Origin of the sequence: Actinacidiphila acidipaludis (assembly GCF_019890725.1) — a bacterium.
Classification (GTDB): domain Bacteria; phylum Actinomycetota; class Actinomycetes; order Streptomycetales; family Streptomycetaceae; genus Actinacidiphila; species Actinacidiphila acidipaludis.
Window position 1 is genome coordinate 1 of the sequence record NZ_JAINZZ010000027.1, and the last position, 93,061, is coordinate 93,061.

Consider the following 93,061-nt stretch of genomic DNA (forward strand, 5'->3'; position numbering starts at 1 on the left):
GGCCCTGGAAGCGGTACGCCGGGACGCGCCGGACCTGATCGTCAGCGATGTCATGATGCCCGGGCTCAACGGGCTGGAGCTGGTGGCCGAGCTGCGCGCGGACGCCCGCACCGCCCTGCTGCCCGTGCTGCTGCTGTCCGCCCGGGCCGGACAGCAGGCCTCCATCGAGGGCCTGCAGTCCGGCGCCGACGACTACCTCGTCAAGCCCTTCGCGGCCGCCGAACTCCTGGCCCGCGTCGAGGCCAACGTGAAACTGGTCAGCCTGCGCACGCACCACGCGAGGTGGCGCAGCGCGCTCGTCGACTCCCTGCAGGAGTCCTTCTTCGTCTGCGACGAGGACGGCGCGGTCACCGAGATCAACGCCGCCTTCACCACCATGCTCGGCTATGGCGCCGAGGAGCTCCCGTACCGGCGGCCGCACCCCTGGTGGCCGGACGCGGCGACGGAGCCCGACGCGCACCGGCAGGCCCGCGACGCCTTCGACGGGCTCATGAAGGCGGCGCGCGGCTCCTGCACCGTCCCCGTGCGCCACCGCGACGGCCGCCGGCTGTGGGTGTCGGCCAACCTCGCGCACGCCCAGGACCCCGACTCCGGACGCCGCGTCACCGTCGGCACCTTCCGCGACGTCACCGCCGAGCACCACGCCGTCCAGCGCGAGAGCGCCCTGGGCTCCCTGAGCACGACGGTGTCGCGGGCGACGAGCCTTGCCGACGCCCTGGCCGGCGCGCTGCACGAATTGAAGGACCTGTGGCGCGCCGAACGGGTCCTCGCCGCCGTCTTCGAGGGGGGCGCGACGCCCACCGTGACCGCTACCGACGCCTCCGGCTGGAAGGCGCTGCCGCCCGGGCAGCAGCAGGCGATCATCGACGTCCGTGAGCGGCCGCTGCTGGTCGCGGTGCCCCACGCGGCCGGTGCCGGGATGGCCATCGAGCACCCGCACGGACCGGCGGTGCTGTGGATCGACCTCGGCGAGCACCGGCCCTTCACCGAGGAGGACCAGGTGCTGCTGTCGCTGCTGGCCGGCCACCTCGCGCAGGGCCTCATCCGCGCGCACCAGATCGACCAGCAGCGCGAGACCGCGCTCGCCCTGCAGCGCGCCATCCTCGGCCCGACGACGTTCCCCGAAGGGTTCGCCGTCCGCTACGAGCCCGCCACCCCGCCGCTGGAGGTGGGGGGCGACTGGTACGACATCATCCCGCTGTCCGACGGCCGCATCGGCGTCGTCGTCGGCGACTGCGTCGGCCACGGCCTCGAATCCGCCACCGTCATGGGCCAGTTGCGCAGCGCCTGCCGCGCGCTGCTGCTCCAGGACTCCAGCCCCGCCGCGGTGCTGATGGCACTGGACCGCTTCGCCGTCACCGTCCCGCGCGCCCTGTGCACCACCGTGTTCTGCGGCGTCCTCGACCAGGAGAGGGGAGTGCTGTCGTACTCCAGCGCCGGGCACCCACCGGCCATCCTGGCCCGGCCCGACGGCACCGCCGACCTGCTGGAGGAAGGGCGCTCCCTTCCGCTCGCCATACGTCCCGGCCGGACACGCCCGCAGGCCGAGTGCGTGCTGCCGGCGCGGGCGACCCTGCTGGTCTACACCGACGGTCTCGTCGAACGGCGGCGCCGGAGCCTGGACGAGGGCATCGAGCAGGCCGTCCGGGCGGTTCAGCACGGCAGTGGCGCGGGTCTCGAAGAGCTGGCCACCCGGATCATGACGGAGCTGGCGCCGCCCGGCGGGTACGACGACGACGTGGCGCTGCTGGTCTACCGGCACCCCGGGCCGCTGGAGGTGGCCTTCCCGGCCGACTCCTCCCAGCTCGCTCCCGTCCGCAAGGCGTTGCGCGGATGGCTCGGCCAGTGCGAACTCCCGCGGGACACCGTGCAGAACGTCCTGGTCGCCGCCGGGGAGGCCTGTGCCAACGCCATCGAGCACGGCCACCGCGACCGCCCGGACGGCACCGTCGTCCTGCGCGCCGAGACCTTCGCCCACACCCTGCGCCTCACCGTCACCGACACCGGCCGGTGGCAGCCCCCGCAACCCAGGCCCAGCGGACACCGTGGCCGCGGCATCATCCTGATGCGCGCCCTGATGGAGCACGTCACCGTCAGCTCCGGCCCCGGCGGCACCACCGTCGACATGCACACGAGGATCGCCTGATGACCACGCCACTCACCATCACCTCAGACCGGCGCGCCGACGGCACCCAGCGGCTCGCCGTCAGCGGCGAGATCGACATGAGCAACGGCTACCGGCTCGCCGAGGCGCTGGCCGCCATGTCGGGCCGGCTGCTGCTGGACCTGACCGCCGTCGAGTACATCGACAGCGCGGGGCTCAACGTGCTGTTCGCCCACGCCGATCGGCTGGAGGTCCTCGTCGCGCCCCGGCTGTCCCGCGTCCTGACCGTCTCCGGTCTCACCGAGCTGGCGACCGTCCGCCCGGTGACGTCCACCTGACCGGCCACGGCCAGGGCCGTCTCAGCTCCGGGTGTCGGCGAGTGCCGCCTCGAGCGTCGGGTACAGATGGAACACCGTCTCCAGGCCGGTGACGGACAGCACCCGGCGCAGGTGCGCCGGGACGGCGGCGATCCGCAGATCGGTCCGTTCGTGCGTCTCGACCAGGGCGTGCAGGACGGCGGAGTCGGCGAAGGTGATACCGCTGGCGTCCAGGACCACCCCGCCCACCCCGTCCGCCGCCGTGAGCAGTTCCATGCTGAGGGAAGGGGCGATCTGCATGTCGAAATCGCCCTGCGGAGCGACGACCGGCAAGGCGCGGTCTGCGGCGGCTGTCACCAGGGGATTATGTCCTCGCGGCAGCCCGATCGCCAGCGACCGCGCGCCGCTTCACCCCGGCGGGGACTGCCGGGCGCCCGGCTGACAGACCCCGGCCGGTCAGCCGGTCATGGCCACCGTCAGCAGGATCGCGGCGTCCTCGAGCGCTTCGAGACTGTGCCGGGCCGGCGGCACGGCGAGCAGGTCCCCGGCCATGCCCTCCCACGCGTCGTCGCCGCTGTGCAGCCGCACGCGCCCGCGCAGCACCAGCACGGTCGCCTCGCCCGGGTTCTCGTGCTCGGACAGTGCGGTGCCCGACCGCAGGGCGATGAGGGTCTGTCGCAGGACGTGCTCATGGCCGCCGTAGATGGTCTCGGCGCTGCGGCCGGTGGCCGCCGACGCGGCGCGTTCGAGGTGTTCGCGGACGCGGGCGTCCAGGGAGAACTTCTGCATGGCGAGGAGTGTGCCGTTTCTGTGTCGGAGGCGGAGTCCGCCGCGGCGACGGCGGGTGTTCCGGCGGCGCGGATCAGCGGGCCGAGGCGGCGGCGGGCGAGCGGTGGCGATCGAAGGTCACAGGGACCTGGTACCCCCTCGCCCGGCTCCCGGCGCACACCGACCGGGTGAACGCTTTTCCCGCTCTGCCGCCTGCGGTCTCCCGCATCTCGCGAACCACCGCGGGCGGACCTCGGACGTCAGGACGTCAGACCGCGGCGCCGGGCCCGGGCAGCGGATCGACGTCACCGGCGTGCATCGGCTCCCCGCAGTGCGCGCAGCGCAGATCGACGCGGCTGACCTCGCCGCAGGCGTGGTGCCGGTAGAGGACGGGCGGACCGGCCTCACCGGCGAGCCACTTGTCGCCCCAGTCGGCCATGACCATGAGCAGGTCCACGAGTTCGGCGCCCTTCTCGGTCAGCAGGTACTCGTAGCGGGGCCGCCGGTCGTAGGGACGGCGTTCGAGCACATCGTGTTCGACCAGGTGGTTCAGCCGCTCGGTGAGCACCTTGCGGGAGATCCCGAGGTCGGCCTGGAGCTGCTCGAACCGGGTGAGCCCCACCCACACGTCCCGCAGGACCAGCGGCGACCAGGGTTCCCCGATGACGTCGAGGGTGCGCGCGATCGAGCAGGCCATCTTGCTGAAGTCCGTCCGCTGCATGGGGGGATTCTAACCGTTGGGGTTCCCTGAAGGAACGTCAACTGCTAAGGTCCTGGAGTCTCTTGAAGAAACCCAGAAGAGGGTCGGAAGAGGAGCGGACGATGACCAAGGTGTTCGGCGCCCACGCCGTGTCGGTCGACGGGTACATCACCGGCCGCGAGCCCGGCGCGGGGCGTGGGCTCGGCGACGGCACGATGCTGTTCGACTGGTACTTCGACGGTGACACGCCCAGCGGGACGTTCGACGGCTTCCGGCTCAGCGAGCCCAGTGCACGGGTCTTCGACGACCTGGCCGGCCGTGTCGGCGCGATCGTCGCCGGCCGCAACACCTACGTGGACTCCGACCGCTTCGGAGGCGGCGGCCCCCACCCGACAGCCAGGCTGTTCGTCCTCAGCCGGCGCCCGGCGCCGGAGGTGAGCGACCGGCAGACCCTCGTCACCTCGGGCATCGAGGACGCCGTCGCGGCGGCGGTCGAGGCCGCGAAGGCCGCCGGGGGCAAGGACGTCGGCCTGATGGGCGGCGGTGTCGTCACGGAGGCACTGAAGGCCGGGCTCGTCGACGAGGTGATCCTGCATCAGGTGCCGGTCCTGCTCGGAGGCGGCCGCCCCTTCTTCCGGGAACTGCCCGAGCAGGTGCGCCTCCGCCTGGTCGAGGCCGTCCCGGCGCCGGGCGTCACCCACCTCCGTTACGCGGTCGAGCGCTGACCGGCCCCCCGGCGGGGCCTCCGCGGCTCTCCCGCCCGACCGCGCCGCCCGACCGCACCGCCCTCCGCACCCCACCCGTCCCACGCCACCAGGAGCTGACCGCCATGCTCGACCCCGAAGTCCGCCGCGTCCTCGACGGCACCTCGATCGCCCACCTCGCCAGCGTGCTGCCCGACGGCGCTCCGCACTCCGTGCCCGTCTGGGTCGGGACGCACGGCGACCACGTCGTGATCATTACCGGCCCCGCTTCCCGCAAGGCCCGCAACCTGCGGCGCGACCCGCGGGTGGCACTGTCCGTGGCGCCGGCCGACAACCCGTTCCAGCCCGTCGCCATCCGCGGCCACGTCGTCGAGTGGCTGGAGGGGGACGAGGCCTGGACGATCGTCGACCGGCTCGCCGCCAAGTACATCGGCCGGCCCTATGCGCGCGACGAGGAGCGCGTCGTCGCGGTCATCGAGCCCGAGCGTCAGACGGTCGGCGTCCGCTGAGCGGCCCGGGCGGACCGGCGCGACGGAGCACGCGTCCGTCCGGTCCCGCAATGTGTGCCGCGCACATGATGCGGAGGGCGCCGACACGCTGTCAATGCCGCCCCCACGGGCCCCGGGCCTCCCGTGCGTCACACGGCCCGACGGGGCGTCAGCCGCCCTCCCGCCCCAGGGTTTCGGCCGCCGCCTCGGCGAAGTCGTGGACCAGTGGGGAGCGGCGTGACGCGGCCCAGGCCAGCGCCACCTCATTGGGGCCGAGGCCCTCCACGGGCAGCGGGATCACGTCGGGACGGGTGTAGAAGGCGGCCGTGGAGAGCGGGAGCACGCAGATGCCCGCCCCCGAGGCCACCAACTCCAGCTTCTCCTCCACCTGGTGGATCACCCGTACCTCGGGCCGCTGCCGGCCGCGCAGTTCCAGGGCCACGTCCCGCCACTCGGGTACGGCGTCGGGATCCTGGAGCAGGTGCTCGGCGGCGAGTTCTCCCACGGTGACCGACTCCCGGCTCGCCAGGCGGTGGCCGGCCGGCAGCATCACCACCCGCGGTTCCCGGAAGAGCGGGCGGACCCGCAGGCCCCGTGGGTCGATCGGGAGCCGCACGACGCCGACGTCCGCGCGGCCGTCCAGCAGCACCGTCACCTGGTCGTTCCAGGTCGTCCGCAGGAGGCGGACCTCGACGCCCGGATGGCGTTCGGCGAAGGCGAGTGTCGCCGGCGTGAGGGTGATGCCCGGCATGAAGCCGATCGTCAGCGTCGGGGCGGCCCGGGCGGCGGCCGTCACCCGCCGGGTCAGTGCCTGGGCCGAGGCGAGCAACGGGACGGCGTCCTCCAGCAGTTGCTCCCCGGCGGGGGTGAGCAGAGTGCCCCGGCGATCGCGGTCGAAGACCGCCGCCCCCAGGTCCTCCTCCAGGCTCCGGATCTGCCGGGACAGCACGGGCTGGGCGATGTGCAGCCGCTCGGCGGCGCGGCCGAAGTGCATCTCCTCGGCCACCGCGACGAAGTAGCGGAGCTTGCGCAGATCAAGGTCCACCCGGACTCACCCGCCCACCTTCCCGGGACGGCGCCCCGTCCGCCCATTGTCGCCCGCCGCGCCCGGTACCGGCCACGACCCGGCAGTTGCCCGCCCCCGCTCCGCCGGTCAGCCGCGCCCGGCGAGCACGGCCAGCGGGTCGGTGTGCGCGGGCTTCCAGCCCAGCTCCGCGACCGCACGCGCCGGCGTGACCTGCTGGTCCAGGGCGAAGGCGTCGGCCACCGGCCCCATCCGTTCCCGGGCCTCCTCCAGCGTGATGGACGCGACGCTGCCGTCGAGCCCCACGGACCTGGCGACGGCCAGCGAGCACTCCTTGGCGGTGGGGTTCACGCCGCCCACGCCCGCGTAGACCGAACCCGGCTTCGCCCGGAGGGCGGCGGCGTACAGTTCCGCGATGTCGTCGACATGGACCAGCGCCCAGTGGTTGGCGCCGTCCCCGATGTACGCGATGGCGCCAGCCTCCTGGCCGGGCCGTGTGTAGAACAGGTCGATCAGCCGGTTCTCGCCGCCGTAGAGCAGGCCGGGCCGCACGATCACGGGCCGCCCGCCCTGGTCCGCCCGCCCCAGGACCGCGTCCTCGACGGGCCTGCGCCATGCCACCACCGGCGGCGGGTTCCACGGGGCGGTCTCGTCCACGACCCCCTGGGTGTCGCCGTAGACCCAGGTGCCGCCGGTGTGCACGTAGGTGCCGCTGCCGATCCCGTCCTGCATAGCGGTGGCGGCCGCGAGGTCCTCGTCGCCGGTCTCGGCCTGCGCGAGGTGTACCACCGCCTCCGCGCGGGCCGCCGCGGCGTTCAGGACGGCCAGGTCTCCCAGCCCGCCGTGCACGGGTGTCGCGCCGCTGGCCGCGACCGTCCCGGCGGAGCGGTCGCTGCGTACCAGCGCCTCGACGGAGTGTCCGTGCCGGACCAGCGCGCCGATCGTGGCCTTGCCGATGTATCCCGAACCGCCGGTGAGGAAGATCTTCATCGTGTGGCTCCTGTCCTTCGTCGATGACCGGGCGCCGTCCGGTGCCCTCGCCTGACAGCGTGCGCCGCCCGCGGGACCCCCGTCCAAGACCTCTTCCGTCGTCTCTGATACCCCGGGGGTATCAGAGACGAAGAACGGACTATTCGGGTTATTCTCGACACAAGAGAACGCCCGATACAGGCCGGCGACGCAATCGCCGATGGCGTTCACGGCCTGGCAGGCGTTCTCGTCCGCTCGGGGAGGTCCGCTCGGGGAGCGGGCCGGCCGCCCGGCCCAGGGGAGTGGAGGCATGGAGGCACAGAGCAGGCGTTCCCGGTCCGCGCCCACAGGGCGGCCCCGCACGGCTGTGCCCTCCGGCCGGCCCGCGTGGGACGGCGAGCGGCCGGCGGGCCCGGCGGCCGCGGTGGTGGACGAGCGGGGCGTGCTCGTGGGCTGGACCCAGATGTCCGAACGGATGCTCGGCCACCGCGCGGACGAGGTGGTCGGCCGGTCTGTCGCGATGCTGATGGCCGACGAGGACGCGGCCGGCCCCGTGGCCCGGTGGTCCCGGCTGGCGCGCGCCGGCCGCCGCTGGTGCGGCACCGTGTGCCTGCGGGCCAAGGACGGCACGACCGTCAAGGCGGACATCGAGACGTCGCCGATGTCCGGCGACCACAGCGGCTACTGGTTCGTGACCGCCGTCGACCCCTCCGGCGTCTCCGCGTGGCCGCCGGCCGGCGTCCCCGTGGCCGCCGCGCTGCTGGCCCGGTCGCCCGTGGCGCTGTCGATCTGGGACACCGATCTGCGCTGCATCTGGCTCAACAGCGCCGCCGCCCGGCTGGACGGCACCCTCGGCCGGCGCCGGCTGGGCCAGTTGGTGACCGAGCTGCCGCTCGGCACGGCGGGGCCCGGGATCACCGGAGCGATGCGGCAGGTGCTGGAGACCGGCCGGCCGGTGATCGAGCGGGAGTACACCTGGCAGGTGCCCGGCGAGGACCACGAACGCCGCCTGACCGCCTCCTACTTCCGCATCGAGGGCCCGGACGGCCGTCCGCTCGGGGTCTGCACGATGAGCACCGACATCGAGACGTCGCGGGTCCGCCAGCACCTGCTGGCGCTCGCCGAGATGGGCGGCCGGGTCGGCACCACCCTCGACGTCGGCCGGACCGCGCAGGAACTGGCCGACGCCGTGGTCCCGCTGCTGGCGGACTACGCGACGGTGGACCTGGCCGAATCCGTCCCCTTCGGCCACGAGCCGCCGCTGGAGCGGTTGCAGACCTCCCCGGACAGCCTGCCCATCTTCCGCCGGGCCGGGGCCGCCTCCAGCAGGAACGGCATGCCGGAGGCCATCTGGAGCATCGGCGACCCGGTGTTCGTCCCGCCCTCGTCGCCCTTCACCCGGGCGCTGTACTCGGGCCGGACGCACTTCGAACCTGTTCTGGACACCTCGCCGGGTACCTGGCTCGACCAGGACCCGCGACGCGCCGAGCGGATCGCACAGCTCGGGATCCACTCGCTGGTCATCGTCCCCATCCGCGCGAGCGGGACCATCCTCGGCGAGGCCATCTTCGTCCGGCACGACAACCGCGCGCCGTTCACCCGCGACGACCGGATGCTGTTCGAGGAGCTCGTGGGCCGGGCCGCGCTCAGTCTGGACAACGCCCGCCGCTACACCCGCGAGCACACCGCCGCCCTGGCCCTCCAGCGCGACCTGCTGCCGGGGAAGCTGAGCGGCGGCCCGGGCGTCGAACTGTCCTCGCGCTACCTGCCCTCCGACATCCACGAGGGCGTCGGCGGCGACTGGTTCGACGTGGTGCCGCTGCCGGACGCCCGGGTCGGCCTCGTCATCGGCGACGTCGTGGGCCACGGCATCAACGCCGCAGCGCTGATGGGCCAGTTGCGCACGGTCACCGCCACACTCGCCGACCTCGACCTGCCGCCCGAGGAGGTCCTCGCCCGCCTCGACCGCAGGGCCGGCCTGATGAACGACCGCAGCTCCGGGAACGACGCCCTGGGCCGGGTGATGGCCTGCACCTGCGCGTACGTGGTCTACGACCCGGTCGAATGCCGCTGCGCGATCGCGTCGGCCGGGCACCCGCTGCCGGCCCTCGTCCGCCCGGACGGCGACGTGGTCTTCCCCGACGTGCCCACCGGGCCGCCCATCGGCGTGGGGGCCATGTCCTACGACTCGCTGACCGTCCCGGTGCCCGCGGGCAGCATCATCGCCCTGTACACGGACGGCCTGATCGAGACGCGCGACGCCGACCTCGACGCCGGGATGGAGCGGCTGCGCGCCGCGCTGCGCGGGCCCAGCACCTCGCTCGACGCGTTCTCCTCGCACGTGATCAGCTTCATGACACCGCAGGCCTGGCGGGACGCGGCGCCGTCGCTCGTCGCCGGTCCCGATCGGGGCCCCGGCACGGTGAGCGGCCAGGACGACATCGCCCTCCTGCTGGCCCGCACCCGTCCGGTCTCCCCGGAGCACGCCGCCGCCCAGTGCCGGCCGTGAGGCGCCGGCGTGCCCATCCGCGGCCTGCGAGCCGGTCCGGACCGGTCCGCGGTCAGCGCGGCGAGGGGGAGTCGGGCCAGCTGCTCGTGATGACCTTGCCCTGTGTGTAGAAGTGCACGGCTTCACTTCCGTACATGCGGTGGTCACCGAAGGCCGAGTCCTTCCAGCCCCCGAAGGAGTGGTGCCCCACCGGAACCGGCATCGGCACGTTCACACCGACCATCCCCGCCTCGACCTCCCACTGGAACCTGCGGGCCGTGCCGCCGTCACGGGTGAAGATCGAACTGGCGTTGCCGTAGCGGCAGGCGTTGATGAGCCCGATGGCCTCGTCGTAGCTCTCCGCGCGGACCACGCACAGCACGGGGCCGAAGATCTCGTTCTGGTAGGCGTCCGAGTCCGTGCTGACCTTGTCGAGGAGCGAGACACCCATCCAGAACCCGTTCTCCCGGCCCTCGACGGTGAAGTCCCGGCCGTCGAGGACCACTTCGGCTCCCTGGGCGGCCGCGCCCGCGACATACGCCGCGACGTCGTCGCGGTGCGCCCGCGTGACCAGGGGGCCCATCGTGGACGCCGGGTCGTCGCCCGGGCCGACGGTGACCTTCACGGCGCGCTCGGCGATCCGGCTCACCAGGGCGTCTCCGGCCTCACCGACCGCGACCACCACGGAGACCGCCATGCAACGCTGTCCCGCCGAGCCGTACGCGGCGCTCACCGCGGCGTCGGCGGCCGCGTCGAGGTCGGCGTCGGGCATGACCAGCATGTGGTTCTTCGCACCGCCCAGGGCCTGGACCCGCTTGCCGCCGGCTGAGGCCCGGCGGTAGACGTGACGGGCGACCGGAGTGGAGCCGACGAACGACACAGCCGCCACGTCCGGGTGGTCGAGCAGCGCGTTCACCGCCACCTCGTCACCCTGCACGATGTTGAGCACGCCCTCGGGCACGCCCGCCTCGGCCGCGAGTTCCGCGAGGAGCACGGAGGCGGACGGGGCCTTGCTGCTCGGCTTGTGCACGAACGTGTTCCCGCAGGCGATCGCCATGGGGAACATCCACATGCTGATCATCGCCGGGAAGTTGAACGGCGAGATGCCGACGACCACGCCGAGTGGCTGCCGGATCGACGCCACGTCGGCCTGGCCCGGCACCTGTGCGGACATGTCGCCCTGGAGTGCCGTACCAAGCCCGCAGGCCAGTTCGACGATCTCCAGACCACGAGCCACCTCGCCCAACGCGTCCGCGTGCACCTTTCCCTGCTCGGCGGTGATCAGCGCGGCGATCTCGTCCCGCCGGGCATCCAGCAAGGCGCGGTACCGGAACAGGACGGCCGTCCGCTGCGCGAGGGAGGACCCGCGCCAGCCGGCGTAGGCCTGCTTCGCCGCGGCGACCGCGGCGTCGACCTCGGCGGGACCGGCCATCGCGACCCGGGCCGTGACCTCTCCGGTCGCGGGGTCGGTCACCGGGCCCCAGGCGCGGGAGGCGTCCGAAGCGGCCGGGAGCCCTGGGAAGGGCTTGCCTGCGATCCAGTGGGTGACGGTCTTCATCAACGGAACTCCTTCGAAACGGCGGCGAACAGCCGCAGCACTCCAGCCGCCCTGGCCGGGGCCGGCCGGGCCGCGGCATCATCAGCGCTCCTCGGGAGGCTGCGAGCAGCGAGAACCGACGCGGAATCCACGGTTCTGGCTTCATCGTCGAGCCACGGCGGGCCGCGTGGTCGCCGGTGGCCCGAAGTGCCCGCTGCCCGTCCCGAACCGTCGTGGCGCGGATCACGCACGGGCCCACCGGGGGCGCCCGCCTGCGGCGATCCGACTGCTGAGCGGCGTCGCGGACCCTTGCCGTGGATCACCGTGGGTACGCTGAACCGCGACCCCCGGTGAACGAGGAAGGGCAACCATGGCACTGTCGGAAGCACTGAGGAAGCTCGTCGACGAGACCCGCGTCTTCGCGGTCGTGGCCACCGTCCAGCCCGACGGCAGCGCGCAGCAGTCCGTCGTGTGGCTGCTGCGGGACGGCGACGACCTGCTGTTCTCCACGACCGTGGACCGGCGCAAGGAGAAGAACCTCCGGCGCGACCCGCGGGTGAACATCATGATCAACCCGGCGGACGACCCCTACAACTACGCCGAGGTCCGGGGCACCGCCACCCTCACCACGGAGGGTGGGCAGGAGCTGATCAACCGGCTGTCGCTGAAGTACACCGGGAAGGACTACGCGGACTTCAACCCGGCGTCCGGGGACGACGCCGAGCGGGTGGTCGTCCGCGTGACCCCGCGCAAGGTCGTCGGCTCCATCTGAGGCCGGGAACACCGCCGGCCGGGGGGACGGCCCGGCCGGCGGCGGGTTCTCAGATCCGGGCGCGCACGCTCACCGCGCGCCTGTCACCGTCAGGGACACCAGCCGTGCGTCGCGCGGCGTGCCGCCGTCGGTGACCGCGAGGGCGACGTACCGGGCCTGTCCGGACAGCGTCAGCGACGAGATGTCGCCGTGCACGGACAGCGTCCCGGCCTGCTGGTACGTCAGCCCGTCCGTGCTCGTCTCGACGCGTGCGCCGGGTGTGCGGCCCCCGGTCCAGCGAGCGGTGACGGCGCCGAGCGGCACGGCCGCGCCCAGGTCGACGACCATCCGGCCGTGCTCACCGGGCGTCCACGCCGTGCCCGGGTCGCCGTCGACCGCGGCTGCCGGGTCGGACATGCCGGCCGGCAGCGGCGAGGTCGGGAAGGTGACCCGGCCCAGCGCCAGGTCGTCCAGCGGATAGGGCGTCACGTCCGGCAGCGTGGCCGTCCGGGCCCGCCCGCCGCGCAGGGTGACGTGGACCGTGCAGCCGTCGGGGGCGGCGATCTCCACCCGGCAGTCGGGGCCGCTGAGCACCACGGTCGCCGCGTCGCGTACCTCGGCGTTGAGCCCCGCGGGCAGCGGCCCGTCCAGGCCGCGCAGCACGGCACGGGCCGGGACCACGGCCGCGCTCGCCGCGCCGAGCGCGGCCTTGACCGTGGTGCCCCGCGCGGTCACCGTCTGGCTGCCGGCGAACAGGGTCACCTCGCGGGTGTCCTGCGGCACGTCGACGTCCGTGGCGACCGCCGCGGCCGAGAGGTTGAACAGGCTCAGGTGGCCGCCTGCGGTGGAGGCCCGCACGGCGTCGTGTCCGGTCCCGGGAGCCGGTCGCGCGGCCGCGGCCGCCACCGCCGCCGGTGAGCCGTCCGGCAGTCCCTCGACCAGCAGCGGCGCGACCGGCCCGTCCGACAGGATCACCGTGTCGCCGTACACCGCGAGGGGGTTGGCGCCGCCACGGACGACGAACCCGGCCCGGCCGTCGACGCTGATCCACCCGCCGCGGCTGCTGAGGTCGGCCGGCGGATAGGCGACCAGGTCGGTCCAGTCCGAACCGTCGGCCGATCCCTGCACGGTGTAGGCCTGACCGGCGGCGGTCTCCCAGCTCAGCGTGACTCGGTCCACCGCGGCCGGCGCCCCGAGATCCACCTCCAGCCAGCTGTCGGCACGCGTGCGCTCGGCGACCGAGACCGCCCAGCGCGTGGTGGCGTTGCCGTCCACGGCCAGCGCCGCGCCCTTGCCGGTGTCCGCGGACGAGGCGGCCACCACGGCCCCCCGGGCCAGGTCCGGGCCGGAGGCGCCGTCGTGCACCTCGAACGTGTAGAGCGAGTACCCGTACTTGGGGTGGCCGCGGCGCCCCAGCATCCGCAGATAGCGGTAAGTGCCGCGGGAGAACGTCAGGTTGTCGGTGCGCGGCCCGGCCGTGGGATGTCCCGCGTTGCCGGAGTCGGCGGACGCCACGGTGGCCGAGCCCTCCGCGGCGGTGTAGGTGCGGCTGCCGGCCAGCCCGGCGACGCCCGGCATGGTCAGGTTGAACACCTCGATCCGGCCCTCGCCGACCGCCGTGCCGCTGGTGGCGTAGACGACCTCGCCGCCGGGCAGCGTCGTGAACCCCGCGTAGCCGTTGTCCAGGGCGAGCAGCACCGCGCTGGCGTCGAGGCCGTCGCGCAGTTCGGTGGAGGTGGCGACGGTGCGGGAGGTGACCGTGCCAGAAGTGGCGGGCAGGAACATCGGGGTGCTGCCGCTGAGGGAGAACAGCCAGTCGTCGTGGGCCGGCTGCCACGCGAACTTCACGAAGCCCGGCTTGGTGACCGCGCCCGCCCAGGCCCGCGGCGACTGGTGGGCGACCAGTCCGGGGCCGGTGCCGAAGTCGGTGACGCCCGCCGCACGGCGGAACAGCTCCTCCTCGGTGAGCGCGGTCACGCTCTCGCGCTGGGCGGCCCGCCACTCGTGCAGCAGGTAGCTGATGGCCACTTCGGCACGGGCCTCGGGCTCGTACTTCGGCTCCCCGGAGAACTTCGTGATCCGGTCGGCCGGCGCGTACGCCTGGTAGGCGGGCAGCCGCTCGGCGAGCGCGGCCTCGGCGCGCGCCGCGGCCCGGTCGCCCAGTACCTGCGCGAGGAACGCCACGGGGATCACGTCGCGGCCGTACAGGTGCTCACGGTCGTTGACCATGGGCATCAGCGGCTCGCCCGAGTCGCTCATCACCGCGAGCGTGGAGGCCCACAGCCGGTCCGCGTTGGGCTGGGCGGACAGTACCTCGGGCAGCGGGCGGCCGGCGGTCAGGAAGTGGATGGTGTTGCGGCCGGAGGTGCGCCACAGTTCGCACTGGTAGTGCGGGCCGAACGAGCCGTGGTTCTCCACGATGAACGTGTCGTAGAGGTTCTGCGCGGTGTTGTCGCTGACCGGGACGCCGTCCACGACCGCCGGGTTGGCCAGATCGGCGGCGGGCAGGCCGGTCTCGTTGCGGCTCCAGGTGCCGTACCAGGAGTCCCAGGCGGAGTACCGCTGGTCGTCGGCCGCCCAGGCCAGCGCGGGCGCCAGGGACTGGGCGTAGACGCCCATCTCCTCGAGTTTGGTGTCGCCGACGTGGTTGCCGCGCAGCCCGTCCGGCGTCCAGCTCCCCGACAGCGGGTCGTTGCCGGACCCCAACGAGGTGGTGTAGGCGGCCTGTTCGCGGACGATGGTGTCGACGTCGGCCTGAGTCGCGGCGTCGAGCTGGTCCCACAGCAGCCGGGCGGCCAGTACGAAGTAGAGCTGGAAGGTGGTGTCGAAGAACAGCGTCTTGCCCCACTCGGTGCCGCCCGTCAGGCGGTTGGAGGCGGCGAAGTGCTTGATGGTGGCCAGGGTGCGCGAGCGCAGGGTGGCCTCGTCGATCCCGGCGACGTCGGCGTCGTAGCCGCCCCGGGTCAGCAGCAGGGCGTGCCCGAGCACGACCGCGAAGCCGAAGTCGGTGGCCGTGTAGTGGCCGGCCGAGGCGTTCCACTGCGTCTCGGTCCATCGCGTGTGGCGCAGCAGCACCTGGTGGTAGACGGCGGCCACCGGGTCCGGCGGGGTGCTGGACGGGGCGATGCCCGCGGCCTGTGTGCCGTCGGCGGCGGCCGCCCGGGCCGGCGAGGCGGTCGCGAGCGTCACCGGCGCGGCGGCCAGCAGCGCGGTGAGACCTGCCAGTTGGGCGAAGCGGCGGCGGCCCATCGGGGCTGCGGGGTCGTGCACGGTGGCTCCAACCTGGGCGCCGGGGGCCGGCACCTCCTCGACAACGTTGTCAGATGCGGGTCATTCTTGGCACCGCCCCTCACCGGCGTCAACCCCCCTGCGCGAACTGCGCCGTGGTCCGCGGGCGGTCGGCCCGACGGCCCGGGTGGCCCGCGCCCGGTCGCCGGCGGTCCCGCTGTGTTCCCCGCCGGGCCGCGGCGGCATACTCGCGTACGCCCCGCCCGGGTCCTCGCGTACGCCCCGCCCGGCCACGATCGCCGTCCGTCCGAAGGAGAGCAGAGACACCATGAGCACCTCCTCGCCGCAGCCGGACTCCGCTCTCCCGCGGACCCGTCCGACGCTGCGCGGCTCGTTCGGGATGAGCGCCGCCACGCACTGGCTGGCCACCGCGACGGCGCAGTCCGTCCTCGAACGCGACGGCAACGCCTTCGACGCCGCGGTGGCCGCGGCCTTCGTGCTGCACGTGGCCGAACCGCACCTGAACGGGCCCGGAGGAGACCTCGTGGCGGTGTTCGCCACCGCCGAGGACCCCGCGCCGCGGGTCCTGGCGGGCCAGGGCCACGCGCCCCGCGGCGCGACCGTCGAGCACCTGCGCGCCCAGGGCATGGACCGCGTGCCGGGGGCGGGTGCTCTCGCCGCGGCCGTGCCCGGCGCCGTCGATTCCTGGCTCTGGCTGCTGGCCCGTCACGGTACGTGGGAGGTCGCCGACGTCCTCGCCTACGCCGCTCACTACGCCGAGCGGGGCTTTCCGGTGGTTCCCCAACTGGCGCGCACCATCGCCGCGGTGGAGGGTCTGTTCCGCGAGCACTGGACGACCTCTTACGCTCTCTGGATGCCGGGCGGCAAGGTGCCGGAGCCGAACGGGACCCTGACGAACCCCGCCTACGCGGCGACCCTGCGGCGGCTCGCCGCGGCCGGCGGCACGACCCGGACGGACCGCGTCGAAGCGGCCCGGACCGCGTGGACCCGGGGCTTCGTCGCCGAGCAGGCCGCGGAGTTCGCCGCCCGGCCGCACCGCCACTCGTGCGGGTGCGACCACGCCGGGGTCATCACGGCGGAGGACTTCGCGGACTTCGTGCCCGCGACCGAGCCCGCGGTCACAGCCGTCTTCCGCGGGGTGACCGTGGCCAAGGCGGGCCTGTGGTCCCAGGGGCCGGTGCTCCTCCAGACCCTGGGCATCCTCGACCATGTCGGCGACAGCCGGATCGACCTGTCGACCGGGCTCGGCATCCACACCGTCACCGAGGCGATGAAGCTCGCGATGGCGGACCGCGAGGCGTACTACGGGCACCTGCCGCCGGACCGCGCGGCGAGCGTCCTGGAGCGTCTGCTCGATCCCGCCTACGCCGCCCGCCGCGCCGCGCTCATCACCGACGAGGCCTCGACGCGGCTCCGGCCGGGCGACATCGGCATCACGCCGTTCGTACCGCCGTTGACCGTGGACGGTGAGGACGGCGAGGAGAACGCGGCGGCCACCGGCGGCGGGACCGCGGGCGCCGGCGAACCCACCGTGGCGCGGAACGGGGAGACCCGCGGCGACACCTGTCACCTCGACGTCGTCGACCGCTGGGGGAACATCATCGCCGCCACGCCTTCGGGCGGCTGGCTGCAGTCCTCACCGGCGATCCCGTCCCTGGGCTTCGCCCTCGGCACGCGGCTGCAGATGACGTGGCTGGATCCGGCGGCGCCCTCGTACCTGACGCCCGGCCGGCGGCCGCGTACCACGCTCAGCCCCACGTTGCTGCTGCGCGACGGACAGCCCGTCGCCGCGCTCGGGACGCCCGGGGGAGACCAGCAGGACCAGTGGCAGCTGCTCTATCTCATCCGGACCCTCGTCCACGGTCTCGATCCCCAGGAGGCCATCGACGCACCGGCGTTCCACACCACCGCCGTGCCGAGTTCCTTCTGGCCGCGCACCTGGACGCCGGCCGGTCTGGTCGTCGAGGAACGCGTCGGAGGCGAGGCCGTCGCGGAGCTGCGGCGCCGCGGGCACGCGGTGACGGTTTCCGGTCCCTGGACGCTGGGACGTCTGTCGACCGTCACCCGCGACCCGGCGACCGGGGAGCTGCGGGCGGCGGCCAACCCGCGTGGCGCGCAGGGGTACGCGGCGGGCAGGTGAAGGCTGGTGCTGTGGTTCGCGGCATGCGTGACTCCCTGGAGGTGAGGGATGCGCTCCCGGGCGGCACGTGCCGGCACGTCGCGCCGGCACCCGGGGCCGAGCAGGTCATGTAGATGAACAGTGATCCGACTTGTGAACCGTGACGGGATGCGACGCTAACCGCCGCGTGACGGAGGGTCAACCCCGCAGGAGTGTCATCGCGCCTGCCGTCGCGTCGCGTCGCACTCACCCCCGGCGTTCATGTCGATGAACCAGCGCGGCCTGGCTGAAAATTCTGACGGACCGTGAACACCGCCCGGCCTGGGCCTTGTCGGCGCGGGACTGATGTTGGGAACTGTTTCTTTGCCTTGAGTCTTGACCTCAAAAGAAACACGACAGCACACTGTGCCCCATCTCCCCTCGCTGGGTGAAGGGCACCTCGTGCGCCGGCTGGCACGGCCGCGCACGGCCGACCGCCCTCCTCTGCCCGGCGCATTTCCGGCACCGCCGTGACGAGCACCGCCTCCTGCCGCGACCCCGACGCTCTCCGTCCCCGGGTCGTGTGCCGTTCCACGACACGTCAGCGGAGCCTGCGCCGGCTCCGCTGCGCCGCAACGAGACGAGGAGCACCTCATGACCGGAATCAACCGTCGCGACTTCATCAGGGTCGCCGGTCTCGGGTCCGCCGCCCTAGTCCTGCCGCTGACCGCCGCGGCGGGCCGGGCGAGCGCGAGCACCGCCGTGCCGGGCGGTGCCACCGGGCCGCGCGCCCTGAAGGCCACCGTGCAGCCGTCCGGTGCCTGGCAGGTGACCGCCAACGTCCTGAAATGGACCTTCGGCGGTTCGCTCGGCTCGGCGGCGACCGCCATCGCGACCACACAGGGATCGGACCCGCTCGGCCCGTACACCGAGACCACGTTCACCTTTCAGTCCGGGGCCAGGAAGGGCGGCATCCGGGTCTACGACGGAGCGTCCTCGGTCGTCTTCACCGACACGTACGTCAACGCGGGCGCCAACGGCAACCCGTTCCCGACCTTCACCGGATACCCGAGGCTCGCCCACCAGTTGAGCCACAGCGACTGCTTCGGGCGGTTCCAGTTCAACACCTTCGCCGGAGCGTCGGACAGCCCCTGGGTGTTCTTCGACGACGCGGGCGACACCTTCATCGTGTCGGCCGCGAACCACTTCCAGGAGGCCCAGACCTCTCAGGGCGGCGACGGCTCGATCAAGGCGGGAGTGATCAGCTCGATCGGAACCCTGCCGGCCGGCTACACCCGGCAGACGATCCTCTCCACCAAGTCCGGTGTCGGCGCCGCCCATCGCGCGTGGGGCACCGCGTTGACCAGGCTCGCCGGCAAACCGCTGCCGGCCAACGACGCGGGCGTGGTGCTCAGTACGCTCGGCTACTGGACCGACAACGGTGCGGACTACTACTACGCGTACGAGCAGTCCAAGGGCTACACCGGCACCCTGCTGGCGGTCCGCGACGAGTGGGCGTCCCAGAAGATCCCGATGGGCTACATGCAGCTCGACAGCTGGTGGTACCCCAAGGGCCCGAACGGGGACTGGAACGACCTGCCGGACGGCACCTCGCTCTACGAGGCGGACAAGGAGCTGTTCCCCGACGGACTCAAGGCGTTCCAGCAGCAGTTGGCGATGCCGCTGGTCACCCACGCCCGGTGGATGGACAAGTCCAGCCCCTACCACGGCCAGTACACGTTCTCGAACAACGTCGTCATCGACCCGGCCTTCTGGCAGAACCGCATGGACTACCTACGGGACGCCGGAGTGGTCGTCTACGAGCAGGACTGGCTCTGCAACAACGCCAAGCCCGCCGAGAACCTCACCGACGCCGACGCGTTCTTCGACACCATGGCCCACCACGCCGCCGGCGACGGCCTGGACCTCCAGTACTGCATGGCGCTGCCCCGCGACTACCTGCAGAGCACGCGCTACGCCAACCTCACCACGATCCGGGTGAGCGACGACCGCTTCGACCGGCCGAAGTGGGACATGTTCCTCTACGACTCGCAGCTCGCGGGCTCGCTCGGGATCTGGCCGTGGGTGGACGTGTTCATGAGCGGCGAGCTCAACAACCTGCTGCTGGCGACGCTTTCGGCCGGACCGGTCGGCGTCGGCGACTCGCTGGGCAAGATCGACGCGGGCCATCTCTTCCAGGCGGTGCGCCCCGACGGGATCATCGTCAAGCCGGACGTGCCGGTCGTGCCCACCGACGCGACCTACGTCGGTGAGGGGGCCGGGAGGATGCCGGCCATGGTCGCCGCCACGCATGTCGCCCACCAGGGGCTGACCTACCGCTATGTCTTCGCGTACGCCCGGCAGTTCGTCACCCCGCAGCAGGTCTACCAGGCCGAGAGCGCGAAGCTCTCCGGGGCGGTCGTCAACCACGACCAGTCCGGCTACACGGGCAGCGGCTACGCCGACTACCAGCACGCCGACGGCGACTTCGTCGAGTGGACCGTGCAGGCGCCCGCCGCCGGCACGTACACCCTGCAGTTCCGGTACGCCAACGCCTCGTTCACCGACCGGCCGCTCGCGGTCACGGTGAACGGCGGCGAGGCCCGCAGCCTGTCGTTCCCCTCCACCGGCTGGTGGACGTCGTGGAGCGTCGTGGGCCTGACCGTCACCCTGTCCGCCGGGGCGAACACCGTGCGCGCGACCGCCACCGGCGCCAGCGGCGGCAACATCGACTGGCTGGGCGTCACCCAGGGCTCCGTGCCGACCGGCATGTCGCAGGAGGCCTCGTTCACCCTGACCGAACTGGGTGTGAACGGGCGGGCCTACGCCTACGACTACTACGGCGGCACCGGCACCCTGGTCTCTCCGGGCGGCACCGTGAACGCCACCGTCGGCGACGGCACGTACTGGGTGGTCGCGCCCGTCGGTGACTCCGGTATCGCCTTCCTCGGTGACGCCGGGAAGTTCGTCGCCCACGGCGCCAAGCGGGTCGAACACCTCAGTGACGACGGCAGCGTCCACGCCACCATCGCCTTCGCGGCGGGGGAGGGGCCGGTGACCCTGCACGGCTGGGCCCCGCGCAAGCCGTCCGTCACGGCGTCGGGCGGCAGCGTCGGAGCGGTGGCCTACGACACGGCGTCCAAGCACTTCACGTTCACCGCCGCCGCGGGGACGGGCAACCGGGCCGTCCTCACCATCAAGCCCTGACCGCGCCCCCTGTCGGGCCCCACGGCAGGCGGAGCAGGCAGGAGCTCCGAGCCACCTCTTCTCTTTCCAACGATGAAGAGAAGTCTCGGCTCTCCGGGGCACCTGGGAGGGCACTTCGGGGTCACTCTCGGTGCCGCTCGTCGCCCGGTGGAAGGCGGCGGACACCGGGTGCTCCAGGACTCGTTCGCGAGCTCGCGAAGCGCGGTGTCTTAGGGCTTCCACGCCTCCCACCGGCCAGCATGACCTGACGCGGGGGCGGTTGACGGCACGTCACTCACCGTGGCGACACCCTGCCGGCCTCATGGTGGGCTTCCGGGCGCCTGCGAGGGGGGCCGGTCACAGAGTTCGCACAGGGGGGTAGACGCCGGTGAAACCTGCTGGTTTCATGCTTCCCGACCCCCAAATTTCTAACGTTGGAAAGATGGTGGAGCCACGCGGCTCCACCGTCTTCCCCCACACCGCGTTCTCCCACGGAGAGGTGTATCCGCAGTGAGACCAGGCAGATTCCGTATGCCGACCCGACGCCGACTGGCCGCCCTCGCACCGCTGTTGCTGGGCGCCGCCCTGCTGACCCCGGCCGCGGCGGGCGCCGTCCAGACGCCGTCCGACAGCGCCGCGGCCGCCACCACGGCCCAGGGCCTGCGAGCCGACTACTACCTGAGTTCCAACGCGACCTCGCTGGACTTCGCCCAGTACAGCAGCACCGGTGTCGAGCCGTCGCTGAACGTCCCCGACCTGCTCCCGACCCTGCGCAGCTACGCGGGCTCCACGGAGAACGTGGCCGTGCACTGGACCGGCATGCTCGACGTCCCGGCCGGCGGCACCTACACGTTCTACATCAAGGGTGACAACGGCTTCCGGATGTCGCTCGACGGGTCGAGCGTGATCGACCACTGGACGACCGACTGGGACGTGCAGACGACGTCGCAGCCCATCACGCTGACCGCCGGCCTGCACACCCTGGCGTACGACTACAACCAGGGCAACGGCGGCGCGTACATCCGCACGGAGTGGTCGGGCCCCGGCATCACCCGGCAGGCGATCCCCGACTCCGCGCTGCACCTGCCCGCCGGCTACACGCCGTCGCCCGTCGACGCCGTGGTCGCCGCGTCCGGCAAGACGGCGACCGTGCAGCTGCCCGGTAAGGTGTCCGCGCTGCCGGCCGACCTCGGCAAGCACCTGGCGGTCATCGCGGGCGCCAACCGCTGGTCCCCCGGGGTCTCCCTCGACCCCTCCGACGCCTCGAAGCTCGTGCTGACGGCGGGCGCCTCCGACATCCCGGCGTCCCTCCACTCCGACGTCCGGATCAGCTACGACGGCCTGGGCGGGCTGGCCACGGCGAACGGTGCCGTGCCGCTCTTCTCCGGACTGGCGACCAACGACTCCACCTGGTACTTCGCCACCAAGTGGGCCAAGGACGTCAGCCCCTCCAACGCCCTGCCCGACTACCCGCGGCCGCAGCTGACCCGTGAGAAGTGGCAGAACCTCAACGGCACCTGGCAGTTCCAGGCCACCGACGAGACCGCGCCGCTCCCCGACGGCAAGCTGAGCGGCAAGATCCTGGTGCCTTACCCGATGGAGGCGCCGCTGTCCGGCGTCGCCGCGCACCACGACTGGTCGCTCTACCAGCGCACGTTCACCGTGCCCGACAACTGGCGGATCGGCTCGGGCAACCGGCTGCACCTGAACTTCGGGGCCGTGGACTACGAGACGTGGGTCTACGTCAACGGCAAGCAGGTCGCCCACCACGTCGGCGGGTACGAGGCGTTCACCGCCGACGTGACCGACGCCGTCACCACGACCGGTCCGCAGACCGTCCTGCTGAAGGTCAAGGACACCACCGACGACCAGACGCCGACCGGCAAGCAGTCCCGCAGCCCGAGCGGCATCTGGTACACGGCCACCTCCGGCATCTGGCAGACGGTGTGGCTGGAGCCGGTGCCCGAGGCGAGCGTCGACTCCCTGGTGCTCACGCCCAACGTGCCCGACCAGTCCCTGTCGGTGACCGTGCGCCCGTCGGCCGGCACCCCCGCCTCGACCCGGGTGGTGGCCACCGCGTACGCGGACCACAAGCCCGTGGGCACCGTCATCGGCACCGTCGGCACCCAGCTGCGGCTGGCCATCCCGCATCCGGAGCTGTGGAGTCCGGACCACCCCTTCCTGTACGACCTCAAGGTCATGGTGGGGCAGGGGCGCTGGCACGACGAGGTCGGCTCCTACTTCGGCATGCGCTCGATCTCGGTCGGCAAGGTCGGCGGAGTCAACAAGATCGAGCTGAACGGCAAGCCCACTTATGTGCTGGCCACGCTCGACCAGGGCTTCTGGCCCGACGGCATCTACACCGCCCCGACCGACGCGGCCCTGAAGTCCGACCTCGAGCTGCACAAGGAGCTCGGCTTCAACGCGGTGCGCAAGCACATCAAGGTCGAACCCGCGCGCTGGTACTACTGGGCCGACAAGCTCGGCCTGATGGTCTGGCAGGACATGCCGAGTCGCAACGCCGCCGGGAACGCGACCGCGGCGAGCGACCAGGCGTTCACCGACCAGGTCCACGAGATCGTCGACCAGCACATCAGCACCCCGTCCATCGTCATCTGGACGATGACCAACGAGGGCTGGGGCGAGAAGAGCAAGGAGGCCACCGGGGCGCTGGCGGACGCGGTCAAGCAGCAGGACCCGAGCCGGCTGGTCGACCCGGCGTCCGGTGTCAACTGCTGTGCCTCGAAGGGGGATTCGGGACGCGGTGACCTGATCGACTACCACCTGTACCACGGACCCGCCTCGCCGTCCCCGGACGCGACACGGGCGGCCGTGGACGGTGAGCACGGCGGGTACTCGCTGAACATCCCCGGCCACATCCTGGGCGTCTCCGGCGGCCAGAACTACGGCGGTGACGCCTCGACCATCGCGGAGCTGACGCAGGACTACGTCGCCAACACCAGCCAGCTGCTCCCCGGGGCCGCCGGCAGCCTCTCCGGCTCGGTGTACACGCAGATCAGTGATGTCGAGGGCGAGTTGAACGGCCTGGTGACCTACGACCGCGCGGTCGTGAAGGTCGAGCCCGGCCCGGTGCGGGACATCAACCGCAAGCTCATCGCGGCCGGTGCCGCGGCGGGGCAGTCCGGCTGACGGACTCCTCGGCGGCACACCGCTGAGCCTCATGTCGTGGGGGTCCGCCTCGTCCGGGGCGGGCCCCTTCGGCGTGCGGTGGGCTCAGCCGGCGTCGCCGGCCTCACCCGCGTCGCCGCTCGACGCCGCGCTGCGCTGATGGCCGCGGCGGGCGTCCCGGTCGAAGATGCCCAGCACCTCGCAGGGCCCGGACTCGGCGCCGAGGGCGTGCGGCAGCATGGTGGGGAACTCGGCCGACTGGTTGGTCTCGACGCGGAAGCGGCGGTGGCCGAGCAACAGGATCGCGGTGCCGGAGAGGACGACCAGCCACTCGCGTCCGGGGTGCGCGCGCAGCCGTGCCGGGTTGTCCGGCGGCGGGGCCGTCAGCCGCTGACGCACGACCGACATCCCGGGATCCGCCTTGACCGGCCAGCGCATCCAGCCGTGGGCCGCGTCGATCGTCGGGTTGGCGATGACGTCGTCCGTGGCCGTCTCGACGAGCTGGTCGAGGGAGGTGTCCAGAGCCCGGGCGAGGGTGACGAGACTGTCCAGCGCCAGGCGCCGCTGCCCGTTCTCGATGCGGCTCAGGGTGGACTGACTGAGCCGGGCGCGGGTGGCCAGCTCCTCCAGTGACAACCCCTGGGCCACCCGCAGCGCCCGGATGCGTTTGCGCACCAGGCTGTCCAGGTCGTCATTGTCTTGCGTCATAGGCAAGAGTCTATGCCTTTCCTGCAAGGTCCGCCTAGCGTCGTGGTCAGGCGGCCCGGACCGGCCGGGTTCGCCGTCCACGAGGAGGACCAGGACATGACGCCCACTGCCCACGAGCCCGGCACCCTGCCCGGCGGGACCGTCGACGCCGTGGTGATCGGCGGCGGCGCCGCGGGACTGAACGGCGCGCTCATGCTCGCCCGCTCCCGCCGCTCCGTCGTCGTCATCGACAGCGGCACCCCGCGCAACGCGCCCGCCGAGGGTGTGCACGGCCTGCTGGCCCTGGACGGCACCCCGCCGGCCGAGCTGCTGGCACGGGGACGGGACGAGGTGCGCCGCTACGGCGGCCAGGTCGTCGCGGGCGAGGTGGTCTCCGCGGCCCCGGCGCCGCCCGCCGAGGACGGCGACCTGCGCTTCACCGTCGGCCTCGCCGGCGGCCGGACGCTGACGGCCCGCCGCCTGCTGGTGGCCACCGGGCTGCGTGACGTGCTGCCCGAGGTGCCCGGCCTGGCCCGGCACTGGGGACACGGCGTGGTCCACTGCCCCTACTGCCACGGCTGGGAGGTGCGCGACGAGCCGATCGGCCTCCTGGCGGTGGGCCCGGTCTCGGTCCACCAAGCCCTGCTGTTCCGCCAGCTGACCGACGACCTGGTCTACTTCGCGGGCGGCACCGACCTGGACGAGGACACCCGAGCCCGCTTCGCCGCTCGCGGCATCCGCGTCGTCGACGCCGCGGTGGAGGAGGTCGTCGCCGGCGACGACGGCGGCATCGCGGGCGTCCGGCTCAGCGACGGACAGTTCGTCGCGCGCCGGGTCCTCGCGGTCGCCACCCGCATGCAGGCGCGCACCCGGGGACTGGAGGCCCTGCGACTGCCGATGGAGGACCTGCCCGGCGGCATGGGCAACCGCTTCTCCTCCGGCATGGCCGGTGTGACGGACGTGCCGGGCGTGTGGGTGGCCGGCAACGCCACCGACCTGACCGCCCAGGTCGGCGCCTCCGCGGCGGCCGGCGCCCTGGCGGGCGCGCACATCAACGCGCTGCTGGCCACGGCCGACACCGACGAGGCGCTCGCCGCTTCCGTGACGGCGGCGAGCGGCGCCACGGCCGCCTGACGCCCCGGCCCTCCGTACATGCCGCATCCTCCGCACGGTGCCCGTCCGTACCGGCACTCGTTCCCGCACGCCCCCAGGAGAGGCTTCATGAGCACGGATCAGCCCGCCCCGGTCAGAACCGCGGGCAGTGGCACGATCACCCCGGCCGACGCCGCTCCGGATCCCCGCCGGCTGCGCACGGTCCTGGCGGCGGTGTGTGTCGCGCTGATGGCCGTCATCGGCTCGGTGTCCGGACTCAACGTCGCCCAGCCCGACCTCGCCGTCGCCTTCGGCGCCTCGCAGAGCACGATCCTGTGGATCATCAACATCTACACCCTCACCCTGGCGGCCCTCCTGCTGCCGCTCGGCGCGGTGGGGGACCGCCTCGGCCGCAAGCCCGTGCTCATCGCCGGGCTGACCGTCTTCGGCGTCGCCAGCGCCATGGCGGGTCTCGCCCCGACGTCCGACGTGCTCTTCGCCGCACGCCTGCTGAGCGGGGTCGGGGCGGCGATGATCATGCCGATCACCCTGGCGGTGATCACCTCCACCTTCCCCGAGGAGGAACGCGGCCGCGCGATCGGTGTGTGGACCGGTGTCGCCGGAGGCGGCGGCATCCTCGGCATGTTCCTCTCCGCGGCCCTGGTCGACGTGGCCGGCTGGCGCTGGCTGTTCGTGCTGCCCGTCGTCCTGGTCGGCGTCGCCCTCGCCATGACCCTGCGATCCGTCCCGGACTCCCGCGAGAGGTCCGGGCACCCCTTCGACACCGCCGGGGCGCTGACCTCGATCGTCGCCGCAGTCGGACTGATCTTCGTCCTGCAGGAAGGCCCGGTGCACGGTTGGACCGCACCCACCACCCTGCCGGGACTGGTCGTCGGACTCGCCGCCGCCGTCGCCTTCGTGGCCTGGGAACGCCGGCGCCGGGACGCCGCGTTGCTGGACGTGCGCCTGTTCCGCGAACGCGGCCTGGCGGGCGGGTCCGTGACGCTCCTCGCGGTCTTCGGCGTGCAGGCAGGGGTCTTCGTCGTCCTCTTCCCGTTCTTCCAGGCGGTGCTCGGCTGGTCGGGCCTGCTGTCGACCCTGGCGCTGATGCCCATGGCCGTGGCGATGATGGCCGCGTCCGGGCTCGCGCCCAAGTCGGCCGTGCGGATCGGTTCCCGCCGGACCATGGCGGCGGGCGTTCTGCTGGCCGGAGCCGGCCTCGCCGTGATGGCGGCCGGCGTGTCCGTCGACGGCGGCTATCCGTCCGTGCTGCCCGGCATGCTGGCGATGGGCATCGGCATGGGCCTGTCGATGACGCCCTCGACCGAGGCCATCACCGGGGCGCTGCCGCGGGAGCGCCAGGGCGTGGCCTCCGCGCTGAACGACGTCACACGGGAGTTCGGCACCGCGCTGGGGGTGGCCCTGCTCGGCGCTCTCGTGTCGTCCGGCTACCGCGCCGCCATCGACGACCGCCTGCGGGGCGTGCCCCGGGGCGCCGCGGACACCGCACGGCAAGGGGTCGCCAACGCCGTCCAGGCCGCGGGCGGCGCGGGGCCGCAGGGACCGGCCCTCCTTCGGGCCGCACGGCAGTCCTTCGTGGTCGGCTGGCAGCACGCGATGTGGGCTGGGGTCGCGGTGATGGCCGCACTCTTCCTCTACCTGGTGGCCCGCGGCCCGCAGAGCCCGGGGCGAACGCCTGAGGCGACGCCCGGCATGGAGGGCCGGTCCAGCGGGAGCGAGAGGGCGTAGCGCGCCGCGGTCCGCTCGGGTCGGCTGACAGCCGGACGGGAGAGCCGGCCGAGGGGGCCCCGGGCGGGTACCCGTACCCCTGCGTCCGCTCGGGGACCGGTCTGAGGCCGACCGGCGGCGCCCGCACCGCGGTTCCGTGCGCCGCCGCCCAGGTCAGGCAGCACAGACACCTTCAGCGGGCGGGGGGCTGCTCGCCGTAGTAGAGCCGGAGGAACTCCTCCATCGCGGCGTCGACCCCGGCGCGGTCGCCCGTGGCGAGCAGATCGAGCAGCAGGCCGCGCACGGTGGCGAGGCCGAGCCGTGCGCGACTGCGGGCGGTGGAGGGGTCGGTACCAGCTTCGATCTCGGCGGCCACGAGTGGCTCCAGCCAGTCCGTCACCAGGCCGTCGAGAACGGACACGGCCTCGGAGCGGCCCTGCAGCGCCTGACCGCAGATCTCGAAGAACAGCCGCTCCTGGCCGGCCAGCCGGGGGTCCGTCAGTTCGCGCCACAGGGCGCGGGCGGCGTCGGCGGGGGAGAGGCCCGGGTCGAGACGGAGGCGGGAGAGCAGGTCACGCTGGCGTCGCTCGGAAGTGCGCACGATCTCCACGAGCAACTGCTCCTTGGAGCCGAAGTAGTGGATCAGCATGCGGTGGCTGACGCCGATCGCGTCGCCCAGGCGACGCAGCGTCAGGTCGGCGATGCCGTGCGCGGCGACGTGGTCGACGGCCGCGTCCACCAACTCGGTCCGCCGGTCCCCGTCCCGGCCGCGGGCCGGTCGGCCGGAGGGCTCCTGCTGGGCGTGGGTCGTCACGTGCGTGAGTGTACCAAGCGGTACATGGCTGATGTACCGTGTGGTACATGAAGCCCGTCACCGTGTCGATCGACGTACCCCAACTCCCCGCGCAGGTCTACGACTTCCTCGACGTCATGGCCCACCACGAGCAGTTCACCGACCACTTCCTCACCAACTGGCGCTATGCGGGCCCCGATCGCGGCGTCGGCTCGTCGGCGACCGTCACCGCCGCGCTGGGTGGTGTGCGCTCCGACGTCTCCATCGAGGTCGTCGAGGCGGAGGCGCCCCGGCGCATCGTGGAGCGCAATGTCAGTGCGGGGGGCCGACGGGTGGCGCACGGCACCTACACCGTCGAGCCGCAGCCGGGCGGCGGGAGCCGCGTCTCGTTCACCTATGCCTGGGAGAAGGCACCCTTGGCCGACCGTCTGCTGGCGCCCGTCGTCCGGGCCACGATGCGGCGCGCCGACGCCACGGTCATGCGCCGCCTCGCCGCGGCCCTCGCCGTCGACACACCCACCAGCTCGTCCTGACGGACCGTCAGGACGAAAATGCCCGTCCCCGGGGTCCGGGCCGGTTCAGGGCTCGCTGTGTTCGTCCTCGCCGCCGGGCGTGCCGATCAGATACTCCGCGGTGCCGGTGAGCTCCAGGAGGCGGTCCAGCAGGCGGGGGCGGCGCAGCAGTACGAGCCGCACGCCCTCGGCGGTGGTCCGGCGGCGGATGGCGAGCAGTGCGGACAGGCCCATCGAGTCGCACAGCGTCAGGCCGCCGAGGTCGAGGGCCAGCAGCGGTTCCTCGCGGAACTCCGCCAGCGTCTTCCCGACCGTCTCCAGCAGCTCCTCCGAGGTGTCGAAGTCCAGCGGACCGTCGACCGTCACCGTCAGCTGCTCCAGCCGGACGACGCCGACGTCGAACTGACAGTCCCTGTACTCCGGTTCGACACTCAACGGGCACCTCCGTCGCCGGTGCCGCCTCGGGGGCCAGGTGGGCTCGGCACGGTCCCGGAACCGGCGGCGAGCAGGTCCCGGGCCCGTGGGAAGTCACGTAGTTCGGCCGCGAGCAGGTCCAGGGCCGGCCGCAGGGTGAAGGCGGGGACGCCCCGGGCGGTCAGCACGTCCGCGGTCCACGCCAGGAACCCGGTGAACAGCGAGCGGTCGTCGGTGTAGAGGGCCACCGCGAGGAAGTCGACGATGTGGCCGATGTCCTCCACGGTGTGCTGCCGCTGCAGCTCGGTGTAGTCCCGCATCGCGGGGACCCGGTCCTCCAGGCCCGTCATGACCGCGCCCACGAGCCGGAACTTGCTGCGGCTGACGAGTGTGTACTCCTGGTCGGACAGGTGCGGCAGATCGTCCACCGGCTGGTGGGCGGGAGCCGGCTCCGGCAGCCCCTCGCCGAGCCGTTCGGCGGCGGAACGGGCGTCGGGCGCCCACACGTCCGCGCCGAGCTGGCGCGCGTAGCGGCCGTCGGGCCCGAACGCGGCCCCACCGGTCAGCACCGGCGTCCCGGTGGCCTGGCACGCGGTGATCGCCATGTGGGCTGCGGGCAGCCGGGTGCTCAGGGACGCCGACAGCGCCACCGCGTCCGGCGCGGTTCGGTGCAGATGCCCTATCAGGTGCGGGGTGGGGACCTGCGCACCGAGGTAGTCCACCCGCCAGCCGCGCAGACCCAGCACCTGGGCGAGGATGCGGGCGGGCAGCGCGTGCCACTCCCCGTCGATGCAGGCCACCGTGACGTGACCGCGGTGAGCCGAGGGCCGGGCCGCGGCCACCAGCGGGTGCCGGTCCATGGCGCCGATGACCCGTTCGTTGATCGCGGTGGCGGCGTGCTCCTGCGCCACGCTGATGCGGTTGGCCGCCCACTCGACGCCCACCCGGGTCTGCACGGCCGCCACCACGTCCAGCAGGACCGATTCGGCGTCCAGGCCGGACTCGAGGGCCGCGAAGACCACATCGGTCGCCGAACCCTCGTCGGCGCCCGACACCGACGTCCACAACTCCTCCGCCCAGTCCCGCGTCCCGGCGGTCGTCACGGCGGCGCCGCCGGGCGCCCGCGCCGTGACGGTGCTGCGGATGCCGCCGTTCGCGGTGGCGGTCATGCGGTGTACCTCCCAGGTCCGGTGCCGCCGACCATCGACAGGTGAGCGCCGTGCGGCATGGAGATCACGACGACGGCCATGTCGTCGTGTCGTCCGGCGCCTACCCACTGGGCGGCGATCATCTGCACATGTTCCACGATTGCTTCCGCGGGCATGCCGGCGCACCCCGCCAACTGGGCGCGCAGCCGGTCCTCGCCGAACTCCGCGCCGCCCAGCGGGCCGCCGCGGGCCTCGGTGATGCCGTCGCTGAACAGCACGAGGGACTCTCCGGGGCCCAGCATGAGGTTCGCCGTGGTGCTCGTCACGTCGGGCAGGACGCCGATCAGTGAGCCGCGGGTCTCCACCCGCTCGACGACGCCGTCCGCCCGCACCACCAGCGGCGCCGGATGCCCGGCGCTGGTCACCCGTACCCGGGCCCGGTCCCCCTCGCGGCGGACGGCCGCCAGCACCAGGGTGGCGAACCGCGTGTGGTGCGAGGTGAGCAGGGCCCGGTTCAGCAGGGTCAGCAGCCGCTGGTGGTCGCCGGTGAGCGGCAGCAGGGCGTGCAGCGTGTTGCGGATCTTGCCCGTGAGGACAGCGGCCTCCAGACCCTTGCCGCACACGTCGCCGAGGACCGCGAGGGTCTCGCGCTGGTCGGCGGTGGCGGGATGGACGTCGTAGAAGTCGCCGCCCACCCGGTCCTGGTCGCCGGCCGGCCGGTACCCGCCGGCGAACTCCACACCGCGGGTCTGCTGCAGACGCGGCGGCAGCAGTTCGCGCATGAGGGTGTCGGTGATGGCCGCCTGCTCGGTGTAGAGCCGGGCCGAGGACACGGCCGCTCCGGCCCGCGCGGCGAACAGCCGGGCCAGCGTCTCCTCGTTCTCGTCGAAGGCCGCCCCGTCCTCGTGGCGCAGCAGCACCAGCGCGCCGGCGGGCACGCCCTGACCGGGCAGCGGCACGACCGCCATCGACCCGACCGGGCCGAAGCCCTCGGGCACCAGCCAGGCGGGTGCCGCCGCCGGGTTGATCCAGCGCGAGGGCACGGGAGGGAAGCCCTGCAGCGCCTCCGAGAGGCCCGGCACCATGTCGGGTGACTGCGTGGTCGTGGCCGCGGCCGGGGAGCCGCCGCGGACGCAGCTGACCAGGCGCAGCCGGCGCCCGGGGTTGGGTCCGATCACCACGGCCGCGTCGGCCAGCCGCCGCACGGCCTCCAGAACGGTGACGTCCATGCAGCGCTCGACGTTGAGCGAGGCCAGCAGCCGGCTCGACGCCTCGGCGAGGAACGCGGTGCGCTCGCGCTCCCTGGCCAGTTCCCGTTCGGCTCGCTGCCGGTCGCTGTCGTCCAGCAGCCACCAGGTCACCGACCCGTCGGTGCCCGGGACCGGGCGGCCTTCCAGGCTGCGGCCGTCGAGCAGCCCGCGGACGCCGTCACCCCACGGCTCTGCGCCGGAGGGGCCGGAGGGGCCGGAAGTCGAGGGTGCCGAGGGTGCCGGGGGCCGGGGGCCGTCGGCAAGGCCGAGATGGGCGGTGGCCAGCCACGGCGCGCGGGAGCGGAGGGCGTCAGGGCGGTCCTGAGGCACGTCGCCGAGCAGTATGCGTGCGGAGGGGCTGACGCGCAGGACGCTGCCGTCGGCGCTCAGCACCACGATCGGGTAGGGGGAGGTGTCGGGTGTCACGTCTCCCCGGTCTGCGGACTCGGACTCGGTTCGTCTCACAACTGCCACTCCACGGGTCCGCGCCTCGGGGGACCCTCACCTCACCACGGTCGTCCATCGGGAACCCTGCGCCCCCTCGCCACCATGGCGCAGATCACCCGTCGCGGGCAACCGGCCACCCCGGGGCGACCTGTTCGGGGGACCCGTGCCCATGACGTCCGGGATCCGTTCCGCAACGACCGGGTCGGTCCCGGTCAATTCCCCGTCGCCGCAGGCCGGATGCCCCGTGGATCATCTCAACGCCAGGATCACCACGATCCGTTTTCCGCCGCGCGGAAGCATTTCCACCTCGACGGAGGAGGCCAGATGTTCGACGATCGGCCATCCGAACCCCCCGGGCCGCTCCGGATCGAAGCCGAGGGTCCGCCGGGACACCGGCCGGGCCTCGCTCATGTCGTGCACCTGCAGTCGCAGCGCCGAACCGTCCGGGGTGACCTCCGCGCCGAAGGCGGACAGCCCCCCGCCGTGGCGCAGCGCGTTGCTGACCAGCTCCGCGACGACCAGGCCCGCGTCGGCTCGCACTCGCTCCGTGTCGCAGTGCACCTCGTCGAGCAGGCGCATGACCGTTCGCCGGGCGTCCGTGGCCAGCTGCGGGTCGTGCCGGTCCGCGGGAAGCGCGCCTGGACTGTACGAATGCTCGGTCATTCGGCGACCTCAAAACGTGTGTTCCGGCGAGCGGTTCGGGTCCGGCGAACGCGGCTCGCCGCTACCGCGCTCATGACCTCGGTTGCCCGGTCCACCCCGCCGCCACACGGGCGGGTTCCCCGGTTCCTCTGCGTCACCTGTCTCATGTCAGGGACTCCGGAGGTTTCGGAGTCCGGTCGCGGTCGGCACCCGACGAGCCGGTCGCCAGCGCCCGCCGGGCCGCCGCGGTGTCCGCGGCGAACTCGAAGTGCGCGGCCGTCATGGTCACGTCGAACAGGCGGCGCACCCCGGCGCTCAGCGGGCCGGCCAGCACCAGCAGCCCGCCGCGGGCGGCCAGGTCGCGATGGGCGTCCAGCAGGATGTGCAACGTCGCGGAGTCGGCGAAGTCCACCCCCGACAGATCGACCACCACCCGGGCCCCGTCCGGACTCACCGCTTCGCGGATCTGTTCCCCGAAGGCCTGCGCCCGTTCCCAGTCCAGTTCGGACTCGGCCCGCACGATGCGGAGCCCGCCGTCCCGCTGCTCGTCCATACCACCCCATTCACGTGACATCCCCGCCGTCGGCCGAGGCCCGCGGACGGGTGCGGCCGGACCGTGGCCGGGCTCCGGCGACCCTCCCGGACGGAGTCCAACCGCTGAGGAATGACCTGCCCCCGCCGGGGCAGGTCATCCTAGCCACCCGTAAGGTTGCGCGGGTTCACCAGGGAAGAGGCGCAGAGGAGAAGGTGCACGGATGACGAACGTCGGTGAGTCCGACCGGCTGGTCGGCCTGTTGACGCAAGGCCGCGAGGAGTTCACCGGAAAGTGGGTACGAGGAGTCACCTCTACGCTGGCCGGACGCCTCACCGCCGCAGAGGTGCAGCAGGATCTGAACGAGCTGTACACCGCACTGGTCGAGGCGCTGCGCAACGGCGGGGTCGCCACCCGTAACGAGGCGTACGGCGAGGTCCGCAGCCTGCTGACCGAGCTGTCCCGGAACCGGGCCCGGCAGGGCTTCAGCCCCACCGAGACCGCGTTCAGCGTCCTCGCCCTCAAGGACGTGCTGGAGCCGGCGCTCGCCGACGGCGCGGACGTCAAGGCGTACCTCCAGCTCGCGCGTGTCCTGGACGACCTGGGCCTGTACACGATCGAGGTGCACGCCAAGACCCGCGAGGAGATCATCTCCGCCCAGGCGGAACAGCTCCTCGAGCTGTCCACGCCGGTCGTCAAGCTGTGGGACGGCGTCGTCGGCGTGCCGCTCGTCGGCACCCTGGACTCCGCCCGCACCCAGGTGGTGATGGAGAAGCTGCTCCAGTCGCTGCTGGACCTCAACGCCACCCACGCCATCGTGGACATCACCGGTGTGCCGGCGGTGGACACCCAGGTCGCGCAGCACCTGCTCAAGACCGTCGTCGCGGCCCGGATGATGGGCGCCGAGTGCGTGATCTCCGGTATCCGTCCGCAGATCGCGCAGACCATCGTGGCGCTGGGCATCGAGTTCGGCGACATCACCACCAAGGCGACGCTGGCCGACGCCCTGCGGCACGCGCTGGACCGCATCGAGGAGCGCGGCCCGGTGGAGATCGGCGGTCTGCTGTGAGCGAGCGGGTGCCGATCCTGAAGATCGGTGACGTCCTGCTGGTCTCCATCCAGATCGATCTGGAGGACCAGATGGTGATGGACCTCCAGGAGGACCTGTCCCAGCGCATCGTGGACACCGGCGCGCGCGGCGTGGTCATCGACATCTCCGCCCTGGAGATCGTGGACTCCTTCGTCGGCAGAATGCTGGCGTCGATCGCCGCGATCTCCCGGGTGCTCGGCGCCGAGACGGTCGTGGTGGGCATGCGCCCGGCGGTCGCGATGACCCTGGTCGAACTGGGCCTGTCGCTGGGCGGCGTGCGCACCGCACTCAACCTGGAGCAGGGGATCGGCGAGCTGCGCCGCTCCCGGCGCAACGGTTCGGTACCCCGGTGACGTCGTCGGCGGAGCCGGTGGAGGAGTCATCGGTGCACGAGTCCCCGATCACCGGCAACGGGGACGTGGTCAAGGCCCGGCAGGCGGTGCGGGTTCTCGCCCAGGAGGCGCGGCTGTCGCTCGTCGACCAGACCAAGCTGGTCACCGCCGCCAGTGAGCTGGCACGCAACACCCTGTCCTACGGCGGCGGCGGGACGATGCGCGCGAGCATCGTCACCCGCGGCACCAGCACCGGCGTCAAGGTCGTCTTCAGCGACCAGGGCCCCGGTATACCCGACCTGGACCTGGCGCTGACCGACGGCTGGTCCTCCGGCCGCGGCATGGGCCTGGGGCTGAGCGGGGCCCGCCGGCTGGCGGACGAGTTCACGCTCGACTCGGCGCCCGGCAAGGGCACCACCGTCTCGGTCCTCAAGTGGGCACGGTGACCCCCGCTTCGTCCGTGGAGGCGGGCGAAGTGGTGTGGCTGCGCACCGACGAGGCGCTCGCGTCCGCGGGCCGGCGCGCCGCGGCGGAACTCGCCCGGCGCGTCGGGCTGGGCCAGGACCGGTCCGGCGACCTGGCGCTGGCCGTCACCGAGGCCGCGACCAACCTCCAGCGGCACAGCGTCGACGGGGCCCTGGCGCTGCGGGTGACCGCTCGCGGCGACCAGGCCGACATCGAAATGCTCGCCCTCGACAGCGGACCCGGGATCGCGGAACTCTCGGTCGCCCTGCGTGACGGCTCGTCGACCGCCGGCACGCTCGGCGTCGGGCTCGGCGCCATCCGGCGGCTGGCGGACACCTTCGCGATCCATTCGCTGCCCGGCCGGGGCACCGGCCTCTACGCGAGCTTCGCCGCTCCGGCTGTACCGGACGCACCCAGCGTCCCCGCGCCGGTCGAGATCGCCGGGCTGACCCGGCCGATCAGCGGCGAGACGCAGTGCGGCGACACCTGGGCGGCCCGCGGGCAGCAGGGGGAGACCGGCGACCAGGCGGCGTCGCTGCTGGTGATGATGTGCGACGGGCTGGGCCACGGCCCGCTCGCGGCACGCGCCGGCGACGAGGCGAGGCTGGCGTTCCGGGAGAGCCGTGCCGGCGATCCCGCCGGCGTGCTGGCAGACATCCACAAGCGGTTGCGCAGCACTCGGGGCGCCGCCGTGGCGGTGGCCCGGGTGGACATCGCGGCCCGCCGCGTCACGCTGTGCGGGGCCGGCAACATCGCCGCGCTGGTGATGGCGGAGACCGGCCGGCAGACGCTGGTGTCCACGCCCGGCATCGTCGGGCACAACGTCGGCCGCCCGCACACCTACGAGGCCGCGCTGCCCCGGGGCGCCGCCCTGGTCATGCACTCCGACGGACTGCGCAGCCGCTGGCAGCCCGGCGACTTCCCCGGCCTGCTGGCCGTCACCCCGGCCCTGATCGCCGGGCAGCTGCTGTGGCAGGCGGGCACCCACCGGGACGACGCCGCTGTCGTCGTGGTCAAGGTGCCGTCATGACCGTGCCCCCCGCGCCGGCCACGGGGACGGGGACGGGGCCGGCCGCCGCGGGCGGTCCGCTGGAAGTGCTGCGCCGGGCGGTGGCCGGCGAACGGGACCTGCTCGCGCTGCGCCGCGACGTGCAGGTCGCCTGCCGGACCCTCGGTATGCCGGAGACCGACACGGTGCGCCTGGCCACCGTGGTCAGCGAGGTCGGCCGCGACCTGCTCGGAGCCGGCGGCCTCACCGGCCGTCTGTCACTGGACCTGGCCGAGGGGCGGCCGTTGGCCGTCGCGGAGCTCGGCTGGACCGGTGTGGTTCGGCCGGGCTCGGGGCCGCTGGCCGCGGCGGGCCGGCTCCTGCAGTCCACCCGGTGGGACGAACAGCCGTTTCCCCGGCTCCTCATGGGGCAGCCGCTACCCGAGACATCGCAGTCGTTGGAACAGCGGGTGGCCGTGGCACGTGAGGAGTTGAGGGCGCTGAGCGGTGTCAGCATGGGGGAGGAGCTGCGCAGTCAGAACCACGACCTGCTTCAGGCCCTCCAGGAGGCCCGCGCCCACCAGGAGGAGCTGCAACGGCTCAACGACGAACTGGAACGGACCAACCAGGGCGTCATGGCCCTCTACACCGAGCTGTCCAACGAGCTCGAGACGACCAACAGCGGCGTGGTCGCCCTCTACGCCGAGCTGGAGGAGAAGACCCGGCAGCTCAGCCTGGTCAACGAGGCGAAGACCCGGTTCTGGGCCAACGTCAGCCACGAGCTGCGCTCGCCCGTCAACAATGTGATCGGCCTGACCCGGCTGCTGCTCGCACCCGGCGCCGACCCGCTCACCGAGGAACAGCGCCAGCAGGTGGCCATGATCGCCGCCTCGGGCAGCACCATGCTGGCCCTGGTCGAGGAGCTGCTCGACGTGGCCAAGGCCGAGTCCGGCCGCCTGGAGCCCGAACTGGCGCCCGTCGACCTGCGGATGCTCCTGCACCAGCTCCGCGGCACCCTCGCCGCCAGCGCGCGGCCCGGCGTCGTGCTCGCCATCCCCGACGAGAGCCATCCCGAGCCGCTCACCACCGACGAGGTGATGCTCACCCGGATCCTGCGCAACGTGCTGTCCAACAGCCTGAAGTTCACCGAACGCGGCGAGGTGCGGCTGACCGTGGACCGGCACGACCGGACCGGCCGGGCGTGGTACGCCTTCACCGTCTCCGACACCGGCATCGGCATCCCGGCCGAGGAGCAGGGCCGGGTGTTCGAGGAGTTCTACCAGGTGCGCGGGCCGCACCAGCGCGCCCGCTCCGGCACCGGCCTCGGCCTGCCCTACGCCCGCCGCCTGACCGCGCTGCTCGGCGGCCGCATGACGCTGTCCAGCGCGCCCGGCGCGGGCACCGAGGTGACCGTCGAGATACCCGCCGCTCCCGCTCCGGCGCCCGCCGCCGTCACCGATCCGGCGACGCTGAGCGCCGAGGCCCGGATCGCCGTCGCGCGGGCCGCCGAGGAGGCCGCCGCGGCCGAGGACCGCGGCGCGCTGCGGCTGGAGTCGCTGGTGGTCGTCGACGACGACCCGGTCTTCCTGGCGTCCATCCGACCGGTGCTCGGCCGGCTGTCGGCCGTCGTCACGGAGGTCGGCGACAGCGCCCACGCGGTCGCCACGATCCGGCGGCTGCGTCCCGACGCGGTGCTGCTCGACCTGAGCATGCCGCCGCCGGACGGCTACCAGTTGCTGGGTCACCTGGCGGGCGACCCCGCCCTGGCCCAGATCCCGGTCGTGGTGCTCACCGCCAACGACCGCTCCGAGCTGGACAAGACCCGCCTGGGCCACGCGCAGGCGGTACTGGGCAAGACGTACCTGTCGACGTCCCGCCTCGCCGACGTCCTCGCCCCCGCGCTCGGCGGAGCGCGCCTGCCGAGCCCGCGCGGATCCGGCGGCGACGACCCCGCCGACGGCTCCGCGGGCGACTCCCCGCGCCCGCACGACCCCGCCCGCCCGGACGGTCCCGGCGCCGGCGCGGACGGCGCATGACCGCCGACCTGCTCGTCGACAGCGCCCCGGCGCTGGTCATGGTCGTCGACGACAACCCGACCAACCGCTATGTCCTCGGCACCTACCTGCGACGGGCCGGCCACCAGGTGGTCGAGGCCGAGGACGGCGCAGGAGCGCTCGCCCTGCTGCGGGACCTGCCCGAGCTCCCCGAGACCGCCGTGGTCGACGTGCGGCTGCCGGACATGACCGGCTTCGAGGTGTGCGAGGCCATCAAGTCCGAGCCCCGCACCGCCGCGCTGCCTGTGATCCACGTGTCCGCCTCCGCGATCAGCGTCACCGACCGCGCCCAGGGGCTCAACCGCGGTGCCGACGCCTACCTCACCGAACCCGTGGCCCCCAACGAGCTCATCGCCACGGTCGCCGCCGCCCTGCGGTACGCCCGGGCCCGGCAGCGGGCGGAGACGCTGGCCGCCCGGCTGAGCGAACTCAACCGCTCCACCATGGACTTCTACCGGGCCGAGAACGCCGCCGAACTGGCGGTCAGGACCGCGCTGGGGGCCACACGCATCTACGGCGCCCCCGCGGCCGTCGTGGTGCGCACCGCCGAGGACCGCCCGGTCCACGTCCACAGCACCGGCGACGGCGAGACGACGACCCTAGCCGCCGACCCGTCCGAGCGGTTCGTCCGGCGCTTCCTGCGCAGGCCGAGTCAAGGCGGCGCACTGGTCAGGCTCGAGCTCGTCCCCGCCGACCAGGCACCGCTGCCGGGACTGCCGGCCGACCCCGGCGGCACCGTGGCCGTCGCCTCGGCGCAGGTGAAGGGGGCCGGCTCCGCCGCGTGCGTGGTCCTGCCGCGCTCCGCGCTCAACGGCGACGGCGACGTGCTGACCCAGCTCGCCCACGCCTGCGCGCTGTCGCTGGAGGCGCTGCGCTCCTACCGCCAGGAGCACACCCTCGCGCTGACCCTCCAGCGCACCTTCCTGCCCGTTTCCCTGCCGCAGACGCCGCTCGCCGACCTGGCCGTCCGCTACCTGCCGGCCAGCAGGACCGCCGAGATCGGGGGCGACTTCTACGAGGCTTTGGCGGTGCCGGACGGCCTGCTGCTCGCCGTCGGCGACGTCGCCGGGCACTCCCTGGACGCCGCCGTGGTCATGGGCGAGCTGCGGCACGCCCTGCGCGCCTACGCCCTGGAAGGGCACGGCCCCGACGAGATCCTCACCCGCCTGGACACCCTGCTGCACCACGTGGACGCCACGATGGGGGCGACTTTGTGCATCGCGCTGCTGCGCACGGACAGCGGCAGTCTGCACATCGCCAACGCGGGACACCTGCCGCCGCTGCTGCGGGACCCCGACGGCACCACCCGGTACGTCCTCCGGCACGGCCCCATGCTCGGCCTGCGAGTGCCCCATCCACCGGCGGAGCGCGTCGAGGTCCGCCCGGGCACGCAGATCGTCATGATCACCGACGGCCTGGTGGAGCGGCGCGGATCCGACCTGGACAGCGAACTGACGAGGATGGCCGAGGTGCTCGCCGAGGGGCCGGAGGACGTGGAGGCGGTCTGCGAACTGATACTCCGCCACTTCCCCCCGGACGGCGGGGACGACGTGGCGCTGATGACCGCACGGATCACCTGACGGCCACGGTCCTGCCGGATCATCCGGAACCAGCGCCATCCTGACGGGTGTTCGGTCCTCTCCGCTGCGGAAACGCCCGGCCGCCGCCGAAAGCGCATTCCCGTGCGTGTCACGACGCATCCCGGGAAAACGCTCCTTGGAGGTTGATTGACATGGGACCCTTGCTTCTTGTTCTGCTTCTCGCCCTGGTTCTTTTCGGCGCGGGATTCGCGGTGAACCTGCTCTGGTGGGCCGCCGTCATCGTGCTGGCCGTGTGGCTGCTCGGCTTCGTCATGCGCGGCACCGGTACGGGCGGTGGCCGCGGACGCTGGTACCGCTGGTAGCCGGCGCCCCGTCCGGCCCGCCGCCGCGGACGCCGATTGCGGTACGCGGGGCGATGTACACCGAATGGCGGAAGAAATGCGTAAGTCCCGCGGAAGCGGAAAGGCGCATTCCACGAACGAGGCGGGCGTATTTCTTCCCGCCGTCCGCATCGCATTGCGAGGAGGAGACGATGGGCACCGGCGACAAGAGCGCTGCGAAGACCGACGTGGCGGCCGGCAAGGCCAAGGAGGCCGTCGGAAACGCGGTCGGCAACGAGCGTCTGCAGGCCGAGGGACGCGGCGACCAGGCCAAGGGCCACGTCCGTGAGGCCGCGCAGAAGGCGAAGGACGCGGCGAAGGACGTCGCGCACCGCAAGGACTGACACCGGTCACTCCGATCGGCCACTCCGATCGGTCACACCGGCCCGGGGCCCGCGCCACCACGGCGCGGGCCCCGGGCCGTGGTGGCCGTGCGGATCGCGCACCGCCGGGCCGCGTGGACATCAGAGTGGTCATCAGACGGGCAGCACCACCAGGGGCGCGCCGGTGGGAGCGGGCGATCCGCCGTGCGGCTCCGCCGTGATCCCGACGCCGTCCGCGCCGGTCGGCGCCCCGGCCAGCACCGCGGCACCCGCGGTGCGCCCCGGCTCCACCAGGCCCGCGGGGACCATCGTGCCGCCGTGGCTGTACCAGAGCTCGTAGACGCGTGATCCGGACAGCGCCGGCAGGTCGTGGAAGAGCACCGCCGCCCGCCCCAGGCTCCGGGAGGCGACCACGGTGGCCGTGCCGCCGCCCTTGAGCGCGCCCGTGTGGAGCGTCGCGTCGGGCGCGGACGTCAGGGCGCTCAGCTCCGCGGCCTGCTGCTCGGCGCGGACGCTCCGCCGGTGCTGGACGTCCGCCCGGTGCTGCGCGTCGACGGCGACACCGGTGGCGATCCCCGCGATCACCAGGCACGCCGCCGCGGCCAGGTGCGGCAGCCGCCGCGCCGGCCCCCGCCGGGCGGCCGGGTGCAGCGGGACGACCGCCACCTCCGGAGGGAGCTGTCGCACCTCGGGCAGCGACGCCATCACCCGCTCGCGCAGTCCGTCGGGCGGGACCTCCGCCACCGCCAGTGCCAGGCGGGCCGCGGTCTCGGAGAGCTCCCGGACCTCCTGGGCGCACGCCTCGCACTCCGCCATGTGCCGGCGGAACGCCTCGGCCTCCGGCCCGGACAGCGCGCCGACCGCGTAGGCGCCGGTCAGCGTGTGCAGGTCGACCGTCGTCATGAGCTCACCCCCAGGCAGTCGCGGAGCCGGATCAGGCCGTCCCGCAGCCGTGTCTTGACCGTGCCCAGTGCCACGCCGAGGACCTCGGCCGTCTCCTGGTACGTGTAGCCGCGGTAGTAGGCCAGCGTGACCGACTCGTGCTGGAGTTCGGTCAGTTGCCGCAGGCAGCGGCGCACCTGTTCGCGTTCCAGCCGGCGTTCGACCTGCTCGCTCACCTCGTCGAACGCGGGGCTGTGGTCCCGCACCCCGGCGCGCACCTCGCGGTCGGCACTGGCCTGGGCCGAGCGCACCCGGTCCACGGCCCGGCGGTGGGCCAATGTCATGATCCACGCCATGGCGCTGCCCTGCCGGGCGTCGAACCGGGAGGCGCACCGCCACACCTCGATCAGCACCTCCTGCGCGACCTCCTCGGACTGCGCGGGATTCCTCACCACCCGCCGCGCCAGGCCCAGTACGGACCCGGCGACGGCGGTGTAGAGGGTGTCGAACGCCTCGCGGTCACCCCGCGAGATGCGTTCGAGCAGCGACTCCAGCGCTCCCGGCAACGGCTGCGCGGGCGCTGGGCCGCCCTGTGCTGCGGCACGCATGGACACCTCCTGGATGGCACGGCACTTGCCCGTTCTTCGGTGCCGTGCGGCACGGGGATTGGTCCCGTCGCGCCAGTATTCCGTGGCTACTTCGGCGGCATGAGCACGGTGTCGATGATCTGCACCGTCGCGTTGGCCGTGGTCACGTTGCCGCACACGACGTTCGCCGCGCCGTTGACCTTGTAGGACTCGCCGGAGCCCGAGGTGGTCAGCGTGCCCTTCTCCAGGGTGGTGTAGGTGCCGTGGGCCAGCCCGTCCGGCGCCTTCACCGGCTGCCCGACCACGTGGTACGTGAGGATCTTCGTCAGCATCGCCTTGTCGGCCAGCACCTTGTCGAGGGTGGCCTTGGGAATCTTGGCGAAGGCGTCGTCGGTCGGCGCGAAGACGGTGATGTTCTGCGCGTTGTTCAGGGTGTCCACCAGACCGGCCTTCTTGACCGCGGCGACGAGCGTGGACAGCGCGGGGTTGTTGGACGCGGCGGTGGCCACCGGGTCCTTGGACATGCCGTCGAAGCTGCCGGCCCCGTTCTTGGGGACCGACGCGCAGCCCGGACCGAACGGCTGGTCCATGGCGCTCGCCGTCGAGGTGGGCATGGAACTGGTGCTGGGGGCCGCGGGTGCGGCGGCGCTGGAGGGCGTGGAGTCGGCGGAGGACTTCTTGTCACTGCCGGAGCACGCGCTCAGCGCGAGCGGGAGGACGGCTGCGGCGGCCACGGCGACGCCGAGGCGGCGGGCACGGAAGGTCATGATCTGTTCTCCTGAAGCAAGGGGGTGGGTGTGTTCGGTCGGATGTGCTGGTCGGGGGAGGCGGGCACTGCCCGGCCTGGGTCAGGTCACGGTGACCACCACCGAGTGCCAGCCGGTCGCACCGTCCGGGACGGTCCCGGCGCGCCGTTCCGTCTGGGTCGCCCCGGTTCGGTCGGTGGCGCGGACCTCGAGCGTGTGACCGCCCGCGGTCGCGTCCCAGTCCCACTGCCACTGCCGCCAGGTGTCGGTCGTGTCCTCGGCGGCCAGCGACGCGGTGTGCCAGGGGCCGCCGTCGACGCGCACCTCCACCCGGTCGATGCCGCGGTGCTGGGCCCACGCCACTCCGGCGACCGGGACCCGCCCGGCCTTCGGGGTGGCGAAGGGCCTGGGCGTGTCGATCCGCGACGCGGTCTTGATCGGCGCCTCTCGGGACCAGCCGCGCCGTACCCAGTAGGCGTCGTAGGCGTCGAACGTCGTGAGCTCCAGGTCCCGGAGCCACTTGCACGCTGACACGTAGCCGTAGAGGCCCGGGACGACGACCCGGACGGGGAAGCCGTGCGTGAACGGCAGCGGCTGCCCGTTCATGCCCAGCGCGAGCATCGCGTCGCGGCCGTCGAGCACGGTCTCCACCGGCGTGCCGATCGTCATGCCGTCGACCGAGCGGGCCACGAGCTGGTCGGCGGGGCCGCCGCCGGAGGGCGGTCGCACGCCCGCCTCCCGCAGCAGGCCGGCCAGCGGCACGCCGATCCACCGCGCGTTTCCCGCGTACGGGCCGCCCACCTGGTTGGAGACGCAGGTCAGCGTGATGTCACGCTCGATCAGGTCCTGGCGCAGCAGGTCGTCGTAGGTGTAGACGACATCGCGCCGCATCCCCAGGCCGTGCAGGCGCAGGCGCCACGTGCCCGCGTCGATCCTCGGGACGACCAGAGCCGTGTCGACCCGGTAGAAGCGGTCGGTGGACGTCATGAACGGGCTCAGCCCCGGTGTGCCGAACGCGGAGCCGCGTGGCACGGCGTCGGCCGGGGACGCGGGCCTGGGCAGCGCGATCGCCTGCCGTGACGCGGCGGCGGCCGCGCCGCGCCGGTCGCCCAGCACACGCCCCAGCACCCCGGCGCCGGCGGAGGCGGCGGCCGTGGCCGCGGCGGCCGCGACGAAGCCACGGCGGTCGAACGCGGGGTTGTCTCCCGAGACGCCGTCGGCATCGGGACGATCCTGTGCGGGGCGGGCTTCCGCCCGGTGGCCCGCCGGGGTGCCGTCGCCCGGCGCCCGCGCCGGGGCGAGGCGGGCGGAGAGCAGCCACAGGGCCGCGGCGCCGGCGAGCGCACCCACCGCCGACGGCAGCACGTCCGCGCCGTGACGGTCCGGGCGGCTGTTCGCGGCCAGCACGCCGGCGATCCCGAAGAGCGCCACTCCGGCGACGCCGGCCCACCGGAACCTCAGTGCCACCATGCCGAGAGCGACGGCGAACAGCGCCAGGACGACGAGGATGCCCAGTTGCAGGAAGAGCTTGTCGTTCGTCCCGAAGTGCCGCACCGCGTAGTCCTTCACGGACGCCGGCGTGCGGTCGATGACGGCCCCGCCCACGGCGACGACCGGGCTCGCCTGCGGCCGGATCGCCGCCGACACCAGTTCCGCGACACCCAGGGCCGCGGCGGCCGACAGCAGTCCGGCCAGGCCGCCCAGCACCAGGCGCAGCGCGCGCCGGCCGCGTGCCGCCGAGGGCGTCCCGCGCGGCGTCAGCGCGCCCTGGGCGCCGCTGTCGTCGTCCCTGCCCGGATCATCGCTCACACCCCGCATTCGGAGTCAGGCGGCCTCCGGATTGGTCACCGGGCCGCCCTACCCCCGATCGGGCGACCGCGCCGCGTCGCGTCAACCAGATGCCCAAGCCCCTGAACCGGCACGGCGTCCGGTCGACGGCCGGAGACGTGCGGTCCTCGGGCGGGCGGTCCGGGCGGATCAGGGAGCGCCGTCGTCGAAGCGCCGGTCGGTGTGCAGCACGTCGTCGAGGTCACTGAGCCGGTCCAGGCCCTGCACCGCCCGCGAGGTGCGCTGGTTGCCCGCGAGCAGGGAACGGTGGCGGTGGGTGAAGCGCCAGTATCCGGTGGTGAACGGGCAGGCCCGTTCACCGGTGCGGTCCGACGGGCGGTAGGCGCAGCCGGAGCACAGGTCGGACATCCGGTGGATGTACGCGCCGCCCGAGGTGTACGGCTTGGTGGTCATCCGGCCGCCGTCGGCGTACTGGGACATGCCGGTGACGTTGGGCAGCATCACCCAGTCGTAGGCGTCCACGAAGCTGCGGTGGAACCAGTCCGTCACCTCGCGCGGGTCCCAGCCGCGTTGCAGCGCGAAGCTGCCGAGCACCATCAGCCGCGGGATGTGGTGGGTCCAGCCGGTGTCCCGCACCTGCGCAAGGACGGTGGCCAGGCAGCGGGCGGTGACCGCTTCCGCGTCCAGGTCGGCGAACCACTCCGGCACCGGCTCGTGGTGGCGCAGGGCGTTGCTGTTCCGGTAGTCCTCGCCGAAGTACCAGTAGAGCTGCCACACGTACTCGCGCCAGCCGGCGACCTGCCGGACGAAGCCCTCGACGCTGTTCAGCGGCGCTTCGCCGGCCCGGTAGGCGTCCTCGGCGGCCGCCACGCACTCGGCCGGGTCGAGCAGACCGAGATTGAGGGAGGAGGACAGCAGGCTGTGGCTCATCACCGGGTCGCCGGCGAGCATCGCGTCCTCGTGCGGGCCGAATCCGGCCAGCCGGTGCCCGGTGAACCGGCGCAGCGCGGCCTGGGCCTCCCGGCGGCTCGCGGGGAAGCGGCGCGGTCCGTCACGTCCGGCGAACCGGATGCCGTCCTCGCGCTCCCAGCGGTCGAGGGTGGCGCGGACCTCCTCGTCGATGTCGTTCTCCTGGGGCCGGTAGGGTGTGGGCGCGCCGAGCGTGGGTGTGTCCCTGGGCGGGGGTTCACGGTTGTCGTGGTCGTGGTTCCAGCGCCCGCCGGCCGGTTCCGCCCCGTCCATCAGCAGGTCGCGCTCCCGGCGCACCCAGCGGTAGAAGTCCTCCTGCCGCAGATGCCCGTCGTGTTCCTCCGCCCAGGCGCGGAAGGCGTCGTGCGCCAGCAGGAAGCCGCGCGCCGGCAGCACCTCCACGCGCGGCCGTGACCGGACGAAGCGGACGGCGGCGTGCGAGGTGGGGTGATGGACGGTCACGGGGTCGCGTCCGACGGCCTCGCGCAGGCCCTCGCGGTAGGTCTCCGCGTGGACGTACCGCACGCGGTCGCCGAGTTCGGCGGCCCGGTGGCGCATCGCGGAGAGCACCAGATGGGCCTTGGCGCGGTGGAACCGGCGCCTTCGGAACACCGAGCGGGCCTCGATCATCACCACGGGCGCGTCCTGGTCGACGGCGCCCGGGCCGCGGGTGAGGAAGTGCGGACCGAGCTGGTCGCCGAACAGCCAGTGCGCCGTGGTCATGGCCCCGCCTCTCCGCCTGCCTGCTGAAGTGTGGGTGCCGGCGGCCACGGGTCGGGGCCGCCGCCGGTGCGTTGTCGCGCCGGATACGCGGGCCGGCCGGTGAGCAGCCGCTGGACGAGGAAACCGGCGGCGAGGGTCAGGGCGCCGGCCGCGGCGTCGGCGATGAAGTGGTTGGCCGTGGCGACGATGACCACCAGGGTCGCCAGCGGATAGCACGCGCCCAGCACCCGTACCCAGGTACGGCGGGCGAGCACGGCCAGGGTCAGACCGCTCCAGCCCGACCAGATGATGTGCACCGAGGGCATCGCCGCGTACTGGTTGGACACGCCCGAGTCGGGCGCCGAGCCCCAGAAGCCCCAGTCCCGGTGGGTGACGACGGTGTCGATGAAACCCTGGCCGTGCAGGAAGCGCGGTGGTGCGAGCGCGCAGAACGCGAAGCCGAGCAGCGCGAGGAAGGTCGCGGTGTAAAGGGCGCTGCGTACCCCGCGATAGCAGTCCGGCCGCTGGGCGTAGAGCCAGATCAGGACGCCGAGGGTCACGACGAAGTGCAGGGAGCCGTAGTAGTAGTCCATGCCGGTGGTCAGCCAGGAGACGCGGTCGACGGCGTGGTTGACGGCCAGTTCGGGATCGAGGTGCAGCCATCGCTCGGCGCGCCAGAGCCGTGCCGCGCGGTGCAGGGCCGCGGTCCGGTGCTCGGGCACCTTTCCACGGATGCGCTCGTAGGCCACGTACAGCAGGACGCTGAAGGCCAGTTCGACCCACAGGCGCGGCCGGCCGGAACGGCGCAGCCGCGGCGGCAGGAGCGGGGGCGGCCGCCAGGACCGCCGGGCGGGCGTGCCCAGCTGTGGCTTCCGGTCGGCCGTGCGGGTCACCGCGGTTCTCCGTGGTCCGGTACCGCGGAGTGGACGCCGGGCCTGCCGGACTGACGGGTATGCCGTCGTGGGGTGTCACTCACCAGGCTTCGCAGGGACACCGGCAGCATGGACGTGGTGGCTCACTCTCGCCGTGCGGGGCGGCCTGGCGGCCGGACGACCCGGCTGACATTACATCGGGTACCGACGTTTCCCCGGTAAACCGGAGCGTTGGATTCCGCGTCCTGCGGGCATCGATGCGCGGGGGAGGGGGATGAGCGTCCGAAAGAGCCGACCCGCCGGGCGTGTCCTCGCGGGGAGTTCCCGGTGCGTGGCGACCGGGCGGTTCGCCGACGACTGGCCGTCGCACCGTCAGCGGACTGATCGACCCGACGACGGAGGGCGGTCCGGAGGTCCGGGACGTCGGCGCCGCGGACCGCCGCGCCTCCGTCGTCACGCTCACCCCCGCGGGACGGGAACAGCTCACCGCCTGGACCAGGGCCCACGAACGCGCGGCGGTGCCGGAGGGGGCCGGGCCGCAACCTGGCGGCGTAACGGGTGAGTGCGAGCGGCCCGCCCACTGATGCCCCCTCAAGCGCTCGTCGCCGGCGCACCGTTGACGGTCGTCGTCGCACAGTGGTTGAGTGGCTGAGCCACTGGACCACAGGAGGGCCGGTATGGAGGCGCTGCCTCGCGACACCATCGTCGACGTCCTGGAAGAACGCCTGCGCGAGGACATCCTCGCCGGACGGCACCCCGTGGGAAGTCTTCTGCCGCCCGAGCGGCGGCTGGCCGACGGCTACGGCGTCACCCGGACGACCCTCAAGCACGCCTTCGGGCGGCTCGTCCAGGCCGGACTGCTGGAGACGCGGCACGGCGTGGGCACCCGGGTCCGCGACTTCGCCCGGCTCGGCGGTGCCGATCTGCTGCCGATGCTGATCCGGCACAGCCCCGACTGGATCGGCGAGATCTTCGAAGTGCGCCGCTCCATCGGCGCGTTGATCGCCGAGCGCGCCGCGGAGCGGGCCACGCCCGCGCACCGCGCCGAACTGGCCGTCCGGCTGGCGGAGGTACGCGCCGCCGAGGGCGGCGAAGGGGTGCAGCTCGCCGACATCGAGGTGCACCGGGCCCTCGCCCGCGCCACGGGAAACCGGGTCTACGTCCTGCTCACCAACACCCTGTTCAACGCGTACCTGCCGGTCCGGGCCGCGCTCGTCTCGCCCTTCACCGATCCGGAGAGCGCCTACCGGCGGCTGGAACCGGTGGTCGCCGCGGTCACGGCCGCGGACCGTGCCGCGGCCCGGGCGGCCGCTGAGGAGTACCTCACCGAGACGGAGCGGCTGATGATGGACGGGCTGCGGAAGAAGGAGGAGGGGTGAGCCGCGGCACGCGTTTCCGGGAGACGATGACCGGCAGCATGCGGCTGACCACATCCGGCCGCGTCAGCCCGGTCCGGCTCGATCTGCGCGCGTCCGCGGACCATGTCCTGCGCCCGTTCGGCACCACGCTCGCCCGCGTCGAGGGCCGGGTGCGCGTCGCCGGACTCGCCGACGACCCGGCGGCGTCCGGCGAGCTGGAGATCTCCCCGCTGGCCGCGCGGCGAATCCGCTACCGGCTGGCGTTCACCGCCGGCGGGCGCCGGCTGGTCCTGGACGGGTGGAAGTCGATCACCCCACGGCACCCGGTCCGCTCCATGACCGTGCTGCCCTTCACCCTGTACGAGGACGACGAGCCGCTCGGCACCGGGACCCTGCGCTTCCGGGCCCGCGCGCTGCCGTCCTTCCTCGCGGGCTTCCGCTTCCCCCGCCGCGAGGACCCGGACGCGCTGACCGCCGCCCGCTGGCGCGGCGCTCCCGGCCGCACCGAGGTCTGGTACACCACCGTCACCGACCCGGCGACCGGCACGGGCCTGTGGCTCCACCACGAACTGACCGCCCCCGCGGACGGATCCGCGGCCTACGCGCACGGCTGGGCCGCGGTGTTCCCCAAGGGCGCGCCGGTGCGCCACGCCCGCTTCGGGCCGGTCCCGTGGAAGCCCGAGGACCGGGGATTCGCCGCCGACGGCGTCCGGGCGGTACCCGGCCGGCTCGCCGGTGCGGCCGGCGCGATGAACTGGGACCTGACCGAACAGCCGGAAGCGGCACCGCTGTTCACCTTCCCCCGCTGGTCATGGCGCCGCCCGCTGCTGCCCGCCGCACAAATCCTGCCCGCAGCCCGGGCCACGTACGAGGGCACGGTCCGCTACGAGGACGGCACGCTGGAACTGACCGGCGCTCCGGGCGCGTCGGCCCGGATCTACGGGCACGGCAACGCCCGCCGCTGGTCGTGGCTGCACGCCGATCTCGGCGGTGGGGACGTCCTGGAGATCGTGGCAGCGGTGTCGACGCGTCCGGGACTGCGGCGCCTGCCCCCGCTGGTCTTCCTGCGGCTGCGCCGGGACGGACGGACCTGGCCGCGCCGCCCCGAGCGGTCGGCGATCGGCTGGGCCGGCGCGCTGCGGTTCCGCGCCGACATCGGCCTGCCCACCTGGACCGTGACCGGACGGGCCGGGCTGCGCAGGATCCGGGTGACCGTCACCCAGCCCGAGGACCGCACTCTCGCCCTGGAGTACACCGACCCGGACGGCGCCCGCGCCACCTGCCGCAACTGCGAACGCGCCGACGCCCAGGTCCGGTTGGACCGCTGGTGGGGCCGGTGGCGCCCGGAGGCGGACTGGCGGCTCGACGGCACCGCGCACGCGGAAGTGGGCACCCGATGAGCACACCGGTACTCCGGCCGTCCCCGGCGCCTCGCGTGCCCGGCAAGCCCCGGACGCGGCGGCCCGCCACCGCGACCAGCCGGGAGGCGGGCGGCCGATGAGTCTCGACGGTCTCGTCGCGGGCCTGCTCGCCAGTGACGGTACGGAGGAGTGGGCGGCCCGCACCCCGCACCGGCTGGAGAGCCTGCTGTCCGCCATGCCGCTGCCGAGCCGCGCCGGGATCCGCGCGGCCGCCCGGGCGATCGACGCGTACGCGCTGGTCCGCACCGGGCGGCGGCTGGGCGGGCTGACCCCCGCCGAGCGGGAGGGCGTACTGGCCGCCCTGGGCGCCAGGCCGCGTCTGCAGCCGATGCTGGACGTCCTCAAGGTGCCGGTCCTGCTCGCCGCCGGCACCGAGCGGCTCGCCGGGCGGGCCGCGCCGCCCACCGCCCCCGTCCCCGCGGACCCGCCACTGGACTGCACCCCGGCCCACGCCTGGCCACGGCGCAGCACCGCGGACGCGGTCGTGATCGGCTCCGGCGCCGGGGGCGCGATGGCCGCCCGCACCCTGGCCCGCGCCGGCGCCCGGGTCGTCGTGGTCGAAGAGGGCGCCCATCACAGCACGGCGTCCTTCGGCCGCCGCGCCCCCCTCGACCGCTTCACCGACCTGTACCGCGACGGCGGCGCCACCATCGCCCTGGGCGACCCACCGCTGCTGCTGCCCGTCGGCCGGGCCGTCGGCGGCACCACCGTCGTCAACTCCGGTACCTGCTACCGCACTCCCGCGCACGTCCTGGCCCGCTGGACGCAGCAGTACGGGTTCGCCGCGGCCGCGCAGCTCGACGCCTTCCTCGACGAGGCCGAACGGACCCTGCACGTCGGGCCGCAGAGCCTCGACGTGCTCGGCGCCAACGGCCGCATCGCTCTCGCCGGAGCCGCCGCACTGGGCTGGCGCGCCGCACCGCTGCGCCGCAACGCGCCCGGCTGCCGCGGGTCGTGCCAGTGCGTCGTCGGATGCCCGACCGGCGCCAAACAGAGCGTCCAGCTCTCCGTGCTGCCGGACGCGTGCGCCGCCGGCGCCCGGATCGTCACGGGAGCCCGCGTACTGCGCATCCTCGTCGACCCCGGCCGCCCCGGCGGACCCCGTGCCGCCGGGGTGCGGGTGGCGGTGTCCGGCGGCGCGGGGCGACGCGGCGACGACAGCGCCGAGTCGGAGATCCTCGCGCCGCTGGTCGTGGTCGCGGCCGGAGCACTCCAGTCCCCGGCCCTGCTGCGCCGCTCCGGACTCGGCCGCCACCCGCGCCTGGGCCGCAACCTCAGCGTCCACCCCGCGACCAGCGTCGCCGGCCGTTTCGCCGAGCCGGTGACCGCCTGGGAGGGGGTCCTGCAGAGCGTCGGCGTGGAGGAACTGCACAGCCGGGGCGTCCTCATCGAGGCGACCGCCACCCCGCCCGGCATGGGTTCCTTCGTCCTGCCCGGTGTCGGCCGTGAACTGCGCGACGAGCTGGAGGACGCCGGCCGGCTCGCGACGCTCGGCGCGATGGTCGCCGACCTCCCCTCTGGGCGCGTCCTCGGCCGCGACCGCGTCCTCGTCCGCTACGGACTGAGCCCGCGCGACGCGGACCGGCTGCTCCACGCGGTGCGCGCCATGGCCCAACTGCTGTTCGCGGCGGGCGCGCAGGAGGTGCTCACCGGCATACCCGTCGCGCCCCGGGCCCGGTCGGTGCGGGAACTCGACGCGATCCTCGGCCGGGTGGGCCCTCGGCAGCTCCACCTGTCGGCGTACCACCCCACCGGCACGGTCGCCGCGGGCGCCGACCCCCAGCGCGCCCCCACCGACGGGACGGGACGCCTGCGCGGTGTGCACGGCGTCGTCGTCGCGGACGGCTCCCTGCTGCCGTCCTGCCCCGAGGTGAACCCGCAGCTGAGCATCATGGCGGCGGCGCTGGCCGTCGCCGAGGCCCACACCGGAGGCTGAGCCTGACGGACGCCCGTGCCCGCTATAGCGTGGGAAGCGTGCGCGAGGAGCTGGTCACCGTGTTCCTCGGCGGAGACGTGATGCTCGGCCGGGGCGTCGACCAGATCCTTCCACACCCCGGTGACCCGGCGCTGCGCGAGAGTTTCGTCCGCGACGCCCGTTCCTACGTCGAGCTGGCGGAAGCCGCCAACGGGCCGGTGCCCCGGCCCGCGGACTTCCGCCGGCCCTGGGGCGAGGCGCTGGCCGCCCTGGACGACGCGGCGCCCGACATGCGGGTGATCAACCTGGAGACGTCCGTCACCGCCGACGGCGACTTCGCACCCGGCAAGGGCGTGCACTACCGGATGCACCCCGCCAACCTTCCGTGCCTCGCCGTGGCCCGGCCGGACGTGTGCGCGCTGGCCAACAACCACGTGCTGGACTTCGGCGCGCGCGGTCTGCGCGAGACCCTCGACGTCCTGGCGGACGCCGGGCTGCGCACGGCGGGTGCGGGTGACGACGTCACACGGGCGCGGCGGCCGGCGGCCGTGTCGCTGGACGAGGGCCACCGGGTGCTGGTCCTCTCCTTCGGGATGCCCTCCAGCGGGATCCCTCCGGCCTGGGCCGCCACCGCCGACCGCGCCGGCGTCGCGCTGGTCGAGGATCCGTCGCCGGCCACCGCCGCTCCGCTCGCCCGACGGGTGCGGCAGCTCCGCCGGCCGGGGGACATCGTCGTCGCCTCCGTGCACTGGGGACCGAACTGGGGCTACGACGTCACCCCCGCCGAGCGGGACTTCGCCCACACGCTGGTCGACGCGGGCGTGGACATCGTGCACGGTCACTCCTCGCACCACCCGCGCCCGCTGGAGATCCACCACGACCGGCTGGTGCTCTACGGCTGCGGCGACCTCGTCGACGACTACGAGGGCATCACCGGGCATGCGGCCTACCGGGACGACCTGCGGGTGCTGTACCTGGTCCGGGTGGAGGCCGGGACCGGTCGGCTGGCCGGGCTGGACATGGTGCCGCTGAGGGCGCGCCGGATGCGGCTGGAGCACGCGCCGGCCGAGGACACCGCCTGGCTGCGGGCCGTCCTCGACGAGCACAGCAGGGCCTTCGGCACCCGCGTCGCCACCGGGCCCGACGGCACGCTCACGGCGTCCCGGGCCTGACCGGCGGGGAGAAGCGCGCAGGAGGAGCGCGGAGTGGGGGTGGGCTCAGCCGCCCGGGTGTTTGCGCAGGAAGCCGCGCAGCCGCCGCAGCGGCCAGGTGTTGACGACGTCCTCCGGGGTGAGCCAGCCCCGCTGCGCCGTGCCGACCCCGTAGCGCAGGTACGCCAGGTGGGGGATCGAATGGGCGTCGGTGTTGATCGCGAACTTCGCGCCGTGACTCCTGGCACGCAGGATGTCCTCGTCACCCAGGTCCAGACGGTCGGGCTGCGCGTTGACCTCCAGGGCCGTGCCCGTCCGGGCGCACGCGGCGAACACCTCGTCGAGGTCCACGTCGATGCCGGGCCGCCTGCCGATCAGCCGGGTGGTGGGGTGGCCGATGATGTTGACGTGCGGGTTCTCGCAGGCCCGGACGAGCCGGCGGGTCATCGCCCGACGGTCGAGCCCGAAATGGGAGTGGACCGAGGCCACGCAGAGGTCGAAGCCCGCCAGGAACGCGTCCGGCCAGTCCACCTCCCCGTCCGGGCCGATGTTCAGCTCGGTGCCGTGCAGCAGCCGCATCCGCCGCTCGCCGTCCAGCGCCCGCAGCTGTTCGCGCTGCGCAAGGATCTTCTCGTCGGTCATGCGCTGCATGTACAGGTTCGGGGCGTGGTCGGTCACCGCGTAGTACGCGTAACCCCGCCGGGCGGCCGCCGCCACCATCTCCTCCAGCGGTGCGAGGCCGTCGGTGAGGTCGGTGTGGGTGTGCAGGTCCCCGCGGATGTCGGCCTCCGTGACCACCTCCGGCAGCTCGCCGCGCTGTGCGGCCTCGATCTCGCCGCGGTCCTCGCGCAGCGCCGGCGGGATCCACGGCAGCCCGAGCCTGGCGTACACCTCCTCCTCGGACCGCGACGCGACCCGCCTGCCGCCCCTCGCGCCGAACAGGCCGTACTCGGAGAGCTTCAGGCCCTGGCGCACGGCGATCGTCCGGGTCCGGATGTTGTGCGCCTTCGACCCGGTGAAGTACTGCAGAGCCGCTCCCCACGAGTCCCGCCGCACCACGCGCAGGTCGACCTGGACGCCCTTGACCGTGCGGACCGAGGTCTTCTTCTGGCCGTGCGCGATGACCTCGGCGGTCGAGGGCAGTTCGGTCAGCGCCTCCATGAACGGCGCCGGGCGGTCGGCGGCCACCAGGATGTCGAGGTCGCCGATGCTGTCCCTCATCCGGCGCAGCGAACCGGCGTGCGCGCACTGTTCGCACCCGGGGATCCGGGAGAGCCCGGCGACGATCTCCTCGGCCGCCTCCGCGGCGGTGCTCAGCAGGATCCGTCCGCCGGCCTGCCGCATCAGGTCGATGCCGTGCAGGATGTTCTGCTCGGTCTTCTCCCCGAAGCCCTTCAGGCCGCGCAGCCTCTCCGCCCGGATCGCGTCGGCCAGCTCGTCCACCGACGAGATGTGCAGGTCCTCGTAGAGCGTCAGCGCCTTCTTCGGGCCGAGAGTGGGGATGGCGATGAGCTGCCGCACGCCCGCGGGAATCCTCGCCCTGCTCTCCTCGACGGCCTCGACCCGCCCGGTGCGGACGTACTCGACCACCTTCTCGGCGATCGACGTGCCCACGTTGGGGATCTCCTTGAGCCCCGCGACGTCCAGCCGCGAGACGTCGCCCGGATGACCGCCGATCGCGCGTGCGGCCTTCTCGTAGGCGCGCGCCTTGAACGCGTCGCCTCCGGTGATGGCGATGAGGTCCGCGTACTCCTGCAGCAGCGCCTCGACGTCCTCGTTCGGCCGGGCCACGCCTCACAGTCTAGGAACCGGGGCCGTCCCCGCACCTGCGGGCGGCGGCCGCGGCGGCCGCTGCTGATGCCGGTCCGCGGCCGCTGTGTGCACGGTGGAAGGGAGTGCCGGCCCGGTGACCGGCACCACGGCGCTGACCTCCAGGGAGGAGACGACGGTGTCGCTCTGGCATCTGCGGGACTTCCACGACGAGGACCTCGACCAGGCCATCCAGCTGTGGGACCAGGGGCGTCAGACGGAGGCAGCCGTGCCCGTCTTCCCCGTGTCCGAGGTCGTGACCGCCGCGCGCAGCGGGCAGCCGGCGGTCGTGGCCGTCGTCGGCGACGAGATCGTCGGGCTGATCGTCGCCCGGCTGGAGGACGAGCGGGCATGGATCCTGCTGGTCGCGCTGTCCGGACGCTGGCGCAACCGCGGACTCGGCAGCGCGCTGATCGGGGAGCTCGAACGCCGGCTGCGGGGCACGGGTGTGCGGCGGTTCTGCGCGGTCCTGGCCCCGGGCTCCACGGGAACCGCCGCGCTGGAGCACAGCGGCTACCGCCGGACGGAGGGACTGGCCTACTTCGAGAAGGTGGAGCACCTCGGCGCCTCGGACGCGGGCGTCCTGGCCGAACTCGGCGGCCGCGTGCTGCCGAACGGCCTGTGGGACCAGCTCGCCGGGATGCGGGAGGCCAAGGACGCCATCGAGAAGCGGATCGTGCTGCCTCTGGTGGAGCCGGAGGTGGCCGAACGCTTCGGGGTGTCGCCGCCGAAGGCGGTGATCCTCTTCGGGCCGCCGGGCACCGGCAAGACGAGCTTCGCCAAGGCCGTCGCCTCGCGCCTGGACTGGCCCTTCGTCGAGCTGTTCCCGTCGCGGCTGGCCGCCGCGGGCGACGGGCTGGCCGCCTCGCTCCGCGAGAGCTTCGCCGACCTGGCCGACCTGGAGAGCGTGGTGCTCTTCATCGACGAGGTTGGAGGAGATCGCCTCCGCGCGGTCGGGAGCGGCGGTCGATCCCGGGCACGGTGTCACCAACGAGCTGCTCAAACTCATCCCGGCGTTCCGCGACGGCGACAACCGGCTGCTGATCTGCGCGACGAACTCCCTGCGCACCCTGGACGCCGCGTTCCTGCGTCCGGGCAGGTTCGACTACATCCTGCCGGTCGGCCCGCCCGACGACGCGGCCCGCGAGGCGATCTGGCGGCGCTACCTCGGGCCGTCCACGGAGTCCGTCGACCTGGACCGGCTGGTGGAGGCCAGCGCGATGTTCACCCCCGCCGACATCGAGTTCGCCGCGCGCAAGGGCGCCCAGCGGGCCTTCGAACGGGAGGTCGCCGAGCGCAGCGGCGCGCCGGCCGGAACCGGCGACTACCTGGCCGCGATCGCCGACACCCGGCCCACGCTCACCGAGGCGGCCCTGGCCGGCTTCCACGAGGACATCGAACGCCACCTGCGCACCTGAGGCCCACCTGCGCACCTGAGGCCCACCCGCGTACCGCCGTCCCACCCGCGTACCCGAGCGCGCGCCGGGCGCCGAGAGCCCCCGTGCCGCCGCTGCCGCTCCGCAGCCGGACATGGGCCGAATGGAGCACGGGCGCCGGACCCGATGGAGTGCATGCGGTTTCCTCGTGGCCCCGAGGTGGACACCTGAACATATCGGCCGTCCACTGCTTCGAGGTCACCATGCGACTGCTTCTGGTCCACCCCAGTGCCCTGATGTACTCGGAGATCTTCCTGCGCCTCGAGCCGCTCGGCCTGGAGCGGGTGGCGGGCGCGGCCCGTGCGGCCGGCCACGAGGTGCGGGTGGTGGATCTCCAGGTGTCCGCCGGCCGGACGCTGTCCCGCGAGTTCAAGACGTTCCGCCCCCACGCCATGGGCATCTCGCTGAACTACCTGGCGAACATCCCCGAGGCCATCCAGGTGGCCAAGGCCGCCAAGGACGCCGACCCGTCGTGTTTCGTGTTCTTCGGCGGCCACAGCGTGTCCTTCGTCGCCGAGGACGTCATCGAGCAGGCCGGGGGAGCGGTCGACGCGGTGATCCGCGGCGAGGGCGAGCCCGCGGTGGCGCCGCTGATGGAGGCGGTGCGGGACGGCGGGGTCGACGGCGTGCCCGGCGTCGTGACGGCGAACGGGCGCGGTCCCGAGCCGCGGATGCTGCACAGCATCGACGACCCGATGCCGGCCCGCGACCTCATGCGGCACCGGCGCCGGTACTTCATCGGCGAGCTCGACCCCTGCGCGTCGATCGAGTTCACCCGCGGCTGCCCCTGGGACTGCTCCTTCTGCTCGGCCTGGACGTTCTACGGCCGCAGCTACCGCAAGGCGTCCCCCGAGGCCGCGGGCGCCGAGATGGCCTCGATCCGCGAGCCCAACGTCTTCATCGTCGACGACGTGGCCTTCATCCGTCCCGAGCACGGACACGCGCTGGCCGGTGAGCTGGAACGGCGCAGGATCCGCAAGTCGTACTACCTGGAGACCCGCAGCGACGTGCTCCTGCGCAACGAGGAGGTCTTCCAGCGCTGGGTGCGGCTCGGGCTGCGGTACATGTTCCTCGGCATGGAGGCCATCGACGCCGAAGGGCTGGACCTGTACCGCAAACGCGTCAGCCCGGACGACAACTTCCGCGCCCTGGAGGTCGCCCGCCGTCTCGGGCTGATCGTGGCGATCAACCTCATCGTGGACCCGGCCTGGGACGAGGAGCGGTTCCGGGTGGTCCGCGAGTTCGCCCTGTCGGTGCCGGAGATCGTGCACCTGACGGTGATGACGCCCTACCCGGGCACGGAGATCTGGCACACCGAGTCGCGCCGGCTCACCACCCGCGACTACCGGTTGTTCGACATCCAGCACGCGGTGGTGCCCACGACCCTGCCGCTGGACGTCTTCTACCGGGAGCTGGTCAGGACACAGGCCGTCATCAACCGCAAGCACCTCGGGCTGCGCAACGCGGTGGGCGCCATGCGGGTGCTGGGCGGGAACCTGGCGCGCGGGCAGACGAACTTCGCCCGGATGCTGTGGAAGTTCAACAGCGTCTACAACCCGGCCCGGCAGATGGCCGACCACCAGCGCCCGGTGCGCTACGAGCTCCCGCTGCCCCGTCATCTCGACGTCGGCGACCGCAAGCAGCTCTTCGTCCACACCCGTCCCGCGGTGCGCCCGGAGAGCCGTCCCCAGCCGGAGTGATCCGGGGGCGCTGTCAGGGGTTCTTCCCGGACCCCGGCATGACAGGTTCCGTCCCGCCAGAAGGGGTACCCGGGGACTGCCGGTCGCACGACGCGGGACGGGAGGAGACGGCGTGCCATGAAGCACGACGAGATGATCGGAAAAGCCCAGGCCCTGGCCCAGCTGCCGGACCGCGGTTCGGCCGAACGGGCGATGGACGCGGTGCTGCGCACCCTGGGCGAACGGCTGCCCTCCGGGCTGGCCGACCACATGGCGGCGCAGCTCCCAGCGTCGCTGGGCGTCTGCGTGCACCGGGCGGCGGAGTCCGCGGCCCTGGACGGCCGCGACCCGTCGGTGGGCGAACGCTTCGACCTCACCGCCTTCGCGGGCCGGGTGGCGGGCCGGGCCGGCACCACGGAGGACGCGGCCCTGCAGGAGACCGCCGCGGTCTTCGAGGTGCTCGACGCGGCCCTGGCCCCGGAGCTCATGGACAAGATGGCCGCGGTGCTGCCCGCCGACATCGGCGGGCTCCTGCCGTCCGGGCGGTCGCAGGAGCTGTGAGGCTGCCGTCCGGCCGGTCGTGGGCGCGGTGAGGTGAGTACCGGCGAGCCGGCCGGGCCGGCGGTGAGTCAGGGGTTGCGCCAGTCGCCGGACGTCAGGTGGGAGCCGGCCTGCGGGCCCATGCGGAGCATGCCGCCGTCGACGACCCAGGACGCGCCGGTCACGTAGGAGGCGTCGGGGCCGGCGAGGAAGGCGATCACCGAGGCGATCTCGCGGGCGTCGCCTGGACGGCCCAGCGGGATGCCCGGGCGCGCGGCACGGGTGACATCGGCGTCCTCCTGGCCCGTCATGGGTGTGGCGATCTCACCCGGGGCCACGGCATTGACGGTGATGCCGTACGCGCTCAGCTCCAGCGCCATCACCTGGGTGAGCAGCCCGAGGCCGCCCTTGGCGGCGCAGTAGGGCGCGGCGCCCACCCGCGGCTGGTGTTCGTGCACCGAAGTGATGTTGACGATCCGGCCGCCTCCGCCCTGCGCGATCATCCGCCGGGCCGCGTGCTGGGAACACAGGAACGGGCCGATCACGTCGACGTCCATGACGCGCTGGAACGTCGCGTGATCGATGTCCAGGAAACGGGTGGACGTACCGGTACCCGAGCCGTTGACGAGGACGTCCAGCCTGCCCAGTTCGTCGGCCAGGGTCTCCACGGCGTCCGCCGCGCCGGGCAGCTCGGTGAGGTCCAGCCGCGTCACCGCGGCGCGCCGGCCCTGGGCGCGGACCTCCTCCGCCGTCTCCTCGGCGCCCCTCTCGTCGCTGTGCCAGGTGATCCCGACGTCCATTCCGCTCTCGGCGAGGCGTACCGCGGTGGCCCGGCCGATACCGGAGTCGGAGCCGGTCACGATCGCGACCCGGGTGGGCCGCGGCCCGTCGCTGTTCGTCGGGTGCGAAGGGTCGGGGGAGGTGGTCATGAGGCGCCTTTCCCTGGGGTCTCCGGCACAACTCCCGGGTGCCCCACGCGGAACGTGTCACACGCCCGGGCGGGCCGGGCCGCGGCTGCCGTGCGCCCGAGAGCCCCTGGCGGGTCGGCGGCTGCTTCGGCCCGCCCCGCCCCTAGCATGCGGATTCGGGTGATATGTCCGATCGGAGAGGGACTGACATGGACGGCGACCAGGACGACGAGCGTTACCGCGAAGCGCTGGCCACGGCGGAGGACCTGCTCGGCGTTCCGCTGCAGCGGTTCCTGGAGCCCGGCGAGGGTGAGCCCGCCAACGGCGCCGACTTCAAGCGGCTCGCCACCATGCACACCTTCGGCGACGTGTGGCCCCGCACGGGCGTGCTGGACACGCGGACCCGCTCTCTCGTCTCCGTGACGGTCACCGCCGTCCTTGGCACTATGGAACCGCTGCGGGGGCAACTGCGGATCGCGCTCAACAACGGCGTCACGCCCGAGGAAATCGTCGAGGTGTTCCTCCATCTCTCCGCCTACGCGGGTGCCGCCCGGGCCTTCGAGGGCTACCAGGTGGCGCAGCAGGTGTTCGCCGAGGCGGCGCGGGGTGCCGAGACCTGACCAGCGGCATCGGAGACTGTCCCGTTGCGCCGCGGACGCACGATCCCCTCTCCGGCGGGCTCACGGGGAAGGTGGAGGCCCGGCATCGTGAGCCAGGGGTGGCGTCCATCCTGTCCTGCCGGGCCGGCAGCCGGACATCGGCGGGCTCGCGCCGGGGAGCGGCGAGTTCACGCCACTCCACGGGGGTGGGACGTGCCCCGGACGGACGCCCCGTCACGCACTCCCGCACCAGCTCCGCCCGCGCCCGGGAGGGGAACGCGTACGTCACGCAGGGGCCGAACGCCGGCTGGCGCAGGCTGACCTGTGTCCCGGCCGCGGCCCTCATCCCGCCAGGACCCCGGCGTGCCCGGCGTGCCCGGCGGGCGCCAGCAGGGCGGCGTAGTCGCGCAGGACCGCCGTCCACGAGGCGACGGACCCCGTGGGCGCGGGCGGGACGTCCGGGTCGCCACGCTGCCAGGCGGTGACCCCGTCCCGCGGTGCGGGGAAGTCCGGTGGCAGGACGGCCTGATGGTGTCTGCGCAGCAACTCGCCGACCCCGGGGGGCGAATCCCATGACGGGGACACCGCAGTTGAGCGCCTCGAGGACGGCCGGCGGCCGTCCGTCGGAGTGCCGGTAGGGGACCACGAGCAGATCGGTGGCTGCGAAGAAGGACAGCAGTGCCCGGTCGTCGAGCAGAGCGCTGAACGGGACCGCCGGCAGTGGGCTGCGGACCCGTACCGAGACCGTGTTGGCGGCGAACTCCAGCCCGGAACCGCCCAGTTCGCGGGCCAGCCGGAGGAAGAGGTCCAGGCCCTTCTGCGGAGTGGGCCGGCCGATGAACGACACCCGCCGCCGGGACGGTCCACGTCTGCGCAGCGGCGCCGACAGCCGCGCGCCGTTCTCGATCACGGTCAGCCGTACGGACACCTCGCCGTTCCGCCGGACGAGATCCCGCACGGCCGTCGCCACGTCCTGGGACACGGCGACCGTCCAGGTGCTGTGGGACATCAGCTGGGCGAGCCGGCGTTCCTGCACCCGCACGCTCCCGGCCGCGGGGTCGGAGTGCGAGGAGGTGTGGACGACGGTGAGGCAGGGCGTGGAGCGGCAGGTGAGGTACTCGCCGGCCAGGCGGGCGAGCATGCGGACGTTGAAGCTCGTGGGCACCACGATGACATCGGCCCAGTCCATGGCCGCCCACGCCGAGCGGACGTCTCCGCACTGCACCGTGCGCACCCCGCCGAACAGGCCGGGGAGGGGGAGTTCGCGCCCCCAGGTGGCCACCAGGCAATCATGCGTGGGGGCCGCGAAGCGGAGGAACTCGCGTACGAACTGCTCGACGCCTTCGGACGGGTGGGCGTAGTCGCTCACCATCAAAAGACGTCTGGGGCGTGGCGGGTCGGGTGGGACGGGCGGCGCGGTGGCCATGGTGGCTGCCTCCGTGGACGGCATACGGGGAGAACGCGCTGAGGGGCCCGTCTGCGGTCACGCCAGGTGTGCCGGGTGCGAGAAGGCGGGGACGTTGCATCGGGCGCGGACGCGTGCAACGCCGCGGGGCGGCCGCGACCGTCGCTGTCAGCGGCCGGACGGCCGTGTGCGATGCGTCCGGAATGCGTCTCGCGATGCCGGACGAATCCGGCCAATGTGGGGGGAACGACGTCGGGTGGGGAACGGGCACGTGAGGGGACGACGTGGCGCGAGCAGGCGGGGCGAGACCGGCGGCCATTCCGTGGACACCGTGGCACATCAGGGCGGGCTGGCTGCTGCGGTCCCACCGGCTGCGCCACACCGACCCGGACCTGCGACGGCTGGGCGGGTTCGCCCGCGCCTACGGCGTGTCCGGGCAGAAGGAGGGCGGCATCTCACCGAGCACCCTGTCCCGCTGGGAGAGCGGCACGGTCGTGGTGACCGCCGAGGCCGTCCGCCGCTACGAAGGGGTCCTCGGGCTCCCGGCCCACCACCTGCTCGCACCCATCCAGACCGTCGCCCGCCACGAGGGCGGTCCCGCCGCGGCGGCCTTCCTGCGGGGCCGCTACGGGCCGCCCGCCGGAACGGCCGCCAACGGCCCGGCCCGCCCGCGGAGCGCCGGTGCGCACGGCACCGCGCTGCGGATGGATCCCCTGCTGGACCGCGCCCTGGACGGCGGCATCCTCACCAGCGAGGACTGGGACGAACTCACCTGGTGGGCGGCCTACGGCGGCGGCAGCGTCTCCCCGGGACGGGTCCGGCGGGCGGTCGTCCAGCGGCTGCTGGAGGAGACCCTGGTCTCGTCCAGTACCCAGTGGATGCGGCGCTTCGAGGCCCTCGGGCGGCTGATGGCCGATCCGTTCTGGGCGCCCGAGGCCGTCGCGGTGTGCGCCGAGGCCGCGGAACAGTCCGAGCACGTCGGCCTGATCGAGGCGGTGTGCGCCCTGGACGGCAGCCCGCACCCCGACGCGGCACGCGCGGTGATCCGCCAGCTCACCGACCCCACCACCGAGGACAGCCGCTACGGCGCCATGCTGGCCGCCGCCCGCAAGTCCCGCAAAGGCCACTTCGGCGCCGACCAGAACCGCGTGCTGGTGGACGTGGTCGACGGGGTGCTGACCAGCGCCTCGCAGGGCGCGCATCCCCTGCCGCTGGTCGAGGCCGCCGCGGTCCTGGTGCACCGGCTGCCGCTGTCGGCGGCGCACACCGCCCGGCTGGTCGCCGCCGCCGCGGACCTCCACCCGACGGCCGGCGCCGTGGTCCTCCACGGCTCGCTCACCGCGCCCGCCGCGGCCTCCGTGACCGTCGCCCGCGTCCTCGCCCGGCTGCCCGACGACGTCACCTCCCCGCAGTCGGGCGATGTGCTCGGCGGCATCGTGCACGATCTCCTGCACCACCCCGTGGCCGACGTCCGCCTGTACGCGGCGATGCTGCTCTCCGCCAGCCCCTACGGCGGTGAGGTCGCCGCCGCCCTGACCGCCGAACTGCGCAACACCGCCGTGGTCCGGGCCGAGAACCAGGCCGTTCCGGTGCTCTACGCCTTGCGCGTCCTCGGCGGCCCGGAGCAGCGCGGCGTGGTGGCCGACCTCACCCTGGCGCGTGGCCTGCCCCGGGGCGTGGTCCTCGCGGCGGTCGACGCGCTGGGCCACATCGGGGGCCGCAGCCCCGAGACCTACTGGCGGGCCGTCTTCGAGCGGCACTCCAAGGCCGTCCCCGACCCCGGCGAGCAGCAGCGCGTCCTCAAGCGACTCGTCTACAGCTTCGCGATGGCCGATGAACTCGACCTGCTCACCCGTCTGGTCGGCGAGCAGGCGCGGGAGGTCTCCGCGCAGGGCCTGTCCCGCTGGTGGACCCACCTCGCCCGGCACGTCCGCGAGAGCGCGCGGCGCTGATCCCGTCCGGCGACTGCCGCCTGTCGCCGCGTCCGGTGTGTCCCCCCCCGGGGCGCAGCCGTGGCGTGACCTGGTGGGGGGACGCAGAATGAGGGGACGGACGCCCGGGCGAAGCGGTGGGCGGCGGCCGCCCAGCGAGGGGAGCGTTTCCATGAGCACAGCGTGGGACCTGCTGATCGTCACCAAGGACGACGCGGCGGGCACACCGGTCGACGCGGACGACCTGTCGCTGGCCCTCGCGGGAGCGGAACTGCTCGACCTCGTCGACTCCCCGGCCGCGGCGCTGGACGGCGACCGCATCGTGCCCGGCCCGCCCGTGACCACCAGTGACAGCCTGCTCGACCAGGCTGCCGCGGCGCTGGTGCGGCAGGAGCCGTACGAGACCGTCGACCAGTGGCTGTGGCGCCGCGGCGAGAAGCTGTCGTCGGCCTACACCGAGGCACTGGAGACGCAGGGGTACGCCGTCAGGCCGCACCATCGGTGGCTGCCGGGCCGCAGCGACCGGGCCGTGCTCGTGGACTCGCCCGCGCGTGAGCGCGCGGCGGAACGCTGGGCCTCGGGCGAACCGGTGCTGTCGGTCCTGGCCGCGGCCGTCGGCGTCCCGGGCGGTGAGGCCGGACGCCCGGACAGCGTCGCCGACGAGGACGGCGCGACCGTCCTGGCCGCGGTCGGCAACGCCGTCACCGAACTGGAGGCCGAGCGGCAGCGCCGGCGCATCGAGAACGACGCGTTCGACAACATCTGGCGCGCGCCCTGACGATCTGCACGATCTGCGCGCGCCCTGACGGAAGCTGCCGCGAGGACCCCCGTCCGGAGGCCCGCGGACACCGGCCGGCTCACTCCGGCACGAACTGCTGGCCGCCGTCGATGTCGTACGTGGCGCCGGTGATGGCGTCGTTCACCATCAGGTGCACGGCGAGCGCGGCGACGTCCGCCGGGCCGACCACCCGGCCGATCGGCAGGGTCCTCCGCAACTGATCGCGCCGCGCCTCCAGTTGATCCCCGAGGAGTGAGGCCGACAGCGGGGTGTCGACGAAGCCGGCCGCGATGAGGTTCATGCGGACCGGCGCGATCTCCAGCGCCAGGCTGGCGGTCACCGCAGGCATCGCCGCGGTGACACCGCCCATGATCGTCATTCCGCGCGCCGGGCGGCGCCCGCCCGTGCCGCCGACGAACAGCACGGTCCCGCCGGGCCTGAGCTTCTCCCGGCTCGCCCGTGCCACCGCCATCATCATGGCGATGCGTCCGCCGAACTCCCGCCCGGCCGCGGCGACGTCGACCTCGTCGAGCGGCGTGTACGCCGGCCGGCCCGCCGTGACCAGCACATGATCGATGGTCCCGGGCAGCTCCGCGAGGAAGCGCTCCAGGCGCGCCGGGTCCTCGGCGTCGAACGAGGCCGTACTCCGGGCCTGGACCTCCTGTGCCGCGCGCTCCAGGCGTTCGGTGTTCCGGCCGACCAGGATCACGTCGCCCCCGGCCGCACGGACCTGCCGGGCGGTCTCCAGACCCATGCCCGCGCTGCCGCCCACCAGCACGACCGTCTGCCCGGACAGGGTGCCGGGCGCCGTTCCGGTTCTCGCGTCGGTCGCGGTCATCGCACGTCACCGCCGCCCGTGCTCAGCCCCCGGACCTCCCTGAGTGCGCCACGCATGATCGCCTCCACGCGTCGTCCGGCCCTTCCGGCCTCCCGACAATTGTCAGGCCGCACGCCGCTCCCCGCACCCGCCGATGGGCGCGGCCCTATGCGCGGTGCGGGTCCCCGGCCGGCAGCCAGGCGTCCGCGTCGCGCAGCCCGAGGTCGCCGACACCGGCACACAGCGCGTCGACGACGGCGAGGACCGCGGCCCGTTCCTCGTCCCGGCGCCGCACCAGCGACCACGTCCAGTGCACGCACGGTTCGACGACCTGCCGCCGCACGAGACCCGGCGGCAGTGCCGTCGCCCGGTCCTTGGGAGAGTTGACGACCGGGCGGCGGCTGCGCCGTACGTGGTCGAAGAACGCCGGGCCGGTCACCCCGCTGTCCGAAGTGTGCACCGCCCGCGCCCCGGTGTCCTGGGCCAGTTCCTCGGCGAAGGCGTTCCACGAGGACCAGGATGTGACGTCGTCGTCCAGCAGCACCGCCGTGTCCCCGGCGGCCACGTCACTCGTGTCCTCCCCGGCCGAGACGGCGTGGAGACGGTCGGCGCCGAGCAGCCGGGCGGTCAGGCCCAGCCGCTCCAGGTCCTCCGTCCGCACCCAGCACACCGCGAGGTCGAGGCTGCCGTCCGCGACGCGGGCGGCCTGCGTGTGCGAGGGGGCGACCCAGGCGTCCACGTGCACCTGGGCCACGGCGGACGTACGGGCGACCAGGTCGGCGGGCAGCCAGCTGACGTAACCGAGCCGCACCGCCGCCGCACCTGACAGACGGCGTGCCCGCCGCTGCAGGTCCTCGGCCTGGTCCAGCAGGGCACGCGCGTACGGGAGCAGGTCCGAGCCGGCGCCGGTGAGGGAGACCGAACGGCGGTCGCGGTCGAACAGCCGGACCCCGAGGTCGCGTTCGAGCGCCTTGATCTGCTGGGACAGCGACGGCCCCGCGATCAGGAGCCGCTGGGCGGCCCGCCCGAAGTTCAGCTCGTCGGCGACGGCCAGGAAGTAACGAAGTTGGCGCAGCTCCACGGCCGTCATGGTACGTCGCTGGGAGGCGCGGCCTCACAGCAGGGAGCAACCCGGTCGTGGCGCGGACCTCGGCGAACGGCGGACGATGCAAGAGCAGAATCCGTTCACCCGGGGTGGTCCGGCCGTTGCCGGGAGCCCCGCCGAGAGGAGCGCCACCCATGCGCGAGTTCCTGGTCGAGCTCACGACCACCGTCCCCGAGGGAACCAGCCAGGAGGAGGTCGACCGGCGACGGGCGGCCGAGGCCGTCCGAGCGGCGGAGCTGGCGGCGGCCGGCCATCTCGCCCGCCTCTGGCGGCCGGTGGGCGAGCTGCGCAGCGTCGGGATCTGGCGGGCCGCGGACGAGGCGGAGCTGCACGAGAAGGTGCTGGGCACGCTGCCGTTGCGCCCCTGGATGACGGCGAACGTCACACCGCTGGAGTCGCACCCGAACGACCCCGGCCGTACCGACGGCTCGCGGTGACCGCCCGGTCTCCCTGGGGACACGTCGTCCAGGCCGCCGCGGCGCTGGCCGCCGGCATGGGCGTCGGCCGGTTCGTCTTCACGCCGATCCTGCCGCTGATGCACGCCCAGGCCGGACTGTCCGCGGGTGACGGCGCCCACCTGGCCACCGCCAACTACGTCGGCTACCTCGCGGGCGCGCTCGTCGGCATCCTGGCACCCGCGCTGGTGCGGTCGTCCACGCTGCTGCGCGGCTCCCTGATCGCGCTGACCGCGAGCCTGGCCGTGATGCCCGCCACCCACAGCATCACCGCGTGGCTCGTGTTGCGGCTGCTGGCCGGCGTCGCCAGCGCCCTGGTGTTCGTGATCGCCGTCAGCTCTCTTCACAGCCACCTGCGCGGCCACCCCGCCCACCTGCCCGGCTGGGCGTTCGGCGGGGTGGGCGCGGGCATCGCACTGTCGGGCCTGCTCGTCCTCGTGCTGCGCTCGGCCGGTGACTGGCGAGAGGCGTGGTGGGCCTCGGCGGCCCTGTCCGCGGTCCTCACCGCCGTCGCGTGGCGCCTGCGGCCCGAGGCGGAGCCCACCGGCACGGCGGCGGCCCCGGCCGGCGGCGGCCAGGCGGCGGGGACGCGTACGCACCGCTGGTTCAGCCTGCTCTTCGCCTCCTACACCCTGGAGGGCATCGGCTACATCGTGGCCGGTACGTTCCTGGTGGCCGCGATCGGGCAGAGCTCTCCCGGCTGGATCGGGAACGGCGCCTGGGTCCTGGTCGGACTGGCGGCCGTCCCGTCCTCCGCGCTGTGGTCCCGGCTGGGCCGTCGCTGGTCCCGCCCCGACCTGCTGACCGCCGCCCTCGTCATCCAGGCGGTCGGCATCGCGCTGCCGGCGCTCATCGGAGGGGTTGCCGCCGCGCTGGTCTCGGCGGTGCTGTTCGGCGCGACGTTCATCGGCGTGAGCACGCTGGCGCTCGCGGCGGGAGCGCACCTGCGCTTCCCGCGATCGGTCGCGCTGCTGACCGCCGGGTACTCGGTCGGCCAGATCCTCGGGCCCCTGGTCGTCACGCCGCTGCTCAAGCACGGCTACCACCAGGCGCTGCTGCTGGCGACCGTCGTCGTCCTGGGCGCGGCCGTGGCCGGCGCGGTGCTGCGCGTCGGCTTCCCGCACCGGATGCCGACGATCGGGCAGGAGGTCGCCGCACGACGGCTCGCCTCGACCGACGCGACAACGGAGGAGACCGCCGGACCGGTGCGGGCACTCCACGGTGGCGGTCGCGCCTCCGCCTGACGGTGGGGGTGCTCGGCCTCCCGCAGCCGGTCGTGCCCGAGGGGCGGCGGCCCGCGCTGCGGGGCGCGACGGCGGCGAGAGCCGGCCGGTGGCGCCGATCGCGCCGATGCCGACCCGCTCTCGCCGTCCTCGCGCACGTCCGCAAGCTGTTCGCGACGGCGGCCCGGCCGGCGGCGCAGCTGGCCGGCCTGGTCCACGACCGGGGGCGGCGGCCGCTTGACCTTCGAGCCGGGTCGAAGGTCTACCGTCTCAGCATGAGCGCGATGCGGATCTCCGAGCTGGCCGGGCGCAGCGGCGTGCCGGCCACGACACTGCGGTTCTACGAGGGCGCCGGCCTGCTGCCCGCCGGCCGGACACCCGCCGGGTACCGCGTGTACGGCGAGGAGGCCGTCGAGCGGCTGGCCTTCATCGGCGCGGCCAAGCACCTGGGTCTGCCGCTGGACGAGATCGGCGCGCTGCTGCGGGTGTGGGAGCGCGGGGCGTGTGCCGAGGTGAAGGCCGGTCTGCGGCCCCGCATCGCCGCCCGGCTGGACGACGCGGAGCGGCGGGCCGCCGAACTGCGGGAATTCACCGCGTCCTTGCGTCAGGCGCTCGACCATCTGGACGCGCTGCCGGACCGCGCCGGGCGCTGCGACCCGGACTGCGGCTTCCTGGCCGGTCGGCGGTCCGCCGACCGGCCCGAGCCCGTCGACGTGCCGCTGACGCCCGCGCCGGACCACGCAGCCGCCGCGGAGGAAGACGAACGGTGGCGTTCGGCGCCGGTGGCCTGCTCGCTGACCGGAGAGGGCGCGGTGACGCGGGCCGGCGACTGGCGGGCGGCGCTCGACGGCGCCGGCCGGAGCGCGATACCCGAGGGCGTGCGGCTGACCGTGCCGGTCGGCAGGACCGGGACGATCGCCGCGCTCGCGGCGGCCGAGCAGGAGTGCTGCCCGTTCTTCGACTTCCGCCTCCACCTCGACGGCGCCGTGCTGCATCTGGAGGTGCGGGCCCCCGCCGAAGGAGCCGCGCAACTCCGGGACCTGTTCGCGGCCACGGCCTGAACCGGCGCTACCCGTGCCCTCGCCCCCACCCCCGCCTGTCCCCTCCGCCCGAAGGACCACCGTCACCGTGCTCGTCGCCCGTTCCGTCGCCCTGTTCGTCGTCGCCGCGTTCTTCGAGATCGGAGGGGCGTGGCTGGTCTGGCAGGGGGTGCGCGAACACCGCGGATGGGCCTGGATCGCCGCGGGCGTCGTGGCCCTCGGCCTGTACGGGTTCGTCGCGACGCTGCAGCCCGAAGCCGACTTCGGCCGTATCCTCGCGGCGTACGGCGGCATCTTCGTGGCCGGCTCGCTGGCGTGGGGCTGGGTCGCCGACGGTTACCGTCCCGACCGGTTCGACATCGTCGGCGCGGGGGTCTGCCTGGTCGGGATGGCCGTGATCATGTACGCACCCCGCCGCCACTGACGCTTCCAAGCGGCCTGTGACGGACCCGGGTGCCGAGTCCCGTGCTCGCTCGCCTGCCTCCGTGATGCCTTCGGCGCACCCCCGCCGGTCCCCGGGCGGCCCTGTCCGCGCAGGGCCAGACTGGAGAGGACGGCCGTCTGCCGGCAGTCCGGCGAAGGAGGGTGCGATGAGTGGGACGACCAGGGACGACGCGACCGGCGCGCACGAGGCCGAAGGGCGGATGCGGGCGGTGCGGGGCCACCGCCGCGGCGGCCCCGAACGGCTGCTGTACGACGTCGCGCCCCGGCCTGTGCCGGGCGACGGTGAGGTGCTGGTCGCGGTGCGGTCCGCGTCGATCACCGCGGGGGAGCTGGACTGGGACGCGACCTGGACCGACGCGCTCGACGACTCCGGTTCTCCGCGGCTGCCCATCGTGCCCGCCAAGGAGGTGTCCGGCACAGTGGTGGAGAACGGTCCCGGCGACAGCGCCGGACTGCGGCCCGGCGACGACGTGTTCGGCCTCATCCCGTTCACCCGTGACGGTGCCGCTGCCCAGTTCACGGCCGTTCCCGCGGCGGTGCTGGCGCCGAAGCCCCCCGGCCTCGACCACGACCAGGCGGCGGCGCTCGCGATGCCCGGTCTCACCGCCTGGCAGGGCCTGGTCCGGCACGGCGGGGTGGATCCCGGCAAGCGGGTGCTGGTGCACGGCGGCGCCGGCGGCGTCGGTTCGGTGGCCGTGCAGATCGCGGCGGCGCTCGGGGCGTCCGTCGTCGCGACGGCCCGGGCGGCGGACGCGGAGTTCGTCCGCGGGCTGGGCGCGGAGACCGTGATCGACTACGCGGCGGGGCGGTTCGAGGACGCCGCCGGTCCCGTGGACGTCGTCTTCGACACGGTCGGCGGCGAGACGCAGGAGCGCTCCTGGCAGGTGCTCGGTGACGGGGGCGTGCTGGTCAGCGTGGCGTCTCCGCCGGAGTCCGAACGCGGCGGCGCGCGCGGGGTGTTCTTCATCGTGGAACCGGACCGCGAGGGGCTGCTCGCCCTCTCCCGGCTGGTGGAGCAGGGCAGGCTGCGGGCGAGCGTGGACCGGGTGCTCCCGCTCTCCGAGACCCCCCAGGGCTATCTGGCGCTGGAGCACGAACACCACCGCGGCAAGATCGTGCTGCACGTGGCGTGACCGCGACCTGACCGCGGGGACGGACCGGGTGCCGCCGCTGATCAGGTGTCCGCGTGGTGCCCTCAGCGCGTGCGGTCGGCCGCGGCGCGCCGCCAGCGGGCCGGTGTGGTGCCGGTGATGTCGCGGAACGCGCGGCCGAAGGCGGACGGGGAGCGGTAGCCGACGCTCGCCGCGATGTCCTCCAGGCTGCGCCCGGTGGTCGTCAGCAGGTCGGCCGCCACCGTCATCCGCGTCCGGGTGAGGAAGTCGGCCACGCCCATACCGGTGGCCGCCGAGAAGTGCCGTACCAGCGTGGCCCGCGAGACGCCGGCGACGCGGGCGAGGGCGGCGATCGTCCATGGCCGCTGTGGCTCGTGGACGACGGCGTCCACGACCGCCCGCAGGCCGGGGTCGACCACCGCCGTCCAGGGGGCGAGGACGCCGGACGCCGCTCCCGGCCCGCCGCCGTCCCCGCGCAGGACGAGCGCGAGCAGCGCCTCGCAGAGCGACGCCAGCAGGGCCCCCGCACCGGGCCCGTCCGACGCGGCCTCGTTGCGCATGAGTTCGCCCAGAAGACGCAGCGGCGAGCCGTCGCCGGTGCCGAACGACGCGTGCAGCACCTCCGGCAGACCGGCGAACAGCAACTCCCCGGCCCCCGGCCGGTAGGCGAAGTGCCCGCAGAAGAGGTCCACCGAAGGCGCGGCCGGACTGCGGACGGTGGCCACCGACGCGCCCTCGATCCGGTCGGCGGGCACCGGCGGTTCGCCGGCCTTCACCCGCACGCGGTGCCGTCCGGCCCTGGGCAGCACGAGCACGTCACCCGCCCGCAGTTCGACCGGCCGGGCGTCGGTCTCCACGAGGCAGGTGCCCTCCAGCAGGATGTGGAACGGCACGTCGCCCGGCGGGCTGGGCGGGTTGTCCAGCACGTGCGCGCCCGCCAGGAGGCAGCGCACGTCCACGCCGGCTTCGAGGCGGGCCATGCGGATGAGGGTGCTGATCGCGTCCATACGTCTCATGAGCCTATCTCGACGATAATTGATCCTTTCCTGCCTTGCCGGGTCGGGGAGCTGGGGAGACCCTGGACCCATGGAAACTCTGCACGCGGATCTTCTGGTGATCGGTTTCGGCAAGGGCGGCAAGACGCTCGCAGCGACCATGGGCCGTGCGGGACGGCGCGTGGTGATGGTGGAGCAGTCCGCCCTGATGTACGGCGGCACCTGCATCAACATCGGCTGCGTACCGACCAAGGCCCTCATCCACCGGGCCGCCGCCCGTCCGGCCGACGCCGACCCCGGCAAGTGGTACGCCGACTCCGTGGCGTCGACGGCGACCCTGACCTCCGTCATGCGCGACAAGAACTTCCGCATGCTCGACACCCTGGACTCCGTGACCGTGGTGACGGGCACCGCCACCTTCCTCGACGACCACCGGGTGGAGGTCGTGGCCGGCGCCGACCGGCTGGAGTTCAGCGCGGACACCATCGTGATCAACACCGGCGCCGAGAACGTGGTCGCCGACATCCCGGGGCTGCGCGACAGCGCGCACCTGGTCACCGGCACCGAACTGATCGCCTCGCCGGACATGCCGCGGCGGCTCGCCGTCATCGGCGCCGGCTACCAGGGCCTGGAGTTCGCGGCGATGCTGCGCAGCTACGGCACCGAGGTCACCGTGCTGGAGAGCACCGAGCGCATCCTGCCGCGCGAGGACGACGACGTCGCGCAGGCCGTGCGCGAGATCCTCGAGGGCGAGGGCGTCACCTTCGTCACCTCCGCCCGGGTCACCCGGGTGGAGGACACGGACGACGGCGCGGCCGTCGTGCACTACGAGGCCGGCGGCACCAGGCAATCCGTCGGCGCGGACGCGGTCCTCGCGGCCACCGGGCGCGCCCCGCGCACCGCCGGGCTGGGGCTGGAGGCCGCCGGCGTCCGGACCACCGCACGGGGAGCCGTCGAGGTGGACGAGCACCTGCGCAGCAGCCGTCCGCACATCTACGCCGTCGGCGACGTCAACGGCGGCCCCCAGTTCACCTACATCTCCCTCGACGACCACCGGATCGTCGCGGATCAGCTGCTGGGCACCGGGCAGCGCACCACCACCGACCGGGTGGGCGTCCCGTACACCCTCTTCATGACGCCGCCGCTGGCCCGGGTGGGGCTGACGGAGACGGCCGCGCGGGCCGCCGGGCACTCCGTGCGCGTGGCCGCCAAGGCGGTGGCGAACATGATGGCGATGCCCCGCGCCGCCATCGTCGGCGACACCCGCGGCCTGATGAAGTTCGTCATGGACGCCGAAACGGACGAGATCCTCGGAGCCGCGATCCTCAGCGTGGACGCGCAGGAGCTGGTGAACACGGTCGCGCTGGCGATGCGCACCCACACGACCGCCGCCACCCTGCGGGACTCCATCTGGACCCACCCCAGCTCCACGGAGGCGTTCAACGAGGTGCTGGCCACGATCGTGCGGTGAGGTGGGAGGTGAGGAAGGCGGCGGCGCGCGACAGTGCGGCGTCGGCCTCCTCCAGGCGACCGTAGTGGTGCTGGAAGACATGGGGGAGGCCGGGTGCGATCTCCAGGGTGACCTCGACCTCGTCCGCCCCCGCGCGGGCCGCCAGCCGGACGGCGTCGTCGAGCAGCACCTCGTTGGAACCGGCCTGGATCAGCAGGGGAGGCAGCCCCGCGAGGTCGGCGAACACGGGGCTCGCCAGCGGCTGCGTGCGGTCGCCCGCGCCCACGTAGAGGTCGGCGTAGGCGTGGATGTCGTCGGCGGCGAAGATGGGGTCGGCCTCCTCCTTGGACCGCATGCTCGCGCCGCTCGCGGTGAGATCGGCCCAGGGTGAGAAGAGGACGACGGCGGCGGGCTGGGGCAGCCCGGCGGCGCGGGCCGCGAGCAGGGTCGCGACGGCCAGCCCGCCGCCCGCCGAGTCGCCGGCCAGCACGAGGGCGGCGGGGTCGGCGCCGGCCGCCAGCAGCTCGCGGTAGGCGGCCAGGCCGTCGTCGACGGCGGCGGGGAAGGGGTGTTCGGGTGCCAGCCGGTAGTCCGGTGAGATCGCGCGCAGCCCGGTGCGGCGGGCCAGCTCCCCGGCCAGTCCCGCGTGGGTGCCGGCCGAACCGATGACGTATCCGCCGCCGTGCAGGTAGAGCAGCCGGCCGTGGCCGGACGCACCCGCGGGCTCCAGCTCCAGGGCCGGGCGGCCGCCCAGCTCGGTCCGGCGGGTGGCGACACCGTCCGGTGCCGGCCGGGTCATGGCTTCGGCGAAACCACGGCGCTGCTCCTCCACGCCGGGCCGCGTCTCGGGACGCGGGGCGGAGCGGAGCAGGGCGTCCAGGGCCTCGCGCTGCTGTCGGGACATGTCGGGCCTCCATTGACCGGGATGGGAGGATGGATTCCTGGGAATCCATCTGTCCTCTCCCAACCGGATTCCAGGGAAGATGATTCCCAGGAATTCAAAGGAGGTTTGCGTGAGCCACGTCACCCCGATCTTCACCGACCTCGTACGGGTCGAGACCCGGCTCTACAACGCGGTGAGCGCCGGACTGCGGACCGAACACGGCCTGGGACTGGGGCAGTTCGAGTTCCTGGAGATCATCGACCGGGTGCCCGGATGCCGGGTGCTGGACATCGTCGGCGAAGTGGCCATCACCGTGGGCGCGGTCAGCAAGGCGGTCGACCGGTTGGTGGCCGCCGGGTGGTGCGTGCGCACCGCGCACCCCCAGGACCGGCGCTCGTCCGTGCTGAGCCTCACGCCCGAAGGCGAGGCGCTGCTGACGGCGGCCCGCCCCGCGGTCGAGGGCCGGCTCGCCGCGCTGACCGCGGGCATCCCGCGGGACGACCTGGCCCGCGTCGCCGCGACCCTCGCCACTCTGCGCGCCTGCCTGGAGGAGAACGGCGAAGGCCGGCCCGGCTGAGCGCCGTGCCCCCGAACGCCCTGCCGCTCCCGGACGGATCGCCGCGCATCTGGACGTACCCCGGCCCCGGTGCCAGTCTCACCTCGGCGCGTCGGACCCCGCCCGGGGGCAGGGCGGATCGGCTGTCCACCGTTCGACGGACAGCGGGCGAGCCGGGTGGCCGATGCCCAACGGGCGGGGTGCGCGGGAGGGTTGAGGGCATGACGGAGTACGCGGTGCGGGTACGGGGGCTTCGCAAGAGATACGGCGAGGTCACCGCGGTGAACGGTGTCGACCTGGACATCCGCAGGGGCGAGGTGTTCGGGTTGCTGGGGCCCAACGGGGCCGGTAAGAGCACGACGGTGGAGATCCTGCGCGGGCACCGTGCCCGCGACGCCGGCGAGGTGAGCGTGCTGGGCGCCGACCCGGCCCGCGCGGGCCGGGGCTGGCAGGCCCGGATCGGCATCGTGTGGCAGGACGAGTCGGCGGCGGAGGAGTCGACGGTCCAGGAGACCGTACGGCACTTCGCCCGCTACTACCCCCGGCCACGCGACCCCGACGAGGTGATCGCGCTGGTCGGCCTGGAGGAGAAGGCGCGCAGCCGCACCAAGGCGCTGTCCGGCGGGCAGCGGCGACGGCTCGACGTCGCGCTCGGCGTCATCGGACGGCCCGAACTGCTGCTGCTGGACGAGCCGACGACCGGCTTCGACCCGGTCGCGCGCCGGCAGTTCTGGCAGCTCATCAGGGCGCTCGCGGACGAGGGCACGACGATCGTGCTCACCACCCACTACCTGGAGGAGGCCGAGGCGCTCGCCGACCGGCTCGCCGTCATCGCCGCCGGCCGGCTGCTGGCGACCGGCGAACCGGCCACGCTGGCGGGACGGGGTGAGGCCGAGGCGATCGTGCGCTGGACCGACCCGGACGGCCGCGAGTACGAGGCGGTGACCGCGGAGCCGACGGCCCTGGTCGGTGAACTGGCCGCGCGTTACGGCGGCGAGGTCCCCGGACTGCGGGTCACCCGGCCCACCCTGGAGGACGTCTACCTCGGACTCATCGGCCACGGCCGCGACGGCGGTTCGGGCCACGGCGGCGGTTCGGGCCACGCCGGTTCCGACCACGGCCGCGACGGCGGTTCCGGCCAGGGCGACGATTCCCACCACACGCGCGAAGGGAGCAAGCGATGACGACCACCGCCGTGCACACCGCACCGTCCGCCACCGGAGCACCGGCACTGCCCGGCGCCTGGCGGCTGGGCCTGATCCGCGGGGCGATGGAGATCCGCCTGTTCTTCCGGCAGCGCGAACAGGTCGTCTTCACCTTCGCGTTCCCGATCGTCTTCCTCTTCCTCTTCGCCTCGATCTTCCGCGACCACATGCAGCACACCGGAGCGACGGCCTCGCAGTACTACGTGGCCTCGATGACCGCGGCCGGGATCATGTCCACCAGCTTCCAGTCGCTGGGCGTCTCCATCGCCATCGAGCGCGAGCAGCGCGTGCTGCGGCGGCTGCGCAGCACCCCGATGCCGCCCGCCGCGTACTTCCTGGGCAAGATCTGGCTGGTGATGGTCACCGGCGTCCTGGAGACGGCCCTGCTGCTGACCTTCGGCGCGACCGTCTACGGCGTCAACCTGCCGTCCGACGCGACCGGTTGGCTGACCTTCGCCTGGATCTTCGTCCTCGGCATCACCGACTGCGCGCTGCTGGGCATCGCCATCAGCAGCGTGCCGCGGTCGGCGAGCAGCGCGTCGTCGGTAGTCGTCCTGCCCTTCCTGCTCCTGGAGTTCATCTCCGGCGTGTACATCCTGATCGACACCCTGCCCGGGTGGATGCTGACCGTCGGCTCGTTCTTCCCGCTGAAGTGGCTGTGCCAGGGACTGCGCGGGGTGTTCCTGCCCTCCGCGGCGGCCGCGCTGGAACCCGCGGGCAGCTGGGAGTACGGCAGGATCGCCCTGGTGCTCGGGGCCTGGTGCATCGGAGGACTGCTGCTGTGTCTGCTCACCTTCCGGTGGAAGCCGCGCGACGAGCGGTGACCGCTCCGTTCGGTGCGGACGGGCCGGCCGACGGGAACGGCCCGGCCGGCCCGGGCGGGCCGGAGGCGCGCGCCGGCGCGGACGGCGGCGACGCCGAAGTCCACGCCTGGGAACGGACCTTCGCGCCCTGGGACTGCTACTTCGCGATCGCCTGGATCGCGACCGTGCTCTTCGCGCTGGCCGCCGAGACCCCGGGGTGGCCCGTGCGCCTGGTCGCCGCCGGGCTGTTCGCCCTGCTTGTGCCCTGGTACGTGGTCGCCGGGCGGCCGGCGATTCTGATCGGGGTGAACGACAGCCCGGCTGCGCTGCGCTATGTGGCCGTGCTGGTCACGGTGTTCGTGGTCGCCTCCGCTTTGGTCGGCGAACTGCGCCTCGGAACATTCGCGCTGGTGCCGCAGTGCTTCATGCTGCTGCGGGTGCGCACCGCGCTCGCCACCGTCGCGGTGATCAACGTCATCCCCGTGGTGGGCTGGGTGGTCCTCTGGCGGCCCGACCGGCACGACGTCTACTACAACTCGGTGTTCGCGGTGGTCACCCTCGGCTTCTCCATGGTCGTCGGGAGCTGGATCATGCGCGTCATCGAGCAGAGCGCCGAACGCGCGGACACCCTGGCCGAGTTGCGGGCCAGCCGTGAGGAAGTGGCGCGGCTGTCCGCCGAACGCGGCGCCCTCGCCGAACGCGAGCGGATGTCGCGCGAGATCCACGACACCCTCGCACAGGGCTTCACCAGTCTGCTGATGCTGGTGCAGGCCGTCGAGTCGGAGTTCGCCGACGATCCGCAAGCGGCGCGCGCACACCTGGCGTTGATGGCCAGGACCGCGCGGGAGAATCTGGCCGAGGCCCGTGCCCTGGTGGCCGGCGGCGGGCCGGCCGACCTCGCGGGCGGCTCGCTGCCCGACGCCGTGCGCAGAGTCGCGGCCCGGCACCGGGATCAGGCCGGTGGCTCCCCGGCGGGCGCCAAGGAGCCCGCGACGGTCACGGTCGAGGTGACGGGCCGGGTGCGCGCCCTGCCGGCGGCCGTGGAGGTGGTGGCGTTGCGCACCTGCCAGGAGGCTCTGGCCAACGTCCGCCGCCACGCCGGCCAGGGCGTCCCGGCGTATGTCCGACTGGCCTACGGGGACGAGGAGTTGACAGTGACGGTACGGGACGAAGGGCGCGGTCTCGGCAAGGCCGCCGAGGAGGGTGCGGACCCGGGCGGTGCACGGGCCGCCTCCGGCTTCGGCCTGCGGGGCCTGCGGGCGCGCGCCGCCGAACTGGGCGGCGCGGCGCACATCTCCGGTGAGCCGGGCAGCGGCACCACGGTCACGGTCGTCCTTCCCGTCGGGGACGTGCGGTGATCCGCGTCCTGCTCGCCGACGACCATCCCGTCGTCCGGCAGGGGCTCGCGGCGATGCTCGGCACCGAACCCGACCTCGACGTGGTCGGCGAGGCGTCGAGCGGCCCCGAAGCCGAGGCCCGGGTGGCGGCGCTGCGGCCGGACATCGTGCTGATGGACCTGCGCATGCCGGACGGCGACGGCGTCGCGTCCATCGAGCGGCTGACCTCGGCCGGCCTGCCGTGCCGGGTGATCGTGCTGACCACCTACGAGACCGACCGCGACATCCTGCGCGCGGTCGAGGCGGGCGCGGCCGGTTACCTGCTGAAGGACGTGACGCCGGGCGAACTGGCCGGCGCGATCCGGGCGGCGGCCCGCGGCGAGACGGTCCTCGCGCCGTCCGTCGCGGCCCGCCTGGTCGACCGGCTCCGCGGCCGCACGGAGGCACCACGGCTGTCCGAGCGGGAGACCGCCGTGCTGCGGCTGGTCGCCGAGGGCTGCACCAACGCCGAGATCGGCCGCCGCCTGTTCATCGGCGAGTCCACCGTCAAGACCCACCTGCTGCGGGCCTTCGGCAAGCTCGGTGTCGCCGACCGCACGGCCGCCGTCACCAGCGCCATGCGTCACGGCATCCTCTGACCGGTACCCGTGCGACCGCCGGAACTCGCGCTGGGGCGGTTCCACCGAGCGCCGCGGCCGGCGGGACGGGCCGGCGCGGCCCGCACGGGGCCGAGTGGGCCCGCTGCGGACGGGTCAGTGCGGGTGCTGCCCGGAACCGATCAGGCGGAGGGCGTCGGCTGCCGCAGGTGACAATGCGGCGGGGGCCAAGTCCGCCAGCGGTGTCCAGCGGGCCGCGTCCGTGGAGCCGTCGGTCTCGGTCACCGCCGGTGCCCCGGCGGCGAGTTCGGCGGCGTAGAACAGGGCGGTCAGATGCCAGCTCACCGCGTCCCGTTCCACCGCGTACGTCCGCGCGCCGAGCAGCCGCGCGCCGGTGAGTTCGAGCCCGGTCTCCTCCAGGAGTTCGCGGGCCAGGGCCTCCACCGGCTGTTCACCGGGGTCGATCCCGCCGCCCGGCAGATGCCACAGGCCCGGCGTGAAGATCGGCGAGCTCTCCGACAGACGGGCCAGCAGCAGCCGTTCGTCCTGCACCGCGACGGCGTACGCCGACACCCGCATCCGAACCCGCGTCCCCACGTCCTCGCTCCTCCCGCTCTCCACTCCGGCCGCGGAGCACTCTAGTCACCTGTCGCTCTCCAACAGGCCGAGGTCCCGCAGGTTCTCGGCGGTCTCCACGATGGTGGTCTCGGCAGGGCGCGGCCGCCAGCCCAGTTCCGCACGGGCGCGGTCGTTGTGGATGACCGGCTGCGGCAGGTCGTCGCCGGGCGCCTCCTCGGTGGGCACCCGGGCGGCGAGCGGACCCAGCCGACGGCGCAGGATGTCGGCGACCGTCAGGAAGCTCAGGGTCGGGCCGTCGGCGACGGCCAGGTAGCGCTTGCCCGCGGCCTCCGGCGCGGCCATCGCCCGCACGTGCAGATCGGCCACGTCCCGGACGTCGGCGACGCCGAAACGATGCCGGGGCGCGACGCTCATGGTCCCGTCGAGCATGGCCTTGGTCAGCGCCATCGACGACCGGAGGTCGGTGGTGAGGGAGGGACCGAAGATCCCCGTGGGATTGACGACCACCAGCTCCGTGCCGGCGTCCCGCATCAGGTCCCACGCGGCCCGTTCGGCTATCGCCTTGGACCGCGGATAGGGAGCCAGCCCGGGCGTGTCCGGGTCCGTCCAGTCGTCCTCGGTGAACTCGGCACCGGGCTTGGGGGAGTACCCCACGGCGGCGAAGGACGACGTGAGCACGACCCGCCGGGCCCCCGCGTCACGAGCCGCCCGCAACACCCGCAGTGTGCCCTCGCGGGCCGGGACGATCAGCTCGTCCGGATCGTCCGGCTGTGTGACCGGGATCGGGGAGGCGACGTGATGGATCTCGGCGCAGCCGGCCACCGCGGCGGCCCAGCCGTCGTCGGAGGTCAGCTCCGCCACGACCAGCTCAAGACCCGAGTCGTCGGCGCCGCCGCGCCGGACCGCCGCCCGCAGCCCGGCCTCCCGGGCCGTCGACCGTACGGTGGCCCGCACCGGCCGGCCGGCCTTCAGCAGCTCGGCGATCAGATGCGTCGCGAGGTAACCGGACCCGCCGGTGACCAGGACCGGGCTCATCGCAGCACCCCCAGCTTCTCCACGGCGGCGACGACATGCCGCATCGCCTCGGCCTCCGCGTCGGCGTCGCCGCGGTCCCGGGCGTCCCACAGCGAGGCCTTCTCCCGGAGGTAGCCGAGCCGCGCGTGCTGGGCGGCGAGCTCGGCCTCGATCCGCACGGCCTGCCGCAGCAGCAGGTCACGCTGCTCCGCGGCCGCCTCCCGTCCCCGGGCGCGGTTCGCCAGATAGGTGCGCATGTCCTCGATGCCGACACCGACCGCGCGCAGGCACGCCAGTGCCTCGATGGTGTCGAGGTCCCGGGCCCGGTACCGCCGGTGCCCACTGCGCTCGTCCCGCTCGATCGGGCCGACCAGCTTGATGTCCTCGTAGTAGCGCAGTGTGGGCTCGCTCAGCCCGCTGCGCCGCGATACGTCCTGAATGGTCAAGATCTCCATACCCGGCAGCAGAACACACCTCAAGCGCTTGAGGTCAAACGCCGGAGGAAGCAATTTCCGCCCCGCGCTCCCCGCTGAGCCCGCCCCTCCCCGTTGAACCCGACCCTGCCCGTCGGGCCTGGTCCGCCCGCCCGGCCTGGCGCACCGTGACCGGCCGGCCACCGTGCGGCTGCGGTGGCGGCCCGCGGAAGTGCCCGGCCGCTCCTGTCCCGGCCGGGCACTGCGAAGACGGCGGTCAGGCGGCCAGGGCCGGGTGCAGGACGACCTTGGTGAAGCCCTCGATCCGCTTGTCGAACCGGTCGTAGGCCATCGGGGCCTCGTCCAGCGGGAGCTCGTGGGAGACCACGAAGCTGGGCTGGGCCCGGCCGGCGATGATCATGTCCCGCAGCTGCCGGTTGTAGTGCTTGACGTTGCACTGCCCGGTGCCCATCCGCAGGCCCTTCTCGAACATCTTGCCGATGGCGACCAGCAACTCGCCGCGCTTGGCGTGCTCGTCGGGGGCGCCCGGGTCGGACGGCACGTACAGGCCGGGGACGCCGAGCATCCCGGTCGGCCGGACCGTGTCGACCAGGGCGTTCAGCACGACGGCCGGCTCCTCGTGGCTGGCGTCGTGCGCCTGCGCCTGGTAGCCGACGGCGTCGACGCCCTTGTCGGTCCCCTCGCCGTTGGTCTGCTCGCGGATCTGCTCGGCGGCGTCGCCCTTGGTGAAGTCGATCGGGATCGCCCCGATCTGCTCGGCCTTGGCGAGCCGTTCCGGCACGCGGTCGACGACGAACACCCTCGCCGCGCCCCGCAGCAGTGCCGAGTACGCGGCCATGAGCCCCACCGGGCCGGCGCCGTAGACGGCGACGCTCTCCCCCGGGGAGACCTGGGCGAGCTCGCAGCCGTGGTAGCCGGTCGGGAAGATGTCGGCCAGCAGCACGAAGTCCGTCTCGAACTGCTCGCCCGGGGGCAGCTTCAGGCAGTTGAAGTCGGCGAAGGGCACGCGCAGCCGTTCGGCCTGGCCGCCCATGTACGGGCCCATGGCCACGTAACCGTAGGCCCCGCCGGCGAAGCCGGGGTTCACGGTCAGGCAGAACCCGGTGTACCCCGCCTGGCAGTTCTTGCAGAACCCGCACGCCACGTTGAACGGCATCACCACGCGGTCGCCGACCTTCAGGGAGGTCACCCCCGAACCGATCTCCTCGATCGTGCCCATGTTCTCGTGCCCGAAGACGATGCCGGACTCGGCCGCGGTACGACCTTCGTACATGTGCAGGTCCGAGCCGCAGATCGCGGTCGACGTCACGCGGACGATCACGTCGTTCGGGTGCTGGATGCCGGGATCCTCGACCTCGGACACTTTGACGTCATAAGGCTTCTCGTAGACGACTGCCTTCATCTCTCCACCACCTCCACATGGAGTACTGCGGATGGTCCGCGACAGACGAAATCCAGCGTCCGCGCACAAAAAGGCGGACCGACAGTGGTGTGGTCCACGGGACGGATGACGACGCCTGATCGCCGGACATATCCACCTTAGTCCCGGCTCGGAGCCTGGGCAGGTGTCGCAGGTCGGACCGGGTCCGACGGCAAAAGGGCCTACGGCGTCGCCGGTGGCGGGCCGCCGCCGGGGAGGACCAGCCCTAGAGTGCCGCGAACTTCCTCACCACGGCGTCGATGGCCCTGACGAACAGCGCCGGCTCACCGGATCGAGCCCGCCCCGCCGGCCCCGCGCTCTCGCTCTGCGCGACGAGTCGGAAGATCAGCGCACGGATCAGCATCTGCTGCCAGTCCGGATGATCGCCGCCGCCGCTCAGCAGGCCGGACGGAAGATCGAACCACAGCAGTCCGTCCGCGACCACGACGGCCTCCGCGAACACCGGAGGCCGCCAGTACGGCGAAAAGTCGATCACGGCAGGCACTTCGTCCTCGGCGAAGAGCACATTGCCGGTGAGATCGCCGTGAACGAGCTGGGCGGCGTCCTGCCGCACCGGGCGCCTCAGCTCCCGCAGAGCCGCGAACGGCGCGGCGAGGTCGTCGATCACGTCGACGTCCTGCTCGCCCCACGCGACCCGATCGCCCACCGCCCACGGATGGGTATGCCGGTCCAGGAAGCCCGGCCGGGGCACGTGCCGCAAGGCGGCGTGGAAGGCGCGGCCGGCGCCGAGCACACCGTCCCAATGCCTGCGAGGGCCGGGCTCACCCGTCAGGAACTCACTGGCCGTCCAACCGTCCACGACGCTCCGGCCGTCCGCGGCCCGGCGGGGCAGCGGGACCCTGAAGCCACTGCCCGGCGCCAGGCTCTCGAACAGGGAAGCAGACCACTCGACCTCGTCGTCGGGTGCCTCGGCGGGTTTGAAGACGAACCCGCCGACGAGAACGCTTCGTCCCTGCCCGCCGGCCAGCGGGACAGCAGGGCCCTGCACGCCGAAGGCGTCAAGCACGGCAGGGGGCGGAACGGCGTCGCCGAGCAGTTCGGTCACGCCCGGCATCCTCCGACACCCCCTCGCGGTTCACAACCTGGTCATGCCTGGCGAGCCGGCCCTGGGACGACGCATGCTGACGCGCCATCGGCTTCCGCGGTCGCCGCGGCGGCCTCGCGAAGAACGCTCTCAGGTCCCAGCACGGAGAACCCGTCGTTGCCGCCCGGCCAGAACAGCGCGATCCGATGCCCGCTCCCGGCCGCGTGGAGCAGGCGGTTCACCTCGGCGGCGGGTTCGACGGTGCAGTCCATCGAACGGGTTCACAGCGGGCATGATGCCGCAGCGCCGAGGTTCGGGTCGATGACGAGTGGCGGGGTGGTGCCGGGCAGCCGTCGGGGTGGCCGCCCGGCACCGGGGTCAGCCTCGGCCGAGGAGTTCGACCTCGGAGAGAGTCAGGCCCTGGGCTCCGACCGGCGGGTCGAAGTCGATCCGTACGTACTGGCACGGCCCGCCCGCCACGGACGGGGTGAACGCCCGGGTCTGCTGCCGCCAGGAGAACGGCTCGCCGCTCCTGCGGTCCACGACCGACCAGTGCGTGCCGTCGGTGGACGTGCTCACCGTCCAGCCCGCCGGGTCGCCGCCGGACTGCGACGCGCTGGTGAGCGTGTACTGGCCCAGCCGCTGCGGCTGGTCGAACCGGTAGGTCACGGACGCGGGCCCTGCCGGGAACGTGGCCGCGGTGGTGGACGTGTTGTCGAAGAGCGCCGCAGGATCCGTGCCGCCGCTCGCCGTCGCCGTGCCCTTGCCCGGTCCCGTGAGGTCCGCCGGGGGGTTCGCCGGCTGCGAACCGGTGGTCAGCGACGGCGGGGCGTCCGACGCCTTCGTGCCCCACGACGACGGCCGCGGGCCCATCCGGAAGTCGATGTGACCGCCGCCGGCCAGATCGGACTGCTGCACGTACGTCCGGTCGGAGCCGTGTCCGTTGATCCGCAGCGACTGGACGTAGACGTTCCGGTCGGAGTTGCCGTCCGCGGTGATGGTCAGCGCCCGCCCGCCGAGCGGGTCGATGGTGACCCGGTCGAACAGCGGCGAGCCGATCGCCCAGGTCGGCGAGCCGGCCTGCAGCGGGTAGAAACCCAGCGCGTTGTCGATGTAGAACGCCGACATCGAACCGTTGTCCTCGTCACCGGGGTAGCCCTGGCCGATGGTGCTGCCGGTGAACAGCCGGCTCTCCGCGTCCCGCACGTGCTCGGCGACCTTCGCGGGCCGGCCCACGTAGTCGTACATGTACGGGACGTGCATCGACGGCTGGTCGTTGAACGCCCACTGCCCGATGCGGTCGTCACGCGACTCGAACATCTCGTGGTACGGGCCGAGCCAACTGCCGCCGTACTGCGCGGTCTCCGGGGTGCTGAAGAACTCGTCCAGCTTCTTCTCCAGCCCGGACCGGCCCCCGTAGAGGTCGGCCAGGCCGTTCCCGTCCTCGGGCACCTCGAACGCGTAGGTCCACCCGTCGCCCTCGGTGTAGTCCGTGGCGTTCCAGTTCAGCGGGTTGTACGTGGAGGGCGGCTGCTCGAACGTGCCGTCCGCGTTCCGCGCCTGGAAGAACCCGACCGCCGGGTCGAACAGGTCGACGTAGTGCTGCGCCCGGTCCCTGAAGTAGGTGTAGTTGTCCAGGTACTCGCGCTTGTGCGGGTCCCCGGCCTTCGCCGTCCGGTACAGCTGCTGCGACATCTGCGCGATGCCGTAGTCGGCGATGCAGTCCTCCAGCGACACCGACGCACTCGACCCCGTGGTCTGCGGCGTGTACCCGAGGAACGTCGCATGCGGCACGTCGGGACGGCCGTTGAGGCCCGACGAGGGCGTCGTCGCGTCCTTCACCGCCGCCTCGTACGCGCCGCGCACGTCGAAGTCCGTCACGCCGCGCAGGTAGGCGTCGGCGATCGCGGCGTCGGAGTTGGTGCCGCTGAAACCGAGATAGCCGGGGGCCGTCCACTGGCCGATCCACCCGCCGTCGCGGTACTGCTGCACGAACCCGTCGATCATCTCCCCGGTCAGCTTCGGATACAGCAGCGAGTCCAGCGCCCAGGCGGTCCGGTAGGTGTCCCAGAAGCCTTCGTTGGCGTAGGGCTTGCCCTCCTTGACCGCCGACCCGGTGGCCGTGTCCGTCTGCTGGCCGGTGCCCGGCGAGTACGGACTGGCGTACTTGTAGACCGGGGCGCCCGCCGTGCCGGTGTTCTCGAACAGTTCGTTCGGGTACAGGTTCAGCCGGTACAGGCTCGAGTACAGGCTGACGAGCTGGTCCTGGTTCGCGCCGCCGACCTTGATCACGCCGAGCGCGTCGTCCCACGCCTTCTGCGCTGCCTTGTGCACCTGGTCGAAGCCGGCGTCCCCGACCTCCAGTTGCAGGTTGTGCTTCGCCTGGTCGAGGCTGATCGCCGAGGTGGCCACACGCATCGTCACCTGGCGGTCCGCGCCCAGGTCGAAGCCCGCGTAACCGCTGACCTTCGAACCGCCGCCGCCCGGCAGGGTGCCGCTGCCCGTCATCGGGCGGTCGAAGACGGCGTAGACGAACATCCGTGGCGCGCCCCAGAAGCCGGACACGTCGGTGTAGCCGCTGACGACACCCGTGGCGCGGTCGATCGTCAGCCCGCCGTTGTCGTTCACGTTGTCGAAGATCAGGCTTCCGCTGTCCGAGGGGAACGTGAAGCGCATCTCGGCCGCGTGGTCGGTCGGCGTCATCTCCGCGCGCAGCCCGTTGTCGAACGTCACGCCGTAGTAGTCGGCCCTGGCCGTCTCGCGGGCATGGCTGAACGGCAGCGCGCGCGTCGTGCGGTCCGCGGTCGCGGGGGTCGCCGACGTCGACGGCATGACCTGCCAGGTCTGGTGGTCCTGCACCCAGATGCTGGGCTCGTGGCTGAGGGAGAACGCCTGGATCTCCGGCTCGTTGGCGGCGTCGTTGCCGCGCTGGTAGGCGTAGAGCGTGCCGGTGCTGCCCGCGTCCGTCACCGGCGTCCAGAAGTTGAAGCCGTGGGGGAGAGCGGTCGCCGGGACGTCGTTGCCGCGCGAGTAGTCCCCCGACGAATTGGTGCCCCGGGTGGTGATCACGCAGGTCGAGGGGTGGGCACAGTCGTCGGACGGCGGTGCCGTGGAGACCTGGACGTCGTCCAGCCACCCGGAGAAGTGCGCCGGGCCGTCCGGATTGTCGTAGCCGAGGAGGACACGCGTGATGGTCTTGCCCGCCGCGACCGCGCCGATGCCGGCGAAGACCTGGTTCCACTGGTCGGTCTGCAGCACCTTGGCCTCGCCCTGACCCCGCGGGCTCAGCGCCTTGCCGTACTGGTCGGTGGCGCCCAGCGAACTGAGATACGTGCCGTCGCTGAAAGCCAGGTCGACCGAGACGAAGGAGCTCGGGTAGCCCTGGTCCTTGCCGGTCGACTCCGGGAAGATGTCGTACGACAGCCGGGTGTCGCGGCGCACCGGCAGCGACACCTGGTAGACCTTGTCGCGCGCCTTGCCGTGGGCGTCGAGTTCCCAGCCCGCGTAGTGCAGGGCGTGGGTGCCGGTGAAGCCGGCGTGGGTCTTCGCGGTCGGACTGGACGCCGGGCCGTCCCCGACGGACGCCGTCATGCCGGCGGCGGCCGACGGCTGCGCGGCGAGCACCAGTTCACCGAGCTGGGTGTGGTCGTCCCCGTGGTTGGCGGTGACCGCCAGCCGGTAGTGCGCGTAGGCCCCCGGACGGCGGACGGAGAACAACCGTGTCTCGGAGCGCTGGTTGAACGTCTGTCCGCTCTCGGTGTCCAGGGTGGTCCAGCTCCGTCCGTCCGAGGAGCCCTGCAACGTCCATGCCGCGGGGTCGCGTTCGGGCCAGTCGGACGCCGAGCCCATGGCGTAGGTGGTGACGCGGGCGGCGGACTCGAGCGTGAGCGAGAGCTGCGGTGTTCTGCTCGCCGCCTGCCACGACGTGCCCGGATCGCCGTCGGTGGCCCGCGAGGCGCCGTGGTCGGGGAGTGCTTCGTCGCTCGCGGTCACCGCGGTCACCGACGCCATCGCCGAACCGGGCAGCCCGGCGCCGGAGTCGGGGTACACCCCCGAGACCGCCGGACGGCCGCCGCCACCGCTGTCGGCGGTGTCCTGCCAGTCGGGCGCCGGTCCCGACGGCTCGAACGACGAGGCGAAGGCGGCCGCCCCGGGGGCGTTCACCGCCTGTTGCGCGAGCGCGCCCTGCGCGGGCAGCACGGACAGCACGGCGCCGGCCAGCGCCGCCGCCGTCACGGACATCGGATGTCTGGTGCGGCGCTTCCACGAGGGGCGCCGTCGCCGTCGGTCGGGTAGGGCCACGTCCAGGCTCCTTGACTGTCGCGGATGGGTAGACAACGTTGTCGCCCCCGCGTCGCATCGCCGCCGTGGAGTCCGGACGCGCTCCGGGTGCGCGCAGGGGCGCGGATTCTCAGGTGCGGGGGAGACGCCGCCTCCGCCGGCCGGGCATCGGTGCGGCGGAGAAGCGGGGTCAGTCTTGCGACGAGTTTCGCGGGCTGTCAACGCCTGTTGCGCACAGGCTCATTGAGGGCGGGTCGGGGTCGCACGGCTCTTGACGGAAGGCGGTGCGCCAATCAGCATGGAGCGCACCCGAGTACTGACAACGTTGTCATGCCAACGTTGACATTTGGGCGCCGAGCGCCGACCCGTGTCTCACCACCAAGGAGCACCGATGTCCGACGACACCACCGAGGACGCCTCCCGGGCGGACGGCCTCTCCCGACGCGGCATGCTGCGGTCGGGAGGCGCCGTACTCGCCGCCGTGAGCGTGACCGGCATGTTCGCCGCCCGGGCCGCGGCGAAACCCGCCGGCGCACCGGCGGGCGCGCCGCCCGCCCCGGGGGGCGACCTGGCGCTCTACCGGCCGGTGACCGCCTCGTCGACCGCGTACGGGCCGGTGCCCGGCTCCTTCGTCGTGGACCGCATGGCGCAGTCCGGCCCCAAGGGCAGCGGCTGGCGGGCGGCGGACACCGGCACCCCGCAGTGGATCGCGGTGGACCTCGAAGGTCCGTGCCACGTCACGTCGGTCGTCCTGGTCTTCGAGGCCGCCGAGGGCGACACCGTGTACAAGCCGGCCGACGACGTCAACCCGCGCAACGGCACCACCGGTTGGGAGGTGCTCTCCAGTTACGCCACGGCCTTCCGGATCGAGGTGTCGCCGGACGGCAAGAACTGGACGGCGGTCCACGAGGGCTCGACCAGCACCGGCGGAACCGTCGAAGCGGTACTGGACACGCCGGTGACCACACGCTGGGTGCGGATGGTCGGCACCGCCCTGTCCAACCCCAACCCCCTGGGCCTGAACTCCTTCCAGGTGCTGGGCACCCCCGCGGCCCACCGGCCGTCCGCCACCGGCTGGACCGAATGGACCAGCGGTGCCCGGCCGGTGCCCGCGCTGCGCGTCGCCGACGACGGCACGCTGCCGGTGGAGTCCGGCTGGAACCTCACGCTGGAGGACTTCGCCGGCACGGACGACGGTGCGCGGGTCTCGGCCGCCGGTGTGGACACCTCGCGCTGGCTGCGGGCCCAGGTGCCCGGCACCATCCTGGCGTCCCTGGTAGCCGAGGGACATCTGCCGGACCCGGTGCGCGGGTTCGGCAACCTGCAGGTGCCCGAGGCCCTGAGCCGCAACTCCTGGTGGTACCGACGCACCTTCCGCCTCCCGCACGACTTCGGCGGCCAGGGCCGCGACCGGGTGTGGCTGGAACTGGACGGCATCAACCACCAGGCGGAGATCTGGCTCAACGGCACCAAGGCCGGCGACCTGGCCCACCCCACAGCCCGTGCCTCGCTCGACGTCACCGGCGCCCTCACCGGACACGCCGACCACGTGCTGGCGGTACGCATCGACCCGATGCCCTACCCCGGCAACCCCGGTGACAAGGGCGCGGACGGCAGCTCCTACGCCGACGCCGGCTCGAACATCATGATGCTCAACAGCCCCAACCTGCTGGCCGTCTCCGGCTGGGACTGGATGCCGGCCGTGCGCGACCGCGTCATGGGCATCTGGAACCACGTCCGGCTGCGCGCCACCGGCGACGCGGTCCTCGGTGACGTCCGGGTGGACACCGTCCTCCCCGCGTCCCCGGACCGGTCGACGGCCGAGGTGACGGTGACCGTGCCGGTGCGCAACGCCGCCGCCTCCGCCCGCACGGTGACCGTGGAGGCCCGGCTCTGCGGGGTGCGGGTCCGCAAGGCCGTCCAGGTCGGCGCCGGGCAGAGCGTCGACGCGGTGTTCGCACCCGCCGACTTCCCGGCCCTGCGGCTGAGGAACCCGCGGCTGTGGTGGCCCAACGGCTACGGCGAGCCCACCCTGCACGACCTCCAGGTCTCCGCGGCGGTCGCCGGCACGGTCAGCGACACGCGGACCGTGCGGGTCGGCCTGCGCGAGACGGCGTACGCCTCGGAGAACCCCATCACCTTCGCGCCCGGCGCCAACCACGTCGAGCAGACCGTCGACATCCCGGCGCAGCAGGCCCGTTACGTCCGCATCCAGGGCGGCAAGCGCGCCACCGGATTCGGCATCTCCCTGTGGACGCTGGCGGTCGTGAACAGCGCGGATCCGGGGACGGACTTCGCCCTGCACGGCGCGGCCACCGCCTCCTCCAACGACAACGCGTCCAACACGCCCGGCAACGCGGTCGACGGCGACCCGCAGACCCGGTGGTCCTCGAACTACACCGACGACCAGTGGATCCAGGTGGACCTGGGTCGGACACGCTCCTTCGACCGGCTGACCCTGGTGTGGGAGACCGCCTACGCGCTGACGTTCACCGTCCAGGTCTCCGACGACGGCAGCACGTGGAAGGACGCGCTGGCGGTCGACAACCGCCCCCACCAACTGCAGATCAGCGTCAACGGCGTGCGGGTCATGTGCCGCGGCGGCAACTGGGGCTGGGACGAACTGCTGCGCCGGATGGGAGGCGGCCGGATGGAGGCCGTCGTCGGCATGCACCGCGACATGAACTTCACGATGATCCGCAACTGGATCGGCAGCAGCAACCGCGAGGAATTTTACGCCCGTTGTGACGAGAACGGGCTGCTGGTCTGGAACGACTTCTGGAACGCGTGGTTCCTCGACCCGCCGAACCATGCCCTGTACCTCGACCAGGTCCGCGACACCATCCTGCGGTACCGCTCGCACCCGTGCATCGCCGTGTGGTGCGGCGCCAACGAGGGCACGCCGTCGGGGGAGATCGACCAGGGGGCGGCCGCCGCGGTGGCCGCCGAGCACCCGGGCGTGCGCTATGTCAGCAACTCCGCCGCCGGTGTGGTCAGCGGCGGGGGCCCGTACGCCTGGATCGACCCCCAGCAGTACTACTCACCGCAGACCTACGGCGCGGGCACGTTCGGTTTCCACACCGAGATCGGCATCCCCACGGTGTCCGTGGCCGAGAGCATGCACAACCTCGTCGGCGACGAGGAGGGCTGGCCGATCAGCACCGTCTGGAACTACCACGACTGGTCGACCAAGGGGAACCAGTACCCGCAGAACTACAAGGCGGCCATCGACGAGCGGCTGGGGGAGTCCTCGTCGCTGGAGGAGTTCGCGGCCAAGGCGCAGTTCGTCAACTTCGAGTCGATGCGCGCCATGTTCGAGGCGTGGAACGCCAATCTCTGGAAGGACGCCAGCGGCCTGCTGCTGTGGATGTCCAACCCGGCCTGGCACAGCACCGTCTGGCAGACCTACGACTACGATCTCGACGTCAACGGCAGCTACTACGGCGCCCGTTCCGGCTGCGAGGCCCAGCACGTGCAGGCCGATCCGCGCAGTTGGGCCGTGATCGCGGTCAATCACACGGCGGAGGACCTGCGGGGAGCGGTCGTGACGGCCGAGGTGCTCGACCTGACCGGCGTCCGGCTGGCCGCCCCGCAGAAGCTGAGCCTCGACGTCCCGGCGTCGGGAACGGCCCCGGCGTTCACGGTGGCGGCCGCCGGCGGGGGCGGCCCGCTCCACCTGGTGCGGCTGCGGCTGAGCCGGACCGACGGGACCGTGCTGTCGGAGAACACCTACTGGCGCTGCGACAGCCCGGGCGACCTCAAGACCCTCAACGGGCTGTCCGGGGCGGACCTGCGGCTGACGAAGAGCCGTGTCACCGTGCGGGACGGCCGGGTGACGGCGAGCGTGACCGTACGGAACGCGGGCAAGGCCGTGGCGCCCATGGTGCGGCTGGGGCTGCGCGGCCACGCCGCCAGGCAGCGGATCCTCCCGGCCCGGTACTCCGAGAACTACCTGTGGCTGCTGCCCGGAGAGCAGCGCACGGTCACGGTCTCCTGCCCGCAGACCGCCCTCGGGAACCCGGGCGACCTGGAGGTCACCGCGCAGGGATACGGCGGCGCGCTGGTCTCGGACCGTTCCGGCCGCTGAGACCGGGCCGCCCGCTCCCGGCCCGCCCGCCTCACGGTCGGGCGGGCCGAGGGGGCGCCGTGGGCCGGGCGGCCCTCAGCCGAACAGCGAGTAGGCGCCGAAGGCCAGGGCGGCCACGACGCCCATCACGAGAAAGCTCATGGCCAGCGATGTGAAGCAGCAGGCGGTGAGCTCGGCCGTGCGGGTCAGGACGGCGCCGACGCTGCCGTCCTCCGGCTGGCGGGACTCCCGGTTGAGGGCCTCCCGCCGGGACCGACGCGACCTGTCGGGCGTGGTCTCGGTGGAGCCGGGCACGGTGCCACGCCGGCGCGTCGGCGCGGGGCCGGAACCGGAATGCGACATGAGGTCATCTCCTGGCGTCGGTGGGTCGGCGTCCGGGGCGGCTGGTCCGGGCCGGGGGCTGCGGCCGGACGCGCAGCCCCGGCCTATCACATCCACCTGGCAGGCACATGTGGCAGTCCTCCGAGCAGGACGACGGCGACCCCGGCGATGGTTGCTCCGCGGAGATGATCTCCTGAATTCCTGCTTCTGGGGAACGCCTGCCGGACATCGAAAGTTATCCAGGAGCCGGCTGCGCCGGCAGCCGCGGGTGAACGACGCCCTGCGGCGCCGCGGAGGAAGGGGACGGCCGTTGAGCGCACCACCGCTGCCCGGTGTGCTGGGCGACCTCGCACCCGTACTGAACCACTGGGGCTACTGGGCCGTGGGCGGCCTGATCTTCGTCGAGGACTTCGGCGTTCCGGCCCCCGGGGAGACGATCCTCATCGCCGCCGCCCTGTACGCCGGAGCCGGGCAGCTCAACATCGCGGCGGTCATCGCGATCGGCATCGTCGCCGCGATACTCGGCGACAACGTCGGCTACCTCATCGGACGCACCGGCGGCCACACCCTGGTCCTGCGCTACGGCAAGTACATCCTGCTCACGCCCGAGCGCTTCGAGAAGGCGGAGGGCTTCTTCACCCGCCACGGCGGGAAGGTCGTCACGATCGCCCGCTTCGTCGAAGGGCTCCGGCAGGCCAACGGCATCATCGCCGGCACCACGCGGATGCCGTGGCGGCGCTTCCTTTTCTTCAACACCCTCGGCGCGGCCCTCTGGGTCGGCCTGTGGGCCGGGATCGGCTACGCGGCCGGCGACCACATCACCACCCTCTACCGGCAGATCAACCGGTACTCGTTGTACCTGCTGGTGGCGGCCGGTCTGGTGGTCGCCGCCCTGATCGTGCGCAGGCTGCTGCGCCGCCGCAGGACCGCGGAGGAGTAGCGGGCTCTCGGGCCGCCGGGGGCGTGCCCGCGTCAGCGCCGGACCGACGCCGCGGGAGCCTGATCCGTCACCGTGCCCCCGCCGTGGGGGACGCGTGCCGGGGCGGTGCCGATCAGCAGCACCGTCACCACCAGAACCGCCGTGATGCCGGCGAGTTCGACCAGCAGGGAGCCGCGGACGCCCGAGACGGCCGCGGGAGCGCCGCGGCGCCGGCCGACCCGTGTGCGGCTGTGAGCGGCCGCCGCAAGCACCGCCAGGACCAGGGCGACCTTGACCAGCAGGAGTCGCCCGTAGTGCGTCCCGGTCAGCGCGTCGACGCTGCCGACCTCGCGGCAGGCCTGCCACAGGCCCGTGGCGGCCAGCACCACCACGGCGGCCAGGGCCACACGGGAGAAGCGCCGCGCCACGACCGCCACGCCGGCCGCCTCCGGGCGGCGGATCATCAGCACGAGAAGGCAGGCCACGCCTCCCGCCCACACCGCCATGGCGGTGACGTGCAGCGTCGTGACGGCCAGCGCGAGGGGCACCAGGGACCCGCTGGGGGCGTGGCTGGTCTCGCTCCAGGTGAGTGCGAGGAGCAGCGTCAGCACGGCCGCGGTGGCGGCCCCGGCGCGGCGGTGCCGCAGGATCTCCTCGCCGATCGCCGCGATGAGCGCGAGCAGCATGATCCGAGCGACGAGCGCGTGCCCGAGGTGACCGGACAGCGACGCGGAGAGCAGCGGCCGGTCGACGGCATGTCGGAGCGAGGCGCCCTGACTGGCGGGACCGTAGGCGAGGAGCTGCAGGACGGTTCCGGTGAGCAGCAGGGCCCACCCGAGCGCGGCGGGCCGGCGCATCCGGGTCCACGCGGGGGCGGTGGTGGTGGGTGCGTCCGTGGCGGCGACGGCGGCGGCGAGGGCGGTCATGGCTTCGCGCTGCTCGCCGGGCGTGTCCCTCGCTTCCGGGGCGTTTCGGCCGTCGCCGTCCGGGGCCGCCTGCGTGAGCCCGTGCGAAGGCGCCCCGACGGCGGCGTCCAGGGTCTGATCCGTGGCCGCGTTCGGGTCGTCGGGCGCGCTGAAGCGGAGCACCGCGACCCCGGCCAGGCCGGCGAGACCGGCGAAGCCGAGCCAGATCGCCAGGTCGAGCACGGCGTCGGTCGGACGGTTCCGGGCGGCTGTCGTGCCTTCGGCGGCGCTCGTCCCGCTCGGCGCGCCCACGGCGAAGGTGAACACGCCCGAGGTCGTGTGGCCGTCGTCGGCCGCGGTGACCCGCCAGCTCACGACGAACGTGCCGTGGTCCGCCTCCGGGGCCACCCCGACCCGGATCCGTTCCCCGCCGGAGCCCGGCTCGGCGGAGGCGCCCCGGTCGGCGCGGCGTCCACTGGGCCCGATCACGGTGACGGTGCTGAGGGCGAGCGTGACCCGCTCGGAGAAGGCCAGGGTCACCTGGGCCGGTTCGGCGCCGAGGACCGACCCGCCGCGCGGCGACGAGCCGACGAGGTCGGCGTGGGCCGCGGCCGGACTCGCGAGGGCGA

At 73.4% G+C, this 93,061-nt stretch carries 77 protein-coding genes and 1 pseudogene; 43 read left to right on the forward strand and 35 right to left on the reverse strand.

The features are described 5' to 3' along the window. A partial coding sequence (locus K7862_RS20955; RefSeq protein WP_222964773.1) for a SpoIIE family protein phosphatase occupies positions 1-2,146 on the forward strand: 2,146 nt, incomplete at its 5' end. Beyond that, a complete protein-coding gene (locus K7862_RS20960) occupies positions 2,146-2,442 on the forward strand; it encodes an STAS domain-containing protein (RefSeq protein WP_222964775.1) in 297 nt (98 codons plus the stop codon). The genes K7862_RS20955 and K7862_RS20960, both read left to right, overlap by 1 nt. Positions 2,443-2,463: 21 nt before the next feature. Here the strand turns inward: K7862_RS20960 and K7862_RS20965 are convergent, their stop codons facing one another. The 3 genes from K7862_RS20965 to K7862_RS20975 form a co-directional block, all read right to left on the reverse strand. Then, the gene (locus tag K7862_RS20965; protein WP_308012096.1) at positions 2,464-2,778 is read right to left on the reverse strand and encodes an STAS domain-containing protein; all 315 of its coding nucleotides are present in this window, start codon (positions 2,776-2,778) and stop codon (positions 2,464-2,466) included. 99 nt (positions 2,779-2,877) lie between these two features. Beyond that, positions 2,878-3,210, reverse strand: coding sequence for a cupin domain-containing protein (locus K7862_RS20970; protein ID WP_222964776.1), 333 nt, complete (start codon positions 3,208-3,210; stop codon positions 2,878-2,880). Positions 3,211-3,457: 247 nt separating this feature from the next. After that, positions 3,458-3,910, reverse strand: coding sequence for a winged helix-turn-helix transcriptional regulator (locus K7862_RS20975; protein ID WP_222964778.1), 453 nt, complete (start codon positions 3,908-3,910; stop codon positions 3,458-3,460). 101 nt (positions 3,911-4,011) lie between these two features. Here K7862_RS20975 and K7862_RS20980 point away from each other — a divergent pair, with 101 nt between their 5' ends. Both K7862_RS20980 and K7862_RS20985 read left to right on the forward strand, forming a co-directional pair. Further along, positions 4,012-4,614, forward strand: a complete 603-nt coding sequence (locus K7862_RS20980; RefSeq protein WP_222964780.1) for a dihydrofolate reductase family protein — start codon at positions 4,012-4,014, stop codon at positions 4,612-4,614. Positions 4,615-4,718: 104 nt separating this feature from the next. Beyond that, positions 4,719-5,102 (forward strand): PPOX class F420-dependent oxidoreductase, encoded by a 384-nt coding sequence (locus K7862_RS20985; RefSeq protein WP_222964782.1) that lies wholly within the window; start codon positions 4,719-4,721, stop codon positions 5,100-5,102. Between the two features lie 148 nt (positions 5,103-5,250). Here K7862_RS20985 and K7862_RS20990 read toward each other — a convergent pair whose 3' ends face one another. After that, a complete protein-coding gene (locus tag K7862_RS20990; RefSeq protein ID WP_222964784.1) occupies positions 5,251-6,126 on the reverse strand; it encodes a LysR family transcriptional regulator in 876 nt (291 codons plus the stop codon). Between the two features lie 108 nt (positions 6,127-6,234). After that, positions 6,235-7,095 carry an NAD-dependent epimerase/dehydratase family protein gene (locus K7862_RS20995; RefSeq protein ID WP_222964786.1) on the reverse strand — a complete coding sequence of 287 codons (861 nt, stop codon included), beginning with the start codon at positions 7,093-7,095 and terminating at the stop codon, positions 6,235-6,237. A gap of 289 nt (positions 7,096-7,384) precedes the next feature. Between K7862_RS20995 and K7862_RS21000 the strand changes: the two genes are divergently transcribed. Beyond that, the gene (locus K7862_RS21000; RefSeq protein ID WP_222964788.1) at positions 7,385-9,583 is read left to right on the forward strand and encodes a SpoIIE family protein phosphatase; all 2,199 of its coding nucleotides are present in this window, start codon (positions 7,385-7,387) and stop codon (positions 9,581-9,583) included. A 52-nt stretch (positions 9,584-9,635) separates the two neighbouring features. Here K7862_RS21000 and K7862_RS21005 read toward each other — a convergent pair whose 3' ends face one another. Continuing rightward, positions 9,636-11,120 carry a CoA-acylating methylmalonate-semialdehyde dehydrogenase gene (locus K7862_RS21005; protein ID WP_222964790.1) on the reverse strand — a complete coding sequence of 495 codons (1,485 nt, stop codon included), beginning with the start codon at positions 11,118-11,120 and terminating at the stop codon, positions 9,636-9,638. Between the two features lie 349 nt (positions 11,121-11,469). Here K7862_RS21005 and K7862_RS21010 point away from each other — a divergent pair, with 349 nt between their 5' ends. Then, positions 11,470-11,871 (forward strand): PPOX class F420-dependent oxidoreductase, encoded by a 402-nt coding sequence (locus K7862_RS21010; RefSeq protein ID WP_222964792.1) that lies wholly within the window; start codon positions 11,470-11,472, stop codon positions 11,869-11,871. Positions 11,872-11,940: 69 nt separating this feature from the next. Here K7862_RS21010 and K7862_RS21015 read toward each other — a convergent pair whose 3' ends face one another. Beyond that, positions 11,941-15,099: a discoidin domain-containing protein gene (locus K7862_RS21015; protein WP_222964904.1), complete on the reverse strand. Its 3,159-nt coding sequence runs from the start codon at positions 15,097-15,099 to the stop codon at positions 11,941-11,943. A gap of 307 nt (positions 15,100-15,406) precedes the next feature. Here K7862_RS21015 and K7862_RS21020 point away from each other — a divergent pair, with 307 nt between their 5' ends. From K7862_RS21020 to K7862_RS21030, 3 genes are all read left to right on the forward strand, one after another. Further along, a complete protein-coding gene (locus tag K7862_RS21020; protein ID WP_262413539.1) occupies positions 15,407-17,239 on the forward strand; it encodes a gamma-glutamyltransferase family protein in 1,833 nt (610 codons plus the stop codon). A gap of 612 nt (positions 17,240-17,851) precedes the next feature. Then, positions 17,852-20,404, forward strand: coding sequence for a CBM35 domain-containing protein (locus K7862_RS21025; protein WP_222964794.1), 2,553 nt, complete (start codon positions 17,852-17,854; stop codon positions 20,402-20,404). 510 nt (positions 20,405-20,914) lie between these two features. Continuing rightward, on the forward strand, positions 20,915-23,533 hold the full coding sequence (locus tag K7862_RS21030; protein ID WP_262413540.1) for a PA14 domain-containing protein: 2,619 nt from the start codon (positions 20,915-20,917) through the stop codon (positions 23,531-23,533). Positions 23,534-23,617: 84 nt separating this feature from the next. On the opposite strand, the gene K7862_RS21035 is transcribed toward K7862_RS21030, so the two are convergent. Beyond that, positions 23,618-24,220 carry a helix-turn-helix domain-containing protein gene (locus K7862_RS21035; RefSeq protein ID WP_222964798.1) on the reverse strand — a complete coding sequence of 201 codons (603 nt, stop codon included), beginning with the start codon at positions 24,218-24,220 and terminating at the stop codon, positions 23,618-23,620. Between the two features lie 96 nt (positions 24,221-24,316). On the opposite strand from K7862_RS21035, the gene K7862_RS21040 reads away from it, so the two are divergent. Both K7862_RS21040 and K7862_RS21045 read left to right on the forward strand, forming a co-directional pair. Beyond that, positions 24,317-25,333, forward strand: a complete 1,017-nt coding sequence (locus K7862_RS21040) for an NAD(P)/FAD-dependent oxidoreductase (protein WP_222964800.1) — start codon at positions 24,317-24,319, stop codon at positions 25,331-25,333. A gap of 87 nt (positions 25,334-25,420) precedes the next feature. Then, entirely contained in the window at positions 25,421-27,040 is a 1,620-nt protein-coding gene (locus K7862_RS21045; protein WP_222964802.1) for an MFS transporter, read from the forward strand. A gap of 172 nt (positions 27,041-27,212) precedes the next feature. Here the strand turns inward: K7862_RS21045 and K7862_RS21050 are convergent, their stop codons facing one another. Next, the gene (locus K7862_RS21050) at positions 27,213-27,833 is read right to left on the reverse strand and encodes a TetR/AcrR family transcriptional regulator (RefSeq protein ID WP_308012098.1); all 621 of its coding nucleotides are present in this window, start codon (positions 27,831-27,833) and stop codon (positions 27,213-27,215) included. Positions 27,834-27,880: 47 nt separating this feature from the next. On the opposite strand from K7862_RS21050, the gene K7862_RS21055 reads away from it, so the two are divergent. Continuing rightward, positions 27,881-28,345 carry an SRPBCC family protein gene (locus tag K7862_RS21055; protein WP_222964804.1) on the forward strand — a complete coding sequence of 155 codons (465 nt, stop codon included), beginning with the start codon at positions 27,881-27,883 and terminating at the stop codon, positions 28,343-28,345. 45 nt (positions 28,346-28,390) lie between these two features. Here K7862_RS21055 and K7862_RS21060 read toward each other — a convergent pair whose 3' ends face one another. The 5 genes from K7862_RS21060 to K7862_RS21080 form a co-directional block, all read right to left on the reverse strand. Then, complete coding sequence (locus K7862_RS21060) at positions 28,391-28,759, reverse strand: STAS domain-containing protein (protein WP_262413541.1); 369 nt, start codon at positions 28,757-28,759, stop codon at positions 28,391-28,393. Next, positions 28,756-29,907, reverse strand: coding sequence for a cobalamin B12-binding domain-containing protein (locus K7862_RS21065; RefSeq protein ID WP_222964806.1), 1,152 nt, complete (start codon positions 29,905-29,907; stop codon positions 28,756-28,758). The genes K7862_RS21060 and K7862_RS21065 overlap by 4 nt, the downstream gene beginning before the upstream one ends. Next, complete coding sequence (locus tag K7862_RS21070) at positions 29,904-31,562, reverse strand: PP2C family protein-serine/threonine phosphatase (protein ID WP_308012099.1); 1,659 nt, start codon at positions 31,560-31,562, stop codon at positions 29,904-29,906. Before K7862_RS21070 ends, K7862_RS21065 begins: the two co-directional genes overlap by 4 nt. A gap of 270 nt (positions 31,563-31,832) precedes the next feature. Next, complete coding sequence (locus tag K7862_RS21075; RefSeq protein ID WP_222964808.1) at positions 31,833-32,246, reverse strand: ATP-binding protein; 414 nt, start codon at positions 32,244-32,246, stop codon at positions 31,833-31,835. Positions 32,247-32,388: 142 nt separating this feature from the next. Further along, positions 32,389-32,778: an STAS domain-containing protein gene (locus K7862_RS21080; protein WP_222964810.1), complete on the reverse strand. Its 390-nt coding sequence runs from the start codon at positions 32,776-32,778 to the stop codon at positions 32,389-32,391. A gap of 202 nt (positions 32,779-32,980) precedes the next feature. Here K7862_RS21080 and K7862_RS21085 point away from each other — a divergent pair, with 202 nt between their 5' ends. The 8 genes from K7862_RS21085 (at position 32,981) to K7862_RS21120 (ending at position 39,951) form a co-directional block, all read left to right on the forward strand. Then, the gene (locus K7862_RS21085) at positions 32,981-33,826 is read left to right on the forward strand and encodes an STAS domain-containing protein (RefSeq protein WP_222964812.1); all 846 of its coding nucleotides are present in this window, start codon (positions 32,981-32,983) and stop codon (positions 33,824-33,826) included. Beyond that, positions 33,823-34,200, forward strand: coding sequence for an STAS domain-containing protein (locus K7862_RS21090; RefSeq protein WP_222964814.1), 378 nt, complete (start codon positions 33,823-33,825; stop codon positions 34,198-34,200). Before K7862_RS21085 ends, K7862_RS21090 begins: the two co-directional genes overlap by 4 nt. Before the next feature lie 32 nt (positions 34,201-34,232). Further along, complete coding sequence (locus tag K7862_RS21095) at positions 34,233-34,625, forward strand: anti-sigma regulatory factor (protein ID WP_308012100.1); 393 nt, start codon at positions 34,233-34,235, stop codon at positions 34,623-34,625. Further along, entirely contained in the window at positions 34,622-35,674 is a 1,053-nt protein-coding gene (locus K7862_RS21100) for an ATP-binding protein (RefSeq protein WP_308012101.1), read from the forward strand. The genes K7862_RS21095 and K7862_RS21100 overlap by 4 nt, the downstream gene beginning before the upstream one ends. Further along, positions 35,671-37,668: an ATP-binding response regulator gene (locus tag K7862_RS21105; RefSeq protein WP_222964818.1), complete on the forward strand. Its 1,998-nt coding sequence runs from the start codon at positions 35,671-35,673 to the stop codon at positions 37,666-37,668. The genes K7862_RS21100 and K7862_RS21105 overlap by 4 nt, the downstream gene beginning before the upstream one ends. Then, a complete protein-coding gene (locus K7862_RS21110) occupies positions 37,665-39,266 on the forward strand; it encodes a SpoIIE family protein phosphatase (RefSeq protein WP_222964820.1) in 1,602 nt (533 codons plus the stop codon). Before K7862_RS21105 ends, K7862_RS21110 begins: the two co-directional genes overlap by 4 nt. A gap of 152 nt (positions 39,267-39,418) precedes the next feature. After that, positions 39,419-39,589 (forward strand): hydrophobic protein, encoded by a 171-nt coding sequence (locus K7862_RS21115; protein ID WP_222964822.1) that lies wholly within the window; start codon positions 39,419-39,421, stop codon positions 39,587-39,589. Between the two features lie 170 nt (positions 39,590-39,759). Further along, complete coding sequence (locus tag K7862_RS21120) at positions 39,760-39,951, forward strand: CsbD family protein (RefSeq protein ID WP_222964824.1); 192 nt, start codon at positions 39,760-39,762, stop codon at positions 39,949-39,951. 132 nt (positions 39,952-40,083) lie between these two features. Here K7862_RS21120 and K7862_RS21125 read toward each other — a convergent pair whose 3' ends face one another. The 6 genes from K7862_RS21125 to K7862_RS21150 form a co-directional block, all read right to left on the reverse strand. Beyond that, positions 40,084-40,833, reverse strand: coding sequence for an anti-sigma factor (locus tag K7862_RS21125; protein ID WP_222964826.1), 750 nt, complete (start codon positions 40,831-40,833; stop codon positions 40,084-40,086). Beyond that, positions 40,830-41,420 (reverse strand): ECF RNA polymerase sigma factor SigK, encoded by a 591-nt coding sequence (sigK, locus tag K7862_RS21130; RefSeq protein WP_222964828.1) that lies wholly within the window; start codon positions 41,418-41,420, stop codon positions 40,830-40,832. Before sigK ends, K7862_RS21125 begins: the two co-directional genes overlap by 4 nt. 86 nt (positions 41,421-41,506) lie before the next feature. Continuing rightward, positions 41,507-42,166, reverse strand: a complete 660-nt coding sequence (locus K7862_RS21135; RefSeq protein ID WP_222964830.1) for a fasciclin domain-containing protein — start codon at positions 42,164-42,166, stop codon at positions 41,507-41,509. An 81-nt stretch (positions 42,167-42,247) separates the two neighbouring features. Continuing rightward, positions 42,248-43,861, reverse strand: coding sequence for a molybdopterin-dependent oxidoreductase (locus K7862_RS21140; protein ID WP_262413551.1), 1,614 nt, complete (start codon positions 43,859-43,861; stop codon positions 42,248-42,250). Between the two features lie 261 nt (positions 43,862-44,122). After that, complete coding sequence (locus tag K7862_RS38595) at positions 44,123-45,625, reverse strand: cryptochrome/photolyase family protein (RefSeq protein ID WP_222964834.1); 1,503 nt, start codon at positions 45,623-45,625, stop codon at positions 44,123-44,125. Next, positions 45,622-46,497: a phosphatase PAP2 family protein gene (locus tag K7862_RS21150; RefSeq protein ID WP_222964836.1), complete on the reverse strand. Its 876-nt coding sequence runs from the start codon at positions 46,495-46,497 to the stop codon at positions 45,622-45,624. Before K7862_RS21150 ends, K7862_RS38595 begins: the two co-directional genes overlap by 4 nt. A 656-nt stretch (positions 46,498-47,153) precedes the next feature. Between K7862_RS21150 and K7862_RS21155 the strand changes: the two genes are divergently transcribed. From K7862_RS21155 to K7862_RS21170, 4 genes are all read left to right on the forward strand, one after another. Continuing rightward, positions 47,154-47,855: a FadR/GntR family transcriptional regulator gene (locus tag K7862_RS21155; protein ID WP_222964838.1), complete on the forward strand. Its 702-nt coding sequence runs from the start codon at positions 47,154-47,156 to the stop codon at positions 47,853-47,855. Then, positions 47,852-49,234, forward strand: a complete 1,383-nt coding sequence (locus K7862_RS21160) for a tocopherol cyclase family protein (RefSeq protein WP_308012102.1) — start codon at positions 47,852-47,854, stop codon at positions 49,232-49,234. Before K7862_RS21155 ends, K7862_RS21160 begins: the two co-directional genes overlap by 4 nt. Before the next feature lie 97 nt (positions 49,235-49,331). Continuing rightward, the gene (locus K7862_RS21165; protein ID WP_222964840.1) at positions 49,332-51,191 is read left to right on the forward strand and encodes a GMC family oxidoreductase; all 1,860 of its coding nucleotides are present in this window, start codon (positions 49,332-49,334) and stop codon (positions 51,189-51,191) included. A gap of 38 nt (positions 51,192-51,229) precedes the next feature. Continuing rightward, on the forward strand, positions 51,230-52,342 hold the full coding sequence (locus tag K7862_RS21170) for a CapA family protein (RefSeq protein WP_222964842.1): 1,113 nt from the start codon (positions 51,230-51,232) through the stop codon (positions 52,340-52,342). A gap of 45 nt (positions 52,343-52,387) precedes the next feature. Here the strand turns inward: K7862_RS21170 and polX are convergent, their stop codons facing one another. Next, a complete protein-coding gene (gene polX, locus K7862_RS21175) occupies positions 52,388-54,112 on the reverse strand; it encodes a DNA polymerase/3'-5' exonuclease PolX (protein ID WP_222964844.1) in 1,725 nt (574 codons plus the stop codon). A 157-nt stretch (positions 54,113-54,269) separates the two neighbouring features. On the opposite strand from polX, the pseudogene K7862_RS38495 reads away from it, so the two are divergent. From K7862_RS38495 to K7862_RS21190, 3 genes and pseudogenes are all read left to right on the forward strand, one after another. Further along, positions 54,270-55,548 (forward strand): annotated as a pseudogene (locus K7862_RS38495) (ATP-binding protein). A 221-nt stretch (positions 55,549-55,769) separates the two neighbouring features. After that, positions 55,770-57,266: a hopanoid C-3 methylase HpnR gene (gene hpnR / locus K7862_RS21185; protein WP_222964846.1), complete on the forward strand. Its 1,497-nt coding sequence runs from the start codon at positions 55,770-55,772 to the stop codon at positions 57,264-57,266. Between the two features lie 117 nt (positions 57,267-57,383). Then, a complete protein-coding gene (locus tag K7862_RS21190) occupies positions 57,384-57,806 on the forward strand; it encodes a DUF2267 domain-containing protein (RefSeq protein WP_222964848.1) in 423 nt (140 codons plus the stop codon). A gap of 68 nt (positions 57,807-57,874) precedes the next feature. Here K7862_RS21190 and K7862_RS21195 read toward each other — a convergent pair whose 3' ends face one another. Next, positions 57,875-58,714: an SDR family oxidoreductase gene (locus K7862_RS21195; RefSeq protein WP_222964850.1), complete on the reverse strand. Its 840-nt coding sequence runs from the start codon at positions 58,712-58,714 to the stop codon at positions 57,875-57,877. Positions 58,715-58,902: 188 nt separating this feature from the next. Between K7862_RS21195 and K7862_RS21200 the strand changes: the two genes are divergently transcribed. Then, complete coding sequence (locus K7862_RS21200; RefSeq protein ID WP_222964852.1) at positions 58,903-59,313, forward strand: carboxymuconolactone decarboxylase family protein; 411 nt, start codon at positions 58,903-58,905, stop codon at positions 59,311-59,313. Between the two features lie 321 nt (positions 59,314-59,634). On the opposite strand, the gene K7862_RS21205 is transcribed toward K7862_RS21200, so the two are convergent. Further along, positions 59,635-59,838 (reverse strand): hypothetical protein, encoded by a 204-nt coding sequence (locus K7862_RS21205; protein ID WP_222964855.1) that lies wholly within the window; start codon positions 59,836-59,838, stop codon positions 59,635-59,637. A gap of 1,143 nt (positions 59,839-60,981) precedes the next feature. Here K7862_RS21205 and K7862_RS21210 point away from each other — a divergent pair. Then, positions 60,982-62,649 (forward strand): helix-turn-helix domain-containing protein, encoded by a 1,668-nt coding sequence (locus K7862_RS21210; protein ID WP_222964857.1) that lies wholly within the window; start codon positions 60,982-60,984, stop codon positions 62,647-62,649. 151 nt (positions 62,650-62,800) lie between these two features. Beyond that, positions 62,801-63,406, forward strand: a complete 606-nt coding sequence (locus K7862_RS21215; RefSeq protein ID WP_222964859.1) for a GOLPH3/VPS74 family protein — start codon at positions 62,801-62,803, stop codon at positions 63,404-63,406. A gap of 79 nt (positions 63,407-63,485) precedes the next feature. Here K7862_RS21215 and K7862_RS21220 read toward each other — a convergent pair whose 3' ends face one another. Both K7862_RS21220 and K7862_RS21225 read right to left on the reverse strand, forming a co-directional pair. Next, positions 63,486-64,244 carry an SDR family oxidoreductase gene (locus K7862_RS21220; RefSeq protein ID WP_222964860.1) on the reverse strand — a complete coding sequence of 253 codons (759 nt, stop codon included), beginning with the start codon at positions 64,242-64,244 and terminating at the stop codon, positions 63,486-63,488. 145 nt (positions 64,245-64,389) lie between these two features. Further along, entirely contained in the window at positions 64,390-65,313 is a 924-nt protein-coding gene (locus K7862_RS21225; RefSeq protein ID WP_222964862.1) for a LysR family transcriptional regulator, read from the reverse strand. A 149-nt stretch (positions 65,314-65,462) separates the two neighbouring features. On the opposite strand from K7862_RS21225, the gene K7862_RS21230 reads away from it, so the two are divergent. From K7862_RS21230 to K7862_RS21250, 5 genes are all read left to right on the forward strand, one after another. After that, positions 65,463-65,765 (forward strand): muconolactone Delta-isomerase family protein, encoded by a 303-nt coding sequence (locus K7862_RS21230; protein WP_222964865.1) that lies wholly within the window; start codon positions 65,463-65,465, stop codon positions 65,763-65,765. 56 nt (positions 65,766-65,821) lie between these two features. Beyond that, positions 65,822-67,027, forward strand: a complete 1,206-nt coding sequence (locus tag K7862_RS21235; protein WP_222964911.1) for a YbfB/YjiJ family MFS transporter — start codon at positions 65,822-65,824, stop codon at positions 67,025-67,027. 254 nt (positions 67,028-67,281) lie between these two features. Next, positions 67,282-68,067: a MerR family transcriptional regulator gene (locus K7862_RS21240; protein WP_222964867.1), complete on the forward strand. Its 786-nt coding sequence runs from the start codon at positions 67,282-67,284 to the stop codon at positions 68,065-68,067. Positions 68,068-68,134: 67 nt separating this feature from the next. Then, positions 68,135-68,470, forward strand: coding sequence for a YnfA family protein (locus tag K7862_RS21245; RefSeq protein WP_222964869.1), 336 nt, complete (start codon positions 68,135-68,137; stop codon positions 68,468-68,470). Between the two features lie 166 nt (positions 68,471-68,636). Beyond that, complete coding sequence (locus K7862_RS21250) at positions 68,637-69,623, forward strand: NADP-dependent oxidoreductase (RefSeq protein ID WP_222964871.1); 987 nt, start codon at positions 68,637-68,639, stop codon at positions 69,621-69,623. A gap of 62 nt (positions 69,624-69,685) precedes the next feature. Here the strand turns inward: K7862_RS21250 and K7862_RS21255 are convergent, their stop codons facing one another. Further along, positions 69,686-70,618 (reverse strand): AraC family transcriptional regulator, encoded by a 933-nt coding sequence (locus K7862_RS21255; RefSeq protein WP_222964873.1) that lies wholly within the window; start codon positions 70,616-70,618, stop codon positions 69,686-69,688. A 70-nt stretch (positions 70,619-70,688) separates the two neighbouring features. Here K7862_RS21255 and K7862_RS21260 point away from each other — a divergent pair, with 70 nt between their 5' ends. Then, positions 70,689-72,068 (forward strand): FAD-dependent oxidoreductase, encoded by a 1,380-nt coding sequence (locus K7862_RS21260; protein WP_222964875.1) that lies wholly within the window; start codon positions 70,689-70,691, stop codon positions 72,066-72,068. Here the strand turns inward: K7862_RS21260 and K7862_RS21265 are convergent. Further along, a complete protein-coding gene (locus K7862_RS21265; RefSeq protein WP_222964877.1) occupies positions 72,037-72,951 on the reverse strand; it encodes an alpha/beta hydrolase in 915 nt (304 codons plus the stop codon). The genes K7862_RS21260 and K7862_RS21265 overlap by 32 nt on opposite strands. A gap of 109 nt (positions 72,952-73,060) precedes the next feature. Between K7862_RS21265 and K7862_RS21270 the strand changes: the two genes are divergently transcribed. The 5 genes from K7862_RS21270 to K7862_RS21290 all read left to right on the forward strand — a co-directional run bounded on the left by K7862_RS21270 (position 73,061) and on the right by K7862_RS21290 (position 77,469). Next, on the forward strand, positions 73,061-73,507 hold the full coding sequence (locus K7862_RS21270; protein WP_222964878.1) for a MarR family winged helix-turn-helix transcriptional regulator: 447 nt from the start codon (positions 73,061-73,063) through the stop codon (positions 73,505-73,507). Positions 73,508-73,707: 200 nt separating this feature from the next. Continuing rightward, positions 73,708-74,670: an ABC transporter ATP-binding protein gene (locus K7862_RS21275; RefSeq protein ID WP_222964880.1), complete on the forward strand. Its 963-nt coding sequence runs from the start codon at positions 73,708-73,710 to the stop codon at positions 74,668-74,670. Then, entirely contained in the window at positions 74,667-75,515 is an 849-nt protein-coding gene (locus tag K7862_RS21280) for an ABC transporter permease (RefSeq protein WP_222964883.1), read from the forward strand. Before K7862_RS21275 ends, K7862_RS21280 begins: the two co-directional genes overlap by 4 nt. Further along, entirely contained in the window at positions 75,512-76,852 is a 1,341-nt protein-coding gene (locus K7862_RS21285) for a sensor histidine kinase (protein ID WP_308012103.1), read from the forward strand. The genes K7862_RS21280 and K7862_RS21285 overlap by 4 nt, the downstream gene beginning before the upstream one ends. Beyond that, positions 76,849-77,469, forward strand: coding sequence for a response regulator (locus K7862_RS21290; protein WP_222964885.1), 621 nt, complete (start codon positions 76,849-76,851; stop codon positions 77,467-77,469). Before K7862_RS21285 ends, K7862_RS21290 begins: the two co-directional genes overlap by 4 nt. A 114-nt stretch (positions 77,470-77,583) precedes the next feature. On the opposite strand, the gene K7862_RS21295 is transcribed toward K7862_RS21290, so the two are convergent. The 6 genes from K7862_RS21295 to K7862_RS21320 all read right to left on the reverse strand — a co-directional run bounded on the left by K7862_RS21295 (position 77,584) and on the right by K7862_RS21320 (position 86,161). After that, positions 77,584-78,024 (reverse strand): NUDIX domain-containing protein, encoded by a 441-nt coding sequence (locus K7862_RS21295; RefSeq protein WP_308012104.1) that lies wholly within the window; start codon positions 78,022-78,024, stop codon positions 77,584-77,586. 45 nt (positions 78,025-78,069) lie between these two features. Continuing rightward, entirely contained in the window at positions 78,070-79,041 is a 972-nt protein-coding gene (locus K7862_RS21300) for an NAD-dependent epimerase/dehydratase family protein (RefSeq protein ID WP_222964887.1), read from the reverse strand. Beyond that, on the reverse strand, positions 79,038-79,475 hold the full coding sequence (locus tag K7862_RS21305) for a MerR family transcriptional regulator (protein ID WP_222964889.1): 438 nt from the start codon (positions 79,473-79,475) through the stop codon (positions 79,038-79,040). The genes K7862_RS21300 and K7862_RS21305 overlap by 4 nt, the downstream gene beginning before the upstream one ends. Before the next feature lie 235 nt (positions 79,476-79,710). Then, positions 79,711-80,856 carry a glutathione-independent formaldehyde dehydrogenase gene (locus K7862_RS21310; protein ID WP_222964891.1) on the reverse strand — a complete coding sequence of 382 codons (1,146 nt, stop codon included), beginning with the start codon at positions 80,854-80,856 and terminating at the stop codon, positions 79,711-79,713. Positions 80,857-81,100: 244 nt separating this feature from the next. Continuing rightward, positions 81,101-81,940: an aminoglycoside phosphotransferase gene (locus tag K7862_RS21315; protein WP_222964893.1), complete on the reverse strand. Its 840-nt coding sequence runs from the start codon at positions 81,938-81,940 to the stop codon at positions 81,101-81,103. Between the two features lie 357 nt (positions 81,941-82,297). After that, entirely contained in the window at positions 82,298-86,161 is a 3,864-nt protein-coding gene (locus tag K7862_RS21320; RefSeq protein WP_222964895.1) for a GH92 family glycosyl hydrolase, read from the reverse strand. A 430-nt stretch (positions 86,162-86,591) separates the two neighbouring features. Here K7862_RS21320 and K7862_RS21325 point away from each other — a divergent pair, with 430 nt between their 5' ends. Continuing rightward, a complete protein-coding gene (locus K7862_RS21325; protein ID WP_222964897.1) occupies positions 86,592-90,287 on the forward strand; it encodes a discoidin domain-containing protein in 3,696 nt (1,231 codons plus the stop codon). A 75-nt stretch (positions 90,288-90,362) separates the two neighbouring features. Here the strand turns inward: K7862_RS21325 and K7862_RS21330 are convergent, their stop codons facing one another. Continuing rightward, positions 90,363-90,629: a hypothetical protein gene (locus tag K7862_RS21330; RefSeq protein ID WP_222964899.1), complete on the reverse strand. Its 267-nt coding sequence runs from the start codon at positions 90,627-90,629 to the stop codon at positions 90,363-90,365. 289 nt (positions 90,630-90,918) lie between these two features. Between K7862_RS21330 and K7862_RS21335 the strand changes: the two genes are divergently transcribed. Continuing rightward, positions 90,919-91,548 (forward strand): DedA family protein, encoded by a 630-nt coding sequence (locus K7862_RS21335; RefSeq protein WP_262413543.1) that lies wholly within the window; start codon positions 90,919-90,921, stop codon positions 91,546-91,548. 32 nt (positions 91,549-91,580) lie between these two features. Here K7862_RS21335 and K7862_RS21340 read toward each other — a convergent pair. Then, the coding region (locus tag K7862_RS21340) for a copper resistance CopC/CopD family protein (protein ID WP_222964902.1) at positions 91,581-93,061 on the reverse strand (1,481 nt) is incomplete at its 5' end.

What these genes read in the sequence shown, in the direction of transcription:
- K7862_RS20960 (WP_222964775.1), top strand. Translation starts at nt 2,146, where the DNA reads ATGACCACGCCACTCACCATCACCTCAGACCGGCGCGCCGACGGCACC.
- K7862_RS20970 (WP_222964776.1), bottom strand. Translation starts at nt 3,210, where the DNA reads ATGCAGAAGTTCTCCCTGGACGCCCGCGTCCGCGAACACCTCGAACGC.
- K7862_RS20975 (WP_222964778.1), bottom strand. Translation starts at nt 3,910, where the DNA reads ATGCAGCGGACGGACTTCAGCAAGATGGCCTGCTCGATCGCGCGCACC.
- K7862_RS20980 (WP_222964780.1), top strand. Translation starts at nt 4,012, where the DNA reads ATGACCAAGGTGTTCGGCGCCCACGCCGTGTCGGTCGACGGGTACATC.
- K7862_RS20985 (WP_222964782.1), top strand. Translation starts at nt 4,719, where the DNA reads ATGCTCGACCCCGAAGTCCGCCGCGTCCTCGACGGCACCTCGATCGCC.
- K7862_RS20995 (WP_222964786.1), bottom strand. Translation starts at nt 7,095, where the DNA reads ATGAAGATCTTCCTCACCGGCGGTTCGGGATACATCGGCAAGGCCACG.
- K7862_RS21000 (WP_222964788.1), top strand. Translation starts at nt 7,385, where the DNA reads ATGGAGGCACAGAGCAGGCGTTCCCGGTCCGCGCCCACAGGGCGGCCC.
- K7862_RS21005 (WP_222964790.1), bottom strand. Translation starts at nt 11,120, where the DNA reads ATGAAGACCGTCACCCACTGGATCGCAGGCAAGCCCTTCCCAGGGCTC.
- K7862_RS21010 (WP_222964792.1), top strand. Translation starts at nt 11,470, where the DNA reads ATGGCACTGTCGGAAGCACTGAGGAAGCTCGTCGACGAGACCCGCGTC.
- K7862_RS21015 (WP_222964904.1), bottom strand. Translation starts at nt 15,099, where the DNA reads ATGGGCCGCCGCCGCTTCGCCCAACTGGCAGGTCTCACCGCGCTGCTG.
- K7862_RS21020 (WP_262413539.1), top strand. Translation starts at nt 15,407, where the DNA reads ATGAGCACCTCCTCGCCGCAGCCGGACTCCGCTCTCCCGCGGACCCGT.
- K7862_RS21025 (WP_222964794.1), top strand. Translation starts at nt 17,852, where the DNA reads ATGACCGGAATCAACCGTCGCGACTTCATCAGGGTCGCCGGTCTCGGG.
- K7862_RS21030 (WP_262413540.1), top strand. Translation starts at nt 20,915, where the DNA reads ATGCCGACCCGACGCCGACTGGCCGCCCTCGCACCGCTGTTGCTGGGC.
- K7862_RS21035 (WP_222964798.1), bottom strand. Translation starts at nt 24,220, where the DNA reads ATGACGCAAGACAATGACGACCTGGACAGCCTGGTGCGCAAACGCATC.
- K7862_RS21040 (WP_222964800.1), top strand. Translation starts at nt 24,317, where the DNA reads ATGACGCCCACTGCCCACGAGCCCGGCACCCTGCCCGGCGGGACCGTC.
- K7862_RS21045 (WP_222964802.1), top strand. Translation starts at nt 25,421, where the DNA reads ATGAGCACGGATCAGCCCGCCCCGGTCAGAACCGCGGGCAGTGGCACG.
- K7862_RS21055 (WP_222964804.1), top strand. Translation starts at nt 27,881, where the DNA reads ATGAAGCCCGTCACCGTGTCGATCGACGTACCCCAACTCCCCGCGCAG.
- K7862_RS21065 (WP_222964806.1), bottom strand. Translation starts at nt 29,907, where the DNA reads ATGACCGCCACCGCGAACGGCGGCATCCGCAGCACCGTCACGGCGCGG.
- K7862_RS21075 (WP_222964808.1), bottom strand. Translation starts at nt 32,246, where the DNA reads ATGACCGAGCATTCGTACAGTCCAGGCGCGCTTCCCGCGGACCGGCAC.
- K7862_RS21080 (WP_222964810.1), bottom strand. Translation starts at nt 32,778, where the DNA reads ATGGACGAGCAGCGGGACGGCGGGCTCCGCATCGTGCGGGCCGAGTCC.
- K7862_RS21085 (WP_222964812.1), top strand. Translation starts at nt 32,981, where the DNA reads ATGACGAACGTCGGTGAGTCCGACCGGCTGGTCGGCCTGTTGACGCAA.
- K7862_RS21105 (WP_222964818.1), top strand. Translation starts at nt 35,671, where the DNA reads ATGACCGTGCCCCCCGCGCCGGCCACGGGGACGGGGACGGGGCCGGCC.
- K7862_RS21110 (WP_222964820.1), top strand. Translation starts at nt 37,665, where the DNA reads ATGACCGCCGACCTGCTCGTCGACAGCGCCCCGGCGCTGGTCATGGTC.
- K7862_RS21115 (WP_222964822.1), top strand. Translation starts at nt 39,419, where the DNA reads ATGGGACCCTTGCTTCTTGTTCTGCTTCTCGCCCTGGTTCTTTTCGGC.
- K7862_RS21120 (WP_222964824.1), top strand. Translation starts at nt 39,760, where the DNA reads ATGGGCACCGGCGACAAGAGCGCTGCGAAGACCGACGTGGCGGCCGGC.
- K7862_RS21125 (WP_222964826.1), bottom strand. Translation starts at nt 40,833, where the DNA reads ATGACGACGGTCGACCTGCACACGCTGACCGGCGCCTACGCGGTCGGC.
- sigK (WP_222964828.1), bottom strand. Translation starts at nt 41,420, where the DNA reads ATGCGTGCCGCAGCACAGGGCGGCCCAGCGCCCGCGCAGCCGTTGCCG.
- K7862_RS21135 (WP_222964830.1), bottom strand. Translation starts at nt 42,166, where the DNA reads ATGACCTTCCGTGCCCGCCGCCTCGGCGTCGCCGTGGCCGCCGCAGCC.
- K7862_RS38595 (WP_222964834.1), bottom strand. Translation starts at nt 45,625, where the DNA reads ATGACCACGGCGCACTGGCTGTTCGGCGACCAGCTCGGTCCGCACTTC.
- K7862_RS21155 (WP_222964838.1), top strand. Translation starts at nt 47,154, where the DNA reads ATGGAGGCGCTGCCTCGCGACACCATCGTCGACGTCCTGGAAGAACGC.
- K7862_RS21165 (WP_222964840.1), top strand. Translation starts at nt 49,332, where the DNA reads ATGAGTCTCGACGGTCTCGTCGCGGGCCTGCTCGCCAGTGACGGTACG.
- hpnR (WP_222964846.1), top strand. Translation starts at nt 55,770, where the DNA reads ATGCGACTGCTTCTGGTCCACCCCAGTGCCCTGATGTACTCGGAGATC.
- K7862_RS21190 (WP_222964848.1), top strand. Translation starts at nt 57,384, where the DNA reads ATGAAGCACGACGAGATGATCGGAAAAGCCCAGGCCCTGGCCCAGCTG.
- K7862_RS21195 (WP_222964850.1), bottom strand. Translation starts at nt 58,714, where the DNA reads ATGACCACCTCCCCCGACCCTTCGCACCCGACGAACAGCGACGGGCCG.
- K7862_RS21200 (WP_222964852.1), top strand. Translation starts at nt 58,903, where the DNA reads ATGGACGGCGACCAGGACGACGAGCGTTACCGCGAAGCGCTGGCCACG.
- K7862_RS21215 (WP_222964859.1), top strand. Translation starts at nt 62,801, where the DNA reads ATGAGCACAGCGTGGGACCTGCTGATCGTCACCAAGGACGACGCGGCG.
- K7862_RS21220 (WP_222964860.1), bottom strand. Translation starts at nt 64,244, where the DNA reads ATGACCGCGACCGACGCGAGAACCGGAACGGCGCCCGGCACCCTGTCC.
- K7862_RS21225 (WP_222964862.1), bottom strand. Translation starts at nt 65,313, where the DNA reads ATGACGGCCGTGGAGCTGCGCCAACTTCGTTACTTCCTGGCCGTCGCC.
- K7862_RS21230 (WP_222964865.1), top strand. Translation starts at nt 65,463, where the DNA reads ATGCGCGAGTTCCTGGTCGAGCTCACGACCACCGTCCCCGAGGGAACC.
- K7862_RS21235 (WP_222964911.1), top strand. Translation starts at nt 65,822, where the DNA reads ATGGGCGTCGGCCGGTTCGTCTTCACGCCGATCCTGCCGCTGATGCAC.
- K7862_RS21240 (WP_222964867.1), top strand. Translation starts at nt 67,282, where the DNA reads ATGAGCGCGATGCGGATCTCCGAGCTGGCCGGGCGCAGCGGCGTGCCG.
- K7862_RS21250 (WP_222964871.1), top strand. Translation starts at nt 68,637, where the DNA reads ATGAGTGGGACGACCAGGGACGACGCGACCGGCGCGCACGAGGCCGAA.
- K7862_RS21255 (WP_222964873.1), bottom strand. Translation starts at nt 70,618, where the DNA reads ATGAGACGTATGGACGCGATCAGCACCCTCATCCGCATGGCCCGCCTC.
- K7862_RS21260 (WP_222964875.1), top strand. Translation starts at nt 70,689, where the DNA reads ATGGAAACTCTGCACGCGGATCTTCTGGTGATCGGTTTCGGCAAGGGC.
- K7862_RS21265 (WP_222964877.1), bottom strand. Translation starts at nt 72,951, where the DNA reads ATGTCCCGACAGCAGCGCGAGGCCCTGGACGCCCTGCTCCGCTCCGCC.
- K7862_RS21275 (WP_222964880.1), top strand. Translation starts at nt 73,708, where the DNA reads ATGACGGAGTACGCGGTGCGGGTACGGGGGCTTCGCAAGAGATACGGC.
- K7862_RS21280 (WP_222964883.1), top strand. Translation starts at nt 74,667, where the DNA reads ATGACGACCACCGCCGTGCACACCGCACCGTCCGCCACCGGAGCACCG.
- K7862_RS21300 (WP_222964887.1), bottom strand. Translation starts at nt 79,041, where the DNA reads ATGAGCCCGGTCCTGGTCACCGGCGGGTCCGGTTACCTCGCGACGCAT.
- K7862_RS21305 (WP_222964889.1), bottom strand. Translation starts at nt 79,475, where the DNA reads ATGGAGATCTTGACCATTCAGGACGTATCGCGGCGCAGCGGGCTGAGC.
- K7862_RS21310 (WP_222964891.1), bottom strand. Translation starts at nt 80,856, where the DNA reads ATGAAGGCAGTCGTCTACGAGAAGCCTTATGACGTCAAAGTGTCCGAG.
- K7862_RS21320 (WP_222964895.1), bottom strand. Translation starts at nt 86,161, where the DNA reads ATGTCCGTGACGGCGGCGGCGCTGGCCGGCGCCGTGCTGTCCGTGCTG.
- K7862_RS21325 (WP_222964897.1), top strand. Translation starts at nt 86,592, where the DNA reads ATGTCCGACGACACCACCGAGGACGCCTCCCGGGCGGACGGCCTCTCC.
- K7862_RS21330 (WP_222964899.1), bottom strand. Translation starts at nt 90,629, where the DNA reads ATGTCGCATTCCGGTTCCGGCCCCGCGCCGACGCGCCGGCGTGGCACC.